97 protein-coding genes, 1 tRNA gene, 1 other RNA gene and 1 pseudogene are annotated in these 115,343 nt (G+C 39.7%); 45 read left to right on the top strand and 55 right to left on the bottom strand.

Annotation, left to right across the window (positions count from 1 at the left end; translation table 11 throughout):
• Nucleotides 1-31: 31 nt before the first annotated feature.
• From E3D81_RS17230 to E3D81_RS17235, 4 genes are all read right to left on the bottom strand, one after another.
• The gene (locus tag E3D81_RS17230; protein ID WP_167554278.1) at nt 32-202 is read right to left on the bottom strand and encodes a hypothetical protein; all 171 of its coding nucleotides are present in this window, start codon (nt 200-202) and stop codon (nt 32-34) included.
• 97 nt (nt 203-299) lie between these two features.
• On the bottom strand, nt 300-1,418 hold the full coding sequence (locus tag E3D81_RS11740; RefSeq protein WP_134777504.1) for a clostripain-related cysteine peptidase: 1,119 nt from the start codon (nt 1,416-1,418) through the stop codon (nt 300-302).
• A 205-nt stretch (nt 1,419-1,623) separates the two neighbouring features.
• Nucleotides 1,624-4,437: a hypothetical protein gene (locus E3D81_RS11745; RefSeq protein ID WP_134777505.1), complete on the bottom strand. Its 2,814-nt coding sequence runs from the start codon at nt 4,435-4,437 to the stop codon at nt 1,624-1,626.
• A gap of 110 nt (nt 4,438-4,547) precedes the next feature.
• A complete protein-coding gene (locus E3D81_RS17235) occupies nt 4,548-4,787 on the bottom strand; it encodes a hypothetical protein (RefSeq protein ID WP_167554279.1) in 240 nt (79 codons plus the stop codon).
• Between the two features lie 228 nt (nt 4,788-5,015).
• Here E3D81_RS17235 and E3D81_RS11750 point away from each other — a divergent pair, with 228 nt between their 5' ends.
• On the top strand, nt 5,016-5,636 hold the full coding sequence (locus tag E3D81_RS11750; protein WP_134777506.1) for a S24 family peptidase: 621 nt from the start codon (nt 5,016-5,018) through the stop codon (nt 5,634-5,636).
• A gap of 7 nt (nt 5,637-5,643) precedes the next feature.
• On the opposite strand, the gene E3D81_RS11755 is transcribed toward E3D81_RS11750, so the two are convergent.
• Nucleotides 5,644-6,138, bottom strand: coding sequence for an Lrp/AsnC family transcriptional regulator (locus tag E3D81_RS11755; RefSeq protein ID WP_099365251.1), 495 nt, complete (start codon nt 6,136-6,138; stop codon nt 5,644-5,646).
• A gap of 145 nt (nt 6,139-6,283) precedes the next feature.
• Between E3D81_RS11755 and E3D81_RS11760 the strand changes: the two genes are divergently transcribed.
• Both E3D81_RS11760 and E3D81_RS11765 read left to right on the top strand, forming a co-directional pair.
• Complete coding sequence (locus E3D81_RS11760) at nt 6,284-7,354, top strand: PLP-dependent cysteine synthase family protein (RefSeq protein WP_134777507.1); 1,071 nt, start codon at nt 6,284-6,286, stop codon at nt 7,352-7,354.
• 229 nt (nt 7,355-7,583) lie between these two features.
• Nucleotides 7,584-8,438 (top strand): glycerophosphodiester phosphodiesterase, encoded by an 855-nt coding sequence (locus E3D81_RS11765; RefSeq protein ID WP_134777508.1) that lies wholly within the window; start codon nt 7,584-7,586, stop codon nt 8,436-8,438.
• 16 nt (nt 8,439-8,454) lie between these two features.
• On the opposite strand, the gene E3D81_RS11770 is transcribed toward E3D81_RS11765, so the two are convergent.
• On the bottom strand, nt 8,455-8,859 hold the full coding sequence (locus E3D81_RS11770; RefSeq protein WP_099365254.1) for a hypothetical protein: 405 nt from the start codon (nt 8,857-8,859) through the stop codon (nt 8,455-8,457).
• 132 nt (nt 8,860-8,991) lie between these two features.
• On the opposite strand from E3D81_RS11770, the gene E3D81_RS11775 reads away from it, so the two are divergent.
• On the top strand, nt 8,992-9,738 hold the full coding sequence (locus tag E3D81_RS11775; RefSeq protein ID WP_134777509.1) for a copper homeostasis protein CutC: 747 nt from the start codon (nt 8,992-8,994) through the stop codon (nt 9,736-9,738).
• 37 nt (nt 9,739-9,775) lie between these two features.
• Here E3D81_RS11775 and E3D81_RS11780 read toward each other — a convergent pair whose 3' ends face one another.
• Entirely contained in the window at nt 9,776-9,955 is a 180-nt protein-coding gene (locus tag E3D81_RS11780; RefSeq protein ID WP_099367985.1) for a spore protein, read from the bottom strand.
• A gap of 28 nt (nt 9,956-9,983) precedes the next feature.
• Nucleotides 9,984-10,054: transfer RNA gene (locus E3D81_RS11785), tRNA-Cys, on the bottom strand.
• Nucleotides 10,055-10,371: 317 nt separating this feature from the next.
• Here E3D81_RS11785 and E3D81_RS11790 point away from each other — a divergent pair.
• Both E3D81_RS11790 and E3D81_RS11795 read left to right on the top strand, forming a co-directional pair.
• On the top strand, nt 10,372-11,013 hold the full coding sequence (locus E3D81_RS11790) for a porin family protein (RefSeq protein ID WP_099367984.1): 642 nt from the start codon (nt 10,372-10,374) through the stop codon (nt 11,011-11,013).
• A 184-nt stretch (nt 11,014-11,197) separates the two neighbouring features.
• Nucleotides 11,198-11,833, top strand: coding sequence for a porin family protein (locus tag E3D81_RS11795; protein ID WP_134777510.1), 636 nt, complete (start codon nt 11,198-11,200; stop codon nt 11,831-11,833).
• Between the two features lie 54 nt (nt 11,834-11,887).
• Here the strand turns inward: E3D81_RS11795 and rpsJ are convergent, their stop codons facing one another.
• The 7 genes from rpsJ to fsa form a co-directional block, all read right to left on the bottom strand.
• Nucleotides 11,888-12,193: a 30S ribosomal protein S10 gene (gene rpsJ, locus E3D81_RS11800; protein WP_013667229.1), complete on the bottom strand. Its 306-nt coding sequence runs from the start codon at nt 12,191-12,193 to the stop codon at nt 11,888-11,890.
• A 79-nt stretch (nt 12,194-12,272) separates the two neighbouring features.
• Nucleotides 12,273-14,396, bottom strand: a complete 2,124-nt coding sequence (fusA, locus tag E3D81_RS11805; protein ID WP_134777511.1) for an elongation factor G — start codon at nt 14,394-14,396, stop codon at nt 12,273-12,275.
• A 91-nt stretch (nt 14,397-14,487) separates the two neighbouring features.
• The gene (gene rpsG, locus E3D81_RS11810; protein WP_099367382.1) at nt 14,488-14,955 is read right to left on the bottom strand and encodes a 30S ribosomal protein S7; all 468 of its coding nucleotides are present in this window, start codon (nt 14,953-14,955) and stop codon (nt 14,488-14,490) included.
• A gap of 19 nt (nt 14,956-14,974) precedes the next feature.
• A complete protein-coding gene (gene rpsL, locus E3D81_RS11815) occupies nt 14,975-15,388 on the bottom strand; it encodes a 30S ribosomal protein S12 (protein WP_099367383.1) in 414 nt (137 codons plus the stop codon).
• Between the two features lie 116 nt (nt 15,389-15,504).
• On the bottom strand, nt 15,505-17,634 hold the full coding sequence (rnr, locus tag E3D81_RS11820; protein WP_134777512.1) for a ribonuclease R: 2,130 nt from the start codon (nt 17,632-17,634) through the stop codon (nt 15,505-15,507).
• A 534-nt stretch (nt 17,635-18,168) separates the two neighbouring features.
• Nucleotides 18,169-18,633 (bottom strand): Fur family transcriptional regulator, encoded by a 465-nt coding sequence (locus tag E3D81_RS11825; RefSeq protein ID WP_099367385.1) that lies wholly within the window; start codon nt 18,631-18,633, stop codon nt 18,169-18,171.
• Between the two features lie 88 nt (nt 18,634-18,721).
• Nucleotides 18,722-19,381, bottom strand: a complete 660-nt coding sequence (gene fsa / locus E3D81_RS11830) for a fructose-6-phosphate aldolase (RefSeq protein ID WP_099367386.1) — start codon at nt 19,379-19,381, stop codon at nt 18,722-18,724.
• A gap of 124 nt (nt 19,382-19,505) precedes the next feature.
• Between fsa and E3D81_RS11835 the strand changes: the two genes are divergently transcribed.
• Nucleotides 19,506-20,735, top strand: a complete 1,230-nt coding sequence (locus E3D81_RS11835; protein WP_134777513.1) for an MFS transporter — start codon at nt 19,506-19,508, stop codon at nt 20,733-20,735.
• Here the strand turns inward: E3D81_RS11835 and E3D81_RS11840 are convergent.
• From E3D81_RS11840 to E3D81_RS11880, 9 genes and pseudogenes are all read right to left on the bottom strand, one after another.
• The gene (locus E3D81_RS11840) at nt 20,702-21,154 is read right to left on the bottom strand and encodes an aspartyl protease family protein (RefSeq protein WP_099367388.1); all 453 of its coding nucleotides are present in this window, start codon (nt 21,152-21,154) and stop codon (nt 20,702-20,704) included. The genes E3D81_RS11835 and E3D81_RS11840 overlap by 34 nt on opposite strands.
• Nucleotides 21,155-21,232: 78 nt before the next feature.
• The gene (locus tag E3D81_RS11845) at nt 21,233-21,868 is read right to left on the bottom strand and encodes a hypothetical protein (protein WP_134777514.1); all 636 of its coding nucleotides are present in this window, start codon (nt 21,866-21,868) and stop codon (nt 21,233-21,235) included.
• 89 nt (nt 21,869-21,957) lie between these two features.
• Nucleotides 21,958-22,590, bottom strand: a complete 633-nt coding sequence (locus E3D81_RS11850) for a hypothetical protein (protein ID WP_134777515.1) — start codon at nt 22,588-22,590, stop codon at nt 21,958-21,960.
• Between the two features lie 94 nt (nt 22,591-22,684).
• Complete coding sequence (locus E3D81_RS11855) at nt 22,685-23,629, bottom strand: malate dehydrogenase (protein WP_134777516.1); 945 nt, start codon at nt 23,627-23,629, stop codon at nt 22,685-22,687.
• A gap of 59 nt (nt 23,630-23,688) precedes the next feature.
• The gene (locus E3D81_RS11860) at nt 23,689-26,010 is read right to left on the bottom strand and encodes a BamA/TamA family outer membrane protein (RefSeq protein ID WP_245153209.1); all 2,322 of its coding nucleotides are present in this window, start codon (nt 26,008-26,010) and stop codon (nt 23,689-23,691) included.
• Nucleotides 25,982-31,144 (bottom strand): translocation/assembly module TamB, encoded by a 5,163-nt coding sequence (locus tag E3D81_RS11865; protein WP_245153210.1) that lies wholly within the window; start codon nt 31,142-31,144, stop codon nt 25,982-25,984. The genes E3D81_RS11860 and E3D81_RS11865 overlap by 29 nt, the downstream gene beginning before the upstream one ends.
• A 657-nt stretch (nt 31,145-31,801) precedes the next feature.
• Nucleotides 31,802-33,322, bottom strand: a pseudogene (locus E3D81_RS11870) (IS1182 family transposase); the annotation flags it as partial.
• 204 nt (nt 33,323-33,526) lie between these two features.
• Nucleotides 33,527-34,567, bottom strand: coding sequence for an IS110 family transposase (locus E3D81_RS11875; protein ID WP_003010395.1), 1,041 nt, complete (start codon nt 34,565-34,567; stop codon nt 33,527-33,529).
• A gap of 305 nt (nt 34,568-34,872) precedes the next feature.
• A complete protein-coding gene (locus tag E3D81_RS11880) occupies nt 34,873-35,199 on the bottom strand; it encodes a DUF4342 domain-containing protein (RefSeq protein ID WP_099367409.1) in 327 nt (108 codons plus the stop codon).
• Nucleotides 35,200-35,413: 214 nt separating this feature from the next.
• Between E3D81_RS11880 and E3D81_RS11885 the strand changes: the two genes are divergently transcribed.
• From E3D81_RS11885 to pstB, 13 genes are all read left to right on the top strand, one after another.
• Nucleotides 35,414-35,962 (top strand): YeeE/YedE family protein, encoded by a 549-nt coding sequence (locus tag E3D81_RS11885; protein WP_099367408.1) that lies wholly within the window; start codon nt 35,414-35,416, stop codon nt 35,960-35,962.
• 3 nt (nt 35,963-35,965) lie between these two features.
• Nucleotides 35,966-36,379: a DUF6691 family protein gene (locus E3D81_RS11890; RefSeq protein ID WP_099367407.1), complete on the top strand. Its 414-nt coding sequence runs from the start codon at nt 35,966-35,968 to the stop codon at nt 36,377-36,379.
• 82 nt (nt 36,380-36,461) lie between these two features.
• The gene (locus tag E3D81_RS11895) at nt 36,462-37,844 is read left to right on the top strand and encodes an MBL fold metallo-hydrolase (protein ID WP_134777519.1); all 1,383 of its coding nucleotides are present in this window, start codon (nt 36,462-36,464) and stop codon (nt 37,842-37,844) included.
• A 6-nt stretch (nt 37,845-37,850) separates the two neighbouring features.
• Nucleotides 37,851-38,477, top strand: a complete 627-nt coding sequence (locus E3D81_RS11900; protein ID WP_134777520.1) for a Crp/Fnr family transcriptional regulator — start codon at nt 37,851-37,853, stop codon at nt 38,475-38,477.
• Between the two features lie 16 nt (nt 38,478-38,493).
• Nucleotides 38,494-38,892, top strand: coding sequence for a hypothetical protein (locus tag E3D81_RS11905; RefSeq protein ID WP_134777521.1), 399 nt, complete (start codon nt 38,494-38,496; stop codon nt 38,890-38,892).
• An 80-nt stretch (nt 38,893-38,972) separates the two neighbouring features.
• Nucleotides 38,973-40,334: a TolC family protein gene (locus E3D81_RS11910; protein WP_134777522.1), complete on the top strand. Its 1,362-nt coding sequence runs from the start codon at nt 38,973-38,975 to the stop codon at nt 40,332-40,334.
• A 3-nt stretch (nt 40,335-40,337) separates the two neighbouring features.
• Nucleotides 40,338-43,484 carry an efflux RND transporter permease subunit gene (locus tag E3D81_RS11915; RefSeq protein ID WP_134777523.1) on the top strand — a complete coding sequence of 1,049 codons (3,147 nt, stop codon included), beginning with the start codon at nt 40,338-40,340 and terminating at the stop codon, nt 43,482-43,484.
• 4 nt (nt 43,485-43,488) lie between these two features.
• Entirely contained in the window at nt 43,489-44,568 is a 1,080-nt protein-coding gene (locus tag E3D81_RS11920) for an efflux RND transporter periplasmic adaptor subunit (RefSeq protein WP_167554280.1), read from the top strand.
• Nucleotides 44,569-44,586: 18 nt separating this feature from the next.
• Nucleotides 44,587-45,231, top strand: coding sequence for a TlpA family protein disulfide reductase (locus tag E3D81_RS11925; protein WP_134777525.1), 645 nt, complete (start codon nt 44,587-44,589; stop codon nt 45,229-45,231).
• A gap of 296 nt (nt 45,232-45,527) precedes the next feature.
• Nucleotides 45,528-46,403 (top strand): substrate-binding domain-containing protein, encoded by an 876-nt coding sequence (locus tag E3D81_RS11930; RefSeq protein WP_134777526.1) that lies wholly within the window; start codon nt 45,528-45,530, stop codon nt 46,401-46,403.
• Nucleotides 46,393-47,283, top strand: coding sequence for a phosphate ABC transporter permease subunit PstC (gene pstC, locus E3D81_RS11935; protein WP_099367398.1), 891 nt, complete (start codon nt 46,393-46,395; stop codon nt 47,281-47,283). Before E3D81_RS11930 ends, pstC begins: the two co-directional genes overlap by 11 nt.
• Nucleotides 47,273-48,130: a phosphate ABC transporter permease PstA gene (gene pstA, locus E3D81_RS11940; protein ID WP_134777527.1), complete on the top strand. Its 858-nt coding sequence runs from the start codon at nt 47,273-47,275 to the stop codon at nt 48,128-48,130. Before pstC ends, pstA begins: the two co-directional genes overlap by 11 nt.
• Entirely contained in the window at nt 48,120-48,866 is a 747-nt protein-coding gene (gene pstB / locus E3D81_RS11945; protein WP_099367396.1) for a phosphate ABC transporter ATP-binding protein PstB, read from the top strand. Before pstA ends, pstB begins: the two co-directional genes overlap by 11 nt.
• Before the next feature lie 70 nt (nt 48,867-48,936).
• On the opposite strand, the gene E3D81_RS11950 is transcribed toward pstB, so the two are convergent.
• Entirely contained in the window at nt 48,937-50,466 is a 1,530-nt protein-coding gene (locus E3D81_RS11950) for a SulP family inorganic anion transporter (protein ID WP_134777528.1), read from the bottom strand.
• Between the two features lie 143 nt (nt 50,467-50,609).
• On the opposite strand from E3D81_RS11950, the gene E3D81_RS11955 reads away from it, so the two are divergent.
• On the top strand, nt 50,610-51,086 hold the full coding sequence (locus E3D81_RS11955; protein ID WP_134777529.1) for a hypothetical protein: 477 nt from the start codon (nt 50,610-50,612) through the stop codon (nt 51,084-51,086).
• 89 nt (nt 51,087-51,175) lie between these two features.
• On the opposite strand, the gene E3D81_RS11960 is transcribed toward E3D81_RS11955, so the two are convergent.
• Nucleotides 51,176-51,862: an arylesterase gene (locus tag E3D81_RS11960; protein WP_134777530.1), complete on the bottom strand. Its 687-nt coding sequence runs from the start codon at nt 51,860-51,862 to the stop codon at nt 51,176-51,178.
• Between the two features lie 40 nt (nt 51,863-51,902).
• Here E3D81_RS11960 and E3D81_RS11965 point away from each other — a divergent pair, with 40 nt between their 5' ends.
• Both E3D81_RS11965 and E3D81_RS11970 read left to right on the top strand, forming a co-directional pair.
• Nucleotides 51,903-52,571, top strand: a complete 669-nt coding sequence (locus E3D81_RS11965; RefSeq protein ID WP_134777531.1) for an ABC transporter ATP-binding protein — start codon at nt 51,903-51,905, stop codon at nt 52,569-52,571.
• Nucleotides 52,568-55,099, top strand: a complete 2,532-nt coding sequence (locus E3D81_RS11970; RefSeq protein WP_134777532.1) for an ABC transporter permease — start codon at nt 52,568-52,570, stop codon at nt 55,097-55,099. The genes E3D81_RS11965 and E3D81_RS11970 overlap by 4 nt, the downstream gene beginning before the upstream one ends.
• A 286-nt stretch (nt 55,100-55,385) precedes the next feature.
• On the opposite strand, the gene E3D81_RS11975 is transcribed toward E3D81_RS11970, so the two are convergent.
• On the bottom strand, nt 55,386-56,078 hold the full coding sequence (locus E3D81_RS11975) for an SOS response-associated peptidase (RefSeq protein WP_134777533.1): 693 nt from the start codon (nt 56,076-56,078) through the stop codon (nt 55,386-55,388).
• A gap of 118 nt (nt 56,079-56,196) precedes the next feature.
• On the opposite strand from E3D81_RS11975, the gene E3D81_RS11980 reads away from it, so the two are divergent.
• Together E3D81_RS11980 and E3D81_RS11985 are read left to right on the top strand one after the other, a co-directional pair.
• Nucleotides 56,197-57,072, top strand: coding sequence for a DUF808 domain-containing protein (locus E3D81_RS11980; protein WP_134777534.1), 876 nt, complete (start codon nt 56,197-56,199; stop codon nt 57,070-57,072).
• 63 nt (nt 57,073-57,135) lie between these two features.
• Nucleotides 57,136-57,324: a hypothetical protein gene (locus tag E3D81_RS11985; protein WP_099365992.1), complete on the top strand. Its 189-nt coding sequence runs from the start codon at nt 57,136-57,138 to the stop codon at nt 57,322-57,324.
• Nucleotides 57,325-57,354: 30 nt separating this feature from the next.
• Here E3D81_RS11985 and E3D81_RS11990 read toward each other — a convergent pair whose 3' ends face one another.
• Together E3D81_RS11990 and E3D81_RS11995 are read right to left on the bottom strand one after the other, a co-directional pair.
• Nucleotides 57,355-58,479: a hypothetical protein gene (locus tag E3D81_RS11990; protein ID WP_134777535.1), complete on the bottom strand. Its 1,125-nt coding sequence runs from the start codon at nt 58,477-58,479 to the stop codon at nt 57,355-57,357.
• Nucleotides 58,480-59,697 carry a glycosyltransferase gene (locus E3D81_RS11995; RefSeq protein WP_134777536.1) on the bottom strand — a complete coding sequence of 406 codons (1,218 nt, stop codon included), beginning with the start codon at nt 59,695-59,697 and terminating at the stop codon, nt 58,480-58,482.
• 114 nt (nt 59,698-59,811) lie between these two features.
• Here E3D81_RS11995 and E3D81_RS12000 point away from each other — a divergent pair, with 114 nt between their 5' ends.
• From E3D81_RS12000 to E3D81_RS12010, 3 genes are all read left to right on the top strand, one after another.
• On the top strand, nt 59,812-61,284 hold the full coding sequence (locus tag E3D81_RS12000) for a glycoside hydrolase family 130 protein (RefSeq protein WP_134777537.1): 1,473 nt from the start codon (nt 59,812-59,814) through the stop codon (nt 61,282-61,284).
• 119 nt (nt 61,285-61,403) lie between these two features.
• Nucleotides 61,404-61,646 (top strand): hypothetical protein, encoded by a 243-nt coding sequence (locus tag E3D81_RS12005; protein ID WP_099365996.1) that lies wholly within the window; start codon nt 61,404-61,406, stop codon nt 61,644-61,646.
• An 11-nt stretch (nt 61,647-61,657) separates the two neighbouring features.
• Nucleotides 61,658-61,864, top strand: a complete 207-nt coding sequence (locus E3D81_RS12010; protein WP_134777538.1) for a hypothetical protein — start codon at nt 61,658-61,660, stop codon at nt 61,862-61,864.
• Between the two features lie 60 nt (nt 61,865-61,924).
• Here E3D81_RS12010 and E3D81_RS12015 read toward each other — a convergent pair whose 3' ends face one another.
• A complete protein-coding gene (locus tag E3D81_RS12015) occupies nt 61,925-62,662 on the bottom strand; it encodes an SDR family NAD(P)-dependent oxidoreductase (RefSeq protein ID WP_134777539.1) in 738 nt (245 codons plus the stop codon).
• Nucleotides 62,663-62,828: 166 nt separating this feature from the next.
• On the opposite strand from E3D81_RS12015, the gene E3D81_RS12020 reads away from it, so the two are divergent.
• Entirely contained in the window at nt 62,829-63,404 is a 576-nt protein-coding gene (locus E3D81_RS12020; RefSeq protein WP_167554281.1) for a DUF4142 domain-containing protein, read from the top strand.
• 88 nt (nt 63,405-63,492) lie between these two features.
• Here the strand turns inward: E3D81_RS12020 and E3D81_RS12025 are convergent, their stop codons facing one another.
• A complete protein-coding gene (locus E3D81_RS12025) occupies nt 63,493-63,693 on the bottom strand; it encodes a CsbD family protein (RefSeq protein WP_134777541.1) in 201 nt (66 codons plus the stop codon).
• A gap of 241 nt (nt 63,694-63,934) precedes the next feature.
• On the opposite strand from E3D81_RS12025, the gene E3D81_RS12030 reads away from it, so the two are divergent.
• Nucleotides 63,935-64,153 (top strand): hypothetical protein, encoded by a 219-nt coding sequence (locus E3D81_RS12030; protein WP_099366001.1) that lies wholly within the window; start codon nt 63,935-63,937, stop codon nt 64,151-64,153.
• A 212-nt stretch (nt 64,154-64,365) separates the two neighbouring features.
• The gene (locus tag E3D81_RS12035; protein ID WP_134777542.1) at nt 64,366-66,609 is read left to right on the top strand and encodes an alpha-L-fucosidase; all 2,244 of its coding nucleotides are present in this window, start codon (nt 64,366-64,368) and stop codon (nt 66,607-66,609) included.
• A 351-nt stretch (nt 66,610-66,960) separates the two neighbouring features.
• Here E3D81_RS12035 and E3D81_RS12040 read toward each other — a convergent pair whose 3' ends face one another.
• The 12 genes from E3D81_RS12040 to E3D81_RS12095 all read right to left on the bottom strand — a co-directional run bounded on the left by E3D81_RS12040 (nt 66,961) and on the right by E3D81_RS12095 (nt 88,225).
• Nucleotides 66,961-68,649 (bottom strand): LamG-like jellyroll fold domain-containing protein, encoded by a 1,689-nt coding sequence (locus tag E3D81_RS12040; RefSeq protein ID WP_134777543.1) that lies wholly within the window; start codon nt 68,647-68,649, stop codon nt 66,961-66,963.
• A 7-nt stretch (nt 68,650-68,656) separates the two neighbouring features.
• A complete protein-coding gene (locus tag E3D81_RS12045) occupies nt 68,657-70,591 on the bottom strand; it encodes a M60 family metallopeptidase (protein WP_134777544.1) in 1,935 nt (644 codons plus the stop codon).
• A 6-nt stretch (nt 70,592-70,597) separates the two neighbouring features.
• On the bottom strand, nt 70,598-72,334 hold the full coding sequence (locus E3D81_RS12050; RefSeq protein ID WP_099366006.1) for a LamG-like jellyroll fold domain-containing protein: 1,737 nt from the start codon (nt 72,332-72,334) through the stop codon (nt 70,598-70,600).
• A gap of 20 nt (nt 72,335-72,354) precedes the next feature.
• Nucleotides 72,355-74,055 carry a DUF5008 domain-containing protein gene (locus E3D81_RS12055; protein ID WP_167554282.1) on the bottom strand — a complete coding sequence of 567 codons (1,701 nt, stop codon included), beginning with the start codon at nt 74,053-74,055 and terminating at the stop codon, nt 72,355-72,357.
• 28 nt (nt 74,056-74,083) lie between these two features.
• Entirely contained in the window at nt 74,084-74,797 is a 714-nt protein-coding gene (locus E3D81_RS12060; protein WP_134777545.1) for a fasciclin domain-containing protein, read from the bottom strand.
• A 4-nt stretch (nt 74,798-74,801) separates the two neighbouring features.
• On the bottom strand, nt 74,802-76,319 hold the full coding sequence (locus E3D81_RS12065) for a RagB/SusD family nutrient uptake outer membrane protein (RefSeq protein ID WP_167554283.1): 1,518 nt from the start codon (nt 76,317-76,319) through the stop codon (nt 74,802-74,804).
• Nucleotides 76,320-76,336: 17 nt separating this feature from the next.
• Nucleotides 76,337-79,501, bottom strand: a complete 3,165-nt coding sequence (locus E3D81_RS12070) for a SusC/RagA family TonB-linked outer membrane protein (protein ID WP_099366010.1) — start codon at nt 79,499-79,501, stop codon at nt 76,337-76,339.
• Between the two features lie 34 nt (nt 79,502-79,535).
• Entirely contained in the window at nt 79,536-80,567 is a 1,032-nt protein-coding gene (locus tag E3D81_RS12075) for a DUF5007 domain-containing protein (RefSeq protein ID WP_134777547.1), read from the bottom strand.
• Complete coding sequence (locus E3D81_RS12080) at nt 80,548-81,249, bottom strand: fasciclin domain-containing protein (protein ID WP_167554284.1); 702 nt, start codon at nt 81,247-81,249, stop codon at nt 80,548-80,550. Before E3D81_RS12080 ends, E3D81_RS12075 begins: the two co-directional genes overlap by 20 nt.
• A 16-nt stretch (nt 81,250-81,265) precedes the next feature.
• Complete coding sequence (locus E3D81_RS12085; RefSeq protein ID WP_134777549.1) at nt 81,266-82,864, bottom strand: RagB/SusD family nutrient uptake outer membrane protein; 1,599 nt, start codon at nt 82,862-82,864, stop codon at nt 81,266-81,268.
• Nucleotides 82,865-82,882: 18 nt separating this feature from the next.
• Nucleotides 82,883-85,861 carry a SusC/RagA family TonB-linked outer membrane protein gene (locus E3D81_RS12090; protein ID WP_134777550.1) on the bottom strand — a complete coding sequence of 993 codons (2,979 nt, stop codon included), beginning with the start codon at nt 85,859-85,861 and terminating at the stop codon, nt 82,883-82,885.
• 861 nt (nt 85,862-86,722) lie between these two features.
• Nucleotides 86,723-88,225, bottom strand: coding sequence for an alpha-L-fucosidase (locus E3D81_RS12095; RefSeq protein WP_134777551.1), 1,503 nt, complete (start codon nt 88,223-88,225; stop codon nt 86,723-86,725).
• Nucleotides 88,226-88,390: 165 nt separating this feature from the next.
• Here E3D81_RS12095 and E3D81_RS12100 point away from each other — a divergent pair, with 165 nt between their 5' ends.
• The 4 genes from E3D81_RS12100 to E3D81_RS12115 all read left to right on the top strand — a co-directional run bounded on the left by E3D81_RS12100 (nt 88,391) and on the right by E3D81_RS12115 (nt 91,800).
• The gene (locus E3D81_RS12100; protein WP_134777552.1) at nt 88,391-89,521 is read left to right on the top strand and encodes an NAD(P)-binding domain-containing protein; all 1,131 of its coding nucleotides are present in this window, start codon (nt 88,391-88,393) and stop codon (nt 89,519-89,521) included.
• A 35-nt stretch (nt 89,522-89,556) separates the two neighbouring features.
• Entirely contained in the window at nt 89,557-90,771 is a 1,215-nt protein-coding gene (locus E3D81_RS12105) for an MFS transporter (RefSeq protein ID WP_134777553.1), read from the top strand.
• Nucleotides 90,772-90,847: 76 nt separating this feature from the next.
• Nucleotides 90,848-91,273 (top strand): hypothetical protein, encoded by a 426-nt coding sequence (locus tag E3D81_RS12110; RefSeq protein ID WP_134777554.1) that lies wholly within the window; start codon nt 90,848-90,850, stop codon nt 91,271-91,273.
• 242 nt (nt 91,274-91,515) lie between these two features.
• Nucleotides 91,516-91,800, top strand: a complete 285-nt coding sequence (locus E3D81_RS12115; protein WP_134777555.1) for a hypothetical protein — start codon at nt 91,516-91,518, stop codon at nt 91,798-91,800.
• Between the two features lie 7 nt (nt 91,801-91,807).
• Here the strand turns inward: E3D81_RS12115 and E3D81_RS12120 are convergent, their stop codons facing one another.
• From E3D81_RS12120 to E3D81_RS12140, 6 genes are all read right to left on the bottom strand, one after another.
• Nucleotides 91,808-92,416, bottom strand: coding sequence for an RNA polymerase sigma-70 factor (locus E3D81_RS12120; protein WP_134777556.1), 609 nt, complete (start codon nt 92,414-92,416; stop codon nt 91,808-91,810).
• 444 nt (nt 92,417-92,860) lie between these two features.
• Nucleotides 92,861-93,034 carry a hypothetical protein gene (locus E3D81_RS17240; protein ID WP_167554285.1) on the bottom strand — a complete coding sequence of 58 codons (174 nt, stop codon included), beginning with the start codon at nt 93,032-93,034 and terminating at the stop codon, nt 92,861-92,863.
• A 100-nt stretch (nt 93,035-93,134) separates the two neighbouring features.
• Nucleotides 93,135-93,935, bottom strand: coding sequence for a hypothetical protein (locus tag E3D81_RS12125; protein WP_134777557.1), 801 nt, complete (start codon nt 93,933-93,935; stop codon nt 93,135-93,137).
• 199 nt (nt 93,936-94,134) lie between these two features.
• Nucleotides 94,135-94,347: a RagB/SusD family nutrient uptake outer membrane protein gene (locus tag E3D81_RS12130; RefSeq protein ID WP_134777558.1), complete on the bottom strand. Its 213-nt coding sequence runs from the start codon at nt 94,345-94,347 to the stop codon at nt 94,135-94,137.
• Entirely contained in the window at nt 94,304-94,618 is a 315-nt protein-coding gene (locus tag E3D81_RS12135; protein ID WP_134777559.1) for a carboxypeptidase-like regulatory domain-containing protein, read from the bottom strand. Before E3D81_RS12135 ends, E3D81_RS12130 begins: the two co-directional genes overlap by 44 nt.
• A 262-nt stretch (nt 94,619-94,880) precedes the next feature.
• The gene (locus E3D81_RS12140; protein WP_134777560.1) at nt 94,881-95,372 is read right to left on the bottom strand and encodes a hypothetical protein; all 492 of its coding nucleotides are present in this window, start codon (nt 95,370-95,372) and stop codon (nt 94,881-94,883) included.
• A 256-nt stretch (nt 95,373-95,628) separates the two neighbouring features.
• On the opposite strand from E3D81_RS12140, the gene E3D81_RS12145 reads away from it, so the two are divergent.
• Genes E3D81_RS12145 through E3D81_RS12155 form a run of 3 tightly spaced genes read left to right on the top strand, consistent with a single transcriptional unit; the run spans nt 95,629 to nt 97,086 of the window.
• Nucleotides 95,629-95,832, top strand: coding sequence for a helix-turn-helix transcriptional regulator (locus tag E3D81_RS12145; protein ID WP_099367307.1), 204 nt, complete (start codon nt 95,629-95,631; stop codon nt 95,830-95,832).
• Entirely contained in the window at nt 95,832-96,167 is a 336-nt protein-coding gene (locus tag E3D81_RS12150; protein WP_099367308.1) for a HipA N-terminal domain-containing protein, read from the top strand. The genes E3D81_RS12145 and E3D81_RS12150 overlap by 1 nt, the downstream gene beginning before the upstream one ends.
• Nucleotides 96,160-97,086: a HipA domain-containing protein gene (locus E3D81_RS12155; RefSeq protein ID WP_099367309.1), complete on the top strand. Its 927-nt coding sequence runs from the start codon at nt 96,160-96,162 to the stop codon at nt 97,084-97,086. The genes E3D81_RS12150 and E3D81_RS12155 overlap by 8 nt, the downstream gene beginning before the upstream one ends.
• Nucleotides 97,087-97,243: 157 nt before the next feature.
• Here E3D81_RS12155 and ssrA read toward each other — a convergent pair.
• Nucleotides 97,244-97,611, bottom strand: a transfer-messenger RNA (tmRNA) gene (ssrA, locus tag E3D81_RS12160).
• Nucleotides 97,612-97,804: 193 nt separating this feature from the next.
• On the opposite strand from ssrA, the gene E3D81_RS12165 reads away from it, so the two are divergent.
• Nucleotides 97,805-98,905 carry a hypothetical protein gene (locus tag E3D81_RS12165; protein WP_134777561.1) on the top strand — a complete coding sequence of 367 codons (1,101 nt, stop codon included), beginning with the start codon at nt 97,805-97,807 and terminating at the stop codon, nt 98,903-98,905.
• Nucleotides 98,906-99,353: 448 nt separating this feature from the next.
• Here E3D81_RS12165 and hisD read toward each other — a convergent pair whose 3' ends face one another.
• From hisD to E3D81_RS12180, 3 genes are all read right to left on the bottom strand, one after another.
• The gene (gene hisD, locus E3D81_RS12170; protein WP_134777562.1) at nt 99,354-100,640 is read right to left on the bottom strand and encodes a histidinol dehydrogenase; all 1,287 of its coding nucleotides are present in this window, start codon (nt 100,638-100,640) and stop codon (nt 99,354-99,356) included.
• A 23-nt stretch (nt 100,641-100,663) separates the two neighbouring features.
• Nucleotides 100,664-101,515, bottom strand: a complete 852-nt coding sequence (gene hisG, locus E3D81_RS12175; RefSeq protein WP_134777563.1) for an ATP phosphoribosyltransferase — start codon at nt 101,513-101,515, stop codon at nt 100,664-100,666.
• 298 nt (nt 101,516-101,813) lie between these two features.
• Nucleotides 101,814-104,381, bottom strand: a complete 2,568-nt coding sequence (locus E3D81_RS12180; protein ID WP_134777564.1) for a DUF5686 and carboxypeptidase-like regulatory domain-containing protein — start codon at nt 104,379-104,381, stop codon at nt 101,814-101,816.
• Nucleotides 104,382-104,930: 549 nt separating this feature from the next.
• Here E3D81_RS12180 and pckA point away from each other — a divergent pair.
• The 3 genes from pckA (at nt 104,931) to E3D81_RS17400 (ending at nt 108,485) form a co-directional block, all read left to right on the top strand.
• Complete coding sequence (gene pckA, locus E3D81_RS12185; RefSeq protein WP_134777565.1) at nt 104,931-106,496, top strand: phosphoenolpyruvate carboxykinase (ATP); 1,566 nt, start codon at nt 104,931-104,933, stop codon at nt 106,494-106,496.
• 18 nt (nt 106,497-106,514) lie between these two features.
• Nucleotides 106,515-107,540 (top strand): class 1 fructose-bisphosphatase, encoded by a 1,026-nt coding sequence (gene fbp, locus E3D81_RS12190; protein ID WP_134777566.1) that lies wholly within the window; start codon nt 106,515-106,517, stop codon nt 107,538-107,540.
• Between the two features lie 63 nt (nt 107,541-107,603).
• Nucleotides 107,604-108,485 (top strand): DUF6265 family protein, encoded by an 882-nt coding sequence (locus tag E3D81_RS17400; RefSeq protein ID WP_209023063.1) that lies wholly within the window; start codon nt 107,604-107,606, stop codon nt 108,483-108,485.
• A gap of 233 nt (nt 108,486-108,718) precedes the next feature.
• Here the strand turns inward: E3D81_RS17400 and E3D81_RS12200 are convergent, their stop codons facing one another.
• On the bottom strand, nt 108,719-110,884 hold the full coding sequence (locus tag E3D81_RS12200) for a S46 family peptidase (protein ID WP_134777567.1): 2,166 nt from the start codon (nt 110,882-110,884) through the stop codon (nt 108,719-108,721).
• Nucleotides 110,885-110,949: 65 nt separating this feature from the next.
• Nucleotides 110,950-113,316 carry a TonB-dependent receptor domain-containing protein gene (locus tag E3D81_RS12205; protein WP_134777568.1) on the bottom strand — a complete coding sequence of 789 codons (2,367 nt, stop codon included), beginning with the start codon at nt 113,314-113,316 and terminating at the stop codon, nt 110,950-110,952.
• A gap of 139 nt (nt 113,317-113,455) precedes the next feature.
• On the opposite strand from E3D81_RS12205, the gene E3D81_RS12210 reads away from it, so the two are divergent.
• The 3 genes from E3D81_RS12210 (at nt 113,456) to E3D81_RS12220 (ending at nt 115,086) form a co-directional block, all read left to right on the top strand.
• Nucleotides 113,456-114,403: a sensor histidine kinase gene (locus tag E3D81_RS12210; protein ID WP_134777569.1), complete on the top strand. Its 948-nt coding sequence runs from the start codon at nt 113,456-113,458 to the stop codon at nt 114,401-114,403.
• Complete coding sequence (locus E3D81_RS12215) at nt 114,400-114,603, top strand: LytR/AlgR family response regulator transcription factor (protein ID WP_134777570.1); 204 nt, start codon at nt 114,400-114,402, stop codon at nt 114,601-114,603. The genes E3D81_RS12210 and E3D81_RS12215 overlap by 4 nt, the downstream gene beginning before the upstream one ends.
• 108 nt (nt 114,604-114,711) lie before the next feature.
• Entirely contained in the window at nt 114,712-115,086 is a 375-nt protein-coding gene (locus E3D81_RS12220; protein ID WP_167554286.1) for a LytR/AlgR family response regulator transcription factor, read from the top strand.
• Nucleotides 115,087-115,343: the final 257 nt, after the last annotated feature.

The raw sequence follows: 115,343 nt of genomic DNA on the forward strand, positions 1-115,343 counted from the left end.
CGGCAATTCGAGAGAATTGCCGTTCATCATTTTAACTATACAACTTTAATATTACCTTAATGTTCTCTTTGGTTGTAAAGGACAGGGTATCTCCTTCTTCCTTCGTCCTTTTTCCGGAAGTATTCTCTTTAATGGCATCCTTGATTCGGATGATTTGCATGATCAACTTACGATTTGCCGTACCTCTTTTTAACCCTTTCATAAGAAATCAAATTAATTGGTCAGTTTGTACAACAAATATAATTTCAATAGGGCAGTTAAAAAATACTCCATTTAGGGTATTTTTTAAATTTTTATGGTTAAAAAAGGCGGTTAAAACCCGAATCTTGATACCATTTTAACGTTCGGTAGTAATTATGCACTAATTCTTCATTGTCTGAGATGGGTATATAGCAGGTCAATCCAGAATTAGTAACAATTGGAAATCCATTGAATTTCGGGGTGTTTGCTTTAAAGATTACTGCCCGCTCAATGCTGGATTGAAGGGTTGTAATATCACTGTAATTTTGATTTATAAAGTCTAGGAAATCAAAGGCAACCAAGGGGTTGCTGGTTCGATCAAAATCCATCCGTTGGATCTTTGACCGATTGAAGTCGCTAAAGGTTGGATTCTGGTTTATTAGAATAGATTTGGTCTCCTGGGCTATGGTTGATAGGAGAGAGGCATCAATAACAGAAATGGTAGCTGATTGGTAATTGCCCGTCATGCTGTTATAATGCTCATAATATTTTTGAGCTAAAGTAGCATAGCCACTTTTGTCTTTAGTGAAAAAGTGATTGATGGTTTTATCATAGGGCATGCCATTGGCAATTACTTCGCCTGGAGAGGCGATGAAATACTTTGCTTTGTTTTTGATTTCATACAATACTTCTAAGCTTGCCATGGAACAGGCATCAAAGCAGATGAAATCCAGATCATTTGGTAAAGCATAATCCAGATCTTTGATATCCATTTGGGAACCATTATCCTCTCCAAAGGATTTTAGTTTGATATTTCCGGTTCCAGGTGGAATCCATCCAGTAGCATGTGACCAAAGAATCAATCCATAGGTCTTTGCCGGAAATTTTTCCTTTACATCGGCCATAACTGTTTTCAACGTGTTAGGATCCGAGGAATTGTGGTTGGGATATTCCTTAATTTTTATCCTTCCATTTTTTGATTCCTTTATGCTCGGGATTCTATACAATGCAGGAGCTGTATTCGGAAGTTTGGTATAAATGATCAGATTGCTGTTCTCTACCTCAAAAGCTTTTTCCATCTGTGCAATGTTTTTATAAGCCTCTTGGTTGAGATTGTTGTCTGCAGCAATATAGATCACTACAGTCCTGAATTTCTCTTCTTCGATTAATGGTTTTTTCTCGGTACAACCTAGAAAAATAAAAAAGAGCAGGAATAGATAATTGGATAGGAACTTCATAGCTAATGGTTTTAATTGGATTGGACTAGTTCATAATCTTTTCTTGGCTAGGATAAAGATACAAGAAGTAATGGCAAATAATACCAAACAAACATTTAAACAGATTATCGTGTTAAAGACATCATTTTCCATATGTAGAGGGTTTAAAAAAGGGCGGCATAACCTGCCGCCCTTCGAGTTTTAAACTATTTATTCAACCTAATTACTATAAGTTCGGATTAACTTTAATTTTCACTCTAGTGATTACTTCACCTTTTGTAGGTGCTACATCACCGATGTTGAATTTGTTAGTTACTTTCACTTCGTAAACCAAGTAGATTGGTTGTTGTAAGTTAGCACCTAAGTTTTCCCAAACTAGGTCGTTTCCATTTACAACTGCTCTAGCACCTGATTGAAGTGGAACAACAGTACCTGATGCATTTTCTGCTTGGATGAATGTAATGTTAGATACATCGAACGCAGCATTTACACCTGATAGACCATAATATCCAGCTAATTGAGCGTTGAATACGTTGGTTGCAGGGTTGTTGTTGAAATCAAACAAAGTAACGTTGTTGAAGTCTGTTAACTTGATCAATCTTCTAGCATCAACTGTTGAAGTGTTGGTTCCAGAAACCTCTTTGTCCTTGAACTCTTTGTAAGGAGTTTTCGTAGCAATTGGTTTCACAGGATTAATGAATCTTACTGGGAACGTTGGTTGAGAAACTTCGTATACCACGCCGTTTACTCTTCTAGTTACACGTAAGGTTACATTGCCATTGTTCACTTTGTTACGAGCGGCTAATAGAGCTTCGTTAAGTACTACTTCGCTGCCAGATGCGATAGTGAATCCTGTTAATGGATCGATGATGGTGAAATCGTAGGTAGTTGCTGGTTTATCTGCTGCGGTTACAGTAGATTCGATCCAGTAATCCCAAAGATCTGCTTGTAATTTCCAAGTTCCTCCAACTAATTTACCATTGATGATACCGTAATTCAATCCTGAATCCCAGAATGGAGCACGTTTGCTGATGTTCGTGATTTTAGTACCTGTAACTGTAACAGTAACTGTAACCTGTACCACTGGATCGCTAGAGATCGATGAGTTGTAAGTACCTTTCATGGTGTAAGTACCTGGCATTACGGTGTTCGCAATGTTCAAGTTACGAGGAGAACCTTGTACTGGGTTGTTCATGCTTGCTGCATCGAATGTAATTCCAGCTGGGTTACCTGCGCTAGGTGTGAAGGTATATACTTGGTGGAAGTCTGAAGCAGTTTTTTGCGTTTTGTTGTATGCTGCATCTAATGTCAATGGTGTACTCCAAGAAATTGCTTTAACAACTCCTGTAGCAATAACATCATGAGAAACTACTCCATTAACCGCTACTGGAACCGCTGCATCCTGAACAAAATTAACTTTGATGAAACGTTCAGCAATTGCATTCGTTGTGCTTTGTGCAGGGAACATTCTTACGCGGATAACCACAAAATTGTTCACAGCTGCAGAGTTGTACACATTTCCATTGTTAGTAGAAATTTTAACCGAGATCTTACCTGTAACTGGGTCTAATGTAATCCAATCTCTTTCTTGTGCAGTTGGAGCATAATGATCTAGATCATAACGTAAGTTGTAATCATCCAAACCATGATCGTCCATGGATACTACTTTGTTGCCTATTTGCGTACGAGCATAGAAACCATTCAATTTCTCGTCCAAAATCATTCCACCAACATAGGCCGTATTGTTGTCTAGGTTAGTAGTTGCATCGTTTTTGAAGTGTAGACTGAAGTTAGATGTTGATCTAGCGTCTGCCAAAGCTTTTGTGAATGCCAATGATTGACTTCCTGCACCAGCGTCTGTGAATGAGCTACCATTAAATGAAGGGTTAACACCATTTAATAAGGTAACCTTATCGCCAGTTGCAGAAGTGTTTCTGTTGGATTTCTCGATGGTTGTCTCGTCTCTTTCAACGATTTCTTCTTTCGCTAATTCGTACTCAGAAGCAACATATTGCTGATTTGATGCCGCTTTATTGTTTTTGATCTGTAAAGCGATCATCAAATCTTCATTATCACCAGCATGTGGGAATACCGAGTTCGCATTTGTTGGTTTGTATTTAACTACGATATCACCAAATGATTTTACGGAAGCTCCACCAGATACGAAATTTGAACTTGGTGTTTCACCAGAAGAACGGAATTGAACCTTATCTGCAGTAGAAACCAATAGACCATTTGCGTCGTAGTTTGCAACAGCAACACCAAATGGGTTCAAATTGTATTTGATTTTTGCATAACCTTGTAATACTGTATTTCTCAACCCGTTGTTATCTACGATACGTGGGAAGAAAACTACTGCTGAATTACTGTTCGTAAATTCTGGAACCAGGCTCATAGATGAAACAGCGATCGCTTCGGTTGCCAAGAACACATTGTCAACTACAGCACCCGTTGAATCGGTAATCGCTACATTATAACCACCAGCAGTTTTAACGAAAGTAACATCACCTGTAGAAGCTGCCACATTGGTGTTCACATCATTGATGAACCAGAAATATTTGCCACCAACTGATTTGATCTCCAATTTGGCATCTTTACCATCTGTACCATTAGTTCCGTTAGTACCGTTCGTACCTTGGGCTTTAATGGTTGTGTTGGTCCAAGTTTTACCGCCATCATTAGATGATTGCCACATAAATGTGGTTGGGTCAATCTTCCACATGGTACCTGGAGCACCGTCTTTTCCTGCTGCACCATCCGCACCTTTAGCACCATTGACGATGTCGTAGGTAAAGGTTGTTCCGTCTGCTTTCTTGAAGGTGATTTTGAAACCACCTGCAATGGAAGTTACAGATTCAACAACGTTGGTTGAGCCTAATGAAGTTAATTGAGATTTTAAAGAGGCAATGTCAGATTTGTTCTGATCAATCCCCTGTTGAAGTCGTGTGATGTCGTCATCATACTTCTTACAGCCTTCTAGCATCACTGAGCTACTGATCGCAATGACTAGGGCTAATTTGGATAGAGTTGTAATTTTCATATTTACTTATTGAAATTGATACGATGAATTTAAATATTGCAATACTTAATTAATTGTTCAGTAAAATTACAATATAATATTGTATTCGCAAATTTTTTTTAATTTTTTTATTACGTGTAAGTTTTTAGCTCCAAAGTGAGGGAGTAGGTCTTGTTGTCAACGTCCTGGACGCTGATTTCATAGGTGGTCGTCGTTTTTGATTTTTGAATAGTAATATGGTCTTTAACAAAGTTTAAATCTTTTATTTTAATATTTTTAAGGGATATAAGATGAATTATATCCAGTGTTGTAATCTCACTGACTTTCTCATTGTTCGCTTGCTCCAGTACTTTGTTGTTACTATTGCTCATGTGGCTGGATAATAATAATGGTCTGTAATTTATATACAATAGCTAAAGCTGTTGGTTAATAACATTGCAAACGTACAATAAAAAATTGTATTAACCAATAAAATATTGTGTAGGAAAATAAAAATTTCTTTTTTTACGGTTTTGGTCTTACTTTTGTATATAATGTTGGGCTGTTAGAGAATCTATCCAGTGAAAACATTGTATAAAAAATTGAAATAAAACCACAACATGAATAATTGGGATCGCCTGGAACAGGTAATACAATATTTGGGTTTAAATGTGAATTCTTTTGCTAAGGAAATAGGGCTTAGTAGGGCTGAACGTTTATATCAGATAAAAAAAGGTAATTATGCCATTAGTAAAAACCTGGCAGGAATCATTACAGAAAGGTTTCCCGATATCAACGAGGCGTGGTTACTCACCGGAGAAGGTACTATGGGTAAGGAAGTGGAACCTATAACCAACACCAAGATACCTTTGTTTAATATTAGTTTGGATGCATTTGATACGGATCTATCCAATATGCCGGTGGCCTATGAGCTTGAAATCCCTTTGTTGTCCGGAAGTGATTTTGCCTTTGTAAACCAAGGAGAGGCGATGCAACCGGAGATTGAGCATGGCAGTGTGGTTTTTGTCAAGGAAGTGGATAAGGATGCGGTTGTATTTGGTGATATTTATCTGATCATCTCCGAAAAGATGAATGTTGTCCGGTTCGTGCGGGGAGGAAATGATAAACAGTGGCGCTTATTGGCCAAGAATGTGGAAGGATACGATGAATTGTTCTTGGATCCTGACCATGTAAAAGCGATATATAAAGTTAAAGGTGTCCTATCGATGGTTTCTTTATAGGACAGTTTTAAAAAGAATAAGCCGTCTCACTCTTAGTTTCTGAAAGTACAAAATAAGTCTGTACCGTATTTACCTGCGGTAGAACCGCTAGTTTATTCCTAAGGAATTGGTGGTAGGCATCCATATCTTTCGTTGCAATACGCAGCATAAAATCGTAAGATCCCGCCATCTGATAACACTCCATTACCTCTGGGAATTTAGAAACCTCTTTTTCGAATTCATTTAGCACCTCAAAAGTATGCGCCTTTAGGAAAACCTGTGAAAAGGAAATCAAACCGATGCCTATCTTTTGCCGATCTAATATGGCAACCGTTCGTTTGATATAACCCGCATTTTTGAGTTTTTTTATCCGCTCATGAACGGCTGCAATAGATTTGTGCAGTTTTAGGGAAATTTCTTTGTTGCTCAAGGTGGCATCCTCCTGAAGGATCTTTAATAATTTGATGTCTGTAGGGTCAAGCTCCATAACGTTGATTTTCTCGTTGTTGCCAAATTTAAACATTAAATTCTGAAAAATATATGGAAAATGGTGTGTCTTTCGATAAAATTTATTGAAATGATGTAATCCTATTGAATATATTTTGGTTAATTAGCAATTTTGCAGAGTAAAATATTTATAACCTATTTTAATCACAAACAAAACAGATATGATCGCAGAGGAAGCTACAGTTAGCAAATGTTTGTCTCCAGAGTTGGATAGCCGTTTCAATCACCTTTGGTGCTTGGTAGGAAATACCCCTATGTTGGAATTGCAATATACTTATAAAGGTAAACCTGGAAAAATCTATGTTAAATGTGAAAACTACAATCTAACTGGAAGTATCAAGGATCGTATGGCATTGTATATTCTTTATAAAGCTTACGCAAATTGCCAAATCCGTCCGGAAGATATGATTGTAGAAGCCACCAGCGGTAATACAGGTATTGCATTTTCTGCTATTGGTAAAGCATTGGGCCATCAGGTAAAAATCATTATGCCAAATTGGTTGTCCAAAGAGCGTATCGATATCATCAAAAGTATGGGTGCAGATATCCAATTGGTGAGCAAAGAGGAAGGTGGTTTCTTGGGTAGCATCAAAATCAGTGAAGACCTTGCTGCACAAGGTGGTGTCTTTTTACCGAGACAGTTTGAGAACCTTTTCAATGCCGAGGCACATGAATTGACTACAGGGAAAGAGATCGCGCTTCAATTAGCTTCCATCGGCCTTACAGCAGATGCATTTGTAGCTGGTGTAGGAACTGGTGGTACTGTAATGGGCGTAGGAAAGCAATTGAAAAATTACAATCCAGCTGTAAGGATCCATCCATTGGAACCGCAGGAAAGTCCAACCTTGACCACTGGTTATAAGGTAGGAGCACACCGAATCCAAGGAATCTCTGATGAATTCATTCCTGCGATCGTAAAATTGGAGAATCTGGATTCAGTAATCTGTGCGTCAGATGGTGATTCTATCATCATGGCTCAGAAATTAGCACAGCAATTAGGATTGGCCGTAGGTATTTCATCCGGAGCCAATGTAATCGGTGCTATCAAATTAAAGGAAGAAATGGGGGATAATGCAGTTGTGGTGACTGTTTTATCTGATGATAATAAAAAATACCTAACCACTGATTTGGTGAAGGAACAGCCCGTTAAAGAAGGATACATTTCCACAGATCTTGATTTTACAGGCTATCATCCAATCGCTAGGTTAGAGAAACCTCTTTTTTCACACTAAGTAATTTATACCCCTTAAGGACAATGATGTTTCATATTGTCTGATGTTTACTGTTAAATAATCTATTCAGCGTCTTTAGGAGCCCTCCTAAAGGCGCTGATTGTTTAAGTGTAATGTCGTAATCTTTATGAGATTGCTATGTTATATTTTTATTAATTTTCTTAAATTACCTTAAATAACCATAGGCAAGAATTATTTTTGCTTTTCTTTTTAACCTAAACTGTATATAATGAAAATACAACAGCACTTATTACTTAAACCATCGCTTATCAGGCAATTTTTATTGATGTGTATCTGTATGGTGTTTTCCATCGCAGCGTTTGGCCAACAAGCTGCCGTCAAATTATTTGCCCATCGGGCTGCTGCCCACGAATTGGACGAGAATACTATGTCGGCATTTAAGGAGTCCTATGAAAAGGGAATGAGGGGCTTTGAGACGGACATCAGAAGAACGAAGGATGGCAAATTGGTTATCTTTCATGATGATAATTTTGAACGTATTGTGGGGCTAAAAGGTGGGGTAGAAGATATTACCTTGGTTGAGTTCAAGAAGTTGCGAACAAAAAAGGGAAATGAGATGCCAACCTTAGCGGAGGTGGTACAGTATTTTTCAGATAAACCTGGGGTTTATATCGAATTCGAAATGAAAACCAACAAACCGGTTTACAAAGAGAAGGTCCTTCATCAATATTGTGATGAACTATATAACCGTGTATACAGCAATAGACCAAAGGGTTCTGAATACTTATTGACATCCTTTGATAAGCGGCCCTTGAAATATTTGAAAGCTACTTATCCTGATGTGGATCTTCTGCTGATTAAATCAGAAGGTTTATCACAGAAGTTAATTGATGAGGCAAAAGAATTGGGGGTAAAAAGGATTGGGGCACGCGTGGAAATGAGTACGCGCAATATGGTTACTGAAGCTAAAAAGCAAGGGATGACCATTACCTTATGGCCAGGAAGATCTGTTGATGACTTCCTCTTAGGACTATCCTTAGGTGCAGATTACCTTTGCTCTGACGTGCCATTGGCAGTAACGGATTGGGTGAAAAAAAATGCGCCTTGGATTGAGCTAAAATAAGGTCGGTTTAAACAGTTCAGGTTGTCCGAAATTTATTGGCAATATGATCCAGCCATTTTTTGATGATGGCGCATATTTCATAGGCCTCTTGGTTTTCATATTGATGGATCAATGATTCCAAAGTTAGACTGATCTCTTCCAGGTGGATGAAATTTCCTTCCTCATTCCGATATTCTGATAAAATATCCAGCAGAAAACAATGTGTCTCAAATTCCACGAATTTTTGCTGGTACTTTTCATCTGCAGATAACCAAAGTTTTTCATGTTTGAAACCAGAATCTATGTGTAAGCTACAGGCTTCCTCATATTGGTACCGATGGGATTGAAGGTCCTTCTTCATTTTTTCAACACTATTCAATAAAGAATCATACATGGTAGAAAGATGAATCTGAACCTGCTTTTGTCTTGAAATAAGTGGCATAACAAGGGGGTTTTTGATGCTCGCAAATAATTCAACAATTAAATGTACTGTTTTGTTTTTAATAAGTGGTTGATTGTTTGTCACTTAAATATTAAAATTAATTCTGCCCAACAAATTAAATATCTTTGATTTATGATGGAAAAGGAAATTAATGGTTATAAACTGGAGATTTGTGCCAACTCTTTTTATTCTGCCAAGCAAGCGCAATCCGCTGGAGCAAGTCGGATAGAATTATGTCAAAACCTTGAAAATGGTGGTACAACACCTTCTTTTGGCTTGATAAAATTGACAAGAGAAACATTAGACATTGCTGTCCATGTGTTGATACGACCAAGATCAGGAGATTTTGTATATAATGAGGAGGAATTGGAAGAGATGAAGGAAGATATTCTGATCTGTAAATCCTTAAATTGTAACGGTGTGGTCTTGGGCATCCTTTTACCTTCGGGAGATGTTGACAAAGTAAGGATGCAAGAGTTGGTAGATTTAGCTCGTCCAATGGAGGTGGTATTCCATCGAGCATTTGATCGATGTAGAGATCCAAAGGAAGCCTTAGAAGATATCATTGAGTTAGGATGCAATAGAATATTGACCTCTGGTCAAAAGAATACTGCAGAGGAAGGAATTGAGCTTATTCGTGAACTTGTAGAGCAAGCAGCTGGAAGGATTGAAATTATGCCAGGTGCTGGTGTAACATCCGCAAACGTTAAAACTATCCTGGAAAAAACAGATGCCAAGAGTGTTCATGCATCTGCAAAAATAACCCAGAAATCTACCATGACTTTCCATAACCCAGCGCTGGTGGGTATGGATGAAGACATCTTTTACAGTGATGAAAAGAAGGTGGCCGAAATAATTGAACAAATAAAAAGCCTTTAGGAATTCCTAAAGGCTTCATATTTCCTTTAAATCTAACTTATTTAGCGTCAGTAGCTAATTTGTTTAAGATTTCGTCATTTTTAGTGATTTGACTGTCTTTGGACATTTTGCTTTTTGAACCTAGTTCAATGTTGCGTCCTAATTTCAAAAACTGTACTTCAACACGTGCAACAGTTTTGTTTCTTCTATCTTTTCTTTTTAAACGTGTAACTCCCATTGTTAACAATATTTTTAATTTTCAAACGAGGTCGGAAGCGGATTCGAACCGCTGTAGGAGGTTTTGCAGACCTCAGCCTAGCCACTCGGCCATCCGACCCTTTACCTTAATAGGCATGCAAAAATAGGATTTACTTTTGAATATTAAAAGTCTTTTTTGCTTTTATCTGGTTTTATTCTTTTTCAAATCCATCTCCAAAAGAATTTTACCTGAATTTATCAGCGGAAAAACAATTTTTCCTTCTCCAATCCGATATTTAATGACCACCTAAAAACAATTTTTATTCAAATTAATTGACTGAATATTAAGTGATAAGAGTAAATGTTTTAACGTTAATTTAATTTTGGTCTAAACTTTGCAAGGATGTTGGTGTCAGTTGTTGAGCTGATTTAAAAATTGAAAAAACTATAAAGACTATGAAAAAATTATTACTATCATTCGGAGCTGTAGTATTGTTAGCAGCAGGTGCACAAGCACAAACAAGTTATGGTTTAAAAGCAGGTGTTAACTTAGGTAAATACAGCAACCAAACTGAAGAAGCAAAAGATTACCAAAAAAATAATGTTTCTTTCTATGTAACTGGTTTTGCAGATATCCCAGTAGCTCCTCAATTTTCCATCCAACCTGGAGTTTCCCTTCAAGGTAAAGGTGCTAAATATGAAGCGACTGGAGATAATGTAAGCGGAACTTCTTCAACTAACACTATGTCCGTTGAAATCCCAGTAAATGCAGTTTACTATATTCCTGCAGGTACAGGTAATGTTTTCTTAGGTGCGGGTCCTTATGTAGGTTTCAACATCTCTGGTAAAACTAAAGCTGAAGGTGCATTAGGCGGTGTTGAAGGAAGTGTTGACAGAGACCTTAAATTCTCTGGAGATAACAAGGACATGAACTTGATCGACGCTGGTGTTAACTTCTTAGGTGGTTACAAATTCGGAAACGGATTGTTGATTAATGCAGGTTACGGATTAGGATTATCTAACTTAAGTCCTAGCGATAATTCAGACAACAAATTCTCTAACCGCGTATTATCATTCGGTTTAGGTTTCCAATTCTAAGCATCAACGCATAGAAAACAAAAGATTTTAGGAAATAACATCCTATCCTCTTAAAATATGAAAAGGTCGAGCATTAGCTCGGCCTTTTTTTACATCTCTAAAGGTTGCATAAACACCTGTAAATCATTGGCTTGACTTTTGTTATTTTATCTATAACTAATAATTACACTTAACATCAATTATTATGAGAAAGTTATTTTTAATCACATTGGTCAGTTGTATTTCAACAGCAGCAATGGCACAAGTAAGTTATGGTTTAAAAGGAGGAGTTAACTTAGGTAAGTTTTCTGAGGCATTCTCAGATGAATTGAAAGATTATGAAAAAATGAATCCATCCTTCTATGTCACTGGATTTGCAGATATTCCCGTAGCACCGCAATTCTCCATTCAACCTGGTTTATCGCTACAGGGAAAAGGAGCGAAATATGAAGGTGAAGTGAATGGAACCTCTGGAAAAATTACGGTCAATATTATGTCCTTAGAGATTCCGGTTAATGCGGTTTATTATATCCCTGCAGGAACAGGAAATGTATTCCTTGGCGCAGGTCCATATGTAGGATATGCTTTAAGCGGCACCTACAAATCTGTTGTCAGTGGTAATGACGATGCATCTGTCGAAGAAGATATCGATTTCTCCGGAGATGATAAAGAAGCCAATGCTTTTGAAGCTGGATTAAACTTTATGGCAGGCTACAAACTCTCCAACGGTTTTCTGATCAACGCAGGTTATGGCTTAGGATTAACGAAAATTGCAGCCGATGACGATGCTCCGAATTACAAAAATAGAGTGCTTTCCTTTGGTATAGGATTCCAATTTTAAATATAAAACAAAAGCCCATCAAAAGATGGGCTTTGTTTTTCTAAAAGAAATCTATCACACTTTGATTTCAACTTCAACACCTGAAGGTAATTCTAATTTCATCAACGCATCAACTGTTTTTGAGTTTGATGAATAGATGTCTAACAATCTCTTGTAAGAACATAATTGGAATTGCTCACGTGCTTTTTTGTTAACGTGTGGTGAACGTAATACCGTATAGATTTTTTTCTCAGTAGGCAATGGAATTGGTCCACTAACAACTGCACCTGTAGGTTTTACCGTTTTTACGATTTTCTCAGCTGATTTGTCAACTAAATTGTAATCGTAAGATTTCAATTTGATTCTGATTCTTTGGCTCATCTTATGTATTTGATTTTAAAATGACCCCTGATTAGAGCTATTAACAATCAGGGATCGGTTTGTTTTTTATTCGAAGGAATTATTCTTCAATATTCTTGATTTTTCCTTTTGATTTCGCGATTACTTCTTCAGCTACGTTACGAGGTGCTTCAGCGTAGTGGTCAAATTCCATGGTAGAAGTTGCACGACCTGAAGTGATTGTACGTAATTGAGTAACATATCCGAACATCTCAGAAAGTGGTACCAATGCTTTGATTACCTGTGCACCATTACGTGAGTCAAGACCTTGCATCTGACCACGACGACGGTTCAAGTCACCCATAACATCACCCATGTTTTCTTCTGGAGTTAATACCTCCACTTTCATGATAGGCTCCATTAATACTGGTTGACATTTAGGTAATGCCTGACGGTAAGCCATTTTACCTGCTAACTCGAAAGATAATGAGTCTGAATCGACTGCGTGGAAAGATCCATCAATCAAACGAACTTTCATACCTGATAGTGGGTAACCAGCCAATACACCATTGTTCATCGAAGATTCGAAACCTTTTTGAACGGAAGGAATGTATTCTTTTGGAATAGCACCACCAACGATCTCATTAACGAATTGAAGAGGGCTCTTAACAACATCCCAATCCTCATCTGCAGGAGAGATAACAACTTTGATATCCGCGAATTTACCACGACCACCTGATTGTTTTTTGTATACCTCACGGTGCTCAGAAGTACCGTTGATAGACTCTTTGTATGCTACTTGAGGAGCACCTTGGTTAACCTCTACTTTGAACTCACGTCTCAAACGGTCGATCAAGATATCAAGGTGAAGCTCACCCATACCTGAGATAACTGTTTGACCAGTTTCTTGGTCAGTTTTAACTACGAATGTAGGATCCTCTTCAGCCAATTTACTTAAACCAATACCTAATTTATCAACGTCAGCTTGAGTTTTAGGCTCGATCGCTAAACCGATTACCGGCTCAGGGAATACCATGGACTCAAGAACGATAGGGTTTTTCTCGTCACAAAGTGTATCACCAGTTTTGATGTCTTTGAAACCTACAACCGCACCGATATCTCCAGCTCCGATTCTTTCGATAGGGTTCTGCTTGTTAGCATGCATTTGGAAGATACGAGAGATACGTTCTTTGTTTCCTGAACGCGTGTTCAATACATAAGAACCTGCCTCTAATACACCTGAATATGCACGTACGAAACATAAACGACCTACGAATGGGTCAGTAGCAATCTTGAAACCTAATGCTGCGAATGGTTCAGCCTCAGAAGGTTTACGAACGATTTCTTCACCAGTGTTCGGGTTAGTACCTTTAACCGCCTCTTGATCAAGAGGAGAAGGCAATAACTCCATTACGAAGTCAAGCATGGTTTGAACACCTTTGTTTTTGAAAGATGAACCACAAACCATAGGAACGATTGCGTTATCCAATACCGCTTTACGTAAAGCGTCTAAGATTTCACGTTCAGTCAATGAATCTGGATCTTCGAAGAATTTCTCCATCAAAGACTCATCGTATCCAGCAACAGCTTCCAATAATTTCTCACGGTATTCAGCAACCTCGTCGATCATATCGTCAGGGATAGGAACTTCCGTGAAAGTCATTCCTTTATCAGCGTCGTTCCAAACGATACCACGGTTGTTGATCAAGTCAACCACACCTTTGAAATCGTCTTCCGCACCGATAGGTAATTGAAGCGCAACAGCCTCAGATCCTAACATATCTTTTACTTGTTTTACAACTTTCAAGAAGTCAGCACCTGAACGGTCCATTTTATTTACGAAACCAATACGAGGAACTTTGTATCCATCAGCTAACCGCCAGTTAGTCTCTGATTGAGGCTCAACACCATCAACTGCAGAGAATAAGAATACTAGTCCGTCAAGTACACGTAAAGAACGGTTCACCTCAACTGTAAAGTCAACGTGTCCAGGAGTATCAATTACGTTTACTTGGTATTTTTTATTACGGTAGTTCCAGAATACGGTTACCGCAGCAGAGGTAATGGTGATACCACGCTCTTGCTCTTGTGCCATCCAGTCAGTAGTTGCAGATCCTTCGTGAGTCTCTCCCAACTTGTGGTTAACACCTGAGTAGAACAAAATACGCTCTGTAGTTGTAGTTTTACCAGCATCGATGTGTGCAGCGATACCAATATTTCTTACTAATTTTAAGTCTTTTGCCATAGTATTTTTGAAAAAAATACACCGACTTTGATAATGAATAATTTCAATTATCTAAAGTCGGTGTATCATATTTGAATCGTTGTGTCCAAAATTAGAATCTGAAGTGTGAGAACGCTTTGTTAGCTTCCGCCATTTTGTGCGTATCTTCTTTCTTCTTAACAGCAGCACCTTCACCTTTAGAAGCTGAAATGATTTCTCCTGCTAATTTCTCGAACATAGTTTTTTCACCACGTTTGCGAGCGTAAGAGATTAACCATTTCATACCCAAAGCGATTTTACGCTCCGGACGTACTTCCATAGGAACTTGGAAGTTGGCACCACCAACACGACGAGATTTAACCTCTACTGCAGGCATTACGTTGTTCAAAGCTTTTTTCCAAGTCTCTAAACCGTTCTCTTGTGTTTTGTTTTCTACTAATTCTACTGCATCGTAAAAGATTGAATAGGCGATAGATTTCTTACCGTCAAACATCATGTTGTTTACGAAACGTGTTACCTGAACATCATTAAACTTTGGATCAGGTAAAATGATTCTCTTTTTTGGTTTTGCTTTTCTCATTTTATTTTCCTCCGTTTAATTATTTCTTACCTTTTCCTTTTGCTGGAGCAGCTGCCTGTCCTGGTTTAGGGCGTTTTGTTCCGTATTTAGAACGACGTTGGTTACGACCTGCTACACCTGAAGTATCTAATGCACCACGGATGATGTGGTAACGAACTCCCGGTAAATCTTTAACACGACCACCACGGATTAACACGATAGAGTGCTCTTGTAAGTTGTGTCCTTCTCCTGGAATGTAAGCATTCACTTCTTTTCCATTCGTTAAACGAACACGAGCTACTTTACGCATTGCTGAGTTTGGTTTTTTAGGGGTAGTAGTATATACACGCGTACATACACCTCTTCGCTGTGGACATGAGTCCAACGCTGGTGACTTACTCTTGTCTACCAGAGCTACTCTACCTTTTCTAACTAATTGTTGAATAGTAGGCATTTACCTGTTTTCTTTTAGAGTTTTTTGTTAAAAAAATATTTTAAGTCCGCAAAGATATAAAGAATAATTGATATCGTAAAGAGTTGAGTATAAAGTTTTTTTTAAAGTTTTCAAAACTAACTTATCAACGTAAAATCGATCTGTCTCTTATCCAGGTCAACCTTCTTCACTTTAATCTGAACCTCATCGCCCAATTGATATACCTTTTTCTTGCGTTGACCTATAATGGCATAATTCTTCTCATCCAGGGTGTAAAAATCATCGGTAATATCCCTTAACCTCACCATGCCCTCGCATTTGTTCTCCTCAATTTCTACATACATTCCCCATTCTGTTACGCCGGAAATAATTCCTGTATATTCCGTGCCGATCTGGTTTTGAAGATATTCTGCTTGTTTATACTTCACGGAAGCTCTTTCCGCCTCAGCAGCTTTCTTTTCCATCTGGGAAGAATGCTCTGACATCTTCTCGTAATGTTCGGTATTCACCTTTTTGCCTCCATCTAGGTAATATTGGAGCAACCTATGCACCATTACATCCGGATATCGACGGATAGGGGAGGTAAAGTGCGTATAGTAATCAAAGGCTAGTCCGTAATGGGAAGCTTTTTTAGTCGTATAAATTGCCTTAGCCATCGAACGGATCGCCAAAGAAGTCAATAAATTCTGTTCCTTACTACCTTCGATCTGTTCCATCATCATATTCAAGGATTTCGCAGTCTCCTTGTCGGATTTAAAACTTAGCCTGTGCCCAAAACGGGACGCGAATTGCGAAAAGCTTGTCAAAGTCTCCGTGTTCGGAACATCATGGAATCGATATACAAAGGTTAATTTGTTTTTCCCTTTTCCTTGCTTGCCGATGTATTCAGCAACTTTTCTGTTCGCTAATAACATGAAGTCCTCAATCAGCTTATGCGCATCCTTACGGACTTTTGTATATACACCCAAAGGTTTTCCGTTATCATCCAATAGAAACTTCACTTCTTCCGTTTCAAAGCTGATCGCGCCGCTCTTAAATTTTCGCTCACGAAGGATATACGCTAATTCGTTCAATTTTAAAATGGGCTCTGAAAGTTCATCTTCCTTGCCTTCGATGATTTCCTGTGCCTCTTCATAGCTGAATCGACGGTCGGAGTGAATGACGGTCCTACCGAACCATTGATCCAAAACATTGGCCCGCTCATCAAGCTCAAATACGGCCGAGAAACAAAGCTTGTCCTCGTTAGGCCTAAGTGAACACAAATTGTTTGAAAGTCGCTCAGGGAGCATCGGAATAACTCTGTCGACCAAATATACCGATGTTCCTCTCTCGAATGCCTCTTTGTCTAGTTGGCTATCGGGAATAACATAATGAGACACGTCTGCAATATGCACCCCCACCTCATAATTTCCATTTTCCAATTTCTTGAAAGATATTGCATCATCAAAGTCCTTCGCGTCCGCAGGGTCAATGGTAAAGGTGGTCGTGTTCCTGAAATCCTGTCTCTTAGAAATTTCTTCCTGACTGATTACATCGGAGATAGCGTTCGCTTCTGCTTCCACTTCTTTAGGAAACTCCAGCGGGAAACCAAAGTCTGCCAAGATTGCGTTCATCTCGGTATTGTTCTCGCCTTTTTTTCCTAATACCGATTTTACTCTACCGATCGGATTTTTTGCATTCTTCGGCCATTCCAATATGGAGACCACCACTTTCTCTCCATCTTTGGCACCGTTCAGGTTGTCCAGAGGAATGAAGATGTCGTGCAGCATTTTCCGGTCATCCGGAAGGAAGAACGCATAGGTGCTGGAGATATCAATGGTACCGGTGAAATCGGTCTTCGCGCGTTGGATAATTTCAATGATTTCACCTTCCCTTTTCTTGCCTTTTTTACGATCGTAAATATGCACTTTTACGATGTCCCCATGAAGGGCTTGACGAAGCTTTCGAGGGGCTACGTAAATGTCATTTTGAAACTCATCATCAGGGACGATGAAGGCTGATCCATCGGCAGTCATATCGACCTTTCCTGTTACATAAACATTGAGCTGTCTCAATTTAAATTTGCCGCGCTCCGGCTGTTGGAAAAGGCTGGTCTTCGAGCCATCCGAAAGGATGTCTGCGATAGCAACCTTCGAATCCGAATCCGAGATGTTAAGCTTCGCAGCAACCTGTTTATAGTTCAGTGCTTGGTTGCCTGATTTTTCAAATATGTCGACGATTAATTGGGTGAGTACTTCTTTGTAGGGATTTTCTTTTCTTGATTTCATATGCTATTGTTTTGCCCATGTCTGTCTAGAAATTATAGGGTAGGGAAGGAGTTCCCGATTAAATTTCCTAGACAACATAACCCTGATTTTTCAGGACTGTATTATTGAACTAATATATAAAATATAAACGGTTTTTGAGCGGGATAGTTTGCTCTAATTCAATAAATATTTATTTACTTATTTAAAACTTTGTTTTAGCTATATAAAAATATTGAATATCTATTAGTTATGATTTGATATGCTAAAAATTATGCAGGTGTATAAAAATATATATGATTGATTTTCAATATGTTGTATTTTTTCGTACTTTTTTAAGTCTTTTGCTAAAAATTATTTTATTAAAATTAATGTTTTTATAAATATATATAAGGCGCTATAAAATAGAGTAATAAAAAATTAAAAGCTAAATTTTAGCTTCGTAAAATAATTGTACTTTAGCATTGAAATTTTGGTGGAATTTGAAAAAACGAAAGAGTAGAAATCCTGCGACCATAAGCAAGTTATAGTCGGAATTTCCTGATGCAAACAGTACTATTAGCTTTGCTTTTCTTTACAGGAATCACATAATCCCACCGCATTTATCGCGATGGAATGCAAGGAGAAATTTGGAGGTAGGGCAATTTTTGGAAGAGAGATTTCATCCAGGCAAAAGACGGAATTGCAAACTGAACAGATGAAATGCACGTGCTGATCATGGTGATGATGTTGGGAACATTTGGTCGAACATAGGGCATAGGTAGCCGTTCCATTCAGGTCGAAAACTTTATGGAGAATACCCTTTTCTTCGAAACTTGCCAGGATCCTATAGAGGGTCACACGGTCGATTTCAGTACCTAAAATTTTCTCCAGGTCTGGTTGTGAAATGGCTGTCGGCTTCTCCGAAATACTATCCAAAACGCGTAACCTAGGTTGGGTAATCTTCAGATTATTTGCCCTTAACAATTGGCTGAATTCCTCTAGTTTTTCTATGCTCGATGCTGCTTCTCTATCCGTTTTCATAAGGGTAAAATTACGAAAAATTTAGGGCATAAAAAACCTCCCTTTCAAGACGAAAGGGAGGTGCTATTTGATGCTTTTTTTTACTCGATTATTTACCTGCTGCTTTCGCGTGATCTGCTAAGAACTGTGCCAATCCACTATCTGTTAATGGGTGTTTCAAAAGGGCAGTAATCGCTGACAAAGGACCTGTCATCACGTCTGCACCGATCTTCGCACAACCAAGGATATGCGCACTGTGGCGAACAGATGCTGCAAGGATCTGTGTTTCGAATCCGTAGTTATCATAGATCTCTCTGATCTCTTCGATCAAACCTAATCCATCTACCGAGATATCATCCAAACGACCGATAAATGGCGATACGTAAGTCGCTCCTGCTTTAGCAGCCAATAAAGCCTGACCAGCAGAAAATACCAACGTACAGTTTGTTTTGATCCCTTTTTTGCTGAAATATTTGATCGCTTTTACGCCATCTTTAATCATAGGAACTTTTACTACGATCTTGCTATCTAAAGCTGCTAAGGCTTCGCCTTCTTTGATCATTCCTTCATAATCGGTAGAAATTACTTCGGCACTAACATCACCATCCACGATTTCGCAGATCGCTTTATAGTGGTTAATTACGTTTTCCTCACCAGAAATACCCTCTTTAGCCATTAAACTAGGGTTGGTTGTCACCCCATCAAGTACGCCTAAGTCCTGTGCTTCTTTGATCTGAGCTAAATTAGCAGTATCAATAAAAAATTTCATGATATAAAATGTTGATTAAAATTTTGTCTTCATTATCAAGCTGCCACTGAGTTTGATGATGCAAAGGTAGGTATATTGTTGCGCTTTTTGCAACAAATTCCATTTCAAATTGTTATCTTATGACATGCAGATTTTCAGGTCCTTTGCTTATCCAAATTATAGATTACATGTAATCGGTCAATCGATCTCCCTTTTGGGTACCTGGATGCAACGGATTGCCATTAGCTGGCTGGTCTATAAACTCACTGATTCCGTATTCTGGCTAGGTTTTGTCTCCTTTATTTCTTTGTTGCCTTCTTTGGTCTTATCACCATTTATTGGCGCATTTGTAGATAGGCATAAGAAATATAAACTGGTTTTTATTACCCAGATTGGACTGATGATTCAGGCAGGATTATTAGCGCTAGTGGTTTATCTTAAAATGGAATCTGTACTTTATTTATCTATTTTAGGGTTCATACAAGGGGTTATCAATGCATTTGATGTGCTGGCAAGGCAATCTTTACTGGTATCTTTGGTTGATGACAAAAAAGATCTGCCGAATGCCATTGCACTGAACTCTTCCATTTTCAATGCCGCCAGGATGGTCGGACCGGCAATTGGAGGATTTCTTTTGTCCATGTATGGTGAATTAGCCTGTTTTACCGTCAATTTCCTGAGCTATATTCCGGTAATTATCTGTTTGATGCTCATGAATGTGAAGGAAACATTGGTTATTGTACCTAATGAAAATGCCTTTCAGGGGCTTGTTCAAGGCTTTAAATACCTGAAAAGGTCCCCACATATTACTTCGTTGATCATTATTTTGGCCTTTTCGAGTCTTCTGGTCATTCCTTATACTTCCTTATTACCGGCTGTTGCGCGGGAATTATTTCAAGGGAATGAGCGGACGTTTTCTTGGTTTGAAAGTGCTGCAGGGTTAGGGGCCATGATTGGTGCCATTAATATGGCCCGACTGAAATCAGGCGAAAATTTAAGATATCGAATACTTTTTGCAGCCTTTTTTATGGGCGTAGCCCTTGTTTTATTGGCTTATGCGCATTATTTACCTTCGGCTTTATTTTTTACAGGAGCAGTTTCTTTCTCCATGATGATGCAGAATTCTTCCATTAACACCTATATCCAGACCCATGCGATGCCCGCCTACAGGGCACGGGCTATGTCCTACTATGTCATGGCTTTCCAAGGGATTTTCCCTATTGGAAGTTTAATTACAGGCGCGATTGCTGAATTTCTAGGGCTTAAAAACACCTTATATATCATGGGTGGATGTGGTATTCTGATTGCCCTAGGCTTTTATATTTACCTCCGGCTTCATATTCAACGGCGTTTATTCAAATTTAATTTCCGTTGATTAAGTGTTAATTGATTCTTTTTGTAGTCTATCATTCCGCCATATTCTTTCAGGATATCACCTCCCAATACCCCAATAACGGGATCTATCCCTATTTGTTCGTATGCATAATTGATGGAACTTAGATCTAATACGGCTGTCGTGAAGTTTTTGATGGACCATTCCTTCATTTTGAACTCTGGAATGGTAAGCATAAAACTTTCCATACTATTGGTCCCCAGACCAGTGGATAGGATATCTGTAGTTTCGAAATGTTCCTCTTGTATACCAGAATTCAATAGGGTGGTTTTATCCAAAACCGTTTTGGATGCGCCGGTATCTATAACTAATTTAAATTTACGATCGTAAAGTTCTACTTCTGTAATGATATGGTAGCCATCGGCTTGAAGTTTGATGACTTCAAAAGGAATTTTTTGCATAGTTGGATAATAGAATGTGAAACCTCGTAAAGAATGAATTTACTTGGTATAAATACAATTCTACTGTTTTTTCTCCAATTATATAGCTAATTTCTTCTTTTTCATCGCTTTTTTTAACCGGTCCTTTAGAATGGATTTATATTCCGGAGAAGTTTGTAATTCTATGGTATAGATCCTAATCTCATCTAATTGTTCCAAGTATCTCTCCTTGGAATAATTTATCTTGAAGGATTCAATATCTGGTTGTGGCGCTAATTTTGAAAGTTCATTCCCCATGGCAGCCGTTGCTACAGTGGCTGTCCCTATAAGTAAAGTCTCTCCAACTGAAGGCGCGGCATCCGCATCCGATAATAGATTGCCATATTGATCTGTTTTGTTGTGATTTTTTTCAGGCTCATCTGTCAAACTGGATTTCATGATATCAACACCTGTTTTACTCATTCCTTTAAATAAGGGTGCTTCTTTCTTCCGATCAAATTTAATCTTTATCTTTTTTATGGTAGAAACTGGAATCTTCTTCATCTCCTTATCCTTCATCAAATAGATTTCCTCCACCGTTGCCCTATAAAAATTTCCTTTGATTGTTTCTTTCTTGGTTTTTATATGGGCTTGGTAATAGGAAACAACAACTGGTTCTGGGTATTCTACGCTTTGTGCTTGACAAATTCCCAGAATTCCAATGCATATTGCAAGATTTAATAAGATGATCCTCATGAAACAAAAATAAGGTTTATTTCATTTAAAGAATATATTTTAACAAAAGTTTATGGTTTTTATAGTGTGGAGATTTATTATTATTCGGTTTACCTGAAGAATAGCAATACATTAGTTAATGTCTGTTGATTGATCATTTTACGTTGATTTTTAAGCATAAATTTTTGGTTATGAATGATGCGTTGGTTTTGTTCGGCCATAAAATTTAACCGATTGGTTTGCCGGTCACGACTTATTTCATTTTCATACAGATTCAATCCTTCTTTTAAGGAGTCTATCCGCTTATTTTGAATATATTCCAATAATTTTGCCGTAGCATCAACAGTTCTATATTTTGCAGGGATGGTATTATTTTGCTCCAACAATTGGTTAATTTCATTCATCTCTTGTATAATAGGCTGATAACGGATGGTTGAAGCCTGCTTCATTTCCATTTGCTTTTTATTATCTAGTCTTGGACCTATTACATATCGCATCCCGAAGATTCCTACAGCAAAAGATATAAATAGGGCAAATACGCTAACAGTAAAATTATCTATGAACCTGTTAGACATACTAAATAAAACCCACCCGATAATAATACCTAAAATGGTAAACATAGTCTGACGATTATAAAACATAATTCTATAACGTTCATTTTCTAAGACTGCGTAATGACTCGCATATCTCTTTAACAGATCATGTTCCCGCTCTAAATTTTTTTCCAGATTTTGAAGTTCCATGCTATGTAAAATTTTCGATTAGTGTGAAGATTGCTTCGTCGTGCCTCCTCGCAATGACGCGGAAAGAATAGTCTCCTCGCAATGACGCGCTAGACTATCTCTTTAAAACGCCCTCATCAAAAAGTACATCGTTCATTTTTCTGACCGCTTCCGCGCTTGCATCGAACAATTTTTGTTCCTCATCCGAAAGTTCCAAAGGAACAATCCTATCCCAGCCTTTATTATTTATAATTACCGGAACACCAATATTAATATCCTCCTGCCCGAATTCGCCTTCTAAATATACAGATGCAGTAAACAATCGATTCTGATCCCTTACGATACTTTCCACCATCGCTGCGGCAGCAGCACCAGGTGCATACCAAGCTGAAGTCCCGATCAAAGCAGTTAAAGTAGCACCACCTACCATCGTTTTCTTTACGATTTCAGCTTCCTCTTCTTCCGTTAAAAAACTAGAAACTGAAATACTGTTCCAAGTAGCATGCTTGATCAATGGGATCATCGTGGTGTCCCCATGACCACCTATAACGATGGCATTCAAATCATTTGCCGAAGCATTCAATTTATCTGAAATCTGGTATTTAAAACGAGCGGAATCCAATGCCCCACCCATACCAATGATCCTGTTTTTAGGTAGTCCACTGGATTTTAAAGCTAAATAGGTCATGGTATCCATCGGGTTGGATACAATCAGAATGATAATATCTGGAGAATGTTGGATCAGGTTCTCCACTACCGTTTTTACAATATTGGCATTGGTCCCGATCAATTCTTCACGTGTCATCCCCGGTTTACGTGGGATTCCTGAAGTAATGACAGCTACCGTAGAACCAGCTGTCGCTAGATAGTCATTGGTTACTCCCGTAATTTTCGAATCAAAACCAAGTAGGGCAGAGGTCTGCATCATATCCTGGGCTTTGCCCTCCGCGAATCCTTCCTTAATATCTAATAGTACAATTTCTTCGGCAATATTACGTCTTACCAGATTATCTGCAGTGGTTGCTCCAACTGCACCTGCACCAACAACGGTTACTTTCATAGCTTTACGGGTTTTATGTTACGCTCCTTAAATCTACTAAAAAGGATTCAAAAAACCTATTAGAAAGGATATCCGATCGCCAAGTTGAATACCAGGTTCTCCCTGCGCCAATCCCTTTCCCGAATGTCAATATACTTGAACACCCAACGGTCATCCTTTGGACGATAAGGCACGCGGAATGGAATCGCAAAGTCGGTACGAAGGATCAAGAAGTCCAGATCCAGACGCAATCCGACACCACCACCAACAGCCAATTCACTCAAGAAGGCCCCAGACAGTTTACCTCCTGGTTTTTCGTCGTCCTGGTTCTGCAACCACACATTCCCGGCATCCACAAAAGCTGCCCAATGCAGCATGCCAGCAATTTTAGCCCTATACTCCGTATTCAATTCCAATTTGAAATCCCCGGTCTGGTCCGCAAAGAAATTATCCTCGCCAATGTTTTCTGGAAGAGAAGATCCTGGACCGACAGAACGCGCACGGAAGGCACGTAATCCATTAGGACCACCCGTATAATACTGCTTCAGGTATGGTAATGATCGAGAGTTTCCATAAGAATAGGAGGTACCGATCATAATACGAGAAGCTAAGGTCGAATTGGCCGTTAATTTCATATAATGCCTCATATCAGCCTCCGCTTTAATGAATTGAGAGTAGGCTGTTCCGAATAATTTCTTAACTTTTCCACTATTGAAATCCGCACCTTGGATCAATCCCAGGATATTTCCGGACGTATTCAGACCCGCTTTGGCATAGAACGTATGCTTTTTATTGTTTTCCATGGTATTGGTAAACGTATAAACATAGTTTGGACCAAAAGAAAACTGCGGATCCACAATGTGTCGTAACGTTGGAACAGTATCCATCTGCGCTTTATATTCATCCGAAATACCTCTTGGTTGAACATAGATGATTTCCGCTAAAGTCAGGTTGTGATCCCGTTGGTTATTTTCCTTCCATGCATATCCATAGTTTAAGGTCATGGAATTTAAGGTATAGGCTGTTCTTCTGTTCAAGAATTCATATCCCGCTTTTAAGAACGTCTTTGGAATATATTGCCTAGCAGGTGCCCACTTCCAAGGAGAAAGAAGCCTTGGCCAGGTAATACCTACTTCTGCACCATATCGGATATAACTGGAATTCAGGTTTACATTTCCACCTGTCTGGGTCTCATAACCTCCAAAAACAGACGCTGTCAAGGTTTCAAATCCCTTAAAGGCATTCCGCAAAGTCCAGTTCGCTGTTACTTCCGTTCCATTGTAAACTGCAGCAGTTTTCCCGATCAGCTCCAAACGGATCGATCTTTTCTCCAAAGGTGTCAGGTAATAATAAACATCCAAGTGGTTCAGGGAATCCGGGCTATCCACAAAATCGTTCTTTACAAATTTAAACGCATTCAAATTCACCAAATGATTGATCGTTTGGTTATGGCTCCAACGGCTATATTTATCTTTTGGCTGCACAAAAATATGATTCGCCAATACTTTTTTACGGTATTTCCGTTCCGGATCTACGATGTAATATTTATCCTCAAATTTTTCAGTATTCCTAGGGATCCTGCGTCTTGCTGTTCCCGAGGTTTCCTTATAATCTGGAAAAATGTAGACATTCCCGATATATTGCGGATGTCTAGCTTTTTCTGGTGTTTCCGGTTTTACCGTGACGAACATATCCACCTTATGATTTCCAATCGTACTATCCACTTCCACCAAAATATTATCCGGACTGAAATAATAGAATCCATTAAGCTTCAGGTCGTTATCGATTCGGTCGCGCTCGTTCAGGATCACATCCAAATTATAGTTTGAACCGGGTTTCAATAAAGTACGATCGCTAGGGTAGTTGATCCGCCATCCAAGATCCGTCATAGTATCCACATCAAATTTGACCGAATTGATACGGTAGACCTTTCCCGGATAAGCATCGTATTTTACGGATGCATATTTTCCATCAATGAGGGTATCCGAAGCTACACGGGCATTGAAGAAACCTAGGTTCTCCATTTTTCCGCGTAGAAGATTTTCATTGTATTCACGGTTTACATCGCTTAGTTTAACTGGTTCTTGGCCATTCCGTTTTAACCAACGTCTGAAAAAATTGGTCGAACTATCCGGACCTCCGCCCATGTTCCATAGACCAACTTTATAATAGACCCCCAGGATTTTCGAATTGGGCTTCGGTAGGAGGGCATCTTCCAGAAATGTTTCAAAGGCTTCTTTATTTTCAACCTTCATACTATCATGATGAATTTCTACATCACCTCCAGTATACATTTTTTCACCTTCAGCCAGGTATTTGGTCGGATTACAACTACTAATTAGTATTCCGCCAAATAGGCAGGAAAATAAAAACTTATTTTTCATCTTTTCCTCCTTCCTCATCTTCGTTTTTAATGGCCGATTCATTCGATTCCTTGATTCTATCAGTAGAATCAGGCAGATTATTGCTTGTACTGTCTTGTTGTTGCTGTTTCAACTGTTCTTCTTTTTGGCGCTCTTCCACACGTTTTCTATATTCTGGATCAACCCGCATCAAACTGTCGCGGATCACCAAGCGTACGCTGTCTCGATAAGCGGTATCCGTTTCCATTCGGTCTACATCAAATCTGCGGCGGAATCCTCTACTATCTGTATTATAATATTCCTGAAGGGCTTTTGAATTCATGAAAAGCTCCTTGAATTTGTTGTAGCTCATATTGATGATAAAACCAATTCCTGTTTCCACAAACTGCCCTTGCAAAGTCGCTTGATATTGGTTTTTGCGATATACACGTGCAAAATAACGACCATCTTTCGATAATTGATAATCCAGGGAAATATCGCCCGCAATGTTGGATGCTTTCTCGCCTGGTCTTGTATTTCCTTCCACTTCGAAATTTGATCCAATCGTAATCTTTAAGCGGTCATCAAATAACATCTTCGAAATGCCCACATTCAAATCCGTACGGGTCTGTGCATTTCCGGTCAAATAATCCTCTTCTGAATTCAGGTTGAAATCCAATTCTACTCCTTTGATCAAATCCGAAGCAAGGTTGTTCAATTGCGATGTCAAGAAGGAACTCACTGTACTTCTCGCCATGGATTCTGCACCACCACCGGACAAACTTTCAAATGGATTTGCCGACATGAACCTGCCCAATGCAATCAAGGAGAAAACCTGTTTGTTCAATTCGGCCGGATCCTCCCGGATATTCGATAGGGCAATGTTCACCTTGCTCACCACATCTTGGGAAACAATAGCATTACTTTCATCCAGATCGATATCAAAATTGATTTCTGGTTTGAAAAGCTCACCGGTCAGTTTCAATAATACATTGAACGGCACCCTTTGTTTATAGAGGTTCTGGCTTTCTGCACCAATCTGGTTCTGTACCAATTCTAACGTGGCAAATTTACCTGTATACACTGCAGTAATATTCAGCCGCGCATCCAAAGGATCTCCATTCCAAGTGATCGTACTTCCTTTCTGGAAACGGAAATCTTTGGAAATTGGACCTAAAGAGAAGGTATAATCACCATCTTCCACTGTAAATGTACCAGACATGATGATCTGGTCGTTGGCATCAATGGTGGTATTCAGTTCAGCTACACCCTGGATATTTAGGGCATCCTGGGTTCCTTCATCCAAGATGATCTTGAATTTCGCTTCCCGATCCGTACTTAGGTTCAGCGCAATATCATAACCAGACAAAGTATTCGATACCTTGGTCATGGAATCCAGCTGCGCAAAAACATTTGCTCTGGTGGTATCACTTTTATCCACGAATTTAACCACCCCATCCCGTTGTGCTACGCCAGGATCATCGTTAGGTACAATGAAAGAGAAGTCTGTATTCTCATTGGCTTTCACATTACCATCGATCTTCGGCTTGTCCAAATTACCAGTAACCCGAAGGTTGGAAGTTAAATACATTTTTCCGAAGAACATATCATTATCCTCACGGGTAGAATTCATCACCTCGAAATCATCCGTTGTTAAATTCAGGTTGAAATCGAAATCCGTATAGGTCGTGGTCCGGATGGATCCGTTTAACCTCGCTGTATTATTTTTGGAATCAACAATGTTGAATTGTCTAAAAGTGATTCCTTGATCGTTAAAATATATTTTCTGATCATCAATTTTCATGTTGGAGTTCAACATGGATGCATTGATGATGGCGTCATTAAATGTTAATTCGCCATTGATCCGAGGGGCATCCATTGTTCCACGGATCTTCAGGGTTCCAGAAAGATCGCCTTGGCTGCCCTGTAGATTCCCTAAACTGAAGGCTTCGATGGTTTTGATCGTAATCGGTTTCAGATCCAAGGTCGCATCAATTTGCATATCGCCTTGTGGTGGGATGATCACATCTCCGATCAATTGTACATCATTGCCGTTTTCGGTAATGCGTACATCTGCAGAATAAGTGTTTTCCTTGATGTTATTCACCTTTACCAACACATTCCCGATAGTATCTTTTCCGAAGTAGAACTTATCGATTGTTAGGTCGGATACAAAAACTGGATTCGCCTCTAATCTCGAAACTGTCGCATTACCATTGATACCACCTCCCAAATTTAAGGATTCTGATTCCAGCATATTGGTGATGGTCTCGATCCTAAAATTGTTAAAAGTTAAATCGATAGGTGCATTCAGTGTGGAATCTTTGGATTGGATCACGAGCTCCTGGCCATCATTGGATAGGCGGAAGGCATTTGCACGGATGCCATTACTACCAAAGGTCAACTGGTTGTTTGGGTTGATGGACCAATTTTCATAATTCAGCATCAAGCCATCCTCTTTCAAGGAGAAATTATAATTGTTGTTATCCACATTCATAAAGGCCCCTAAGTGGTACTGCTCTTTATCTTCTTTATCTTTTATCCAAAGCCCTAAATCGACTTTGTTTTCCACCACATTACCCGATAGGACGGTATTGTTCAATTCAATGTTATTGACAATGATATGGCCGATCAAGGTGTTATAGTAGAGGGTACTATCTGCCGTAATGATATCCATACCTACATTTTCTACTTCCGTACCGGCATAGATAATCTTAGGTGCTAAGAGTTTAGCCATTAAGGTTCTGTCCTGGCTATTGAACGTACCATCTAGGGTAATGTCGTCCATGACCTCTAAATCAGGTAGGAAATCCCTAATGATCCGGGCATTATTCAAGCGAGCAGAAAATTCGAATTGCTGCGGTGAATAGGTCAGTACAGTTCGATCGTTCGAAGGATTATAATAGGTGCGAACTATATCGGTTATCGATGCGCCTAATTCCGTCAATTTATATTTTCCGGTCAAGTGGCCATTCAAGAATTCCGAACTTAGTATCAAGGTATTCTTGCTGGTATCGGATTTTGCGGTTAAAGCAACGGTATCCAATACATATCGTTCATCATTGTAAGCAATAGAGGAGTTGACCACCTTTAATGCGCCATTTAAATGATCAAGGTCGAAGGTTTCAAAGTCTGCCGTGATCTTTCCGTGATAGCGAAGGTTCTGGTCCATCAATTTCAGGTTTTTGAAATTGATACTATCGATCATCATTTCGGCAAAGATCTTCGGATAGGCACCGCTCATGTCTGCAGAAATAGAAGCATCCAGGTCGACATTCGGATCGCCACTGTTGATGGTTCCTGCTATATCCCCACGGTTTGCGGTCATATCAAAATTGATGTCGTGATAACCATAGCCCATCGCGTCAAAGCGGTTGATGGTACCTGTAATATCGGCTACCATGGTTTTCAGATTCAAACCTGTTCCATTTACCTGTGCTTGCGCAGCAACAACCCCGAGAACGGAATCCTGCTTCAGGAATTGACCAAGATTGAAGTTGTCTACCGTAACAAAGGCATTATAAGTCGTATCGCGACCCATATTCAATTTTCCATTGACAGTCGCATTCCCTTGCTCGGTAACCAGTTTTAAATTGGCATCAAAACCACTCATTCCGCCTTTAAAGGTTCCTGCCAAACTGATGTTTCTTGGCAATTGAATACTGTCTGGCATCAAAGAAGGAGCGATTAATCGGTTAAGATCAGCTCGACCGGTCACTAATTTCTTGATGTTCAGGTCCAGGTACATTTTATCCATATCAGGTAATCCTTTTATATGGGCGGTAGCAATTACGTGGGTATTATCTAACGTTTTAAATTCAAAACGTGGAATCCTAAGATCATTGAGTTTCCCTGTAACACGGCCGTCGATGTAGAAACGTTTGTTCATCAACGGTCTCATTACTTCCTGTTTTTCAAGGTCAGGAGCCAGGAAACGGATATCCCGCATGTCGATATGGCTTTTCTTGATGTTGGCCAAGATGGTCATGCTGGATGGATTATTGGAGACAGCGTCTAAAGAAGGATAAGAAACTTGAATTTCATCCTCAATTCGGGTGTCTGGCGTTTCGATCAATAGGTTTTTAACGGTTGCCCCTTGGTTTCCATAAATAAAATCGCCTCTCAATTGCTTAAGATAGAATCCGGAATGATCCTTAGCAGTTACATTGTCCAGCTCACCGGAAATGGAGTCTGCCGAATAATAAAGATTGTCCATGGCCGCTGCTAGATCGGTCATTTTAAGATTGAAATAATCAATTCCTTTGGTTCTTGGCTGATTATCGTCTTTGAACCAGAAATTGGATTTGTCAATGACCAATTTATCAGCTGAAACCACCCAATTAATACTGCTGGTATCTGAATCAGCTTTATCATCCTGCTTTTTAACGGTTTTTCCAAGAAGTACTTCCGAGTCAGAACCATCCAGTTTGATCTCTTTTAGTTTAACGATCTCCTTATTCAGGTCTAATTGTTCAACATTAGCCAATAACTCCTTGATGTCAAACTTGGTTTTCATGTTATTGGCCTCATCATCGTATTTCACCAAGATGTTTTTCAGATTCAAGGTATTTATACCGAGATCAGGAAGGAGGGAAGTAGCTTCGACGGTTGGGTCGTTGATTCCGAAATCGGAGGCATCCGGTGCTTCTTCCGATTCGGCCACCGCCCACTGCTTAATAACGGCCGTTAATCCATCGATGTTAACCACTGGCATATCAAAGGCCATATTTTTCGTCAGATCAAATCTTTTGACCCTAGTATCGAAATGTTTTAGGAAAAGGTCTGCCGAAGTTCCAATAACGTCATCCTTATAGACAAACTTAATATCATCAAAATTGACTTTATCGATATCAAAAACCAAAGCAGATGTGCTATCAGCAGTGGTTGTACTTTCCTTTTCCGTAGCAAAAGCATTCACGATATAAGCAAAATTGAAAGTACTATCAGGAAGGGATCGATTGATCTTGGCGGTAATTCCCTTGAGCTCAAACTCTTCGATTTCAATCGTGTTCTTCAATAATTTGAACATATTGATGTCCACTTTTAACTCTTGTCCAGCCAATAAAGTGTCCTTGGATTGATCTTCAAAATATACATTTTCCAGAACCAATTTTTTAGGAAAGGTAATGTTGATATGGCCAATATCTACGGGGGTTCCGATTTTATTTTCCAGATAATTGGTCACTTTGCCCACAATATAATTTTGTACAGCGGGTAAACGAACGAGGAATATTACAAGAAGAATGAGTGCGATTATTGATCCTATTATCCATAGGAAGGTCTTTAACGCAATACGGCCAAATCTATTCAAAGCGGTTGAATGTTCTTTTATACTAATTAATTAATCAATTTAATAACAAGGATAAACTTATTTTGTTTATCCACGGCTTAAATTAATGCTATTAAACAATCCTACAAATATAGCTTATGAAAAGGAAATTCTTCCTTTTTTGGTTAATTATAAACATGTTGCAACAGCTTATTTTTGAAATATCTACTGCTATCGGATATAGGGAAAAGACCTGTTGCCTTCGAGTTTTAAGTACGGTTTAAGTGAGGTGTAAGTGAGTTGTAAGTGACTTTTTGCACTTACAACTCACTTACATGTCACTTACACCTCACTTGCACCAAGAACCGAACAAGTTGAAAAAGTATTGAAAAACAAAAAAAAGAAGGTGTCTAAAAAGGCACCTTCTTCTGTTTTATAGCTTTCTGGAGCTCCATTATAATTTCATGAGCAATATTAGGCTGCAAGTCGATGTTTTATACTTTTCAGCATGTTGATGGCTTGATTTATCGCAAATAGGGAGTTTTTGCCACCTGGTTTACCGATAAAAGCTTTGTCTTTCCACTTTTTTGCCCATTTTCTGAGGTTATGGGCAATGGCCATCAATCCGAACTCCACAGCGACTTTCTCCAGTCCTTTCATTGTGAACCGGGTAAACCTGTTGTTGCTTTTCATCTGACCGAAAACAGCTTCCACTTCTATGGGTCGCTTGCTCCGATGGTACATTCCCTCTTCCGACAGCAGTCTTTCCCGGGCTTTATCCTTGAGCTTATTGAGCCTGTGGTTCACTTCAATGAGCCGATCGCCTTTAGCTTTATGGCACCCACTGCGCATCGGGCAGCCCTCACATCGCCGAGCCTGGTAACAGCTGACCTGGGCAGTGTATCCGTTGGCACTGACTCTGGTTGCATGACCGATAAAGCTGAGCTTCTGTCCTGCCGGACACACATAAAAGTCCTCCTGCTGGTTGTAATATAGGTTCTGTACCGAAAAAGGATCCTGTTTATCCTTGCGCTTCTGTTCCATATGGAAGTAATTGTACTTCACAAAAGCGGTTATACCCTGTCCTTCCATCAGCTCGTAGTTCTGCTCGCTACCATATCCGGCATCTGCGACGATGGATTCACTCTGTTTTCCGTAATGGGACTCAAAGCCTTCCAGGTGTTCGGGCAGGGTTGTGGTATCTGCGGCCGTTTGATGGATGCTATAATGGGTGATGAACTGCTCTTCGGTGCTGATCTGGGTATTGTAGGCCGGTTTAAGCTGGCCATTTTTCATGTGGTCCTCTTTCATCCGCATAAACACGGCATCGGTATCGGTCTTGCTATAACTATTGCGATCTCCCAGTACTTCCAGTTGCTCCTCATATTTCTCCAGTCGGGGCAGATAGTCGTCTTCAAGCTTCCTCAGCTGCCTATCGGTAGATCTATCCACTCCTTTGAGCTTGGCATTGATCGATTTGATCTTTTCCCTCAGCTGGGCACTATCGATGGCCTTGCTGACCTGCTGATCCCCTAATGAAGATTGGTCCCGGCTGATCTGTGCATCGATATCCGAAAGGACCGAAGCGATGTTCGCCTCCAGCTTTATCTTGTTCTTCTCGATCGATTTCTTCCAAACGAAGGTATAACGACCGGCGGCCGATTCGATCTTGGTACCATCTACATACTGGACTTTCAGGCTGACATACTCCATATCATGCAGCATCCGAACGATACTGGCAAACAGCTCCTGTATCTGTCCCTTAAGACGCTTTCCCCTGAAATAATTGATCGTACGGTAATCCGGTGTACTGTTGCCCGAAAGCCACATGAAATGGATGTTCTCGTGCAGGGCGCGCTCGATCTTGCGGCAAGAATAGATATTGCTCAGATACGCGTAGAACAGTACCTTAATGAGCATCCTGGGATGGAAACTGGTCGTTCCCCCTCCTTTATACTGACGGATGATATGTTCCAGATCCAACTGGTCAACAACCTGGCTCACCAACCGAACAGGATGGTTCAAGGGGATACGGTCTAAAATATTCTCAGGAAAAAGACTAGGACTATTGGATGGAAGCGCTTTGAATTGTATGTTTGCCATATTGTTTTTTGGTTGCACCTTAAGATACAAAATCTTGAGGACAAAAAACAGAAAAACCCCGCCATTTTTTAATGACGGGGTTCTCTTTTAAGAGACCTTTTTAGATTCTGTGTTAATATACAAGTCAATTTTATCTTTTTTTTGTAATTTCGGGTTTTAGGCGGTCTATTGCCAGCCTGTTTAGGGTAGCCGTTTTTGGCCGCCCTAATTTGTATCTACTTTTTCGTTCTGATACTTTTGGAGATGGTATTGTGGATCATACCGCTGTTCGTTTTTATAAATTATAAACATCAGCTCTAGAAGTTTCCTTTGCACAGCTACTGCTGCTTTCATTTTGATGCCATTTCTTGAAACAAGCCTTGTAAATGTATTAGAATAATGTTCATCATGCCTTATGGCGGCCAATGCAGGTAAATGAAGGGATTTTCTCAGGTATCTGTTGCCCCGTTTGGATATGGTAGGTTTGCTCTGGATCGATGTTCCGGACTGTTTTTCCTTTATGTCCAGGCCGGCATAGCTTACCAGTTGCTTTTTATTTCGGATCATCTCAAATCCATTCGTTTCTGCCAATACTGTTACTGCTGTCAGCAGTCCAATTCCAGGGATTGTGGTCAGGTTATCTGTTTGTTTTTTGAGTAAGGAACTCTCCTTAACAATGAGCTTTAACTCGGTCATTATTTCCTTTTCCTGTCTTTGCAGTACTGCTATGCGTTCCTTTATCCGTCCTATAGAGTTTTCATTGGGTTCTGCCTCTGCCTGTTCTGCATGTAGCTGGTTCTTGACAGCAGTACGTTCCTGTACCAATTGGTCTCTCTCCCGGGTCAGCTGCTTCAAACGCTTATAGGTGGGGTCTGGCTTGCGCCACAACTCCAGGTTGCGCTCTAGGCCAAATAAGGTGATAGCTTCCGAGCAGGTACTATCCGTTATCGTCTTGATCTCTAAGGTACGGAAATAGTTGCTGATCTTGTTTGGCAGGACAATACTGATATTGCACCCCTTGCTTTCCAGAAAATAGGCTAGCTTTTCGTGATAAACGCCTGTAGCCTCCATGACAAAATGAAGAGGACTATCCTCACAGGTATGGGTCTGTACCCATTCGTAAAGCTTTATCAAACCTTTATCCGAGTTTCGGAAATTACCATATTGGCACAGCTTTTTATCCAGATTGGAAAAGATCTTGCCAAAGCATACGACCAGTTCCTTACTACCGACGTCAATGCCAACGACCTGCTTGAGTGTTTTCATGTTAATTTTTTGATGTGAAACTGAAAAATCAATAGTGAAACTTCCCTTGGACTTGTCTCCTTATGGATATTCAAGCTGGACTGTAATTCCGCCTTACATTCTGTTCTGTCTTAGGAAGCGAAAAAGAGGAAGGCCATCTCTAAAAATCAGTATGCTAAAAAAGCTACTAAGACAGCCCTAGGCTCTCCCTCTTTTCACTAAATACAGCAAATCTATAAAACAAAAAATGTCTCCTACATTTGCTTGACACAAACATAGGAGACAGCCTCTTTTTCCTTAATAATCTAAAAATTAGTGCGTGTCGATTAATGAACTTCGATCGTCGTACCTTCCGATTTTTCTTCCGTTGGAGGAGTTACCGGTACTTCTGGGTTTTCTTCTGTTTCTGCTGCTTTATCGGTACGTTCAACAGTAATCTTACATTCTGTTAATAAGGCCGCAATAGCGCCTACAGCTGCGAAGATAGGTGCTAAAACCACACCTATGACACCCAAGGTAACTGGGAAATTCATGATCTCTTTACCGTTTTTATCGGTAATCGTGATTTTTGTAACATTGCCTTCTGCAATTAATTCTTTGATTCTTTTTAATAAGTTCTCGCCTGTTACGGTGAATGTTTCTTTAATTGACATAACTTTATCGTTTTTATTGTTTAATCTATTTGCTTTCGCTTTTAATTTATATCCAAAAGTACTTGAAGTTAAACAAAACCAAGCAGATAAATAGGTCAATCCACGTCATTTTTCGGTAATTGACTATAATTTATCGGTGAATATACTTTTCGTAACTTAGGTTACCGAACGGGGAGGAGGAAGTAGCTACCTTTGCGTAAAATATTTTAAAACTATGGAATTACTAATGGGGCCTTGGCCTTGGTATGTCGGAGGAGCGATCGTGGCTTTGGTCATGGTAGCCCTCGTTTTTTTAGGGAAGAGCTTCGGATTCTCTTCCAATTTTCGAAATATCTGTTCCATGATTGGCGCAGGAAAAAGTTGTAGCTTTTTTGATTTCAATTGGAAATCACAACAATGGAACCTGCTGTTCTTAGTCGGTGCGGTGCTTGGCGGGTTTCTATCCGCACATTATCTATCCAATGATCAGATTCCTGCCATTTCAGATACTACCGTTACGCAATTGAGGGGTATGGGCTTTGAAAGCGCAGGTACGGCCTATGCGCCAACTGAAATCTTTGGGGATTTATCGGTTAAGAACATCATTTTATTAGCAATAGGTGGTTTGTTGATTGGTTTTGGAACCCGCTATGCCGGTGGTTGTACTTCGGGACATGCCATTTCCGGATTAAGCGACCTGCAATGGCCTTCTTTGGTTGCCGTGATGGGTTTCTTCATTGGCGGTTTGATCATGGTTCATGTTTTATTCCCTTTTATTTTTTAAGCGATGAGAAAATTGATATATATATTATTAGGTGTGGTATTTGGTATGGCGATGTATAAAGCCGAAGCTGCATCTTGGTTTAGAATCTATGAAATGTTCAATTTCCAATCCTTCCACATGTATGGTTTTATAGGTACTGCGCTGATAATTGGTGTAATTGCCTTTCAGATCATCAAAAGGAATCAAAAGAAAGATGTGGATGGAAATGCCATCGTGATTCCTCCGAAAGCTAAATCCATCCCCAGATACCTGATCGGTGGTATCTTATTCGGATTGGGTTGGGCATTGGTTGGTGCATGTCCGGGACCCATATTTGTTTTGATCGGTGCAGGTGTATATCCGATGATCATTGTCGCTGTCTTTGCTGTATTGGGAACCTATATTTATGGAATGGTGAAAGATAAATTACCTCATTAATATTTTGTCTGTAACATAAGTAACTAAGAATCTTCCCAATTCAAATTAAATTTGTATAATTAAAAATAATTAAGGAGAGTTTATGTTTTTTCAACAAGTATATGACAAGACCCTTGCACAAGCAAGTTATTTTATTGGATGCCAAGCAAAGAATGAAGCCATTGTAATTGATGCCCAACGAGATGTGGATGTTTATCTGGAGATTGCCAAACAGAACAACATGAAAATCACCCATATAGCTGAAACCCATATACATGCTGATTTTTTGGCCGGATCTCGCGAATTGGCTGCAGCAACCGGCGCTCAATTATACCTTTCTGATGAAGGTGGAGAAAATTGGCAATATGAATTTCCGCATGTTGGATTGAAAGAGGGTGATAAAATCACGGTAGGAAATCTTTCCTTGACAGTGATGCATACACCCGGCCACACGCCAGAAAGCATCAGCTTTATATTACGTGATCATCCGGCTTCTGATGAGCCTGTCATGATTTTCACAGGTGACTTTGTGTTTGTCGGTGATATCGGTAGACCTGACTTGTTGGAAGAGGCTGCAGGCTTGGTTGGAACAAAAGAAATCGGGGCAGAGCAGATGTTCAACTCCTTAAAACGCTTTGCAGAATTACCGGATTATGTTCAGGTATGGCCAGGCCACGGGGCAGGATCTGCCTGTGGAAAAGCCTTGGGTTCCGTACCGAGTAGCACGGTGGGTTATGAAAAACTACGTAATTGGGCTTTTCAATATGGAGATGACTATGAAGGCTTCAAGAATTACCTGTTGAGTGATCAGCCAGAAGCACCTTATTACTTCGCCATGATGAAAAAATTAAATAAGGTGAATAGGCCACTCTTGGTGGAAGTACCGGAACATCCAACCGTATCCCTAGAGGAAGCGCAGCAACATCAACCCGTTACCCTGATTGATACCCGACATAAAAATGAATTTGCAAAGGGACATATCAAAGGGGCAATAAACATCCAAAACAATAAAGCATTAGCAAATTGGGCAGGCTGGATGATCGGCTATGATGAAAATTTGGTCATCATTGCAGATGAAGGAGCGCAGGAAGAAATTACACGGAAACTGATGCGAATTGGTTTGGATAATATCAAGGCATTTGTAACCGATCTAGCTGGCGAAGAATTAGTGCCAACTAAGCTGTTGGAGGCCGATGAAGTAGAATCCAAGAAAGATCAGGAAGATACCGTACTGCTGGATGTTCGGAGTAGATCAGAATTCAAGAATGCACATATTCCAGGAGCGGAGCATCGTTTTATCGGAAGCTTAAGAAAACAATTGCCAAACGACCTGAAGGATAAGGATATCATTATTCAATGCCAGTCAGGTGATCGAGCAACTATTGCATACTCCTATTTGGAGAAAAATGGGTTTGAAAACCTTTATAATTACGCCGGAAGTTTCCTGGATTGGAAAGCTAAAGGTAAAACAACGACCACAGCATAGCATTTGATGAACATCATTGAAAATGCCTATAGCGGAATTTTAGAGCCCGCCTTGATCGAAGAGATTGAGGCGGTTGCTTTGATTAAAGAGTTTGATGCAGGGGATATTATTGTCGATATCGGTCAATATATCCGGTCTATGCCCTTATTGTTGTCAGGCGCTATAAAAATTGTGCGCGAGGATGAAGAAAGGGGTGAAGTACTTTTGTATTACCTGGCACAAGGGGAAACCTGTACCATGTCCATTGCCTGCTGCATGGGAAATAAAAAAAGTGAAATCCGTGCACAGGCAGAAATGCCTACCACGGTAGCCATGATCCCCAACCATTTTCTCAACGAGTGGATGGTCAAATATAATTCCTGGCGAAATTTTATCCTCAACAGCTATTCTTCTCGCATGAATGAAATGTTGGGTGCCATAGATAATTTGGCATTTTCCAATATGGAAGAACGCATATTGAACTACCTCAAAGAAAAGGTGAAGCTTACGAATGATCGGATCTTGACTTTAACCCATCAGGAGATGGCTTCAGATCTGAACAGCTCTAGGGTTGTAATTTCTCGGATCCTTAAAAAACTGGAGCATGAGGATAAAATTGTTCTTTTACGAAACGAAATCAGGGTATTGATTTAATTCTTATCTTTGTCATATGCTGGAAACATTAAACAAGTCAACATTACAGATCGGAATGCTAGCCAAGGTGCTGGGCATTTTTCTGGTCTTCGTATTGACGTCTTGTCCGTTGAAGGCTTCCATCAAACAAAGTTTCAGCCAAGAGCAGAGCATCGAAAACCGAAACAATAAATCGCTTCGATTTGAAAATTTGATGGAGCAGACCACACTGGAATGTAGTTCTTCCACAGAACTCTTCAATGGATCGAAGATGCATCATGCGGAGGTTCAATTCCAACCAGCTTTAATCGCGTTAGGATTGGTATTCCTTTTCGCTTATTTCATGAACCCTCATGAAAAAGTGGAATATGCATGGGATACAACCAAACTGAACCTCAACCCTTCCTTAATTCAACTCAATAGGTTGAATATTTAGGCCTCTTTGCTTTAGGATAATTTTATCCTAATCCCCCCATTTATTATATCATTCTTTTACCATTTTATTTAAATACAACTATGTTTTTAAAGAAGAAAAACATGTTGCTGTTGTTTATTCTATGGATTGCAAATGCTGCCTCTGCGCAGGATCTGCAAGCGATCTGGGAGAACACCAAGCAATATTATAAAGGATTTGAGGAGAAAAAGCAAGGAATCTTATTGGCAAAACAGGATAGTCTAGCCCGCTTGCTACTTTATAAACCTCAGGTCCAAGTACAGTTTCAACAGGGCCTTAGTTCTGCTGAAGGTGGTACGGGTGCTTTTATACCTTTGGCGGGTATTGTCAATGTAAATGCCAGTGATGCTATTCAAGGTGATAAGCATCTTTTCAATCATTATTTATCCGGTATCATGACCTGGGATTTTCTTCGTTTTGGGAAAAGGGATCTAGATAAACAGATTGGTCATGCCCAAGTTCGTCAATCCGTATTGGAGGAATCACTATTTGAACTTCAGCTCCAAGAGCAGTTGATCGCTCGATTTATGAACCTCCAGTATTTAGAGGTTATGGTGACTTGGTATACACAACAGCTAAAACACTATCGCCTGATGTTGTCCATTAGCCGAAACCTGGCGGAAGCTGGGATAAAACCTGCTGCGGATTCGCTGATCGCTAAATCTGCTTTACATCAGATGGAAAGCAATCTCACCCTGCTTCAAGGAAGAAAGGAGGGCGCAAAATTCTTATTGAAAGAGTTTATTGGGCAAGAGGTGGATTGGACCAATGATCAGAATGGGAGAAAATTCATGATGGTTGTCAATCGGATACCTCAAGATTCGCTTATCCATCCGGAAATCAACATGGAATTAGCGGCATTGAACCGATTAGCGTTAGATCAGCAACGGAATGAAAAGGAAAAATTACCCCGGTTCTTATTGCTCGGTGGTTTATCGAACCGTAGTTCCTCGATGAATTCGGCCGGGGAAATACGTACGAATTATGGGCAATTGTACGATCGGTTTTCCAATAATTATTTTCTTGGTGTAGGAGTTACCTGGAACTTTCAGCAGTTTCTAAAAGGGGCTTCTGATAAAAAATATGCGCAAATAAAGTATCAGGAAAAAAGCTATGCCACAGCATTATTGAAAGCCAAACAGGAGGCCGTTTCAGCCGATTTGGAAGCACAGGTACTTGCTGCAGAAACCAGTATGGACCTTGCGAGAAAAAGTATGCAAGATGCGGAAAAAGCACAGGAGATGTACCGCACGCGCTATGAGGGCGGGCTTATCAATCTGACGGAATTGTTGCAGGTTCAGGACATGCTTTTGCAAACCTCGCTCAAGGAAGTGAATGCCTATCGAGATTATTGGAAACTACTGATTTCTTGGAGTTATCAACGGGCTGATTTCAGCTTATTTTTTAATCATTTCAACGGATAGGATATGAATTTAATACGATTAGGCCTTCGAAAACCAATAGCTGTGATCATGTTCGTTCTTGCAGTTGTCTACTTTTCATGGCCAGTAATAAAAAAATTAAAAGTGGATATCTTTCCGGAGATTGAATCACCGGCCATGTACATTGCCATGCCCTATGGAGGGCTATCTCCAGCCTATATGGATGGGTTTATGGCCAATGAATTTCAGAAGGTCCTACTTTTTGTGAATGGGGTCAAGGAGCTGGATTTTAAAAGTGTGCAGGGGCTTACGCTCATGAAGCTGACTTTCTATCCAGGAACCGATATGTCTCAAGCATCGGCAGAGATCAGTATGCAGGTTTCTAGGGCGATGGGCTTTCTTCCTGCGGGTGCAGTACCACCGATGGTCGTTCGCTTTGATGCCAGTTCGCTACCCGTTGGTCAATTGGTCTTTGATTCCGATCAACATTCGGTAACAGAACTGCAAACCATGGCGATCACCAAGATCCGACCCATGTTTGTTAATATCCCTGGGATTACCGCTCCGGCACCTTTTGGCGGGAACATGCGCAGTTTGGTGGTCAATATTGACCCTCAACGGATGAAAGCGGCAGGATTAAATCCGGAGGAAATCACTTTGGCGATCACCAAGAATTCCATTCCATCTCCTGCGGGCAATGTTCGGATCGGTGATAAAAACCTGATGGCGCCAATGAACAGTATTTCCTCCGGAATTTCAGAGTTCTTGGAAACTCCCATTAAAAAGGTAGCCGGAAGGACCATTTTTGTGGGCGATGTTGCTACTGTTATGGATGCTGCCGATCAGACAGTAGGCTATGCGGTTATCAATGGCAAACGATCGGTCTATCTCCCGATCATTAAAAAGCCGGATGCTTCTACCTTAGATGCGGTGGAAAACCTCAAGAATGCCTTGCCCATGCTGGAAAATCTACTTCCCGATGGCGTCAAGATAAATTATGCGTTCGATCAATCGATCTACATTGAAAGATCTTTGTCCAATTTGATTTTCGAAGGGGTGCTTGGCGCATTGTTAACCGGATTGATGGTGTTTTTGTTCCTTGGTGATCCTCGTGGCTCCTTGATCGTAATCCTGACGATTCCGATCGCTATCCTATCAAGTGTTATAACGCTCCATTTTTTCGGACAAAGCATTAATATCATGACGCTTTCGGGTTTAGCACTTTCGATCGGTATCCTGGTCGATGAGGCTACAGTGACCATAGAGAATATACACCAGCACCTGGAAATGGGGAAACAGAAGTCCCGAGCCATACTGGATGCCCTGTTGGAAATATCCACTGCAAAATTGTTGATTCTGCTCAGTATCTTGGCCGTGCTCACCCCGGCCTTAATGATGGAAGGGATTCCTAGGGATATGTTCATGCCTTTATCCATGGCGGTAGCATTTGCTATGATTGCTTCTTTTATCGCTTCGCAGACTTTTGTGCCCATCATGGCCAATTGGATCATGAAGTTTAAACCTCATAAAAGGAAAAAGAAATCCTTTTTGGATAAGCTATCAATCCGGTACCAATACCATCTGCGCCGAGGTTTTAAGAACTCAGGCTGGAGGATTGCGGGATATTTTTCTGTTGCCAGTTTATTATTGGTATTGACCATAAGCATGTTGGGAACCGAGATCATGCCTAAATCTGAAGGAGGTGATTTCCAGTTGAGGATTCGGATGCCAAATGGGACCAGATTAGAACGTACCGAAGAAACCGTAAAACAAATGACCCGAAGCATTCAAGAAGCTTTGCCGGCAAACAGCCTGAAAATCAGTTCCGCTTTCATTGGGATGCACCCTTCTGCAAATCCTATCAATCCTATCTTCCTATTTACCAATAGTACGGGCGAAGCGGTGCTGCAGCTTTCCATGGATAAAAAGAAATTGGAAATGGGTACCGATGAGTTTAAAGAATTTGTTCGGAACCATTTGAAAGAGCGCTATCCAGCAGTCAATTTTAATTTTGAACCCATTGAATTGATGGAAAAAATCATTAGCCAAGGGTCGATGAGTCCAGTTGAGGTCAAGGTAAGTGCAGGTCAATTGAAAACGGCTGCTAAGCATGCGCAAAAGATTAAAGACTTGATGGCCGAGTATCCTTTTATTAGGGATCTCCAGATTGCAGAGCCCATTAACTATCCTAGTATTGATATCAAGATCGACCGGAAACGATTGGCGGATTTTGATCTGACGGTTCAGGAGGTTTCCCGAAATATTTCTGCTACGACATCTTCCACCCGGTTTACCGATAAGAATTTATGGGTAGATCCACGGTCAGGACTGGTGTTCCAGGTACAGGTTCAGGTGCCGGAAAATCTTATCCAAACTGTAGAGGATCTGAAGGCCATTCCTGTGAAAAAGGGCAGTTCCTTTCCTTTGTTGGCCGATATCGCAACGATTACGGCAAAGGAAATGCCGGCGCAGGTTAATCGTCGGGGACCGAATCGCTATGTGAGTATCATCGCTGATGTACATGAAAAAGATCTGGGTGCTGCCAATAGGATGATAAATGAAGTATTGGAAAAGGTAGGCGAACCAGAAAAGGGTGTTCGTGTTTGGAAGGAAGGATCAACAGTCTTGTTGGAGGAGACATTAATGGGGTTATTATCGGGTTTGTCCATCGCCATCGTGTTGATTTTCTTTATGATGTCGGCCTATTACCAATCGCTTCGAATAGCTCTTATTATATTGACCGTTGTACCAGCGGTGATCGCGGGGAGCGGGCTGATGATTTGGATAGGGGGAAGTACCTTGAATCTGCAATCCTATATGGGGATCATTATGTCCATTGGGGTATCGATTTCGAATGCAGTGTTATTGGTGAATCAGGCAGAATGGAATCGGAAGAAATTGAATTTATCTGCTTCTAGCGCAGTACTATTATCAGCAAGGTCTCGTTTTCGTCCCATTCTGATGACAGCTATGGCCATGCTTGGCGGTATGTTGCCTATGGCATTGGGAATGGGCGATGGCGGTGAACAGGTGGCGCCATTGGGTCAAGCCGTGATTGGCGGTCTGTTAAGTTCTACCGTGGTCATTCTTCTGATTCTACCGATGATCTTCGGGAAGATCATGAAAAAAGCAAGCTATATGGATCCATCGCTGGATCCTGAGGATTTGAATAGTAAATTTTATGAAGGTTAAAAACATGAAAATAGTATATTTTTTTGCAGGCATTTTGCTATTAGCTGGATGCCAGGCTCCGAGCAAAGAACCCAATAAGGAGCAAGTTCACCAGGCATTGAAAGTGGAGGTTATACAACCTGAGAACCTTCATCCATCCTTTATCCTGAAATTACCAGGCGCCTTGGAACCCAATGAAAGTTTGGATGTGTATGCCAAGGTGAAGGGATTTGTAAAAAGGATTCATGTAGATGTTGGGGATAAGGTGCGTAAGGGACAGGTTTTAGCGACGCTGGAAGCGCCCGAAATGGATCTGCAATCTACCGCAGATTTAGCGAGATCGCAACAACTGGAGGCGAATCTTGCGGTAAGTAAACAACGATATGAGCGGATTCGGAAAGTTTCCCAGAATCAGCCAGGTGCGGTTTCTGCACTGGAATTGGAACAGGCTTATGGGAATTTATTGCGGGATAGTTCGGCAGTTCAGGAAAGTAGATTTTCACATCGAAAAACTGCACAACTTAAAGAATATCTGGTAGTGAGGGCACCTTTTTCCGGCATTATTACCAGCCGAAATTATTCTATTGGTGCACTGATTGGAGATACGGGTATACCTATCTTCCGTTTGGTGGAAAACGACAGGCTTAAATTAAAGGTTACCGTTCCTGAAGTTCATGCACAAGCTATTTCGGATAGTACAAGGGCAGTCTTTTCCGTGTTGGGTTTGCCAGAAAGTAGTTTTGAAGCACGGGTGAAGCGGAATGCGAAGGTGATCGATCCAGTGACAAAGGCCTTGGCCCTGGAATTTGAAATTCCTAATCAGGACGGGAGATTGAATGGTGGGGATTATGCGGATGTGCAGCTGCATTTGAGGAGAGAGAGGCCTACTTTTTTTGTACCACAGCAGTCGGTAATACATAGTCAATCGGGGATTTTTGTTTTAGGGTTGAATGATCGGCAAGAAGTGCAGCGTATTCCAGTTAAAATTGGACAGGAGCTGGATGGGAAGGTGGAGATCTTTGCCAACCTAACAGGGGAAGAAGTTTTATTGAAAAAGGCTTCCGAAGAAATAATTAATGGTCAAAAAGTTCAGATATTAAAATAATCTATAGAAATTTAAATAATGAAAAAGTTAAATCTAAGTATCGTTGCGTTGGCAATGGTTTTCATGACTTGGTCATGTGGAAATGCGGAAAACAATAAGGGAAGTGTTTCAAAGGATTCCTTGGGGAATGAGGATGTGGAACAGGTTGCGGGTGCGGAAGCAGCAGGGATGGAAGCTGGCCAGGTGGAAGGGCATGCTAAGGGGCAAGTGGAAGGGCAAGTGGAGGGCCAAGCGGTTTCAGATATGCAGGCCAGCTTTAAGAATATCAATGGCGAGACCGTTTCGTTAAAGGATTTGAAAGGGAAAGTTGTTGTGATGAATTTTTGGGCGACTTGGTGTCCGCCATGTATTAGAGAGTTGCCTTCTCTTCAAAAATTAAGTAAGGAGCTTGCTGGTAAAAAGGATATTGTTTTTATGGCTATTGAAGTGGATCAAGATATCGATAAGGCAGCAAAATTTATGGCTAAGAATAAATATACACTTCCTTTGTATACGTTGGATTCGCCTTTGCCGGCAGAGTTGGCTAGTGAATCTATTCCGGTTACTGTGGTGTTGGCAAAGAATGGTGATATTGTAGGAAAGCATGTGGGGATGATGGATTTTGGAAGTGAAAAACTGAAACAGGGTTTGATTGATCTGACGAAAGAGAATATCAGGAAGTAGGTTGTTGGGAGACGCCGCGTCATTGCGATCCTTCGCGTCATGGTTAACCTTCGCGTCATTGCGAGGAGGTACGACGAAGCAATCTTTACACTAATCGAAAGATTGCTTCGTTCCTCGCAATGACGTATTACCTCGCAATGACGTAATTCCTCCCATTGACACAGTCCCTCCCAATGCCCCTTATTAATATTCTATTAATAACTTTTTTACATTCCTCTAACATAAATCCAAACACACAAGGATACGTTAATAATCCCTTAACATTGTGTTAATATTGATTTGTCAATTTTGTGGGGATGAAAAAAAGGTCTTTAATAGAGGGGACAATAATTTGCCTCTTAGGAGTTTTAAGTTTAACTAGCTGTAGTAACAACACGAACTCCATTAAAATGAAAGGATCGGATACGGAGGTTAACCTAGCTGTTAATCTTGCGGAGAACTTTACCAAACTAGATCCAACTTTTAGCATAGCGATTTCCGGTGGTGGTTCAGGATTAGGAATTACATCCTTGATGAATGGCCAAGCTGACATTGCCAATTCTTCTCGCCCCTTATCGGAGGAAGAAAAGCAACAGTTCAAAGATTTGAACATTGCGATCAAAACAGTCGTATTCGCAGAGGATGCCACCGCTTTTGTGGTCCATAAAGACCTTCCTTTGGATGAAATCGACACAGAAACCTTATCAAAAATCCTTTCTGGTGAGATTAAAAATTGGTCTGAAATAACAGAATTCAAATATCCCATCAATATTTACGGTAGACAGAGCAGTTCTGGTACCCACTCCTTCGTCAAGAAAAAATTGAAGATTGAGTTCACCAATGCTGCCAAAGAAATGACGGGGAATGCCCAGATTTTGGAAGGTGTTAAAGCTGACAAAACGGGGATTGGATATGTTGGTGCCGGATATGTTGCCCATGATCCTTCCGCTAGTCAAGGTGTTAAGATTCTGAAAATCAAAGATAAAGAGGGGCTGGGTGCCATCTCGCCTTTAGATCAGAGCGCCATCAATGCCGGTACGTATTTTTTCCAAAGACCATTATATCAATTTATCCTCGCTGATTCCTGGGAGAAAGTCCGTCCGTTCATCAATTTCGAACGTAGTGAATCTGGACGACAGTTGATTTCAGACCATGGTTATTACATCCTAGAAAATCAAAAAAATGAAATATAAGGCTAGACTTTCGCTAGATGTTGTTTTTAAATACATTTTTAAAGCAACAGGATTTTTGGTATTGGCGCTTTTAGGCGGAATCCTTGCCATGTTGATCTATAATTCCTTTTCCTTCTTCCTGGATGTAAAACCTTTGGATTTTATCACCGGTATGGAATGGAATCCAACTGGGAAAGTTCCAAAATACGGTATGTTACCTTTGATCATCAGCACCACCATCGTTACGTTTGGCGCCATGATCATCGCCATTCCACTAGGTATTGGTACAGCCGCTTTTATTGCGGAATATGCCAGTCCAAGATTGAAGAACATTCTTAAACCGACCATTGAAATGTTGGCCGCCATACCATCCGTTGTAATCGGATTCTTGGGTATTGTGGTGGTAAGTCCAGGAATCGCCAGTTTAGCCGATCTTTCCAACGGATTGAATGCGTTGAATGGTGCTATCCTGTTGGCAGTAATGGCCCTTCCAACCATTATTACCGTAGCAGAAGATGCTATACACGCAGTGCCAAAAACATATAAAGAAGCAAGTTATGGGGTTGGAGCCACCAAATGGCAAACTTTATTGAATGTGGTTATTCCAGCAGCTGCCCCAGGTATTATTGCTGCAGTGATGTTGGGCGTCGGACGTGCCATAGGTGAAACCATGACGGTATTGATGGCCACAGGAAATGCCTCCATTTTACCGAGCAGCATGTTCGATTCCGTAAAAACAATGACGGCAACCATTGCCATTGAGATGGGAGAGGTGCCTTATCAAACTACCCATTATTTCGCACTATACGCCATTGCCACGGTATTATTCATCATGACCTTGGGCGCGAATCTATTGGGAGAATATTTTATTAACCGTTTCAGAAAGTACCATGCGCAATAAGACTTTTAGATTTTCCAGTATCATTGAATGGGGTACTTTATTGATCAGTACCTTATTGGTATGTTTCTTTTTGGTTGTTGTACTTTGGGAAATCATTTCCAAAGGGTCTAGCGTCCTATCCTGGGATTTCGTGACGCAGGTTCCATCGGAAGGTATGACCAAAGGTGGAATAATAACTCCGATCATCGGTACGGTTTTGCTGACCTTGATCACCTCTATCTTTGCCATTCCTTTTGGGGTCTGTTGTGCCATTTATCTCCATGAATATGCGGAAGATAATTGGTTGACCCGTACCATTAGAGCATCCATCCGTAACTTATCGGGAGTGCCTTCCATTATTTATGGTTTATTCGGTTTGGCTTTATTTGTTCAGGCTTTACAATTCGGTACTTCTTTGGTTGCAGCAGGTCTTACGTTGGGATTATTATCCTTACCCTATATCATCACGACAACGGAAGAAGCATTGATGCGTATCCCGAACAGTACACGTGAAGCAGCATTGGCCGTTGGTGCCACTAAATTTGAGACTATAAAAGATGTTGTTCTTCCTTCGGCCATGTCGGGGATCCTTACAGGGGTTGTATTGACCTTATCCAGAGCAGCAGGAGAGACCGCACCCATCCTTTTTACAGGTGCAGCTTTTTATATCAATGGAACCTCCGGTTTCATCAATCAGGAATTTATGGCATTGCCTTACCATTTATACATGTTGTCTACCCAGCATCAGTCTATCGAAGAGGTTCGTCCGATTGCTTATGGTACAGCCTTGGTATTAATCATTGTGGTTTTTCTTTTGAACCTAACCGCATTTTGCATTCGTTACAAGTACAGAAAAAATGAAAACTAAATTATTCGCAGAGAATCTAAATATCAGCTTTGGTGCTAAACAAGTATTGAACAACATCAATGTGAATTTTGCAGAAAATCAGATTACCGCATTGATCGGGCCTTCCGGTTGTGGAAAAAGTACCTTATTGCGTTCCTTTAATAGAATGCATGATCTTTCCCCTGATGCAAAAATTGATGGCAGGCTTCAATTGGAAGAATTGGACCTTTACTCGAAAACAGTACCTGTAACGGAGATTAGAAAGCGTATCGGTATGGTGTTTCAAAAAGCAAATCCTTTCCCTAAAAGTATCTATGAGAATATTGCCTATGGCTTGAAGATCAATAACCTTCCGCATGATAAAGCAGTGATCGAAAAGGCATTAAGGGAAGCATTCTTATGGGAAGAGGTAAAGAACGATCTGAAGATGCCTGCCACAAGATTATCAGGTGGTCAGCAGCAACGCCTTTGTATTGCGAGGGCCGTGGCTTTACGTCCAGAGGTTATTTTGATGGATGAACCTTGTTCTGCACTGGATCCGGTGAGCACCTTAAAGATCGAAGATCTGATTACCCATTTAAAAGAGAAATATACGATTGTTATTGTGACACACAATATGCAACAGGCACAACGTATTGCAGATAAAACCGTATTTATGTATTTGGGTGAGGTTAAGGAAGAAGGTCCTACCGCTCAGCTATTTAGGAATCCGGTTAATGAAATGACCGCCAATTATATCAACGGACATTTCGGATAATCGCTGGATTTAAATTCAAAAAAGATTTAGCGTTTTATTAATATCATCTTAGGCATTTAAGTGATTTCTTTTATTTCTCTGGCATGACCTTGTAGGTCGGATCTTCTTGGATATTGACCTCGATAATCCCCTTGGCATTTTCCAATAATTTAATAGAATCCTCACTTAAATGTCTTAATATCACGGTTTTTCCTTGTAAGGCATATTTGTTGGTCAGTTTGTTCAAGGCATCGATCGCTGACATATCCACTACTCTTGATTCTTTAAAATCAATAATGATCCGTTCTGGATCTTCTTCCAAATGAAATTTATCTAGGAAATGACTGGTGGATCCAAAAAATAAGGGGCCATATATTTCATAAATCTTATTACCAAATTCATCGGTTGTTTTTCTTGCCCTGATCCTAACCGCACTATCCCATGCAAACACTAAGGCAGAAATAATAACACCTACAAATACGGCTAAAGCCAGGTTATGGAGAATGACGGTGATAGCAGCTACCAAAAGCCCAACAAAAATATCCGATTTTGGCATTTTAGTGATCATCCTGAGAAATCCCCATTTGAAAGTGGTTATAGCCACCATCATCATGACACCTACCAATGCTGCCATTGGGATTCTTTCGATAAATGGAGCACCCACCAAAATCACGAATAAGATGGTCAATGCGCCAATAATTGCCGATATTTTCGTTCTTGCACCAGCAGATATATTCACTAATGTCTGGGCAACCATAGCACAACCACCCATTCCGGCAAAAAAGCCATTTACTATATTGGCCATACCTTGGGCGATCGATTCTTTATTCGAACTACCTTTACTGTTGGTCAATTCATCGACCATGCTTAATGTCAATAAAGACTCGATTAAGCCAACTGCTGCCATCACCAACGCATAAGGGAAAATTATTTCCAATGTTTCCAGGGTAAAAGGCACATTTGGAATATGAAAGCTTGGAAAGGATCCGGAAACTGAAGCAATATCCTTCACAATCTTGGTATCAATCCCTGTTAATTGCACCAAACCAAAGATCAATAATATGGCGATCAATGAGGCCGGAATAGCTTTGGTAACCTTAGGGATCAATAATACCAACAAAACGGTTAACCCTGTAAGTCCCAACATGGTCCATAGTTGAGCGCCAGCCATCCATTCCATAACACCGTTAACTGGTGTTTTGAATTGGGCAATCTGGGCCATAAAGATGACCACAGCTAATCCGTTCAGGAATCCAAACATAACGGGTTGAGGGATCAAACGCACAAATTTTCCCAGGCGAAAAGCTCCGACCAGGATTTGAAAGACTCCAGCCAATGCCACTGCGGCAAATAAGTATTCCACGCCATGAGTTGCTGCAAGAGCAATTAATACGATGACCGTAGCTCCAGCTCCGCCGGAGACCATCCCTGGTCTGCCCCCTAAAACGGCTGTGATCAAACCCATAAGGAATGCCGCATATAAACCGGTAATAGGAGACAAGCCTGCTAAAATGGCGAAAGATAAAGATTCAGGTATCATGGTCATCGCCACTGTTAACCCTGCTAGTATCTCGTTTTTTAAATTTATTTCCTTAATATTAGGGAGTTGTAATAGAGACATGCCTTGAAAATTATGCTGCAAATATAGGTAGATGTGTGAAAAGCTAGGACAGATATTAAACAAATATTATTTAATTAAATATTTTAATACATAATATAATAATTTATATATTTTTAAGTTTAAATATTAAAACAAAGTATTTTATGAAAAAACTAATGATTTTTGGAGCTTTGGCAGTAGGAGTATTAGCCAGTTGTGTGAATCAAAAGAAAAACACAGAAGATACCAGTTCAGCAGATGGTCAAGTGACAGCAGATTCTAATTTCGTTAAGGTAGAATTTGTTGGGACAAGCAAAAATGAGATTAAGAATAATCAAGGAAAGGCAACACTTTATGCTATTCCAGAACATTTGGCGGATGCGGCAGCAACGGAAATCACCTCAACTACATTTGAAGCAAGCACTTTTCCATTTACTGTAAATTTCCATTTGCCTAATAATCATAAGGCAATGATTCAGCCAGCGGTGAAAGAATCGGATGTGATTAAGTATTATGTGGATTTAGATTGGGATTCAGATGGAAATGGAACGGTGGATTCTGCGGACGTGGCTATTGATTTTGATAAGGAGTTTCCAAATGTGGATATCAAAGGGGAAGTTACTAAGGTTAATATAAAATAGAAAGGTTCGTCATTGCGAGGAACGAAGCAATCTTTAAGCATGTTATAGTCTGAAGATTGCTTCGTCGTGCCTCCTCGCAATGACGATATTTACAACAAATCCTTTAAATGCGCCCAGACATTATCCGCCAAAATAAACTGCCCTTCAGCAGTTGGATGAATGGCATCCTTCTGATTCAACTTTTGTATACCAGCTACTCCTTCCAATAAAAAAGGAACCAGCGTCATCTCCTTCTCCTTAGCCAACTTCGGAAAAATCCCCTTAAATTCCTCAAAATAAGTCTCACCCATACTCGGAGGGACCATCATCCCAGCTAATATAAACTTACAATCCGGGTTTACTTTTCGAACCTTATCCACAATCTCCCCTAAATTTTTATAGGTACTTTCCGGCGGAATACCCCTCAAACCATCATTAGCACCCAATTCCAACACAAAAACGTCTAAAGGTTCTTTCAACAACCAATCAATCCTATCTTTTCCTCCCGCACTTGTTTCACCACTCAACCCCGCATTCACTGCCCTATACCCTAATCCCAAGGAATCAATCTTCTTTTGAATCAAGTTTGGAAATGCCAGGTCGGTACTTTCCAATCCATAGCCCGCCGTTAGGCTATTCCCAAAAAATACAATGGTTTTTACACTATCTTGAACACTATCTACTTGGCTTACAGAATCAGAAGAAACTATCGCTGTATCCTTTTTTTGAGGATTTCCACAGGCTATAAATAATATGAATGTCAAACAAATGGTAAATGTGATCGGGAACTTTTTCATTCTTCTAATTTATTTAAAAAATGCTTTATTTTTATTAAATATGTCAACAAAGATTCTACAGATAAACCAGGTGTCTAAACATTTTGTGTTAGGTACATCCGAAATCCCAGTGCTAAAAGATGTCAGTTTTGAAATTGAAGAAGGTTCAACGGTATCCATCGTAGGTCCTTCAGGAAGTGGTAAGACCACCTTACTAGGACTATGTGCCGGATTGGACCAACCCAGTGAAGGCACTATAACACTCAATGGAATTCAATTGACAGGTCTGAATGAAGATCAATTGGCTGCTGTAAGGAATGAACATGTAGGATTTGTGTTTCAGAACTTCCAACTTCTGCCTACATTGACTGCATTGGAAAATGTGCTGGTGCCTTTGGAATTAAGGGGTTTAAAACCCAATGAGCACGATGCACTAGCACTTCTTCAACGGGTAGGATTAGGTCATCGTGCCGATCATTATCCTTCGCAGTTATCAGGAGGCGAACAACAGCGGGTTTCCATTGCCCGAGCATTCGCGAACAAACCCAAGATTTTATTTGCCGATGAACCAACAGGTAATTTAGATGCCGAAACCAGTCAAAGTATTGAAGAAATGCTTTTTGAACTGAATCGGGAATCAGGAACTACCTTGATCATAGTAACCCACGATCTGGATCTAGCCGCAAAGACACAACAAATCATTCCGATTAAAGGAGGGAAGATTGCATGAATTGGCGGTGGATCTTTTTAATGGCCTGGCGGGATAGTCGCAAGAACAGAGGCCGATTATTCTTATTTATTTCATCCATTATATTAGGCATCGCCTCGCTAGTGGCCATGAATTCCTTCAATGAAAATCTGAAGATGGACATTGATGACCAAGCGGCTCAATTAATTGGTGCCGATCTGGAATTGGAAAGTAGAAGAAAGCCAACGGATGAGGCGATGAAGTTCATCGATTCCGTACAAGCGTTGAGCGAGGGACACGCTAAGGAAGAACGTTTTATGACCATGATCCAGTTTCCGAAGGTTGGCGGGTCGAGGTTTGTTCAGGTACGTGCGATTGATGGGAAGTTTCCTTTTTATGGAGAAATATTGACCAACCCTTCGAAAGCCTATTCCGCTTTTGGAAGTGAAAACGGTGTTTTTATAGAAAATGCGGTGATGATCCAATTCCAGGCAGCAGTCGGGGATACGGTGCAGTTGGGAAAATCGAAATATCCTGTACTGGGTAGTTTACTGTCGCAACCTGGACAGACCGCTATTGCAGGAAGTATGGCGCCGAGTGTTTTTGTTCCGTTGGATCAATTGGCGGAGTCTGGATTACAACAGCTTGGGAGCCGGATCGAGTACCATTATTATTTTAAGCTTCCAAAATCCTTTGAAACGGATAAAAAACTGGAAGAATGGAAAGATAAATTGACCTTATTGCAATTAAGGGGATCAACGGTTCAGAGTACCAAGGAAAATACAGGCCGATCCTTTGCCGATATGGCAAACTTTATGGAACTGGTTGGCTTTGTCGCTTTGTTATTAGGTTGTATTGGAGTATCCAGTTCTGTGCAGATCTATGTTCGCGAAAAGCTGGTTTCCGTGGCCATCCTACGATGCATGGGCGCCAAAGCGAAGCAAGCATTCTTTATTTTTTTGATTCAGTTTGCAGGTATTGGATTGATCGGAGGTTTTATCGGAGCCATTTTAGGTGCGTTAGTTCAATACCTGATTCCATTGGTACTTCAGGATGTGCTTCCAGTTGCACTTTCCACACAAGTGTCTTGGTCGGCTATTCTTCAAGGCGTACTCTTAGGACTGGTTATCGCGGTATTATTTGCTTTATTGCCCTTATTATCCGTAAGACAAGTATCGCCATTGAACTCTTTGCGCATGAGCGATGCTGCTGGCCATGCAAAGAACGATCCTTGGAAATACCTGATTTACCTTTTGATCATCGGATTTATCTTGATTTTTGCACGGATGCAAATGGATGATTGGAAGCAGACTTTCATTTTTACCTTAGGTATTTCGATCGTTTTTGCTTTATTATATGGCGTTGCCAAAGGATTCACTTACCTCATTAGGAAGTTTTTTCCTAAAGGATGGCCTTATGTTTGGCGACAAGGGCTTTCCAACTTGTATAGACCCAATAATCAAACAGTAATTCTCTTAGTTTCTATTGGCTTAGGTACGGCATTGATTGCAACCTTGTTTTTTGTTCAGGATATGCTGATCAAACGGGTGGAAATGTCTGCCGAAGAAAACCAGGCGAATATGCTCCTTTTCGATATCCAACCATCCCAAAGGGATTCTTTGGTATTGATGGCAAATGAAGAAGGCTATAATATCATGGAGAATGTTCCTATTGTAACCATGCAATTGGAAAGTATGAACGGCATCACCCTGAAGGACGTGGTAGCAGATTCAACCATTGATCAATCTAGGCGGGCATTTCGAGGAGAAATTAGAGCAACTTATCGGGATAGTCTTTCGCGCTCGGAAAAAGTGGTGGAGGGTAAATGGATAGGTCGTGTAGCCCCAACGGATACCGCCTCCGTTTCCTTGGATGAGAGTTATGCTGGAAATATTAAGGCTAAAGTAGGGGATGTAATGGTATTTAATGTGCAGGGGGTAAGGATTCCGGCAAAGGTGAGTAGTATCAGACAAGTGGATTGGAATAGGTTCCAATCGAATTTTAGGGTTGTTTTTGCAAAGGGATCTATTGATCAAGCACCTCAATTTTTCCTGATGATGACCAAGGTGGAAGGTGATGCCCAATCGGTGGCCTTTCAACAGAAAGTGGTAAGCAGGTTTCCGAACGTTTCGGTTTTGGATATGAATGCGGTGCTGGATATCTTGAATGAAATCTTGGAGAAGATAGGTTTTATCATCCAATTTATTGGAGGTTTTAGTATTCTGACGGGTATTGTGGTGTTGATTGCATCAGTGAGGATCAGTAAATTTCAGCGAATTCGGGAGAATGTATTGTTGAGGACCTTAGGGGCTAGTCGGAAGCAGATTTATTGGATTACGATTTCAGAATATTTGTTTTTGGGTTTGCTGGCTGCAATAACCGGGATTGTTATTGCATTGATTGCTAGTAATCTATTGGCGGTATTTGTTTTTGAATCTGGTTTTGTTCCGCCGATAGGGTTTAGTTTGTTGCTGATCTTTTTGGTGACTTTTTTAACGGTTTTGGTGGGGTTGATCAATAGCCTTTCGGTATTGAATAGATCGCCGTTGGAGGCGTTGAGAAGGGAGTAGTTATTGGATTATGTTGGGTGCAGCATGTCATGTTGAGCATAGGTTGTCCTGTTGAGCGTAGCATGTCATGTTGAGCATAGATCGTTATGTTGAGTATAGGTTGTCATGTTGAGCGTAGCATGTCATGTTGAGCGTAGTCGAAACATCTGTACGTATGGATAAAAGGATACGAACAGATCCTTCGACTACGCTCAGGATGACAAGCAAACTACGTTCATGATGACAAGCAGGCGATGCTCAGGATGACAAGGAAACTACGCTCAGGATGACAGGCAGGGTACTTTTTCTAAACTGGAAATTGAATTTCTGGACGATCCGTTTCTTCGTTCCGAGCACCTGTAACCCGATAAACCTGATGGCTTCCCAATTGATGAGGATAAGGTTTGATCAACTCCTGAATATCTTCTTTCCGATTGGCAAACAACCACTGATCTTGTCTATCTTCAGGAACAATCAACGGCATTCTTTTTTTAACGTTATGGATTTCCTCCAATAGGGGATTCGCAGGGGTGGTAATAATAGAAAAAGTAGGATAGGTCTCTCCCGTCTGCTGATCTAAAAAATCAGCATATACAATCCCTAAAGTCATGATTTCTTTATTGGGCGCATAGATAAAGTAATTATCGGAGACTTTGCTGCCTTTAACCTGGTGCGGTTCATAAAAACCAGTCACATAAAGCAATCCTCGATTTTTAAGGATATAATTCTTGTACGAGGCCTTCTCAAAGATACTCTCCCCCTCGGCGTTCAAGGTATTTGCATATTTGGCCGCATCGGCTTCGGTCTTTACCCAAAATGGAATAAGTTTCCATCTTGCCGACTCAATATGATTCTCCCGTGCATTTAAGGTGACAGGTAAGAAAGGCCTGCTAAAACCTGAAACATGAAAAATCTCCTTATCATTCTCATAGGTGATTTTCTTCTTTGGATACTTATTCTTCAAATCAGATTTGGAAGGGGCGCCAGTATGATAACACATAGGATTTTAATTTTTATGAAATTACAAAAAAGCAAAGAATGATAAACATTTAAAATAGATATTCGTTTCCTCAATTAGAAGTTTTATTTTAGGAAAAAAATTACATTAACAGAGACATATGGCATCAGGAATATTTGCAGTTTTAGACGATATCGCAGCATTGATGGACGACGTGGCGGTAGCCAGTAAAATCGCTACACGTAAAACGGCTGGAATTTTGGGAGATGATTTGGCCGTGAATGCTGAGAAAGCAACCGGTTTTCTAGCATCTCGAGAAATCCCCGTTCTTTGGGCAATCACCAAAGGATCCTTCATCAACAAACTTATCATAGTACCAATCGCCTTATTATTGAATGCTTTTTTCCCGGTGATTATAAAATATATCCTCATCCTGGGAGGTCTATACCTCGCTTATGAAGGCGCCGAAAAAATCATACATTATCTTTTCCATCGGGAAAAGAAAGGGGTTGAAGTCGTAAAGGAACAAGAAGAAGAGGGAGAGGCTTTGGAAAATGCAAAGATTAAATCAGCGGTTACCACAGACTTTATCCTATCCGTAGAGATCGTGATATTGGCTTTAGGAACCGTATTGGATAGCCCTTTAGCTGTACAAATTCTTACTGTTTCCGTAGTAGCTATTTTGGCGACAGTAGGGGTATACGGTATTGTTGCCTTAATTGTCAGAATGGATGATTTAGGTTATAGTCTTATTAAACGTTCCAATGAGAAAGGGTTTGGAAATACAGTCGGAAATGCCCTTGTCAAGCTATTGCCCATTGTCATCAAAGCATTAGCCGTAATTGGTACAATAGCCTTATTATTGGTTTCCGGCGGTATATTTGTTCATAATATTGACTATTTCCACGATATGCTACCTAACGTTCCTGCTACATTAAAGGAGTTTGGATTTGGGTTAGTGATCGGTATCTTGGTGGTCATTGTGGTCACTATATTTAAAAAGATATTTGGTTCATTCAAAGGCAAAAAAGCATAATTCGGATTCTACGTTCGAACAAAACTTTTAATTATCTGTTATTATGTAAAAGAACAGATAATTATGAGAAATGAAGACGAAAACAACAAGAAAGTAAATGCAGCCGATTCGGTCGATCCTACGGAAGCTCCAGAAATATTGGATAAAGAAGCAGATGATAAACCGGCAGCCATGAATATTAGGACAACCATTATTATAGCTGTGGTTATATTGGCCATCATTTATGCTATTTATGAATTGTCAACAAAATAAAAAAGGAAGGTAATTGACCTTCCTTTTTTATTAAATATCTGTTTGCATCCTGCTGATAAGACCCTCTTTAAATATCATTTCCTTGATCAATAAGTAAGACATCCAAAAGGATATATTGCTTTCTGCACCTTGATTTTTGTTCACGCCATAACTTTCTAATCCATCATAACACGAATTATCCTGTGCATTGAATAAACTCATCCTTTGATCGTTCAAACCTAAATACCACAGAAACGAACGTTTGATCCTGTCAATATATAACGGATTGGGATCTATGTTATAAACCTCTTGGTATAACCATAATATTCCGGGAATTTCAATGGGCTGTTGACCATAGGTGCATACTTCCCCATTTTTTTTCAGCCAATTCTCATTTCCGATTAAGGAAAGATGATCTCCTCGAAATAGTATACTGTCTAAAAAGTGGAAACTTTTTTCAGCAATGATCAATAGTTCTTGATTATTTAGTTGTTTTCCAGCACGGAATAAGGCCAAGGGAATCATGGCATTATCATAGGAAATTATCTCTTCAAACCATGGCCATTCATCGGTCGCACACATCTGAAACTCCACTTCCAGAAATTTCGTTAAAGATTGAATAAGATTCAAAACATGCTGATCTTCAGGATATCTTTCCTGATAATGCAGTAAGCCTAATAGTGCATAAGAAATTGCCCTTGCCGATTTGAGTTCCAATAATTGATCTATGCCTCGGTCGAATATTCCACGCGCAACTGGCCAATAATGATCAAATGATTCGTTCCCCAATAGGTAGCCTAAGGACCAAATCGTACGGCCTTGACTGTCTTCAGAGCCTTTATCTTCCAAAAATCGAAGATCATAGGACATGAAATTCTTGAAGGACCCATCCTCATTCTGTGCATAGAAAATAAAGGAAAGATAGCTGGAGAACAAAGGATGTTCTATTCCGAGATTTTCCTGTTTTTGGGCCATCATTAATAATAATAAAGCCCTACAATTATCATCTATACAATATCCATGATGGTAATTCGGGATATTGAAACTGGCATGTTGAAAAATACCGGTTGAAGAACTAATTTTTTCGATATAGGAAAGATCAATCGTTGGATTACTGTAATAAAAGTTATTCAAACGCCGATCTATCTCTGCTGTATTTATTGTTAAAGTATCCATTTAATTATTTACAATGCTCCTTTGGGAAATCAATTTCATTCCCATGGGCAATATTTGATTTTTTAGATCCTTAATGATATTCTTAGATTTTGAAATTGGACGTTTTCCTATGATCGTATGGATCAATGCGATCTGTTTTTTACCAATGTTTTTCCAGGTAATGGTCTTACCATAAGCTAAAGCTTTCTCCCTGTAAGAAGCCATATGCAGAGGATCTTCCAAAAGTTGGTTGATGCTCAACGCCAATTGGTTGGCATTGTTGAAATCGAACAATTTACCTTTACCCTCTGCTAATAAATCAACAGCATACCAATATGGGGTCGAGAGAACAGCTGCTCCAGCACCTAATGCAAAGGTTAATGTTCCACTGCTGATCTGGTTCTCATTTGGATAAGGAGTTACATAGATATCACATGCCTTTAAATAGGTCTGTAATAATTTATCACTAGCATATTTATTTACGAATAATACCTTCCCATTCAATCCTAAATCTGCAGCTTGTTGCATCAAACTGTTCTTATAACTTTCGCCTTCGGCCAATAATACATTGGGGTGGGTCGCGCCTAGGATGATGTAAACAAAGTTATCATGTTTAACTTGGGATACCGCATCAATAGCTACTTCATAGCCTTTGTTCCGTCCTAATAAACCAAAAGACAACATCACTGTTTTATCTTCCAATCCGAGTTCCTCTTTTGCTTCTTGGGCGCTGATCTTAAAGTTGGGGATTCCATGGGGAATAACCTGTATCATGTGAAAAGGAACATGGTAAACCTGATTCAGCATAGTGATTGCTCGTTTGGTCATTACCGTTATTTTATCACTTTTAGCAGCAATTTTTTGAATGACGGCCAGTTCATCTACCGATGGTTTTTCCAGAACGGTATGTAGGTTACTAATTAATGGAACCTCCAGTTCATTGATCAATTCCAAAATATAGTTACCGGCATCCCCATCAAAAATTCCAAATTCATGCTGTAAGATGCAAGCATCATATTTTTGGGCATTGATCCATGCCGCAGCTTCTTTATAAGCTTGCCTCTCTTCTCTCAGCAACTTGTACTTGACCTCTTTGGGATGATTATGCTCTGATTGGTCAATCATCGCCAAAACATCCACTTCCTGACCGTTTGCGATCAAGGATTTATAGAGATCATGGGTAAAAGTTGCAATCCCACACTGCCGCGGAAGATATGTTCCAATAATTAATACTTTCATAGATATGCTTAAAATAAAATAGTTAAATGTATAAAGTGCATATGATTGCTTATCAATAGAACACTTTTAAAAAGATTTTGTTCTTTATGTATTATTTAATTAAAGAGGAGGCCAATGGGAATAACAGTAAATAGAAAAAACAGCTTTTTTAAACCAAAATTAGACCGTGTACTAGCGAGAAGATTTTTATTGCCACAGGAAAGGGCAAAAAAAATCGTAAACCGAGTTCTTGGTATGTCAGATGACCAAAAACTTGCCCTCATAACCCAGATTTTAAGGAATTATGCCCGTAGACATCGGAGTATTCTGAATGTTCTGGAAAAGAATTTCAACCTCATGGATAACACCTTCAAGGAGTTGAATCTGGATAAAAGAAAATTGACAGACATTGAAAAAATGCTGATAGGTTCCTATTTCACGATGGAATATTCCATTGAAGCAGCGGCCTACTTTAATCCGTCCATTATTTTATCACCGGACCAGACACAGACTCAGGAGGGGGAAAAGCGAGTAATTTTAAGTTTTCGTGCAGTAGGAGAAGGCCATTTATCTTCCATTGTGTTTCGGACGGCTATCATCGATAAGAATTTGGATATCCATCTGGATGAAGTAGGAATTTTATTGGATAAACCTAAGCATATCAAAAATCATCGGTATAAAAAACAGGAATTTCTGGATAAATTATTTCAGCTCCATAAAGCCGAAGGGGAGATCGTTGATGTTATAAAAAACAAATTTCCCGATACATTCACTTATGATGAATTAATCCGATATGTAAAGGAAATCCGTGGAGAAAATGAATTGAGTCCTGATAACGAAATCCTTATGCAGCAGATCCTGTGGGTCGCATCTTCTCATTATGAGATATCCTATTCCTTGGATACTTCCATTTCTGAAAGAGTGATCTTTCCCATAAGTGATACCGAAAAGAATGGGATTGAAGATGCCCGTTTTGTTCGATTTGTGAATGATCAAGGAAAAGTAACCTATTATGCGACCTATACGGCATATGATGGACATTCCATTTTACCAAAATTACTTTCCACCAAGGATTTTGTGAATTTTAAAATTCAGCCTATCAATGGGAAAATAGCCAATAAGGGTGCGGCATTGTTCCCTAGAAAAATAAAGGGTAGATATGCGATGCTGTGTCGGGTCGATGGCGAAAACAGTTACATTGCTTATTCTGATTCGATCAATAATTGGCATGAAGATGTCATCCTTATTGCAGAACCCGAATATTCATGGGAATTTATCCAAGTGGGTAATTGCGGGTCTCCATTAGAAACGGATAAAGGATGGTTGGTTATTACCCATGCCGTAGGTCCTATGCGAGAGTATGTCTTAAGTGCTTTATTGCTGGATCTCGAAAACCCAACAAAAGTTATCGGAAAGTTGAAAGAACCTTTACTTTTTGCTACAGAAGAGGAACGAAATGGCTATGTGCCAAATGTATTATATTCTTGCGGACAGATCATCCATAATAATCAATTGATTTTACCTTATGCTTACTCCGATCATGAATCGACTTATGCAACAATTTGTTTAGATGAATTGTTGAATGCACTTTTAGCTTCACCGGATTAATACTTGCAGGCGGGATAAGTACTTGTTTATGATTTAAGGACAACCATCTGGGCTGTGAGGTTTTCCATTTAAAGAAAGGGGCGAGATTCACTCGCCCTTAGAAATAAAAATCTACAGCGATGGAAAATCCAATGAACAATCCAAATTTAAACGAAGGCGAGACAACCAAAGCCATTGAAAATGTTACGGCACAATTGCCTTCCAAATTTTATTTATGCCTGGCAGTTGGAGCTATGGTCGGATCTGCTGTATTGAAATGTACAGGTCATAAACATGGGGCATTGTTTGTAGGGCAATGGGTAGCTCCATTCCTGCTATTTGGGATTTATAACAAGATCGTTAAAACAGAAGGACATGATTAATTAACACAGACATGGCAACAAAGAACGAAAACAAGAAAGTAGGGATTGTCCAAGAAGACAGACCGAAACGTAAAAAGAGCTTAACATCCGTTTTGGAAAAGCAGAAGAAAAACCAGGATGCAGACGGCGAGACAGGTGTTGATCCCCAGATGGAACAACTGAACGATATGCCAGATGCACATGAACATCCTAAAGAACCCAAAAAGATTAAGCCATAACTATCCACAGATTTTCTTGAAAAACTGATGGAGTTCTAATAAATCCCTTTTCCTGGTAATTTAAATAAACTGTCGTAATGCTTTTATTTTAATCTCCGGGAAAGTGATTCTTCGATCTTGCTCTAATATGAAATGGATCAGTTTAGCTAGGTCTTCCGCTTTGAGCATTTCTCGATTTTCTTCTTTTTCTGCTTGCTCCTCCGCACTGATTTTTTGCATATCCGTACCAACGGCTGCAGGTTCGATTAAACTGACCCTGATGTTATCAGGATTTACTTCCTTTCTTAATGATTCGGTAAAGCCTTGTATGCCCGCTTTTGTAGCTACATATCCTGTGCTACTGCCACCTCTATCATCTGCACTCATCGACCCTATATTTATGATGTCGCCTTCGATATCTTCTTCCTTCATTTTTTTGGCAAAAAATCCAGCCAATAAAAGGTAGGCATCCAAATTTGTTTTGGTCATGTAGACCAAGCTTTCGGCATCTGCATCAGAGATACCTGCAAAGCCAATACCCGCATTGTTTATCAAGATGTGAAATGGACCATGCACGTCCCACAGATTAGGCAAGATTTTTTCCCAGGCTTCATAATCCGCGAGATCCTGCAAAAGGAATTTGATTCGGTCTTCAACGCCGGCAGTTCGAGCTTCCTCCATCAGCTTCTCTAATTTTTCAGAATTTCTGCCAACAATAAAAACCTTATACCCTTTTTCTGCTAAAAACAAGGTTGTGGCTTTCCCAATACCTGCGGTGCCTCCAGTAAGAAAAATATTTTTATCCCTTAAAACTTCCATGTACTAATTATTAATTGATTAACGATGTATGACTTTGAGAAATGAACACACCCTCGCAATGTTTAGTTCATTGCGGTTTATACTTATTTTTGGATCATTTGCTAACGGAATGATAATCAAAGTGTTCAAAAAGAAAAGTGAAGATGAATTTCTAAACGATATAAAGATGAAAAAGTATTTAGTAGGTATTGTTATGGTTCTGGGAATCCTAACAATCATGGCCTTTAAACAGATTGACGCGACCTTGGATTTCGTCAATAAAGCAAGTATGGCAAACAGGTTTGAGATTGCTGCAGCCAACCAGGCGTTGACAATATCAAGTAATGAAGGCATTAAAAAATTCGCACAGCAAATGATCGATGAACATCAGACCATTCTGGATGAATTGGCTGCCTATGCAAAATCCAAGGATTTGATGGTAATGGATAACTTGGATGATAAACATCAAGGAAAATTGGATTCATTGAAAAATGAAACCGACAATTACGACCAACGATTTAAACAGGCGATGGTCAAATCACATGAAAAAGCCGTCAAATTATTTACGGATGCGAGCAATGATAAAGCGATTACAGATTCTACTTTTAGGGAATGGGCCGGAAGCAAAATTGGCCTATTGAATGATCATTTGGAAAAAGCGAAAGCGCTTTCCAATGGTGGTTCATTGAAAGATGGTCCAAAACCGGTGATTAATGATACCCTAAAACCCAAATTGAAAAAAACAAAAGAATCAAATGATTAATCCTGATGAGTGGGCAAGTATAGTTTGCTAAAAAAAGCCTCCGTTTTTAAAACGGAGGCTTTCTGTTTATATGATAGATAATGTGTGTTTATCTTTTGTCTAGGCGATTGAACCAGTCTTGGATTTCCTGCCTAGATTTTCCAAACCGTTGTTGAAACCGGCCATAAACATCTTCTTCTTTTCCTTCTTGGTAGTTGAAGTCTTCTTCAGGAATATCTGGAAATTCTTCCCTGATTCTTTCCTTAACAACATCCCATTTGCCTTTAAAATTAAAATCTTGTGATTCCATATTGATTTCCTTTCCTTGTTTTTTTATAGAACAGGAGAGTTAAAAAATCGTTCATAAAATTTTTAAATATTTTTGTGTTTTTTTTCGGTAAAGGTATTGTATGTAATACGATTTCTTTGTAAATTGTTGATAGTTAATTTCTTGTGATCAGATTCAGAATCACCGACCATAGCTTCATGGTCCCATTTTCAACAATATTGAGCTATCTATTTACTTATACACAACATAGGAGGAAAATATTATGGACAATTTAAAATTTGAAATCAGTACCATTAGCCAGAACCAATTAAGTAAGGTTAAAGAAGTATTGAACGATCTGGTAGATATCAAAGATTGGCAAATCGCTCCCTATATCGATGGCTATTTGGTATCTGTTCGGGGGATCAATCTGCGTTGCTATGCCATTCTTCAATCGCTTTTATCCATTGGGGTGAATGCCGAAAAACTCTATGAAGAATAAGGTTTATGTATAACATGTTAAAAACCTTTACTACTTAGGTAAAATCGTGTAATCTTTTTTAGATGTAATGGCTTAGTTTTACGTTAGTTTACCATCTGGGAACTAATTTAGGACAATAAAAGATTGAGCATAGCAACCTAAACCTGTTTTATTCGCTATGCTTTTTCTTTTTATGCTTTCCCTTTGGTTGATCATCAATAACCTATACATCTATGAAGAAACATTTTGCTGTAATTGCCTTATTAGGAATATGGATCCAAGCCTCTTATGCACAGAACCTATTAAAAGGAAACTCTTTACCTATTAAAAACACCTACCAAATTTTAGCTTCCGATAGCCCCGAAGAATTGATCCGTAAGGCTGCCCATGTGGTTCCCACCAAGAATCAATATGATGCTTTAAAAGATGAATTCATCTCCTTTATTCATTTTGGTCCAAATACATTCACACGAATGGAATGGGGGAATGGTAAGGAAGATCCACGGATTTTCGACCTGAAGAATTTGGATACGGATCAATGGTGTGCAAGTATGAAGGCAGCTGGAATGACCAAAGTGATATTTACTGCAAAGCATCATGATGGATTTGTATTATGGCAAAGTCGTTATACCGATCATGGCATTATGTCCACAGGTTTTATGGAAGGAAAGGGGGATATTATGAAGGAACTTGCGGCATCATGCAGAAAATATGGATTAAAATTAGGAGTATATTTATCCCCAGCTGATCTATACCAAATCGAAAACGAAAAAGGCTTGTATGGTAATTTAAGTAGCTATACAACGCGAACCATCCCCCGAAAGGTGGAAGGCAGACCATTTGCCAATAAAACCAGTTTTCAGTTTGAGGTGGATGATTATAACGAATATTTTTTGAACCAATTATTTGAGCTGTTAACGGAATATGGTCCAATCCATGAGGTTTGGTTTGATGGCGCGCATCCCAAGACAAAAGGTGGGCAGAAATATAATTATCCAGCTTGGCGGGAGTTGATCCATAAACTCGCTCCTGAAGCAATCGTATTCGGAAAAGAAGATTTGAGATGGTGCGGAAATGAAGCAGGTGCTACCCGTTCAACGGAATGGAACATTATTCCTTTTGATTCGGATCCACATCAATTGGCAAACCATAAAGATCTGACAGGAAAAGATCTGGGGAGTAGGGAGAAATTGCAAGGGGCAAAATTCTTACATTATCAACCGGCTGAAACAAATACTTCCATTCGCGAAGGTTGGTTCTATCGGGACGATACCTATCAGAAAGTGCGAAGCACCGATGATGTTTTTGATATTTATGAACGATCGGTAGGAGGGAACTCGATTTTTCTTTTGAATATTCCTCCTAACCGTGAAGGTAGATTTTCACCGGAGGACGTTCGGGTATTAAAGGAAATCGGTGAAAGAATTTCAGAGACTTATGGGAAAAACCTTTTGTCTTTGAGTAAGGGTCCAAAGGAGCTCTTCGATGATGATCCGAAAAGTAGTTTTGTATTCAGCAGTCAAACTGGCGAAGTGGAGTTCACAGCCAAAAAACCGATAACCATTAATCGATTCATGTTGCAAGAGGCCATTCAGACCAATGGCGAACGGATTGAAAAACATGCTATTGATGTTTGGTTAGATGGGAAATGGGAGGAGATTGCAGTATCAACGAATGTGGGGTACAAAAGGATTCTGCGTTTTCCAGAAGTTACAGCACAAAAGTTTAGATTACGGATTTTGGATAGCAGGGCTTTGCCGGTGATCAGTAGTTTAGGCGCTTATTATGCGGTAAATCGACCACCTCAGTTACAGATCAATCGGGGAACGGATGGGAAAATCAGTATAACTGCTAAAAAACACGAATTTGGTTGGAAACCCCATGGACAGGATGCTTCAAAAAATTTGAAGGCAGATTATCAGATTTTTTATACGGTGGATGGTACAGAACCTACCTCGAAATCATTGGTTTATGAGGGTGGTTTTTCCTCAACCGCTAAAATAGTGAAAGCTATTGCTATTGCTAAGGATGGTTTGAAAGGGGCGGTAGTGGAAAAGGAAATAGGTTTTTCAAAAGCTGATTGGAGCGTGGTGGAATTAAGTTCTTTTGAGGAGAAGCATCCAGGGAATTTGATGTTTGATGAGGATGAGAAGAGTTTTTGGCGATCTAGAGGTGGAAAAGAGGGGCATTTTGTGGTATTGGATTTAGGAAAAATGATGGATATAAAAGCATTTTCTTATACGCCACAGACACAGAATGGAAAGGGGATGATGGCGAAAGGAAATATTTTGGTTAGTGAAGATGGGAAGAATTGGGTGAAAGGAGGAAGTTTTGAATTTGGGAACTTGATCAATGATCCGAGTACAAGGATGTATAGGTTGGAAAAAGTGGTTAGGGGAAGGTTTGTGAAGCTGGAAGCCACGGAAATAGCCGGCGGGGATGATAGTTTGAGCATAGCTGAGTTGGATATTTTTTAGGATGGCATTGCGAGGGTTTGTCCCCTCATTGCGAGGTACGAAGCAATCTTTAGCCATGTCATGGTGAGCGAAGTCGAACCATCTGTTGGTGTACCAAATTACAGATCCTTCGACTTCGCTCAGGATGACAAAGAGGTCCCTCACAAATGAACAATGAGAAAACAAGGAGAAAGATTGCTTCGTCGTGCCTCCTCGCAATGACGAGTCAAACCTTCGCAATGCCGGGGCAAACCCTCTAAATGACAGTTCCCTCTCTCCCCAAAAAAACTTCCCTTTAAACAAAAAAGCCCCCTTGGATAAATCCAAGGAGGCCACAGCTAATATATGAAATTTATAATTTCATCAAAGGAATTAATCTTTCAAGAACTCAATTTCAAAGTTCTCCAGATATGGGTTTCCATCCATTCCGAAATCGGCAAGGATTTCAATATTCATCCAGTAAAGCGTCAATGCTGCAATATCCGTAGCATTCGTTGGGATGGATAGCGAAGAAGTAACCGGCATAACAGCAGAGGCCGAAGGGTAGCTATCTCCCATATTCAACCAAACATAACTTCCGGATAAGGACATATTAGGCGTGCCTGGATACCCTCCAAAATACATACCCCCAGTTCCTTCATCCATTGGCCAATAACCAATGATATCCGCATAGTTAGGGTGCTTGGTCAAATCCTTCAGGCCATAATTATTCGTAATGGTACTTGCGCTCAATGCCGTGTTATAATAAACCAAGTTCGCTGGCGAAAAAGAACCTGCAACATCATTATCCCCAGCACGGTGTCCGACCCTTAAATCCTCACCAATATTCAAGCTCTTACGCGCAGAGATATTGATGGATTTCTGAAATTTCCCATCCATGTAAAGGCTTAAGGTTCGAGTTGATGAATTCACATATTCCACGGTCATGATCAGGTTTCTCCATACACCGGTTCCAGGTGCTTCTTCCGAAGAAACTTCCTGCTTTCCACTTCCGCCGTTCAACGTTCCTCCGACAGTTACCACCCATTTTCCACCTGGATAATGGGCCCATTGCCAACCCGTAATATTCTGTCCACTCAAGTTTGTACTTTTTCCGAAGAAACTGGAATATCCACCTGGTACATTATTGAATTTCACATCCATCTGCACGGTGAAACTTTTATTTTCCCCGACATCAAACCTTCCAGTCTCATCATGAAAAGTTGCTCTACCTGTCTTATTATCAAATCTAACCGGATTAAATCCTGATTTTTGTAATTTGAATTCCTGGAAGGCAGGATTGTAAGCCATGGTAAATCCGAAATCGGTTTCATCTGCTCCACCACCATGGTTAGTGGTAATAATGATCAACCAGTCTTCTTTTTCATAATTCTCACGTCCTTTTATGGCGTTTACAATATTCCCAACATATTCATCTGTTTTTAGGACCGCATTCTTGAAATTTGCATTCCCCTCGTTAAATCCGCCATATTCACCCGCTTTTTCCACATCCTTAAAATTCACAATGATGGTTCCCAAAGCGCGGGATTGATTAAGGATATTCAACGTGCTATCCTTTACCTGTACGTCATTGCTTACCACAGGGGCAAAATCTGCAATTTTCACAAAATTTCTCAAGTCTTCCCAAGGCGTAACGATCGCCGTTTTCACGGATCGATATTGCGTTACATAATCAAGCACATTACGGTAGGAAGTGATATTTTCATGTTGATGGTTATCATCGTTTTGGTCAGCTTCAAAATCATCATTAGAAATCTTATGCTTTGCATAACCCGTACCTGTCAACATGGATGCCCAGCCCGCTGCTCCGGTTTCTGTTTTCAGGGTGTTATAGGCAAACTTTGAGTTTTTCTGTAAGGCCATAATCTGCGGTGGAGCAATTTTCTCTAAGGAGGTTCCGCCCAAACCATCAATACTGATGACCATCACTTTCCTTTGGTTGGTAGTAAGGTCTTTTAGCTCCTCAAACACAGGAGGAGGGTTGTCGTATTTTGTACAGCTTGCAACTGTCATTGCTGACAGTATGCAAAGCATGGAAAGTATTTTGTTATATAATTTCATCGTCTAATTAAGGTTTAAGTAAATTCAATTCTCCGAATACTACATAAGGCACACCAGAACCGCCATAGCCATTCTTGATGATAATTTTAAAGAACCTTGCAGTTACAGGACCATCTGGAAAGTTATATTCAAATCTACTGTTATTATTAGGCATGGTACCACGACCAATCAATTCATAGTTAAGGTTGTCTTTACTGTAATAAACTTCGAAATCCTTCCCATCTCCAGCACGGTTTCCTCCCGGTCTAGCATAGGAATAGATTCCTTTAACTGCTGAAACATCTCCTAAATTGTAGGAAAAGGTATGCGGATAAGATTCTGCGGCAGTAGGTGAAGAATATTTTGCATGATAAAATGTGTTTGGATTTCCATCATACAAATTTTCAATTGAACCTTCTTGAGCAGGAGAAGTTGCTTTAACAATTGGAAATTTAATATTATTATCCCCACCTGATTTTGTTAAAGGATTATATTCCCATAAGGCTTTTTTAAGAATTGGATATTTATTAGAAACTGTCACCATAACAGAAGGGCTATAAGTGATACCCCAAGCATCGAAGAAAGGAGAAAGATCTGTTTTTGTAAAATCAGATAATTTCTCATACACCCAGTTATGTTTGGTGATATCACTAGGATTTGTTCTGATGGCATGTCTTGCCTCCGTATACAAATGCGTCATGGCATCATAACCAAATTTCTCAAAGATCTGAACAAATGGGGTCATTCGTTTGAACGGATCATTCATGGCTGCATCGGTATCAAAATTCTTGGCAGCACCCGTTTGTTTCGCATACGCAATCGCCTGTGGAAATCCTGAGTTCACAGCAGGATGCATGACCGAATAATCTGCACCAATTCGGTTTGCTACTTTAAAATTGAACAGGTTATTGGTGGTTTCGCCCAAAGTACTCCAAGACCAAATACTAGGTTGCTGACAGTTATGGCCAAATTCGTGGTATGACCCCCACATGCCATTACTGGTAGTAATGGAATTCAAACTGGTCATTGCTCCAAACCATTCCGAGTCATTCAATCCGACGAATGGGAATCCACTATGGCCATATCCAACGGACAATTGGATATCCAAAACGCCACGCCATTGTCCTTGTGGGCTGCGGTCTTTTTCATTTTCAGCATTATCCGATAAACCCATCCAACCATTATAATCATATTCGAATACCTCGTTCCATTTGGTCAACACAGCCGTAGGATTGGTGAATGGTTCATTCGAGGAGAATGTCTTGATCACGCGGTCTCTAGGAATCAAGAATACCACCCGTTTGGTCCTTAGTTCCAACCAAGGTACTTTGGAAGCTTTCACTTCGGCTACCCAATCCGCATCATTGCTCACACCCAATACAAAATCTGGTGATTTTACGGCATTGGTTATCGTAAATTCTACTGGATTCTCATAGGCGCGATCCGCACGGATATAAATTGTTCCACCGTACAGGTTCCTTACATAGTTGACCCCAGCATAGATACGCTGGCGATTATAGATCAATGGATCACGTAATAGGGGATACTTCCCATTAAGGTTATCCGTATGGCCACCGATCTGTACGGTTAGCCCCTCGATTCCTTCAGGCACAACAATCCTAACCAATTCACCTGGAGCAGCATAGTAGCCCGTACTAAACTGAGGCTCCGGAGCAACATTGATACGCAGGTTTTGCGCGGTTTGTTTGGTAAAGTTGAGATCCAACGTGAATTTAGCATTCTGAACACGGGGTTCCGATTGGTCCACCAAACCAGGGAATACCCTAGCTTTGGCATACATGGATTTGTCAATCTGTTTAAGGTTGGTATCTAAATCCCCACCTGGACGATCCGTATAGTCCGGATAGCCATCAGGTACATTATATCCATATTTTTCACAAGAGCTGGCACCCAACAAACCTGCGAATAATAAAAGGCTGTAAAATAATTTTTGCTTCTTCATGTTCAATTAGTCTCTTGGTAAATTAATACTAGGTACATAATATTTGCCCATTAAACCCCATTGCTGAGGAACGGTGATATTCATCCAAGAATAGATCATAGTTGGAATATCTACTGTATTCGGTACTGCACGGAATGCGGCAGGAGAAATGGCAGGTGAAATATTCGGAGAGATATCTGCGAATGATGTCCAGTTGATCGATCCTTTTAAAGAGAATGGTGCAGATTTGCCCGTAATATCATACAGTTTATTATCTGTAGTCACTTCATTTGCTGGCCAATAACCAACTAAATTATCATGATAGGGATCATTTTCTGCTGTTAATGGCGTTACGCGGCTTTTTGCTATCACTTCAGCATCTGGAAGGGCTACATTATAGATCGCCAAATCATTGATCATACAATTCACATTTGCATCCCCTATAGAGCCTAATCTTAATGGACTGGTCGTATTGATGTTTCCAACATTGGTAATGTTCAATGGTCCAGCTGGGGCAGGAATGCCATCACAGAAAACTTTCACATATCTTGTATTCCCTTCTTTATAGAATACTGCGGTGATATTATGCCATTTTCCATCCGCAATAGCTCTGGTATGTAATCGTTGTGTATTTCCTTGTCCAGTCTGACTGAAATTCAATCCAAAGGTCGGTCCTTCATTAAAGAATGTCCAACCTACCACACCAGGGTTGAATGCTGCCCTTTTGGTTAAGAAACTTGGGTAATAAGTACCACCATAATCCCAACGGATATTGAATCGTATCGTAGCATTTTGGTCAGATCCAAAATTTCCAACATTTGGATCATCCATGGTGGCATTGTTGTTTGCTCCTACGTATTTTGGTGTTGTACCAACATATGGAAGAGCAGATACATCCGGTTTACTGAATTCTTGAGGATTGAATTTTGGGTTATAGAAAGCGATGTAGGCATTTCTGGATGGATCGTCAAAAATGTTTGATCCTGAAGCACCGCCGGAAACACCGCCACCTTTACTGGAAGAAACCACCACTAACCAGTTTTCTTTGGCAAAAGTTGAGCGGTTTACCAATGCATTCATGATTTCTTTGATCTGTTGATCAATGGTGTGAATAGCACTTACATACGCTTCGTTTTCTACCGTGTAATCATTATTCGCCGCTAATTCGGCAGCATGCAGGTGGGCAACTACTAAGGATGAAGTTCCCGAAGAAAGTTCCTGAATAGTCGCATTCTTTACCTCCACATCATTTGCAAAAGTTTGTTTCTTTGTTGCATCAATTGCTAAATGATCAGTAAAAGCTGCCGAAGTACTAAATGAGGCAGTTTGTACATTTTTCTTCTCTGATTTTACCCGCGTAAAAATGGAAGGTGATGTTTCGTTGTTAAATCCTGAAAAGTCACTACCAGTAACGCCACTTACCGTATAATCCAAACCGGTCATCATATTGGTCCACGCGGTAGGAAGCGAGATTTGGTTCCTATGGTCATCAGCTAATCCATCATATGTAAAGATGGATCTATCGGTCAATAGGGTTAGGGTCTCAGGTGCAATGGATTCCACCACATTTCCTTTTACACCATCCAAAATGATGTAAAGTACACGTTTGGAACCATCGTTTATATTCAAGGTATCATTCTCATAAGGCTCCGGAAGCTTATTCGCAAATTCTTTATTACAACTGGATATACCTACCGAACCGAGCAGGATGGTTAATGCACTAAACACTTTAACCCTTCTCCAGATATTTCTATTCTTTTTCATGTCTAAATAATTAAATGTGGTTAGTTTGCAATAGTAATTCTAACTAAGCCTTTTGGTATGGTTGCATTGAAGCGAAGGATATTACCCACCAAAATCACTTTTGTTCCACCGGCAAAAGGAGTTTCAATCATATCATATACTCGGCCTTGGAAACCCCCAGAGTTATTGTATTCCGGTTTAAGGGTACCATCGGCTTCCAGAATCATAAATCCTTGACGAACATATTCGCCATATTTCGTGAAATTTCCGGTAACTAGAATCTTTCCATTGTTCAGTTGACCGGAATAAGTAACCGACCCACCTGTTATTTGTTGAGGGTTGAACGAATCCACCAACGATCCATCTGCGTTTAATAAAGCTACACCCGGTAAAGCTTTTCCATTGTAGTGTGTAAATGTTCCACTAACCACATATTGTTGTGTTGTGGCGTTGTACCTGATCGCATAAATATCACCATCAGCGCCAGAACCCGTATGGAAACTGTTATCTACGGATCCATCAAGGTTTAAGCGGGCAATGCGTTTAGCAGGGGTGCCGTTAAAGGTCTGAAAACCACCAACGATTACCAGTTTGCCATCGGCCTGCATCGTCGCATCCATAATGGCTCCATCACCGCCTAAGCCACTCTGATTGGTCGCTTTGATATAATGGAAGGTGGAATCTAATGAACCATCTGCATTTACTCTAACCATTTGGCGCATACGCGTAGCATCATAGACCTTCTCGTCCCAAGTAGAATTAGGATAGTAAGCACGGCGAAAGATTTGGAAATTTCCAATAATGTACACCTTCTCTCCAAAGGCAAATGTTTTTCTAACTGCACCATCTACACTCGCATTAAAGGAAGGAACGGTGTCCTGGTCTTTCCATTTTACCTCCGGTTTTGGATTTACGATAGGAACCAACGAGTTACCTGCGGCATCGCGTTGAGATGACATCATGGTATCCAATGTACCATTCGCATTTAAGCGGGTTACATTTCCAATGGTCTGTCTATTATTACGCTTGGAATTATAGGCATTGAAACTACCACCAATAATGAATTTTCCACTCTGCGGTCCTGCACTGATACGACTGATGGAATATATAGTTCCACCACTTCCCCAAGCCCCAAATCCAAAGTTGATATCGTTGGTGATATACCCACCATCTGGGTCCAATTGCGCGATACCTCCGTTTGGAACGGCTTCTGTTCCTTTTAATTCAAAGGTATTGAAGGAACCACCAACCCAGAAACGTCCGGAAGGTAACTGTTCGATATCAAAAATAGTTCCTACACCACCAGAAAGATAACCTGCACCATTGACCACCTTAAAGGTGTTATCCACAGAAACCTTGCCGCCCACTCGGATCACTGGACCAAAAAATGTCTGTTCATTGGCTGTGATCCAAACACTACCCGTACTCGCGGTAACAGGGATTTCGAAACGAATGGATGTGTCTGTGAAGTCTATAACATTGGCTTCTATCTCATTGACGTATAATTTAAAATTATCCTTGTACTTCATCAAGCCATTTACCTGCAGCTCCATGACCGATCCTGCGGCAACTATTCCTAATTCTGATGATTTGGATACGAAATTGATATCTAGTACTTGTTTACCTCCTGCATAGGGATCTTCTGCAAGTTCCGTCTTCTTGGTGCATGCTTGGAAACTCCCCAACATGAAAACCATAGAGACTGCAAAGAGGCCAGTTTTTAAGTTTTTTCTAGTTAACATTGATTTTTTCATTTATGTTAATACTCGATTAGGGTGTTAAGGGATCAATCCCTGCCGAAATGGCTTGATCAATAAACGTGTTGGAAAAGAAACCAAATGTATGTTTTGTTCTATTCAACACATGGATCACACCGTTATTGGTTTGAATATCTGAGGTAGCTATGGGAATATTTCGCAAGGATACCATTGGGTTTGATAGATCCGGTATATAAGCCAAGAATAATTGACGATATCCGGCATATTGTACACCACCCGCATCATTAAAGATGACACCAATATTCATGATGCGACCACCATAACTGGTATAGTTTTGTCCAGGATAGGCTAAGTAGGATACCGTATCACGCTGAGGATAATCCTTCAACAAATTCTTGCCTTTAAAGATGTAGTTTGATAACATATTCTTCCACACCTGAGGTTTGATTTGGCTCAATTCCTTAACCGTATCTTTTCCATTGAACTGTAATTGTCTATTCAATCCCAATACGGCTCTGGTAATACAACCACTCGGAGGGGCAAAGAAAGTTACCTCTTCATTTTCGATGACATTTTTCATCCCAGCCAGGTCGATCACCATTAAGGTGGAATCGAAGAAATCCAACTTGGATTCTAAATACTTAATGGATGAACCATTGAATTTAGGATCATGGATTCCGGAGTCAAAGTAATATTTTTTACAGCCGGTAAAACATATGAGCATCACCACTGCTAATTTCCAAACGATATGTTTCTGATTTTTCATAAGATTAGTTCCAAAAGATATTACCGATTAAACTTGGGTTTGCCACTTTTTCTGCATCTGAGATGATCAATGGCCATGTCCAAGCACCTGCATTAAAGTTTCCAACACTCATTACCGCATTCGAATATTCTGTATTTACCACTCGTTTCGTACGAACTAGATCAAAATAGAAATGACCTTCACCGATCAGCTCCCGCTTTCTCTCCTTGTAAATATCATCTTTCAGCGCGTTTCCAGTGGTAGTAAATGCCTGAGCACCAGCTGCTGCTCTAACTTGATTAACATAGCCTTGAGCTATTGCATCATTTCCCAATTCCGCCGCGGCTTCTGCTGCTAATAATAGTGCATCAGGAAGTCTGAAAATAATGGCGCTATCGTCATTCTTAACGGTTAGGTTAGAACCACTTCCTGTGGAATATACGTTAATGAATTTCTTCAATTGGAAATTTCCATTATCACTGCTCATATTCTCAAACCAAACTGTTCTACGCTCATCCGACTCCGTAGCCGGAAAGAGTTTCTCTATGTATTCCTTTTCGTAGGTCATGTGACTGGTTGTTTTGGTTGTCGATCCTCTAAAAGGATAATGAGAGAAGAAGAAGGAAGGGTTTGCAAAATCAACAAAGCTCTCTCCGTAATTGTATTCCTGCAATATCCCAAACAGATTCTCTGCCGTCTTCCCTTTGAAAATACTTTTCGTATTATCGATGGTAATAGGCAAAAGTTGATACTGGGTATGGGAAGAAATTTCTTCTCCTAATGCTACAATTGCCTCATAATAAGGAACCTTATTGTTCTCTTCCCAAGCCGCTGCCCACATATTCAGATGCATGAGAAGTGCAATAGCCGCTCCACGGTTAGGTCTAAATCCTGCTTTGGAGTTGTCTGCATAAGTTACAGGCAAGTCATTTTTTACCGACTCCATGTCTGCAATAGCCAGTTTTAACACTTCTAATTGCGGTCTTCTAGGTAAGGATAAACTATGATAAGCTTCGGTGTAATAGATCGCATCGCCAAAAAGCTTACAAATAAATAAATAACTTAGGTTTCTCGTAAAAGTAGCTTCTGCGATATATTGCTTGCGATCGGTCTCCGACAGCTGATTGGCAGGAACTTTATCAATCTCGTAAATCAAGATATTACTTGCAGCGATCACATCATACCAACCTTTCCAGTTCATGATGTCCTTCAAACGGTTATCATAAGTGGTTGTACCAGACATAACTGGTTTTAAATTGTTGGATATGAGGTTATTTATGGGACCATTTCCATTATTATCCAAATTGTTGACAATCTTTACAAAATTACCACGAAGATCCAAGGCTGGAATCAGCATGCTATTTCCAAGCTTTGATTTTAAACGTGTGTAAATTCCTCCCATATAACCTTCTACATCTGATTTGGTTTTCCAGAAGTTATTTCCGGAAAGAGCATCGATAGGTGTCACATTTAAGAAGTTATCACAACTTTGAAAACCTGTCATCAATGCGCCCAATACGAGGATATATTTTAATTTTTTCATTTTCATCTTCATTCAAATTAGAATTCAACATTTAATCCAAGGGTAAACTGTTTTGGAAGTGGGTAACCTCCAGACATATCTCTACCCAAAGCCGATACACTTTCCGGGTTAGGACCAGAGTAACGCGTGATGTACCCTAGGTTCGCAGCCGTGAAATTGATACTTAATCTGTTCATACCGTAGCGTTGTGACAACGTCTGTGGAACGTTATAATAAACTTTTACGGAGTTCAATTTGAAGTAAGATCCATCTTCCTGGAATAAGGTCTGGTTCGTACGGAAAGGGTTCAAAATTGCCGAACGTACGAAATCAAAAGGATTTGGATAAACAGCATCATCGCCCACGTTTTGCCAGAAATTATATTGCGATATCGGAACTAAACCGCCCATTTCGGTAGGTTTTCCAAACAACCCAAATTGAGCAGCTAAACTGTTGTTTAGGATATCACGTTTTAAAGTAAAGGATGTATTTACTTCTAAGCTCCATTGCTTATACTGCAATAGGGACATCAAACCACCAGTAATCTGTGGTTGCGAGTTACCTGCAATAACCTGATCATAATTATCAATGATATAGTTACCATCCAAATCCGTATAGATCGGATCCCCAGGTTTGAAGTAATTCAAAAGACCATTTCCGCCTACGCGAACTGGCAAACCAGTTACTGGATCAACAGGGATCTGATCTAAGGAAGTATAAACTCCTTTGGTATTGAATAAATAATTGGATAGGGAGTTCGTACCTAAACGGTAATATAGAGACTGCCCCAAGGAATTATCAATTTGAATAAATTCCCTCAAACCATCAGGAAGTTTTGCCAAGATCTCTCTATTGATGGCAAAGTTTCCAGAAAGGTTCCATTTGAAAGGACTGGATGGTGATAATGGTCTTGCTGTAGCTTGGAATTCCCAACCGTAGTTGACATTACTGATTTCCGTAGAACCGATGACATTGAAGGAGTTCGACGATGATAGTTGCTTTTCCTTAAAGATATGGTCGTTTTGTTTGTAGTAACTATCAAACATCACGGATAATCTGTTCTGGAAAATGGAGAAGTCCATACCAAAGTTGTATGTTGTTGCCTTTGTTGGTTCTAAGGAAAGGTTTGGAAGTGTTCCTAAATCTGAAATAACCGTGTTTTGGTTATTGTAACGACCTCCAGCATATAACTTACCGTAAGCTTGGTAGATATTTCCATTTGGAGAAATGTTCGAACCATAAGATACACGGAAGTCACCATAGTCTAACCAGGTCCAAGCGTCAAGGAATGATTCCCGGTCAAAGTTCCATTTTAAGGAGATGGATGGGTTTTTCTTGTAACCAGCATTTGGTCCGTTAGTGGAAAGTCCATCTACACGGTAATTGAAATCCAAAACATATTTGGATTTGTAGTTATAAGAGAAGTTTCCCGCGAAAGCTACTGTTCTCAGATCGGTATAGCCAATAGTACCACCTTTCGAGCTCAGGTAACTGGTCATTAGCGTTAATGGACCTCTCAATTGGTCATTCACCACCTTGTCATTCAACATCGCGTCGGATTTGAAAAAGGATGCCCTTAATTCAGAGAAGGCAAATAAATTGAAGTTATGTGCTAATTCCTCATCACCAGGTTTTTCCCGGAATCCGAACACGTAGGATAATTGCGCACGGTTGTACAAGGTAGTTGCCCTGTCATTATAGGTATAATATTTCGCTTGGTTTGAATTCAAAGCAGCAGGAGAGAAGTTGTCCTTGGTGCTTGAAACGGTCGTATAACTATTGTAAACACCTGCTTTAAAATTCCTGAACAGGTCATAGAAAATGTTCACTGTTGCGTTGGTGTTCAATACCTTATTATCATCATCTGTGGTTAAAGCACCTAATACCGAGTTTACCGATGAATATAAAGATGGTGCTGGTAATAGGGAAGAAGATGCTCCTCCTGTGGCTACCCCATTATTCAGCAGACCATTACCACTTCCCATCCGTTGCTTCTGGATGGAATTATTGAGCAAGGCTTCGATCTTGAATTTTTGAACCGGATTATAGATCATGTTCATATTCAGGTTGTAACGAGAGTAGCCCGTGTTTTCCTGAATACCTTTTTCATCATAAGCTCCTAAAACCACTTTGTAGTTGAACTGTACATCACCACCCGATACATTCAGGTTATGATTGTGGTTGTACGTTGGTTTATAGAAGTAAGATTGCCAGTCGGTAGAGTTGTTATAATACGCATTCAAACTATCCGAAAGGAAAGGGGTGTTATTCACTAAATCTAAGGCGTGGATAGCTGAAGTATCGTTCATCAATATTTGACGGATACGCATTAAACGTTCTTCTTTACCTCCGATTACTGATCTTAATTGGGGAACAGCAGACATAAAAGCAGAACCATTATAGCGGACTACTGGGACTTTAGAATTACCACGTTTGGTCGTTATCAAGATAACACCGTAAGCACCTCTGGAACCATAAAGGGAAGTTGCAGCCGCATCTTTCAATACGGTGATATCTTCGATATCCTCGGGTGGAATTTGGGATGCAGGAGAAACACCTGGCCCAGCTTGTTGGAAACCATAGGAATAATCGGCATTATCATCTACAGGAACCCCATCGATCACATATAAAGGCGAAGTAGGTGTTAAGAAGGCATTATTACCATTACCTGTCACATTGATGTTAGAGATACCACGGATGGTCACACTACCACGGAAACCTGGGGCTCCGGTATTGTTTTGGATATTAAGACCCGCCACTTTACCTTGTAATAAGCTCATCACGTCGCCAGCTGGCTGGCCTTGGATGTCTTTTCCGGAGATGGTAACTGCAGAACCAGTATTTAAGGTTCTCGATTTGGTTTGGTAACCCGATGTTACGGTTACTTCGGCAATTTTTTCACTACTTGAGGTCAGACCAACCGTTAAGGAAGTTTTATTGTCCACCTTTACCGATTTACTGTCATAACCAATGGTTCTGAATACCAAGGTCGCATTGTTCGGTACATTGATACTGAATTTACCATTATTATCTGTTGATCCGATCGACAGGCCATTACTCAGAATGGTTACACTGGAAAGCGGATCTCTTTTTCCGGAGGATGCGTCATATACTGTTCCAGTCACCGTGATGCGCTGTTGAGCCCAGGCTACATCCTGCATGGTGAAAAGCAGTAATACGATGATGTATTTTATATATTTCATTGAAATAATCATTTAAAATGAATGTAAAGGACCACTAATCATTATCGAATTTTGGCTTGTCCCGTTTAAACCAGAAAGTCAATTCCCAATCGGCTTTTTCGAAGATTTTAAAGTTGAAGGTCAGGTAGTTCTTTTGAAGGACATTCCCAAAAGCCATTCTACTATATCTAAAAACCATATGTGCCTGATCTCCTGATACCGTTGTGTATTTGGTCGGGTAGGAGCTCAAAGGAATTGGATAAGCCACATCGTATTTCACTTGCTTATCGTCTTTTTTCATGTTGAACCCATGCACGAGGTTTTCCCAATCTGTTTCGTCGAAATTGTTCGGATCGATCGGATTGGAAAGGGAATCGATGAACTTAATGGTTAAGCTGTTTCCATTTCCGGTTTTCTTGAACAATACTTGTACATCATCACGGGTATTGAAATATTGACCTCGTTGACCGGCCATAAATACCGAAGTGGGATTTACCGAAACGCTTGTTCCTTGACCGGTGATTGGGTCTAAATTGGAAGGTTCATACGGACGTTCTCGCAGTGGCATTAAGCGCATATTCTGAAAATATTTTCGGCCACCTGAGTTCGACATTTCCACATCAAACACGTATCCAGAATCTGGTTGAGCTTTAATCATGTTTGAATTGGCGGATGCCCACATGATAAAATCGCCAGAATGTGGTCTGATATCAAATAAGGGATGGTTCTCTATGGTCCTTTTCGCTTCAATTTCTTCAATGGACTTTTCAGTACCATTGTAGATCCCTTTCCAAACCAGGACAGGATAATGTTCGGTTAGTTCGGGAGCTGGTTCACCATCGAAAGTTCGCATGTTGACAATCTTGAAATCAAGCGGTCTACTGGAATTTCCGTATTGGAAAATATTGTTGAAAAGGGTACTTCTTCCGAGCACCGGTTGAAATACAGTTACATTGTATTTGGAGTCATTTGCAATCGACAAACGCTCTTCTGGAAGGTTCTTTTTACATGATGAAAAAGTAAGCACTCCCAAGCATAGCGCGATGCCAATCTTGAATATTGATTTACTAGTTTTCATCTTCATCATCTTCTATAGGGTTCATACGGTCTGTAAATTCACCAAATCCAAAACTGTGGATAGCAGATAGGATATTGATGGTTCCATTGGTTGTTTTAATGTTCACCGTTGTAGCACGAGTAGTGATCCAATCTTTGTTGATGTTCGATCCGAAAGGATTGCTGAAATCAACGGCACTAGCGCCTCCACTCTCGAATCCTGAAGCACTTAGTTTGACGTAACGGACATGCATTGGATAATCGTAAGCAATCGAGGTCAATAAAAGCCCATCCAACTCAGGGATATAATCGTCTGTGGTTTTTACACCACGGATAATATATCGGGCAACTAAGGTGTCCAACTGTAGCGGATCAACCGTGCTTAAAGAAAGTTCAGGTTCACCTAAATGGCGACGTTCAAGGTTTAAATATTTCATCGCAGCAGAAAAGTTCAGATTCACTGGGGCGAATAAGGTTACTTGGCTATTGTTCAAAGAATCCTTCAGGCCAGGAAGACGGTCAAGTACCAATAACAGGGAATCAAATGTTCCTGCCGGTTGGGCTTGCAGGTATTCCAAGGTCGTACCATTGAAAGATTGTACGTCATTTTTATAATCGTAATATGGTGAGTCACTCTTTGAACAAGAGCTGAACCATAAGCATAATATTCCTAGGAATACCGCTATTGGAGTTTTTACTAATAATGTTTTCATACTCATCAATCTAGATTTATAACCAATAAGGGTTTTGTGTAATTGAAGAATTGGCATTGATAACAGCTTGTGAAACCGGCCAATAGATACCTCCAGCATCTTCAAATTCTTTGAATGTTAATTGCTTGCCATCTTTTTCTGCAAAAGGGGCGTTCGATCTTTTCAATCGTTGGTACCGGATGATATCATACCATCTCCAGCCTTCACCCATTAGCTCTTTTCTTCTTTCATCAAAAATCGCTTTGATGACATCTGGTGAGTTTTGGGTTGAATAAACGATTCCGCGCAGGTTACATGCTTTATTCAAAGCAGTATAGGCGCCGTCGATATCACCCAAAGCAGCTAATGCTTCTGCACGTAAAAGGGTAATCTCTTCCATGCGGCTGAACACCATGGATGAACTGAACAGGGTAACATTTCCTGAAGTCTGCGATGGGTATAATACTTTGATCTTATTGAAGATTGGAAGTTCTGAATCGAAACCATAGAAATAGTTTGTTCGGTAGTAGCCGGATACCAAATCCTTACTGAATCTTAAATCCTTAGGGTCGGTAAAAATATTGATAATGCTATCCTTGCTGACGAACATTTCCGGTTTTGATTTCGGAATGAAAGGGGATGCCAAGGTCAATTGCTCGATATGCCCATTCGCGGTAGATAAACCATTTCCTGCTTCAAATGGGAAACCAACCATTACCGTAGCACGTTTGTAGGCAAATGGGCTATAATTGTTCTGGTTTTCTGTTAAAGCATCCATATTGATGTAATCCAATGGGTTGGCACCATCAACATAATATTGCGTGGATTGGTTGTCCAAAACGAATTTTGAATAAGTAGCCGCATCGATATAGTTTCCTTGCCAAGCAGCAATATGAGCTAAGATGATGTAGGCTGATAAACGCGTCCAAACGTTTCCATTCCAAGAAGACCATCCGCCACCGTAATACAAGCCAGGATAGATCGGGTCAGTTCCGCCATAACGGAAAGGAACAACCTGCGCTGCGTCCAATAGTTCTGAAGTCGCAAAACCTAAAACACGATCTTGGGAGGTGCGCTCTGTTTTGATAAAATCACCATCGTGGGAGGAAGTGATCAATGGCACATCTCCCCATATTCTACTCATATAGAAGTAAGCATATGCTCGTAGCATTCTTGCTTGGGCGATATCCACCTTATTGTTCAATTCCGTATAACGGGGATCAAGCTCTAAAATTTCACTAGAACGTTCAATGAATAAACTTGCAGCATTGATACCTGCATAGAAACGTCTCCAGTTACTTACTCGTTCAATAACAGGGTAGGAGGCATTTAGTTGATTGTTGACGACTGCCTTTAGGTCAGATCGATTGGTGATGGTGAAATCACCCTCCCGAAGATCGCCCATTAACCAGTGACCATTATCTGCTACCGTTGCCGAACGCATTAATCCATAAATGGACATTAAGTTGGCTTTTGCATCTTCCAAGGTTTTCCAGTTGGTTTCCTCGGATGCTAAGCGGGTAGAAGGAACATCGTCGATCTTGCTGCACGATGCACCAGTTCCCAGTAGGGCGGCCGTCATGGTAAGACCAAATAATGCTCTTTTAATTTTTATATTTCTTATCGATAAATTCATGATATACACGTTTTAATCCTATAAATCCAATTTAAGGCCCAATACAAATGTTCTTGGGATGGTTAAGTTTGCTCCATCGTATAAACCGTTGTAATTGCTCAATTCAGGATCAACACCAGTGAATTTGGTGAAAGTCAATACGTTCAATGCCGTAGCATAGAGGTATACTCTTCTGAATTTGCCGGATGAGCTGTTCAAGAAAGAAGCGTTTTTGAAATCATAACCTAGTGTAACAGATCTTAATTTCAAGTAGGAAGCATCTTCCAGGAATAGATCCTGATCAACACGGTAAGCATTTACATCCGACCAAGGATTGTAGATTGGGTATGTTTTTTCTTTTTCAAAAGATTGCCATGAGGATACTTCTTTTACAGAAGTGATATCGTTACTGGCTTCACGTTTGATGAAATCATACTTGGTTGCCTGGTATTGGTTAAGGATTTTATGGCCTGTCGCGAAGAAGAAATGGAAATTCAAGTCGAAGTTCTTGTAGGCAAAGGTATTGCTCCAGCCTCCGATCAACGAAGGTAATCGATTACCTTCCATTACTTTATCGCGGGTATCGATGCGGTTATCGTTATTCAGGTCAGCCCATTGTGGATCACCTGCAAATAATGGGATTCCATTGAAGGTATGGCCTGCAGGTACATCTGCATCGGTATTGTAGATCCCTTGGTTTTTATAGATCCAATAAGAGGTAACAGGTTTTCCAACTTCTAATCTGTTGTCACCATTGATGATTTCCTTATAACCATCAGGAAGTGCCGTGACTTCGTTCTTGTTATAATTCAAATTGATGGATGAACGCCAGTTGAAGCTTTCAGGATTTTGGATGATCTGTCCGTTCAATAGGAATTCAATTCCTTTGTTGTTAACTTCCAGACCTGATTTATAATTTACGGAATAACCGGATTCCAACGGTACGGGTACACCAACCAATTGGTTTTTATCATTTCTGTTATAAACGGAAATAGCGGCATTCATGCGGTTGTTCAAGAAAGTTCCATCTAAGGAAATATTGGTCCTATCGGCATAAGGAAGTTTGATTCCATAGCCAATAAATCCACTTTCATAAGGACGGTTGATCCCTAATACACCACCATATCCTGGAATGGTAGGTTCTTCATACCATCCACTCTCCGAACGATATTGAGGTCCTGCTGCATAGCGATCATCTAAGAAGATACGTACATTTCTTCCCCAACCTGCTGATAGCTCCAATTGATTGAAGAAACTGCTTCCAGCGAACAATTGATCTTTGAGGTTATAGGTCATGCTGACAGCTGGCGTAGTCATCCAACGGCTATCTGGTTGCCCATTCGATGAACCATCACGACGTACCATAGCGTTTAACTTAAAGATGTCCTTATAGCTGTATTTTGCCGAACCATAGAAGGAAAGCAAATTGTTAAGCTCCTTGTCGATGTAGCGGAAAACGTAAAAATTCCCAGCATTCAAGGCATTCAAATAACTATCTCCTGGAGCTCCGGGATCTACAAAAACCAACTTTACGTAATCGTTAGGTCCATTATAGGCTCTAGCATAGTTATACTTATAGGTGTCACCTTGGTAAACATGGCCAACTTCTAGATCTAAGGAATGGTCATCACCTAGGTCAAAATCATAACCGATCGTATTGTTCCAGATCATCCGTTGGTTATAACCAAAATAGGTGGAAATATAACTTACCCCATCCATAAGGGTAGACGGCGTAAAGTAATCGCGGATACCTTCGTTATAATCGAAGAATAAACTCGATTGAAGCGAGAATCTGTTCAATTTGGAACTTAGGGTCAAGTTACCATTGATGGAAGTGGTTCTGTTATTATCCACATTTTTCTTGTTCTCGTCTAAATAAAGACCAAAGTTGTCTTTGTTTGGAGAAAGGGGAGTTGATAGATCGGGAATATAGCGGGTCTCTGCAAAACGGTCGCGAAGACTTTTATTACGGTTTCTATCCAAACGAACAGCATTCACGTTACTGGATACGGTTAACCATTTGAATGGTGCCATATTGATTCCGAAGAACACGTTGTAACGATTGATGTTTGTCTCATCGGCATTTCCGGCATTTTTGGTTCCAGAACCGAAGAAACGGAAATTCGCTCTTTCATTTCCTCCGGTAATACCTAGATCGGCTGAATAGGTTGGGGTGTTTTTATAATATAGGTCGTTCCAATTGGAAGGGCCAAAGTAGGCGGTGTTCGTTGAATCCCTTAAATACAAGGCGTAATCATCATAACGTTGCTGATTACCATATTTCTCGTAGAAAGGTCTTCTGAAGTTATTTTCATAAACCCCATTGACGGTATTTACTTTCGGTGCGGTTGCATAGCCAAAATAAGTGTTCAAGCTGATATCACGGATTCCGGCTTTGGCATTTTTTGTTGTGATGTATAAAGCCCCATTCGCAGCATTTGGTCCTAACTTGGCCAATTCGAAGGGATCTTTCACCAATACCACTGATTCGATGTTACTGATGTTGATCTGTGCTAATAGGTTATTCGCCGGTCCCACCCGATTGTAATCGTATTTCTGAACATCAAATGCAAAAGGGTTGTCGGCCACTAAAGGAACGCCATTTAGATAAACGGCAGGTTGAAGGGCATACACATCTTTTTTGGAGAACAAGATTCCTGAAGGACCTTGAACGATCATGCTCTGTTCTGTTCCTGGCTCACCGTTGGGCTCTTGTACATAAAGACCAGCAAGATGCCCTTTAGCAATTTGTTGAAGGGATAGGTTTGGAACAGCAGATGCTTCGCGGATGTTGATTGTATCCTTAGCATTTTTGAACTTTTGTAAGGCCTTTACCATTTGGCCTATGGTGTCTGTTTTTGCATTATACTCCGAAGTGTCAACTTGGGATTTGACAAATGGAATACGATATCCTTTTAAGGAAGATTCTCCAAATGTTTTCGCGTGCGCAGAATTCAATTGGAGGCCACCAAAGGATAAACATAAAGCAATAGAAAGACTTATGGAAGTTTTTACCATTATTTCCAGTTTAAATTTTGTTAATAAAAATGAATGTTATTGACCAGGTTATTTTAGGCCAATGCTAGGATGTGTTTCGTTTATTCGACGAAGTTTTGATGTAGATGTTTGTTCATAATTTTAATATAAAAAGTGTTTCGGTTAAATTATTTCTTATTGATTTTTTTGGTTCTTTTATTAATGGTATTTGGTTATAAATTCCTAATAATCTGGTTTAAAATAAATCAAGGAATAAACCAAAATTGGTCACCTTGACTTAAGGCTACTAACAATAATAATATTCTTTTTTATAATAACATAAAGGTTAAACAACGCAAACGTTTGTCCAAATTCACGCAAACGTTTGACTAAAATATGTATTACATAATCTGTAACAATTTCCTAAAATATTAAATTATATAAATGCATTTTATCATTAAAGTTGCTTAGTATTAAGTTTAGAGCAATATATTTGATTATTTAATTTGGGTAATTTAGTTTTTTACAAAATTAAAAACGGAGAGAATAGTTGAGATTGTTTTAATGATTAATCAATTATGAATGGCATGTATTCGATTCGGGGTATAAGGGATTTGTAAGTGACATGTAAGTGAGGTGTAAGTACCTTTTAGCACTTACACCTCACTTACATGTCACTTAAACTATACTTTTAACTTGAAACAAACTACCTGTTATTTGTAGTTACGAAGCACATCCCGTCATTGGGAGGAACGAAGTAACATCCCGTCATTGCGAGGAACGAAGCAATCTTTCGATTAGTGTAAAGATTGCTTCGTCGTACCTCCTCGCAATGACGGGAAAACTTTCGCAATGACGGGAAAACTTTCGCAATAACGTATAGGATGAGAGATTTAAGTCTACTTACATCTTCGCATCCATCAATTTATCAGATTTTATTTTAGGTTGTCCGAGTTTAATTTTTATAACAAAGGCGCGATCTGTTTGGAAATCTTTCGGTAGCACAATATCAAAGTAGGTGTTCTTATCCAAATCCAAACCGATATCAGCATGTTTGATTGTTAATTCTTTATTATTCAATAATAACTTAGCACTAATCGGCAAGGCCGTTGATTTTTTAGGGAATGCTAACCTAGCCAAATTATTTACCGGCCTATTAAATACTGTTAGATAAATGGTTGAATCCTTCTGGGTCAAATATCCCATCTTAGTTTTTGGAAGATCCGCGTGCCTTACGCCATGAACTGCCTCGCCATTCACTTCCATCCAATCGCCAAGTTCCTTTGCGATTTTATCTTCTCCAGGGTGCATCAATCCTTTTCCATCCGGACCAAAATTGAGCACAAAATTTCCATTCAACGAAACGGTATGCATTAGCATATCCAAAATATCATCCGTTGTTTTGGTATAGATTCCAGACCAATCTTTCATGTATCCCCATCCATTAGGTGGTATGGTCATTACGGCATCCCAATCATTACCATCCAACCATTCGTATTCTTGAGGTAATTTTCTTTCCCAACCTTGTTCGTAATCTCCGAGAATATCTCCATTGCTATCAAAATGGCGCTTTCCGTGTTCATCATTTCTGAACCTTGATCCAATGATCAGACCTGGATGTTTTTCACGCAATTCTTTTTCCAGGTTGTACGTGAATTCATAGGCCTGAACCCATGATTTATCCCAAGTACCATCAAACCAAAATCCTTTGATGGTCGGATAATTCTGGAGAAGTTCCAATAATTGGTTCTTGGTATATTGAAGAAACCTATTATATCTTTTTTTCTCCTCTTCTGTTTCAGGAGCTTTGGATAGGTAATCCGGATTGTTCCATTCCAAAATAGAGAAATATAGGTATACATCAATGCCTTCAGCGTTATAGGCATCCACCACTTCTTTTACGATATCTTTTTTATAAGGAGAGTTGCTGATGTTGTAGGAGGAATATTTCGTTGGCCATAGGGCATAACCATCATGATGTTTAGTTGTGAAAATCATGTATTTGGCACCCATATCCTTGGCCTGTTTAGCCCATTTCTTCGCACTGAAAGCGGTAGGATTAAACTGTTTGTAAAGATTGTCGTAGATTTCTTTCCAGTTTTTTGGCGCATTGGGTCCCGACCAGGTACGGATCCATTCCGAAGCGGCTGCACCGCCTCTCGCAGATACACCTTCCCATTCATTGCCTGGGATGGCATAAAGTCCCCAATGGATAAATTGTCCCAAACCATAATTACGGAAAGCTTCCATGGCTTCATCTGTCCGATGCTTAGGCGTGATGGGTCCATATTTAACTTCGATACGTTCTTTTGGTTTTGTCTTTGGACCGGTCCATTGCGCATTTGCGGTCGAGTTCATCAATAGTCCTGTTAATCCTAAAAGGATTAATTTTGATGTTCTTCTCATTGGTATCTTGATTTTTAGAAATATAATCGTGTTTTTCAAAATGATAAAGATACGATTCAGCAGGCTGATTTTGGAAAAAGAGGTGGCTTTTATCATGGAATTCTACGGAAACGATTGCGGATTAGGCGAAACTCTTGGGATTTGGTAAAATGTATTAACTTCGTTATGCTTAAGGAGGAACAAACAGTGGAACAAGAAAACAAATCAAAGCCTGACCTTTATTATAAGGTGGACATCGTGGTTATCGGTGCGGGCCAAGCTGGCCTTTCTGCGGCCTATCATTTGCAGCGTGAAGGATTGGAGCCAGGAAAGGGATTCGTCGTGCTCGACGATGAGTTTGGTGCTGGAGGTGCCTGGCAACATCGATGGGATTCCTTGACATTGAGCAATGTGAATGGGATCAATGACCTTCCTGGTTTAGGGTTTGACGAGGTGATCGATAAGGACGATAAGGCAATGCAGGCCAATGTTGCCCTTCCAAAGTATTATGAACAGTATGAAAAGACCTTTAAATTGCCGGTAATACGGCCTGTAAGGGTTACTGAGGTTATAGAACGCAATGGTCGATTTTTGATCAAGACGAATGCAGTGCAATTCAATGCTCGGGGTATTATCAATGCCACGGGGACCTGGAAAACACCACATTGCCCCAAATATCCGGGATGGGATAAATTCAAGGGTATACAATTGCATACCGGGCAATATAAAAGTGCGGAGGAATTTAAAGGAAAACATGTGATCGTGGTGGGGGGAGGTATTTCCGCCGTCCAACTGCTGGGAGAGATCTCCAAAGTGACGAGTACAACTTGGGTCACCCGAAGACCTCCTGATTTTCGGAATTATGAATTTACACAAGAGGAGGGTAGGGATGCGGTAGCTTTGGTAGAAGCCCGCGTGCGGGAAGGTCTTCCCGTGGAATCTGTGGTTTCTGTTACGGGATTACCTTATACACCTGCTATAGCAGACCTTTTGGAAAGTGGCGTTTTGGATCGGAAAGAGATGTTTCAGGAAATTACAGAAACTGGGGTGAAATGGGCGGATGGAACAAGCATGGAAGCCGATGTCATTTTTTGGAATACCGGGTTCCGTCATTCCATTGATCATTTAGCGGGATTAAACTTGGTAAATGAGTTAGGGGGCATAGAAATGACCGGAAAATTAACGACGCAGGTAGCCAAAGATCCTAGAATCCACCTGACGGGTTATGGACCATCAGCTTCTACCATCGGCGCAAACCGCGCAGGTCGTGCCGCAGCAAAAGAATTGATAGATTTTCTCCATCTAAAACAGCAATAACTTGTTGTAAGGATAATGCACTAATTATTTTAGACATGAATTTTTCAAAATATGAAGCGCTTTTGGTGGCTTTATTGGCCGTAGTGCAATTTACCGTAGTTTTGGATTTTGCCGTTATGGCTCCATTGGGTGCGGAACTGATCAAAGCATTAGGAATCTCTACCCATCAATTTGGTATCTTGGTCTCGGCCTATGCCTTAAGTGCGGGCGCTTCGGGGTTTCTCTTGGCAGGTTTTATTGATCGTTTTGATAGAAAACAGATTTTGCTATTCATGTATGTGGGTTTCCTTTTGGGTACTTTGTTCTGCGCCTTGGCACCCAATTATTACCTTTTGATGGGGGCTAGAATTGTTGCTGGGATATTTGGTGGAGTGATGTCGGGAATTACCTTCGCAATCGTTACGGATTATTTTAGGTATGAAATCCGAGGACGCGTCATGGGGTTTATCCAAATGGTATTTTCGGTTAGCCAGATCTTAGGAATTCCTTTGGGACTATATTTGGCCCATATTTGGAGTTGGCATATCCCTTTCTATTTTATTGTATTTATAGGTCTTATCAATTTTTTGTTATTGATCAGGTATATGAAACCTATTCCCTCGAAGCGAATCCCTGGGGTTGATAGTCGGTATTTTCAGGTAATAAAACGAGTCTTCAGTAATAAAAATTACCTGGTCGCTTTTTCCACCACATTCTTCTTGGCAACTGGAGGATTTATCCTTCAACCTTATATAACCCCACATTTGGTTTTTGACCTCCATTATGCTGAGGATCAATTGCCATTGGTGTTCTTTAGTGCGGGGATTGCCACCTTGATCGGCTCACCAATTTTTGGCCGTATCAGTGATTCTTGGGGAAAGTATAAGCTTTTTGTGTTGGGAAGTCTGTTGGCAGGTGTTGCCATTCTTTGGTTTGTAAATATTCCAGCGGGAAATATTTTCATGTTGGCATTAAGTTTCAGTTTGATGATGCTCTTTGTTTCTTCTAGGATCATTAGTGCAACGGCGATGATGACTGCCATTCCAGAGCCTGCTGAAAGAGGCGCTTTCATGAACATCAATTCTGCCATCCAGCAATCCAGTGGGGGTATTGCTTCAATCTTAGGTGGTGTTATTTTGATTGAGGATACGGATGGAAAGGGTTTTGAGAATTTTAATGTGCTGGGGATAATAACATTTGTAAGTATTATAATCTGTGTTTTGCTGATGTATAGGGTAAATAGGATCGTGGAAAAGAAACGAATTACTTAAAATCGATACTGATTTTAGAGGAATTGGTCGTGTTTTTTTTGTAGTTTTAAGGACTAACTATTTAATTATTAATGGTATGACGCATTCAAGATTGTTGTTTTTGACCTTCCTTTCTATCGCACTTTTAACGGCTTGTGAAGTTGGAAAAAAGGTTGATCGTACGAATTATGATCATTTAACTATTGAAGAATTGGCAAAGGGTGATCAATTGATCGATTTTTCTGATAGTATGTTGATGGGTCCGATCGATATTAATAAGCTTACTAATGATGATGCAAAGATAGCGAAAGCAGCAGTTTATCGGATATATTCTAATCTGGAACTGAAGGATAATCAATATCTATTTAGGGTTAAAGATGCTGAAAAATTACATTTATCCGAAAGGGTTTTTGATAAGTATGTGAAAGATATTGAAGAAATGAATGCACATGTTCGTAAAGAGGATGAAATGGAGAAGCTGGAACCAATAAGCAGTGAATATTTGAACTCTTTGTTGAAATAAAAATTTTAGTTATAATGTCATATTAGTTCTATTGATTCCTCATTAGAGCTTGTTTATTTAATTATTCTTATAAGCTAATAACCCATTTATTAGCCTAGGATATTCTTTTAACTTTCTTTTTCCTTTAGGTTTTTGATTGAAAAACCAAATCCTTTTAAAATTATTTTTTATCGGAATAGTACTCGGTTTTCGATTTGGTGTTATTACTACTATAAACCAAATTATAAACCAATTCTATAAGCATGAGTCACCGAATTGATAATGCATTTATCGGAAGATTTTTTTCAAGGAACTGTTCTAAAGCGGAGGTGATCTTGCTGAATGAATATTTTCAAACCGAAAAGGGAAGAGCACATTTAGAGAAGTTTTTAAAGAACGCTTGGAAAAGTAAAAAATCAGGATTGAGCGAGGAAGAGCTTAATCGTCATAAGGAAGAATTTTTGGAGAGATGGAATTTAGTGAACAATAAAAAAATCATGCCATTTTCCCCTTGGAAAAAGATCCTAATTACGGTATCGGCGCTATAAAAACCAATTAAAAAGAAATCAGAAATAGAAGATATAGGCTATTCACGCCTTGGAATTCCTTGCGCAAAAATTGAAGGGAGGCTGCCATTTGATTTCGTACAGTATGTACTGAAATATTCAATCGCTCTGCTATTTCGGCGTAGGTCAATTCTTCTTCTCTGCTTAGAATAAAAATCTTTTTACGTTGTTCGGGAAGTTTGTTTACAACATAAGATATTTTTGCTTCCAATTCTTTGAGGTCCATCGCAGCGTCTGTCAGTGAGTCATCACATAAGCCATGAATACTTGGATTATCATCTATGGAACTGGTAAAGATCTTTACGGAGCGTAGGTGGTTCAGCACTGCGTTTTTTGTTGCTCGGAAAAGATAAGGTTTCAGGTTCTGCCCATCTTCTAAGGAGATGCTATTGTTCTTTTCGAAAAGTTTAAGCATCACGTCCATGCATATTTCTTTTGCGATTTCTGAGTTTTTAAGGAGGTAATTTGAAAAGGAGAAGATTTTATTATAATACCGGTTAAATAGAGTTTTAGAGACGGCCTGGTCATCCATGATGTTCAATGATAATAGTTCTCGGTCAGAGAGGTGTTGCATGGTTTGAAGTGCTAATTTGTCCAAAAATATTATGTTATTTAAAAATAATAAATTTTAGGCTAATATTTTAATTTAAATTTACTTATTACTTCAAAAATAGATAATTATTATAAATTGGGGTATAATAATTATCTATTTAAATTGTTTTATTTTATATTATTTCTCAATAGGAAATTGAATTTTACCCGTCAAAATTCTTCACTTTATGCATTTTTACTAAATAAAGTATGATAATCAATCTTTATATAGTAAAAAAAATAAGCCCTGAGTTACACTCAAGGCTTATGGAAAATAAGATTTTCTTACTATGAAGACCATAGTTTTTGTTAACTAGGTAGGAATTTTAAGTAAAAGAAATGCGGAAATCAATGAAATTGCTCATTTCGCTTTGCATAGTAAAATATCTCATATAGGCAGAAGAATTTATTCCCGAACTGAAACATTCACCGCCCCTACACATCACAAATTTTAATTGCCTTTATTCACCGGATCAAATTCTGGAGTCTGCTCTGTATTGGCTGAATACATTGATTTGACTTGTAATTGTTCTAGCACTTTTTTTAAAATATATTCGGTTTTCCAAGATCTATTAGGAATGCTCCATTCCAAAACCTTTAAGAAGAAATATGTTAATATTTCCACTTTATTTCAACTTTTAGAATCTGATGATTTTCAAAGTTTTTTAATCTCTTGATTTGAATTTTAGATACCAAAGTGTTTCATGGTAAAAAATCGGATTACATTACATATTCTCTTTTTGTTTTTTCTCGGAAAAAGTAAAAGGTAAAAAAAATGAAAATTTCATGTGTTTGCCTCTTTTATATATTACGGGCATTTTTTTAAATAACCGAGCAACCCGTATCGCTTCTTGAATAAAAATCTCGTTGTTTCCGCGAATTGATAATATAGAATCCACGTGTCCCAATTCATTGGCCTCAACTGAAAGTTGCACTTTAATTGTTTCTGTGATTGGAGGGAGGGCTTGCCAGTTAATAAGGGAGTCGATAGTTGCATTAGGGTTCCGAATTTGTCCATAAAAAGGTGTATTTTTAGACAAGGAATTATCAAAGTAAGAAGCATTTTTTAATAAGCCTTTTTCAAAGCTGTATTCAAATTCATGTTCGAAAATGGAGGAAAAGCCCATATGCATATAATATAGAAGTTTCCCTTGGTATGCAGTCACTGTATCTGAAAACCATTCTGCGTACACTCGCCCATCTTTAACCTTTTCAGCAAATAAAGACTTTAGATTTACTTTAGCCGTTCGCTCTTCATTGAAGATATTTGTTAGGTACAATCGGTTATCTATTATTTCCCAATAAGCGATATAGCCTCGCCAACATCCAGAAGAAACACCGCTTAATGAATCGGGAAATAGCGGTTTATTCCACTTGTTTTGTTTTTTCCAATGCTCTAAAGGTAAAGCATGCAGCAGCATGGTATCACCCTTAATAATCAAACGATCTGGTTCTTGTTCTGTTGCATATGTCCTAAAAAATAGGCTCATAGCGAATATTAGGCAAATAATGGTAATGTGTTTCATATGGAATGATCTTTACTCTATGATAAAATATATGGCATAATTCCATAAATTAATTCTTCCAATGGCCAGACCAGACGAGTATTACCGGTTTCAAAAATTATGGATTACCTGGATAAATTTAAAAGATATTCAAGAATAGCTAAAGCAAACAGGAGCTTTCATGTTTATGAAATGCTCCTGTTGTTTTTATAAAATAAGGTTAATAACCTTCATTCTGTTCCAGATTTGGGTTCTTGATAATCTCTTCCTGTGCAATAGGATAAAACTGATGGTAATTTTCTCGATCAGGGAAAAATTGAATTCCTGTTTTGAGCCAGCTGCTACCGATATTTTCCTTTCTTGTGTCGTAAAGGAAATAAAACTCACTTTTACAGATGTTCACCAGTTGGAAGATCCAGGCTATATTTTCCATCCTTATCGGTAGAAGTAGATAAGCCCAATTTCGGGATACTTATTGTGGCTCCAGGAATTGGTTTTCCTGCGGTATTTGTCACTATTCCAGTTATGGTACTGGTCTGTTGAACACTAGTATTGGTTGTTTTTAGATTTTTTGAATGGAATTCTGAAGTGATTATGTGGAGATTAGCACCACTAGAATCCTTAATGCAGCATAACTGCAGGATAAAACAGAGACCAAATACGAAGTAAAAACTCGCATAGTCTTTATTTAAGAATGTTAGCATGTAGAATTTTTTTTAATCAATCCGATTGCTTGAATTCAAAGGATTGAATTTTAAGGTAGATTTTTATTAGCCGTTAGTTAGATGTGTTGGGCAGGTTGATTTTCCTCTTCCTCCTATCTTTTTGTTTTTCGGAGGGTAAATTTATGTAAGGTTTGTTAACAGATAAATATGGAAATGTTTAATGTTAATTAACTGTTTGAAAGAGGAAAAAATGTTTAAGGTTGAATACTGTTTTATTCTATCCTATATTCTTATAATTTAATTAATATAACACATAAACTCTCAATAATTTTAAATCAATATTCAATGAGCTACCATTTAATCCTAAATAGGATTCGGGCACAAAAATGTTGGCTCCTTCTGATTCTACTTCTATTGAACCATATAATCCTTTCTTCAATTTAATTTGATATTTTCCGGATTTATCAACTGTCATTTTTTTTACCAAGATTTTATCTTGATTGTAGATATATAGCGTACTGTACTCAGGTATCTTTCCTGTTGAACATACTTTTACTTTTCCGTAAACTGTTACACTATCTTTTTCTTCAGGAAATTTATTCGTATAATTAAATGTGTAAGCTGAGCAATTATTCTTATATAATTCTTCTTGGTTTTTATTCTTTGGAGTTGGGAAATAAGATGATTCCTTCTTCATTTTATTAAGTTCATGCTGCTGTTTTGAAGCACATGATCCAAAAATGAATAATGATGAAATTACAACTATCTTTAATTTATTAATTACAACCTTCATTTCTTAAAATCTTAAAAATTTTTTTCTCGATAAACTAAAGATAAGCTATTAATAAATTATAATTTATGTTTTTTTTATAGGCATCGTTTAAACCTTCTAAATTACTAATGCGAAATACTTTGTCGATTCCTGTTTTTTAAATCTAAGGATTGGCTATTAAATAATGGGGATAGCTATGGATTATGCTAATATTTTATACCCGAAATAGTATAATCAATTAATATTTACCTATTTTTATATCAGAAAAGGTATAATTATGAATTCACTAAGGCAATTTGTAAAACAAAAGCGAAAGGAACTCAAGTTAACGCAGGAGGATTTGGCATTAAATGCAGGGGTAGGATTACGTTTCGTACGAGATTTAGAGCAAGGTAAAAAGACGCTTCGTTTAGATAAAGTGAATGATGTGTTATCCTTGTTTGGGAAAGAAGTTGGGGTAATTGAAAAAAGTAGAGACTGATGGCACGTCGAGCTAAAATATATTATCAAGATAAATTAGCAGGATATTTGGCTGAAGCAGATGGTGGATTTACGTTCTATTATGATGAAGAATACTTGAATTCATCTGATCCGAAATCGATTAGTTTGACAATGCCATTGTCCCCACAAATTTATCAAAGTAAAGTTTTATTTCCTTTCTTTGACGGTCTCATTCCTGAAGGATGGCTATTAGAAATAGGAGAAAAATATTGGAAATTGAATCCAAGGGACCGATTCGAGTTACTCATTAATTTATGTAGAGATACTATTGGTGCAGTATCTGTATATCCGATGGAGGGGGAGCAAAATGGCTAATTGTTTGTACTGCTATAATCCCGTAGAAGAAGGTGATTATCATCCTAATTGTTCTAAAAGGTTTTTTGGAACTACTAATTTTCCTGTTCTCGATTTAGATAAAGAGAAATTGAATAAACTTGCTCAAATTGCGGTCAGTGAAAGGCTGGCTTTAACTGGAGTTCAGCCAAAAATTTCCCTTAGTTTACATGGAGAAAAAGGAAATAAAAGATTAACCGTTGTTGGTCTTTGGGGGGATTATATATTGAAACCACAGTCGACAGATTTTCCTTTTATGCCTGAGGTAGAGGATCTGACTATGCATTTAGCTAAATTATTTAAAATTGAAACCGCAGAGCATACACTAATCAAGACCACTTCTGGAGAATTTGCTTATTTAACAAAGCGTTTTGATCGTCAAAAACAGAAGAAAATTCACGTAGAAGACTTATGTCAACTTTCAGAATTACTGACAGAACAAAAATACAATGGCTCATATGAACGGGTAGGAAAAGTTATAAAGCAATTTGCTACTAACTCAGGATTGGATGCGATAAAATATTTTAGATTGGTGTTATTCAGTTTTCTGACAGGAAATAACGATATGCATTTAAAGAATTTTTCTTTGATGCATACAGAGAAAGGTATATTATTAAGTCCAGCTTATGATTTGTTAAATGTAAATCTTATCTATCCAGCAGATAAGGATGATTTAGCTTTGACATTAGGTGGAAGAAAGCGTAAAATTAAGAAAACGGATTTTGATCAATTTGCTTTAAGCTTAGGCTTATCGGAATTGGTTCGTGATAACATTTATAAAGACTTTTCAACGCAAACAGATAAGGTACATGATTTTATTGCTAAAAGCTTTTTAACTGAAGAATTCAAAGTTGGGTTTCTTGAAATTTTTAAACAGAAACTGGAACAAATTGGTTTATAGCATGAAACTTATTTCCTGAGGAAATTTTTGGACATCTATTCGAATCAATTATTCCTTGGTAAAAGAAACTCCATAAAATTTAATCGTGACCAAATTCGTGACCATGTAAAATAAAAAAGAGGTAATTAATGGATAATTACCTCTTTAGTTAATACTCTTGTGGAGCCGGAGGGATTCGAACCCTCGTCCAAACATAGTATGATTTACGCTTTCTACATGCTTAGCTTCTCTTTAATTGTCGGGAGAGGGAAGGTGAGTCGCTTACCTATACCGTTCTCCGTATCTGCTGTATCTCGTCACTGTTTAGCAGCGTCCCAATGACCAGTTCTATCGTTCGATGCCCCTGTTGTTAGACCAAAGAACAGGATCTAACGGGACAAATAGCTATGTTAAGTCTAACTTAAGCAGCTAAGGCGTAGTTTTCTTCGCCAGTTATAAAGTTGAAAGTTCAGATTTAAGTGCTAGACTAACAATGCACTGCATGCTTACATAACCATCGCTATCCTGTCAATTCCGGTCGACCCCATGTTATGTAGGACTACAAATTTACGCATAATCTTTGATTGGAAAAATTATAAATAGTTTAATTATACCCGTTTTTGAAAACAAAATCGTTATATTAATAGTTTTAAGCTAGGCCTCAGCTACATAGCTAGCATCAAAAGCCTTTTTAATTAAAAATTTTAGAAAACAATTTACTACATTAATAATCCGAAAAATGGCAGAACCAAATAATCCAACAACTGAAACAAAACCAACTTCAGCGGAAAATAACGAAAAAACGACAGCTGCAAAACCAGCTGCCAAAGCAACGGCTAAGCCTGCTGCGAAAACAACAGCAAATCAGCCAGGCACAAGAAAGCCTGCAACTGCAAAAACAACTCCTGCAAAACCTGCTAATTCAAGTAGCAACACAACAACTCCAGTTCCAGCTCCTGTAGAAGAGCATGGTGGTGACGGAGAAGCAGAAAACCAAAGAGCACGCAAGTCTGATGAGGGAGGAATAAAACCAACAAGACCTACTGCACCTGCAGGAACAGCTACCAAAACAGCTGCTTCAACAAGGACTTCAGCCAGAAAGCCTGCGGCTTCCAGTTCAACAGCTGCAAAACCAGCTGCAACAAAACCAGCTGCTGCAAAAACAACCACAACAAAACCAACTGCTGCAAAAACAACCACAACAAAAACAACCACAACAAAATCAACAACAGCTAAGCCAACAACAGCTAAACCAGCCGCTTCAAAGGCTGCATCAGCTAAGCCAGCCGCTTCAAAACCAGCTGCAAAACCAGCTTCAACATCTCCTTCAACATCTCCTTCAACATCAGCTTCAAAACCTGTAAAACCATCTCCTACAGAGTCGACCAAGATAGAAAAAGAAGCATCTTACAAAGAAGAAGTTCCAACCAACAAATCGGTACAGGAAAAACCAGGTAAGGGCGATAAATCTAAGAAAAACGCGAAGAAAGAAGATAGACTCTACAAAGAAATGGAGTTAGGTAAGAAAAAGGATAAGAAGGGCAAGGACGATAAAACCGGAAAAGCAAAGAAAGACGATTCCAAAAAGCTAGATTCCAAAAAGCAAGATGCTAAGGTCAAAGATTCCAAAAAAGTAGAATCTAACAAATCTGACCTCAAAAAACTAGACTCGAAAAAAGCATCAAATAAAAAGGCAAAAGTTAAAAAATCGGAAGTTAAAAAAGTGGCTAAAAAATCTAAGCAAGACGGCAAGACCATGAAAAAACTGAAAGAAGCTTTTGCAGACATCTACCAAAAGATTGTCGGAAAAGGCAGTAAGAAATCTGCTAAAAAGAAATAACAATTCTAAACAAAAATAATAGAATTAATAAAGCATACACCTCGATGCCAAATAGGCTTCGAGGTGTTTGCAATTTGTAAGCAACATGCAAGTATGGTGTAAGTATGTAAAGGCACTTACACCTCACTTACATGTCACTTACACCTTACTTGCACCCCGTACCCAATAGGTAATTTTAAGGCCAGGATTTCAAACAAAATCGCTTACCAAAAAATAAAAAACCGCTTGCCAAAAAATAAAATATCTCTTGTAAAAGATAAAATATACCTTGCCAAAAAAATATAAAATAGTTTAGCAAATAATAAAAAACAGTTTAGCAAATAATAAAAATTCCCTTACCAAAAAATAAAAACCCCCTTACCAAAAAATAAAAAATGGCCAGGTCTTTTAAAACACCTAGCCATTTTTATATCCGGTCTAAAACCTCTACAAATCAAAAAAATCTAACCTACTTCATCCGTATACTCACTGCATTCTTATGCGCCTGCAAACCCTCCAACTCCGCCAAGATCTCCACAGTAGATCCAATATGCTGCAATCCTTCCTCCGAAATATGCTGAAAAGTAATCTTCTTCACGAAACTATCCACCGAAACCCCCGAATAAGACCTTGCATAACCCGATGTCGGTAGAGTATGGTTCGTTCCGGAAGCATAATCACCCGCACTCTCAGGCGTCAGATTTCCCAAAAATACAGATCCCGCATTCAGCACCCTATTAACCAATGGTTTCCATTCCTCCGTCTCCAGAATCAAATGCTCCGGTGCATACAAATTCGAAAACTTCATCGCTTCCTCCAAGGACTCTGCTACAATAATATATGAATTGTTCATGGCCTCTTCCGCCAATGCTCGCCTAGGCAGCACCTGCAATTGCACTTCCACTTCCTTCTCCACCGCTTGCGCAAATTCCTCCGACAGACACACCAAAATCGATTGGCTATCACTGCCATGTTCCGCCTGCGCCAACAGATCCGCCGCCACAAAAGCCGGGTTTGCCAATTCATCCGCAATTACCAATACTTCCGATGGTCCGGCCGGCATATCAATACTCACATCCGTCATGCCCTGAATCATGCTCTTGGCCTTTGTCACAAACTGGTTCCCAGGTCCGAAAATCTTATTCACCTTCGGGATACTTTCCGTTCCATACGCCATCGCAGCTACCGCTTGCGCACCACCAACCAGATAAATCCGGTCAATACGCAACAACTTCAGGCAATAGGCCACAAAGCCATTGATCTTTCCATTGTTCTGCGGAGGCGAACAGACTACGATCTCCTTACAGCCGGCAATCCTTGCCGGAATCCCCAGCATCAATAAGGTACTCGGCAATACGGCTGAGCCTCCAGGGATATAAAGACCAACCTTCTCAATAGGCCTTACCTCACGCCAACATTTCACTCCAGGCATGGTTTCCACCACACGCTCCCGTTTCATTTGCGATTGGTGGAACTTATGGATATTCTGGAAAGCAATCTCCAGGGCCCGCATCTGATCCCGGGATATGGTCATGGCCAGTTCCTCGATATCCGAAGCATCCAAGTACAATTTCTCCAAGTCCACCTTATCGAACTGCTTCGCATAGGATTTCAAAGCCTCATCACCACTTGTTTTCACTTCCTCGATGATCTGCAGAACCGTGTCCTGGATCGCATGGTTTGGATCCGTGTTGCGGTCGATAAGCTTTTGAAGCTGCTCGGCTTCTATATCTTTATAAAAATAGGTCTTTATCATCCTAGCTGTTTTATTAAATCATATTACATGATAATTTTTTCGATTGGCATCACCACAATCCCTTGTGCGCCTAAGGCCTTCAATTTATTGATTTTATCCCAAAAATCATCCTCCGAAATAACAGTGTGTACTGCCACCCAACCTTCTTCGGCCAATGGAACCACCGTAGGGCTCTTCACACCCGGCAAAAGCGCCGTGATCTGCTCCAGATTTTTCTTCTCCACATTCAATACCACATACTTCGTCTCCTTCGCGCGTAATACCGACTGTACCCGTTGTAACAATTCACAGATGATCGGGTTTTCCTCCAATCCTTCACGACCGATCAAGATCGCTTCCGAGCTGCGAACATCCGCAAAGGGTTTCAGCCCATTGCTCTTCAAGGTCCCACCGGTCGATACTATATCACAGATCGCATCGCTCAAGCCTAATCCAGGTGCGATTTCAACCGATCCGGAGATCTCTTGGATATCGGCATTGATCTTATATTCGTTCAGGAAGTTTCTTAGGATGTTGGGGTAGGAGGTAGCAATGGATTTGCCGTTCAGGTCTTCTAATCTATCGATGCTGGAGTCTTTGGCAATCGCGAGCTTCAAACTGCATCGGCCAAAACCCAATCGTTGCAGGTACTGCACCTTTGCTTGGGTTTCATCAATCACATTTTCGCCTACAATCCCCAAGTCGGCAATGCCCTGTTCCACATATCCAGGAATATCGTCGTCTCTTAAAAAAAGGATTTCCAGGTTGAAATTAGAGACGGTAGTGATCAGAGAACTTTTATAATTTTCGAAGTCAAGTCCACAGTTTTTTAGGAGTTGAACGGATTTTTCATTTAATCTACCCGATTTTTGGATAGCAATTTTAAGATTTTTCACAATGATGGTTTTTGTTGTGTGTAAATTATTAATACCAATAAAGATCCAGGGGAATTACTCGCTCCACGTAGAAGCCATACTATTATCTATCGCCACAATGGCGATGATGGAAACAGTGATGGTATGTGCGAGTGATCTTCATATCAATAACGGCACAAATGTAAAGCATAGGAATTTCTATTCCAAGAAATTATTTCACTTTATGTGTTCAAAATCGAGAATCCTCCAAAAAAAAGGAGGATTTCTTGCGAAAACCTCCTTAAAATGGTATCAACTATGAAAAACTAATAAAATGAAATTAAAAATCAAATTTGATCCTTGCACGGATTCCCCATTCCGGAGCCTCCGGATTATCCAGGTAGTTCAGTCTTTTGACCACGTCTACCCGCAGGATCTTGAAGATGTTGGAAACACCTGCTGAGACTTCCATATATGGCTTGTCGTTAAACGTAAAGGAAGATTGCTCGCCTTTGCTGTTCGTTTGCCAAGCATAGATAGTGTTGTTCAGGCTTGGGTTATTGCTGTCCCGCAATCCACCATAGACCCCTTTGAAACTGAATACCTCACGGATCTTCAATTTTTTGATCAATGGTAGCTTGTTGAAGATAAAGCCGTTCATATAATATTGTACATTCCAGGAAGCATGATGATCGGAAATAAATTCCATAAAGTTCATCAGGTTATAGGAGTTCAATTGATAGGCATAGGTCTGGTTTGCCCGATGTATGTTCAATACCGGGAACGGCAGGTTGTCGCCAAAGGTGTATGAACCATCCACATTCACATCCGCATAACCCAATTGCGACAGGTAGAACCGTTTGAACACGCCTGCGTTGATCGTATGGTAGTTGTATTCCCCTCCAAAAAGATCCTTTATCCCTGCGGTATAGTTCAGGTTAAAAATAGGATACTTATTGAACAAAGGGGTGCGGTATAATTTTCCTTGGTAATATTCTTCTTTGGGGGCATAACGTAATCCCACATTGAATTCCGTGCTTTTCAAGGAGTTGATGCGTTGGAAAGTCCCATCAGCCTGCGGCATCCGATAAGCCAATACCCCAGCAGGATTCTGGTTCCAGGTACCCAATCCAGCTGTAACCGAAAAGTTATTGCTGAATTCTGCTTTATAATCTACGCGATAGACTTCATTGTATAAATAGCTCTGGTTCTCACCACGTTTGAAGGATAGCAATACATTATCCTCCTGGATGAATTCCAGGTTCTGACCAGGGATTTTGGTATCGTATGATGCTGATACCCGGATATAATGTTGTGGGAAGGTGTAAACCGATTTATTGTTCAGGGAATAGGTTCCGCTCAGGAAATATTTCCATTTCTTATCCTCAAATCCGTATGCACCATATCCTTCCATGAAAAAGCGTTTGCTCAGTTGTTCTGTTGTTCTACCACCTACACGGAGGCGGAAACCTTCCACCGGATTATAGGAGTAGAAGGTGTTGACAGGACCGATTTCGACAGGGCCAGCCTGTTTATAGCCGGAAAATACCAAGGCTGCCACATCCATAAAGGTGCGGAAAGAAGGCATACGTTGTAAGCTATCTATGTTCTGATAGATGATGCTTTCCGATTTCTGCAGCGGTTCAGGACGTAAGGTAGCCCAATAGCTTTCCTCTTTTTCCTGTTCCTCTACCGCTTCTTGTTTGGCAATATATACGTCCGGAACCGCATAGATGCTGTCAGGCCTTTCGATGCCATTTTCATACTTATCGATCAGCACTACCCGTTTCCCTTTAATCCCTTTCCCTTTTTCGGTCAGGGCGAAATCAATACCCAAACTGGATTTGGTCAGGTAAAATTTATTGTCTGCATTTTTCTTGAATCCCAATTCGATATTCAGGTCCCTGACAAAGTTCACATTCGCATCCTTATTGATGGTCATCTGCGCACTTTGAACGGCATAATTCCCGTCCAAGGTTACATATAGTTTTCCCTTGAACAGCAGATCGGCTTTATTTCTTGGATAGAAACTCAATTCTACCAACATCGGCGATATCGTTTTGATGGTGTCTGTTATATAAAAACGATAGAATGTAGGAGCAGAGTTGGCAATAGGGCTCAAAAACTGATTGGTTAAAATCGAGATGTTATTGTCATAGATCTCCACTTCATCATAAAGCCGATTGAAGTATTTGCTCAACCCATCATTATCCACAAATTTGGGATCGAATTCAGCCTTACGTTCTGCCAATACATATTGTTTTTTGGCATTTGGATCTTTACGGTAATATACCTTAGAGAATTTTTCCTCCATATAGGCAGGTAATACGTAATTGTTATCCAATGAATCATCTTCCTGAAATAAGAACTGGTAGTTCTTGAAGATCTTTTTATCCTTGAATTTATTGTCCAGATTGCTCAAACCAAGACTGATCTTTTCATACTGGTCAAATTCAGCTAATTTCTGTCCGGTCAATCTGTTCTGATCACGGTGTTCCACCACTTTGCGTATCAATTCTACGGCAGGATTGTTCTTGTTGGAATATTTAACCCTTTTGGGAGCAGTAACCACCACTTCCTCAATACTATTGGAAGGAAATAACATCACCCGGATCTGTTGTTCGGCCTCTTTGCTCAGGGGGTATTCTTCGGTATTGAAACCCACATAGGAAATTTTAATGGAGGTATAGTTGGCTGGCACCTTTAAGCTGTACTCGCCCTTTTCATTGGTCGTGGTGCCCAGGTTTTTGGGTCCACCTACTACTGTGATCGATGCATAAGGAATGGCGGTATAGGTATCTGCATTGGAAACCTTTCCCTTGATAAGTAACATTTCCTGTGACCATCCCAGCTGGAAGGAGAGGAGCATGCCGATGAGTAAGCCGAACTGCGTAAAGTAAGTTTTCATAATATTTACTTTTTGACTTTTGACCATATTTGTTCAAAAAGTTATGCAAATAACATACTTATTTCGGAAATAAAAAAGTACCCAAGTTACATAATGACAATTTTTTGATAATCAGACCCACGAGATAGATGTTCTGACATGTATTAGACAAATTGAGGGGGAAAAACTACGCAAAGTTTGCGCTGCATATATTGAGAAAAAATCGCATGATATAAACATATTTTGTCAATATGTTAGGTTATTTTGTCAAAAATTTTTAGCATTGGCAATCTAGCTACAAATTGAGCGAAATGAAAATCAGAAAAAGTACCATAAATCCTTTAATAAGACCCATAATCGGTAAAAAGTGCCTCTATTGCATTTAAACGCAGGTGCCTGTTTTTGATAATTATTTTCTCCAAATGTTGCTAAATTTATGTTACTTAAATTATGAAAAATAATGCGCTGTAATACAGTTAGTTAAATATGTGTATTTCTTACAATATGCTAAATTTGCTTTTTTTAAAGCTAAAAATATCCCTAGCTTTGTTCGCAAAATAATGCCTATATATGACAAACTTAATCAGTACACAACTGGAAGCAATGGGAATTCGGCCCGTTGGTCCGGTTTATTTTCAATTACCGGTTGCGGAATTGGTCGAACACGCCATTCGAAAACAGGAAGCTTCTCTTACTGATAGTGGAGCATTAAGCTTTGAGACAGGGAAATTTACGGGACGATCACCAGAGTCTCGTTTTTTGGTTAAGGACAGTTTAACTGCCGAAACCGTAAATTGGGGTAAGGTTAATAAGCCTGTTACCACCGAATTATTCGACCTGTTGTATCAAAGGGTTACTTTGTACCTATCGGATATTCCTTTATATGTCCGTTCTGTACAGGCATGTAACCATAAGGCTTATGCTCAACAAGTATTGACAGTGACCGAGAAGCCTTGTCAGGACATCTTTGTAAACAATATGTTTATCAATGTAGATGTGAATGAGCAGAGACAGATTGATTGGACCGTTCTGGTAGCCTCAAAATTGCAGGTAGAAGATTTTGAAGCCTTGGGATTACCTACTTCCCACTGCGTGATCTTAGACCTTTCCAGACAGATCATCCTGATCATCGGTACAGCCTATACAGGAGAGATCAAGAAAAGTATATTTAGTGCACTAAATTATTACCTGCCTTTAAAACACAATGTATTGACCATGCACTGTGCGGCCAACGTGGGTAAAGATAAAGACACAGCGTTGTTCTTTGGTTTATCAGGAACCGGAAAAACTACCTTATCCTCTGATGAGGGTCGTTTGTTGATCGGTGATGATGAGCATGGATGGACAAAATCGGAAGTGTTCAACTTTGAGGGTGGATGTTATGCCAAAACGATTGGCCTGACTTACCAACATGAGCCTCAGATCTATAAAGCGATCCGTTTTGGCGCTTTATTGGAGAATGTGAATTTTAAACCTGGTACGCGCGATGCCGATTATAACGATCGCAGTATCACCGAAAATATGCGTGCTTCTTATCCAATCGAATTCTTGGATAATGTAAACCCTACGGGATTCGGTGCAGCACCTAAAAATATCTTCTTCCTAAGTGCGGATGCATTTGGTGTATTGCCTCCGATCTCTAAATTGACGACGGAGCAGGCGATGTTCTACTTCATCAATGGGTATACCGCGAAAGTTGCGGGAACTGAGATGGGGGTTCAGACACCTACAGCTACATTCTCGGCTTGTTTTGGTGCAGCATTCTTACCATTGCACCCAATGCAGTATGCAGAGATGTTGAAGCAGAAATTGGAAGAAGATCCAACTATCCAAGTATGGTTGGTGAATACCGGTTGGGTTGCTGGTCCTTACGGTGTCGGCAGACGTATTCAATTGGCTTATACCCGTCAATTGATCCGTTCAGCGATAGAAAGCCATCTTTGTGATGCAGGTTATGAAGAACATCCGGTATTTGGTCTACAGATGCCAAGGGAATGTCCTGGTATTCCGGAGAATCTTTTGAATCCGAAAAAGATGTGGGCTAACCCGGAAGGTTATGATGAAATGGCCAATAAATTAAAAGGCATGTTCGATGAAAATTATGCCCAATATGTTCCAGTGGAAGCAGTGAAATAGGGGTAAAAGACAAAGAACATGGGAATACAAACCTTAGAACAATTCATCAGTAAACAACAATCCAAGTTTCCAACAGCAAAAGGTGAATTTACCCATCTTTTGCAGGCGATATCCTTAGCGGCAAAAATGGTTAACCGTGAGGTTAACAAGGCTGGTTTGGCGGATATCCTTGGAAAACAGGGTAAACAGAATGTGCAAGGTGAAGAACAGCAGAAACTGGATGTCTTTGCCGATCAACATTTCATGGATGCCCTGGAAAAAGTGGGTGATTGTTGTTATTTAGCTTCTGAAGAACACGAAGAAGGTATAGATCTGACCCATCAGACATTCTATCCGGTGGGGAAATATATGGTTTATTTTGATCCTTTGGATGGTTCATCAAATATTGATGCCAATGTTTCCATCGGTACGATCTTTTCCATTTTCAAGCGCGTGAGTCCGGAAGGTCCTTTGACCATGGCAGACTTTGAGCAAACTGGTAGACAGCAGGTGGCTGCGGGATATATCATCTATGGTTCTTCGACCATGCTGGTGTATACTACAGGTAAAGGGGTGAATGGATTTACCTTGGATCCTTCGATCGGTGAATTTTGTCTTTCACATCCGAATCTGCGTATCCCATCTACGGGTAGGACCTATTCGGTGAACGAAAGTAATTATAACCAGTTCTCTACGGCAATCAAACAATACCTGCAATACTGTAAGGATATGGATAAGGAAACCCAAAGACCTTATACCTCCAGGTATATCGGTTCTTTAGTGGCAGATTTCCATAGGAATATGATTCAGGGAGGGATTTACCTGTATCCGGATACCATGGCTTATCCGAACGGAAAGTTAAGGTTGATGTATGAATGTAATCCTTTGGCTTTTATTGCTGAACAGGCAGGTGGTCGTGCATCGACCGGATTGATGCCTATTCTGGATATTATGCCGGAAGAATTGCACCAACGGGTGCCGTTGATCATCGGAAGTGATAAGATGGTGAAAATGGTGGAATGGTTCATTCATGAATATTCTACCGCAGAACCTACTTTTGCATAATTAGGAATTTTTAGGATTAAGCTTGGCTGATTTTAATTAGGTTTGTATGTTAATCTAATTTTTATGAAACAGCTGAGCTTAATCTTTTTTTTGATCCTTTTAGGAGGATCTATACAGGCGCAAATGCCCACTTTCCTTTTAGGAACCTGGAAACAGGAAGGCAAGCCGCTCTTTGAACATTGGGATCGGAATCAGGATGGTAATCTGAAGGGTTTTAGTTATCAGGTATTGGATGGGGGAGAGATGTTGGTGAGTGAGTACCTGGATCTATCTGTTGAAGGGAAAGGTTTGATTTATAAAGCGACCGTGCTTAATCAGAATCAAGGCAAAGGGATTTCCTTTGAAGGGAGCCTGGTAGGTGATACATATACTTTTGTGAATGCGAAGCATTCTTTTCCAAAGGTGATCAGTTATCAGAAGTTGGGTTCGGATAGTATGAAGGTGACGGTATCGGGTGGTGAAAAGCAGTTTTCCTATAAGATGGGAAAGGTGAAGAATGCTAATCTTGGGAAGGAAATTGTTGAGCATGGTGCGAATAATGCTTCGGTGGGGGAGAGTTATGATGAAAACTTGGCGAAATCATTGGGTGCTGATGATTATGGGATGAAGAATTACTTTTTGGTGGTTCTGAAGACCGGAGAGAATAAGACTACTGACAAGGAATTTATTAATACGGGATTCCGAGGCCATATGGATAATATGGGAAAGTTGGTGAAGGATGGTAAATTGGTTGTTGCTGGTCCTTTTGGAAAAAATACGGACCAATTTAGGGGGATATTTATACTTCAGAATCTGAAGGATATGGAAGAGGCAAAAGCTGTGGTGGATACTGATCCTGCAGTTAAGGCTGGTTTGTTGGGGTATAGTATTTATCCTTGGTATGGCTCGGCTGCTTTGCCGATGTATTTGCCGTACTCAGAAAAGATTTCGAAGGCGAAGCCTTAAGGTGGAAGTGGAAAAAGTTAGAATCCAAATAAATTAAGTAGAATCCAAATCCAAATTATATATTTTTAACTGAAAAAGCCGATGCATGCATCGGCTTTTTTTTTACGTCATTGCGAGGAGTTTTACCGTCATTGCGAGGAGGTAGGACGAAGCAATCTTTCGATTAGTGTAAAGATTGCTTCGTTCCTCGCAATGACGCAGGGCTCGCAATGACGCCGTTTCGCAATGACGGTTTAATTCTTAACCCCTAATTCCTTAATAATAAACTGCGCGTTATCCACTTTATCCGCGATCCACAACACATACCTAATATCAACCCCAATAGATCTACTATAAGCTTCATTCCAGGCAAAGTCATTAATTGTCGCATCATAAGCTCTATCAAAGTTCACCCCGATCAATTCTCCATACGCATTCATAATAGGCGAGCCAGAGTTTCCACCAGTGGTATCCATATTATAAAGAATATTCACCGGAACATCATTGATCTCCTTTTTGAAATAATTTCCAAAATTCTTGCTCAACCAATTCTCCTTAATAGCAGCTGGATACCTAAACTCCGGATCACCAGAATTTCCTTTTTCGATCAATCCACGGACAGTCGTAAATGGTTCCATATAAGTCGCATCAACAGGACTATACCCCTTAATATTCCCAAACGTCAAACGCAATGTCGAATTTGCATCCGGAATAAAATTCTTGGATTGGAACTTCTCTTTCACCGCTACATAATCCGCCATCAACTTATTCAAATTTCCTTCGCGACGTTTTTGTTCCTCCGCAAATGGTTTCATCTCCTTGTTCAATTCCTCTTGGAACTTCATCAATTCATCAGAATATGCTAAGAAGGTTTTGGCATCTTTCAACACCTGGCTATAAAACTGCTCCTTATTTCTCAATGCCGTCTCATCAAGCGCCTTATTGATATACCCACTTGCCGCATCAGCAGATGCAAACCTATGGTTAGCCACAAAAGGCAAAGCATTTCCATCCTTTAATTGCGTAGCCTGAGCAAACATATAAGAAGCGATGGATTTATCCACATTCAGGTTATAGGCCTCGTAAAAAGGATCCATTTGCTTCTTGAAATTTTCTACATTATTTGCAAACATCTCCTGACGATTATTGGCCGTTCCTTGTTGCATCAAGGCCTCCTTAAAGGAATTAGCCATTCTCGCCGCTTGCAATAAACGGATACCTCCATAAATCTGGTTGTACCACATCTCTTTTTCCGCATCTTGGAAAACCAATTGGTAATGCTTGTCAATATCCTGCATCAACGTTCCATATTGCGCTTTCAGTTCCGCATTCTTATTGATGAATTCCGTTAGTTCGGCATCTTCCTTTTTCTTGGTATTCACCAAGTCGATATTCCTTAAGCCTTTCAGTTTACCACGGTAATTTTTCATGGTATTGGCATTTCTTTTAATGCGTGTTGCCAATTCCAATTCAGTGGCTTTATCATCCTTTCCGGCCAACATCATCTGTTGGTTCTGGAAATCATACAAGTTAGAGGTATATGGCAATAGAAATTGCTGTTGGTATTCCAAGTATTGGGAAGGACGATGACGGAAAGTACGTCCTGGATAACCCAAAATGAAAACAAAATCGTTTTCTGACACCCCTTTAGGATTGATTTTCAAGTGTTTTTTAGGTTGATAAGGCACATTGTCTTTCGAATATTTAGCTGATTTTCCATCCTTGCCTACGTAAGCACGTAAGAAAGAGAAATCTCCTGTATGTCTAGGCCAAACCCAGTTATCGGTTTCCCCACCAAACTCTCCAATATCCTGACGTGGAATATACACTAAGCGAACATCCTCAATGGTCTTATAACGGAACAGCACATAGCTTTTTCCGATGAACATTTCCGATACTTCAGCTTTGATGCTTGGATCCTTACTTTCTGCTTGTTTGGCAAGTTCCACACGTTTCTTATTGATGATATCGATTCGCTGTACCGGGTCGGTAATATTGGAAACCGCATCCAGGATTTCTTTGGATACATCCTCGTAGGAGTCGGTGATCCGGATGGTCAATCCTTTAGCCTCAATTTCCTGCTCATGGGAGTTGGCGACAAAACCATTCTCCAGGTAATTGTGTTCAGGGCTGGAAGCCAATTGCACCGCGCTGAAAGCACAGTGGTGGTTGGTGATGATCAACCCGTTTGCTGATACAAAGGAACCGGAACAACCGCTAACCTGCACCAAGGCGTCAACCAAGCCGATACTTCCAGGATTATAAATGTCTTTTTCGCTGATTTTTAAACCGGCTTTTTTAAGGCCAGCCTTGCTCAATTCGCTCAAGGGGAACATCCCTTCATCAGGAATGGCTGAGTAATTAAAAACACCAGCAGCTAAAATGGCCGATAGAACACCGACTTTTAGGATTTTAAACATAGTATAAGATTTTAATTCATCCCAAAAATACGATTTTTTTCCCTTTGCAAGCTTCTTCATTTAAGCTAGTTCATGCGGTCCTGATCATTTTCAATAGCTTTGCTTTTTGCAGTTGAACCTTTCACAGTCGTTTTCCCCAATTTATAGGTTAGGCTGAGGAAGTACATCGCTCCACGACCGCGATTTTTGTTTTCATAGAAAATCCCGTTTTGGATAGTCTTAGCATGCCATCTATAAAGACTGAACAAATCTACCCCTTGAATTTTTGCAGCTAACTGGTTATTCAGAAAGCTCTTGGAAAATGATACGTTGAAAGAATAGATTGGCGCGACCTCATAGATACCCATAGTGGAGGTATAGGAAAATTGATGACTCAATTCTGCCATGTATTTTTTCGGAAGCTTAAAAGAAGAAGAACTGTTGAACGAGAAGGCTGGACCACTTTTTTGGAAATCATCCTTCCTGATATTCAATTGAGCAACTTGGACCTGTAAAGTACTATTCCACCATTTTGTAAAGGCAACAGGGATATAAGCGGAGGCCATCCACGCAGATGTTAACCCATAATTCTCATATTTACTGACAATCACATCCTCATCTCGATCGTAGTATACATTGTGGTCACCTCTATTTTCCATATAAGCCAAGGTGAACATGTATTTGCTTTTAAAAAAATGCTGTAGCGCGATAGATTGTGTGTAGGAAGGTTTTAGATAAGGATTTCCTTCGGATGCACTGTAAATATCACTATAGTACCGAAAGGGGTTGAGGGTTCTAAAACTAGGTCGATCAATGCTCCTGGAATAACCCAAGGAGAGATTATGGTTTTTATTTAGCGCATAGTTTAGATTGACTTTTGGTAATAGATCAAAATAAGATTGTTTATGAATCAGATTGGTGCTGATGGATTTTCCTGTTGTTTGGGTATGTTCAGCCCTCAACCCCAATTGAGCAGAGAACTTTTCTGAGAATGCCGTACTTAAGTCCAGGTATGCGGCAGTTACATTTTCAGAATATTGAAACCTGTCTTCTTGGAGCGTTGGGATTTGGTTTTGGCTATCGGTTAAGGTTTCAAATCGATTGAAATTATCGGTTTGAATATCTGTTAATTTAGCGCCGACCTCCAATGCGTATTTTTTCCACAAAAGATCTTCATAATCCAAGGTCATGGAAAGGACTTTGTTATCCAGGTCAAGGTTATTTAAACGATCTCTATAGACCTGTTGGTTTAGGCTTGTCTGGTATCTATTGTCTCCCAAATTGTTGCTCCAGGCATAGTCTGAATTAAACATCAACTTGCTGCTTTCTGAAAAGGTATTGGTATAATTGAAACTTAATAAATCTCGATTATGATGAACATCTCCTGTATTATGATCATTGAAAATCTTTAGCCCGTTTTCTAGTTCATTTCGCTGGCTCTCACTAAGCTGATCCGAAAGTTTATTGCCCGTATTTTTACTATATACCAATCCTAATGTGTTTTTCTTGTTCAGGAAATAGTCTAATGAAAATTTTCCGTAGGAAGAATTGTTTTTGGAAAGGGAATGAAATTCTTGGAATAGGGAATAATTATCTGCACGTTGTTCCGTAGTTCCCTGAACAGGAGATTTATCAAAATTGGCGCCCAAGGAAGTAGAGAAGGCTATTTTTTGGTTTCTATAATTAAAAGTCCCACTGCCCTTTACATCGGGTTGTTGTCCATAGCCAGCAGTGGTGGAAAGTACGGTATTCCAACCGTGGCTCTTATCTTTTTTGGTGATAATATTGATTACGGCAGCCGCTTCATATTTTGCAGAAGGAGAATGGATAAGTTCTATTTTTTCGATGGTTCCTCCCTGAAAATTGTTGAGGTATTGATAAACTTGGTTGCCCTCGAGATAGGTTCTTTTGCCATCTACCAAGAAAAGGACTTTTTTTCCTTGAAGTTTCACACTTTCCTGTTGCATATCTACAAAAACTCCAGGAGCTTTGCCCAATAGGTCAATAGCGGAACTTGTCTGCACCAATGGCGTATTTTCCACATTAAAAATTGTCTTACCCAATTTAGCCTCAACAGTAGGTTTTCGGCCAGTAACGGTGATTGTTTGTATGCTCGTTTGGGAAGCAGCATTCAACATGAGAACTAACGGATTGTTACTCTCCAATGTAGCGATTTCCTGTATGAGCTTTTCATACCCAACCGCCGTAATCTGTAATTGTTTCGCGTTAGGTCGTTCCAGTTGAATCTGAAATTCGCCCCGCTCATCACTTATAGCATAATCTATTATTTTCTGGGCAGAATCTACCAACTGTATCGTGACGTAGGGAATGACTTCGTTTGATTTGTTTATAAGTTTTCCTTTTCTCAGGTTTTGCGCATTTGCTACTGAATATAAGCCTAGTAACAAACCCAGAACAATTATTATCAATAGTTTTGATTTCGGATAATTCATATGGTTTTAATTTTCAATTAATGTTAGAGTTTAATTATCTTGCAAGGCGTTTATAACCGAACGCAATCGTATTGATCTCAAATTTTAACAGAAAAGATTTCATATTATAAATTAATACACCAATGGAACTATTTGACTGATGAACGTAGGAAATGGGATGACGAATAAATTGGGTAAAATTGGTTTACACCTCGGTTTATGGTTCTTAATATGGGGGCTGGAAATTGGGAATGTCGCACTTGCTGGCGTAACGATTACCAGCCAACATGTGATCAATTTATGGAGCAATACCTTATTTGCCTATCTTTTTATTGGCTTCGTTTTTCCAAGTTATTTGAAGGAAAAATCTATCGGGAATATGGTTATTCGGGGAATGATGATTTTCCTGCTCTTTCTCGCCTGGAAATATGGGGTTACCACTTATTTTTCCAATAGGATGGCTAATGTGGCGGTTAGCCCAGCGATTTCCTTTAATTTCGTTATCATTCATCTTTATAGGTTTATTGTTTATGTTTTATATGCTGCAGGATTATGGTATTTTACCACTTACCGACATAACCGATATAAAAGGGATTTGAAGAAATTGGAACTTCAACAATTAAGGACCGTGATGCTTCAAGCGGAAATAAATAGTCTGCAGGCACAAATAAATCCACATTTTCTTTTCAATACCCTGAACTTTATGTTCTCCAGAACGATTGCATCGGACAATCCGAATATTAGTCAGACCATTTTATCTGTTTCTGATTCTCTACGTTATATGCTTAAAACAGGTGGTACCAAACAACTTGTTACTTTGAGCGAGGAAATTCATCAACTGGAAAAAGTAATGGCTATTTATCGTTTACAAACTGGAAATGATTTACAGTTAAACATAGAAAACAACAGTGAAATTAAAGAGGTAATCATTCCTCCCTATCTACTTATATCCATGCTGGAGAAAGTCCTTCATCCCTATCATCCAAGCATACCAAGCTTTTTGTTCTCCTTTCAAATCAATGATCTGGATAAGGAACATGGGGAAATTGTATGTCAGGTAAGTGGGGAAAAGGAGCTTACTCTTAACTATACGAATATGATCAAATGAATTGTATAATTATTGATGATGAACAACATGCTATCGATGTCATAGAGGCATATTGTAAAAAAATATCCTATATAAACGTGTTAGGGACATTTCATGATCCATTGGAAGCCGTCATGTTGTTGAAAACAGAAAAGATTGATGTTGTTTTTTTGGATATAAACATGCGTAGCATTTCAGGGATCGATTTTATGAAAGCTTAGCCGATCAAACATGTCATTCTTACAACCGCCTTTTCCACTTATGCCATTGAGTCTTATGAATTAGGGGTAATAGATTATCTGTTAAAGCCGATTGCATTTGATCGTTTTTTGAAAGCCTTAGAGAAAATCCCCCACGAAAAACAACCGGTAGAAGAGGACTTTTTCTATGTGAAAACGGACCGGGATAAATTGGTCAAATTAACTTTTTCGGAGATCAAATTTATAGAAGGTCTGAAAAATTATGTAAGCATGCAGACCAAGAAAGATAAATTGATCACCTTACTGACGATGAAGGAATTGTTGAAAAATCTTCCTGCTTCCAAATTTATTCAAGTTCATAAATCATTTATCATTAACCTCGATTTTTTCGAATCCTTATCTGGGAATCGGATAAAGCTGATCGATGATGATGTAGAAATTCCTATTGGAAATGCGTTCAAGAATGATTTCATGGTCCACTTAAAAAAGTTTACGATTGGTTAGGGAATGGAAAGAAAGTACATCCTATTTCATGTATTGTTTTGGCTCGTTTATGGCCTCTTAGAACTCTATATCGCTAAGATTTCAATGGGGTTAACCGGGTTTAGGATGGATTATGCATTGTCCTTAATAGTCGATTATTCGATGCTGTACTTAGGGGTATTCTACCTATTTCCTCAAAATCATAAAAACCCCAAAATAGGTTGGGTAATCCTCTATTTTCTAAGTTTTTTCTTCCTTTTTTGCCTGCTAAGATTGGT

It is taken from the genome of Sphingobacterium sp. CZ-2 (assembly GCF_004526235.1).
GTDB lineage: Bacteria > Bacteroidota > Bacteroidia > Sphingobacteriales > Sphingobacteriaceae > Sphingobacterium > Sphingobacterium tenebrionis.

Excerpts from the sequence above, each read along its gene's own strand:
- E3D81_RS12075 (WP_134777547.1), bottom strand. The coding sequence starts at position 80,567 with ATGATGAAGATGAAAACTAGTAAATCAATATTCAAGATTGGCATCGCG.
- E3D81_RS12060 (WP_134777545.1), bottom strand. The coding sequence starts at position 74,797 with ATGAAAAATCAGAAACATATCGTTTGGAAATTAGCAGTGGTGATGCTC.
- E3D81_RS11765 (WP_134777508.1), top strand. The coding sequence starts at position 7,584 with ATGAAAATACAACAGCACTTATTACTTAAACCATCGCTTATCAGGCAA.
- E3D81_RS11885 (WP_099367408.1), top strand. The coding sequence starts at position 35,414 with ATGGAATTACTAATGGGGCCTTGGCCTTGGTATGTCGGAGGAGCGATC.
- E3D81_RS11780 (WP_099367985.1), bottom strand. The coding sequence starts at position 9,955 with ATGGGAGTTACACGTTTAAAAAGAAAAGATAGAAGAAACAAAACTGTT.
- rpsG (WP_099367382.1), bottom strand. The coding sequence starts at position 14,955 with ATGAGAAAAGCAAAACCAAAAAAGAGAATCATTTTACCTGATCCAAAG.
- E3D81_RS11965 (WP_134777531.1), top strand. The coding sequence starts at position 51,903 with ATGTCAACAAAGATTCTACAGATAAACCAGGTGTCTAAACATTTTGTG.
- E3D81_RS11975 (WP_134777533.1), bottom strand. The coding sequence starts at position 56,078 with ATGTGTTATCATACTGGCGCCCCTTCCAAATCTGATTTGAAGAATAAG.
- E3D81_RS12045 (WP_134777544.1), bottom strand. The coding sequence starts at position 70,591 with ATGAAGAAGCAAAAATTATTTTACAGCCTTTTATTATTCGCAGGTTTG.
- E3D81_RS11910 (WP_134777522.1), top strand. The coding sequence starts at position 38,973 with ATGTTTTTAAAGAAGAAAAACATGTTGCTGTTGTTTATTCTATGGATT.
- E3D81_RS12020 (WP_167554281.1), top strand. The coding sequence starts at position 62,829 with ATGAAAAAGTATTTAGTAGGTATTGTTATGGTTCTGGGAATCCTAACA.
- E3D81_RS11930 (WP_134777526.1), top strand. The coding sequence starts at position 45,528 with ATGAAAAAAAGGTCTTTAATAGAGGGGACAATAATTTGCCTCTTAGGA.
- E3D81_RS11880 (WP_099367409.1), bottom strand. The coding sequence starts at position 35,199 with ATGTCAATTAAAGAAACATTCACCGTAACAGGCGAGAACTTATTAAAA.
- E3D81_RS11740 (WP_134777504.1), bottom strand. The coding sequence starts at position 1,418 with ATGAAGTTCCTATCCAATTATCTATTCCTGCTCTTTTTTATTTTTCTA.
- E3D81_RS11895 (WP_134777519.1), top strand. The coding sequence starts at position 36,462 with ATGTTTTTTCAACAAGTATATGACAAGACCCTTGCACAAGCAAGTTAT.
- pstC (WP_099367398.1), top strand. The coding sequence starts at position 46,393 with ATGAAATATAAGGCTAGACTTTCGCTAGATGTTGTTTTTAAATACATT.
- E3D81_RS12065 (WP_167554283.1), bottom strand. The coding sequence starts at position 76,319 with ATGAAAAAATTAAAATATATCCTCGTATTGGGCGCATTGATGACAGGT.
- E3D81_RS12155 (WP_099367309.1), top strand. The coding sequence starts at position 96,160 with ATGGCTAATTGTTTGTACTGCTATAATCCCGTAGAAGAAGGTGATTAT.
- E3D81_RS11905 (WP_134777521.1), top strand. The coding sequence starts at position 38,494 with ATGCTGGAAACATTAAACAAGTCAACATTACAGATCGGAATGCTAGCC.
- E3D81_RS12130 (WP_134777558.1), bottom strand. The coding sequence starts at position 94,347 with ATGGAAAATATAGCCTGGATCTTCCAACTGGTGAACATCTGTAAAAGT.
- E3D81_RS12140 (WP_134777560.1), bottom strand. The coding sequence starts at position 95,372 with ATGAAGGTTGTAATTAATAAATTAAAGATAGTTGTAATTTCATCATTA.
- E3D81_RS11795 (WP_134777510.1), top strand. The coding sequence starts at position 11,198 with ATGAGAAAGTTATTTTTAATCACATTGGTCAGTTGTATTTCAACAGCA.
- E3D81_RS12110 (WP_134777554.1), top strand. The coding sequence starts at position 90,848 with ATGACGCATTCAAGATTGTTGTTTTTGACCTTCCTTTCTATCGCACTT.
- rpsJ (WP_013667229.1), bottom strand. The coding sequence starts at position 12,193 with ATGAGCCAAAGAATCAGAATCAAATTGAAATCTTACGATTACAATTTA.
- E3D81_RS11990 (WP_134777535.1), bottom strand. The coding sequence starts at position 58,479 with ATGGATACTTTAACAATAAATACAGCAGAGATAGATCGGCGTTTGAAT.
- E3D81_RS11900 (WP_134777520.1), top strand. The coding sequence starts at position 37,851 with ATGAACATCATTGAAAATGCCTATAGCGGAATTTTAGAGCCCGCCTTG.
- E3D81_RS12050 (WP_099366006.1), bottom strand. The coding sequence starts at position 72,334 with ATGAAAAAGAATAGAAATATCTGGAGAAGGGTTAAAGTGTTTAGTGCA.
- E3D81_RS11890 (WP_099367407.1), top strand. The coding sequence starts at position 35,966 with ATGAGAAAATTGATATATATATTATTAGGTGTGGTATTTGGTATGGCG.
- E3D81_RS12165 (WP_134777561.1), top strand. The coding sequence starts at position 97,805 with ATGGCAGAACCAAATAATCCAACAACTGAAACAAAACCAACTTCAGCG.
- pstA (WP_134777527.1), top strand. The coding sequence starts at position 47,273 with ATGCGCAATAAGACTTTTAGATTTTCCAGTATCATTGAATGGGGTACT.
- E3D81_RS11845 (WP_134777514.1), bottom strand. The coding sequence starts at position 21,868 with ATGAGGATCATCTTATTAAATCTTGCAATATGCATTGGAATTCTGGGA.
- E3D81_RS11950 (WP_134777528.1), bottom strand. The coding sequence starts at position 50,466 with ATGTCTCTATTACAACTCCCTAATATTAAGGAAATAAATTTAAAAAAC.
- E3D81_RS11860 (WP_245153209.1), bottom strand. The coding sequence starts at position 26,010 with ATGAGGAAGGAGGAAAAGATGAAAAATAAGTTTTTATTTTCCTGCCTA.
- E3D81_RS11915 (WP_134777523.1), top strand. The coding sequence starts at position 40,338 with ATGAATTTAATACGATTAGGCCTTCGAAAACCAATAGCTGTGATCATG.
- fusA (WP_134777511.1), bottom strand. The coding sequence starts at position 14,396 with ATGGCAAAAGACTTAAAATTAGTAAGAAATATTGGTATCGCTGCACAC.
- E3D81_RS11755 (WP_099365251.1), bottom strand. The coding sequence starts at position 6,138 with ATGTTTAAATTTGGCAACAACGAGAAAATCAACGTTATGGAGCTTGAC.
- E3D81_RS17400 (WP_209023063.1), top strand. The coding sequence starts at position 107,604 with ATGAAACAGCTGAGCTTAATCTTTTTTTTGATCCTTTTAGGAGGATCT.
- E3D81_RS17230 (WP_167554278.1), bottom strand. The coding sequence starts at position 202 with ATGAAAGGGTTAAAAAGAGGTACGGCAAATCGTAAGTTGATCATGCAA.
- E3D81_RS12135 (WP_134777559.1), bottom strand. The coding sequence starts at position 94,618 with ATGCTAACATTCTTAAATAAAGACTATGCGAGTTTTTACTTCGTATTT.
- E3D81_RS12070 (WP_099366010.1), bottom strand. The coding sequence starts at position 79,501 with ATGAAATATATAAAATACATCATCGTATTACTGCTTTTCACCATGCAG.
- E3D81_RS12210 (WP_134777569.1), top strand. The coding sequence starts at position 113,456 with ATGAACGTAGGAAATGGGATGACGAATAAATTGGGTAAAATTGGTTTA.
- E3D81_RS12200 (WP_134777567.1), bottom strand. The coding sequence starts at position 110,884 with ATGTTTAAAATCCTAAAAGTCGGTGTTCTATCGGCCATTTTAGCTGCT.
- E3D81_RS11980 (WP_134777534.1), top strand. The coding sequence starts at position 56,197 with ATGGCATCAGGAATATTTGCAGTTTTAGACGATATCGCAGCATTGATG.
- E3D81_RS12055 (WP_167554282.1), bottom strand. The coding sequence starts at position 74,055 with ATGTTAACTAGAAAAAACTTAAAAACTGGCCTCTTTGCAGTCTCTATG.
- E3D81_RS11760 (WP_134777507.1), top strand. The coding sequence starts at position 6,284 with ATGATCGCAGAGGAAGCTACAGTTAGCAAATGTTTGTCTCCAGAGTTG.
- E3D81_RS11750 (WP_134777506.1), top strand. The coding sequence starts at position 5,016 with ATGAATAATTGGGATCGCCTGGAACAGGTAATACAATATTTGGGTTTA.
- E3D81_RS11790 (WP_099367984.1), top strand. The coding sequence starts at position 10,372 with ATGAAAAAATTATTACTATCATTCGGAGCTGTAGTATTGTTAGCAGCA.
- E3D81_RS11770 (WP_099365254.1), bottom strand. The coding sequence starts at position 8,859 with ATGCCACTTATTTCAAGACAAAAGCAGGTTCAGATTCATCTTTCTACC.
- E3D81_RS11925 (WP_134777525.1), top strand. The coding sequence starts at position 44,587 with ATGAAAAAGTTAAATCTAAGTATCGTTGCGTTGGCAATGGTTTTCATG.
- hisD (WP_134777562.1), bottom strand. The coding sequence starts at position 100,640 with ATGATAAAGACCTATTTTTATAAAGATATAGAAGCCGAGCAGCTTCAA.
- E3D81_RS12100 (WP_134777552.1), top strand. The coding sequence starts at position 88,391 with ATGCTTAAGGAGGAACAAACAGTGGAACAAGAAAACAAATCAAAGCCT.
- E3D81_RS11960 (WP_134777530.1), bottom strand. The coding sequence starts at position 51,862 with ATGAAAAAGTTCCCGATCACATTTACCATTTGTTTGACATTCATATTA.
- E3D81_RS11850 (WP_134777515.1), bottom strand. The coding sequence starts at position 22,590 with ATGGAACTTCAAAATCTGGAAAAAAATTTAGAGCGGGAACATGATCTG.
- E3D81_RS11825 (WP_099367385.1), bottom strand. The coding sequence starts at position 18,633 with ATGAAAACGGATAGAGAAGCAGCATCGAGCATAGAAAAACTAGAGGAA.
- E3D81_RS11855 (WP_134777516.1), bottom strand. The coding sequence starts at position 23,629 with ATGAAAGTAACCGTTGTTGGTGCAGGTGCAGTTGGAGCAACCACTGCA.
- E3D81_RS11970 (WP_134777532.1), top strand. The coding sequence starts at position 52,568 with ATGAATTGGCGGTGGATCTTTTTAATGGCCTGGCGGGATAGTCGCAAG.
- E3D81_RS12095 (WP_134777551.1), bottom strand. The coding sequence starts at position 88,225 with ATGAGAAGAACATCAAAATTAATCCTTTTAGGATTAACAGGACTATTG.
- E3D81_RS11875 (WP_003010395.1), bottom strand. The coding sequence starts at position 34,567 with ATGAAAACACTCAAGCAGGTCGTTGGCATTGACGTCGGTAGTAAGGAA.
- E3D81_RS12035 (WP_134777542.1), top strand. The coding sequence starts at position 64,366 with ATGAAGAAACATTTTGCTGTAATTGCCTTATTAGGAATATGGATCCAA.
- E3D81_RS12015 (WP_134777539.1), bottom strand. The coding sequence starts at position 62,662 with ATGGAAGTTTTAAGGGATAAAAATATTTTTCTTACTGGAGGCACCGCA.
- rnr (WP_134777512.1), bottom strand. The coding sequence starts at position 17,634 with ATGAAATCAAGAAAAGAAAATCCCTACAAAGAAGTACTCACCCAATTA.
- E3D81_RS11995 (WP_134777536.1), bottom strand. The coding sequence starts at position 59,697 with ATGAAAGTATTAATTATTGGAACATATCTTCCGCGGCAGTGTGGGATT.
- E3D81_RS12005 (WP_099365996.1), top strand. The coding sequence starts at position 61,404 with ATGGAAAATCCAATGAACAATCCAAATTTAAACGAAGGCGAGACAACC.
- E3D81_RS11985 (WP_099365992.1), top strand. The coding sequence starts at position 57,136 with ATGAGAAATGAAGACGAAAACAACAAGAAAGTAAATGCAGCCGATTCG.
- E3D81_RS12145 (WP_099367307.1), top strand. The coding sequence starts at position 95,629 with ATGAATTCACTAAGGCAATTTGTAAAACAAAAGCGAAAGGAACTCAAG.
- E3D81_RS12180 (WP_134777564.1), bottom strand. The coding sequence starts at position 104,381 with ATGAAAACTTACTTTACGCAGTTCGGCTTACTCATCGGCATGCTCCTC.
- E3D81_RS12150 (WP_099367308.1), top strand. The coding sequence starts at position 95,832 with ATGGCACGTCGAGCTAAAATATATTATCAAGATAAATTAGCAGGATAT.
- E3D81_RS11835 (WP_134777513.1), top strand. The coding sequence starts at position 19,506 with ATGCAGATTTTCAGGTCCTTTGCTTATCCAAATTATAGATTACATGTA.
- E3D81_RS11840 (WP_099367388.1), bottom strand. The coding sequence starts at position 21,154 with ATGCAAAAAATTCCTTTTGAAGTCATCAAACTTCAAGCCGATGGCTAC.
- pckA (WP_134777565.1), top strand. The coding sequence starts at position 104,931 with ATGACAAACTTAATCAGTACACAACTGGAAGCAATGGGAATTCGGCCC.
- E3D81_RS12090 (WP_134777550.1), bottom strand. The coding sequence starts at position 85,861 with ATGGTAAAAACTTCCATAAGTCTTTCTATTGCTTTATGTTTATCCTTT.
- E3D81_RS12205 (WP_134777568.1), bottom strand. The coding sequence starts at position 113,316 with ATGAATTATCCGAAATCAAAACTATTGATAATAATTGTTCTGGGTTTG.
- E3D81_RS11920 (WP_167554280.1), top strand. The coding sequence starts at position 43,489 with ATGAAAATAGTATATTTTTTTGCAGGCATTTTGCTATTAGCTGGATGC.
- E3D81_RS12105 (WP_134777553.1), top strand. The coding sequence starts at position 89,557 with ATGAATTTTTCAAAATATGAAGCGCTTTTGGTGGCTTTATTGGCCGTA.
- fsa (WP_099367386.1), bottom strand. The coding sequence starts at position 19,381 with ATGAAATTTTTTATTGATACTGCTAATTTAGCTCAGATCAAAGAAGCA.
- E3D81_RS11955 (WP_134777529.1), top strand. The coding sequence starts at position 50,610 with ATGAAAAAACTAATGATTTTTGGAGCTTTGGCAGTAGGAGTATTAGCC.
- E3D81_RS12025 (WP_134777541.1), bottom strand. The coding sequence starts at position 63,693 with ATGGAATCACAAGATTTTAATTTTAAAGGCAAATGGGATGTTGTTAAG.
- E3D81_RS12000 (WP_134777537.1), top strand. The coding sequence starts at position 59,812 with ATGGGAATAACAGTAAATAGAAAAAACAGCTTTTTTAAACCAAAATTA.
- E3D81_RS12080 (WP_167554284.1), bottom strand. The coding sequence starts at position 81,249 with ATGAAAACATTATTAGTAAAAACTCCAATAGCGGTATTCCTAGGAATA.
- E3D81_RS12030 (WP_099366001.1), top strand. The coding sequence starts at position 63,935 with ATGGACAATTTAAAATTTGAAATCAGTACCATTAGCCAGAACCAATTA.
- E3D81_RS12125 (WP_134777557.1), bottom strand. The coding sequence starts at position 93,935 with ATGAAACACATTACCATTATTTGCCTAATATTCGCTATGAGCCTATTT.
- pstB (WP_099367396.1), top strand. The coding sequence starts at position 48,120 with ATGAAAACTAAATTATTCGCAGAGAATCTAAATATCAGCTTTGGTGCT.
- E3D81_RS12040 (WP_134777543.1), bottom strand. The coding sequence starts at position 68,649 with ATGAAATTATATAACAAAATACTTTCCATGCTTTGCATACTGTCAGCA.
- E3D81_RS17235 (WP_167554279.1), bottom strand. The coding sequence starts at position 4,787 with ATGAGCAATAGTAACAACAAAGTACTGGAGCAAGCGAACAATGAGAAA.
- E3D81_RS12215 (WP_134777570.1), top strand. The coding sequence starts at position 114,400 with ATGAATTGTATAATTATTGATGATGAACAACATGCTATCGATGTCATA.
- E3D81_RS11745 (WP_134777505.1), bottom strand. The coding sequence starts at position 4,437 with ATGAAAATTACAACTCTATCCAAATTAGCCCTAGTCATTGCGATCAGT.
- rpsL (WP_099367383.1), bottom strand. The coding sequence starts at position 15,388 with ATGCCTACTATTCAACAATTAGTTAGAAAAGGTAGAGTAGCTCTGGTA.
- E3D81_RS12010 (WP_134777538.1), top strand. The coding sequence starts at position 61,658 with ATGGCAACAAAGAACGAAAACAAGAAAGTAGGGATTGTCCAAGAAGAC.
- E3D81_RS12085 (WP_134777549.1), bottom strand. The coding sequence starts at position 82,864 with ATGAATTTATCGATAAGAAATATAAAAATTAAAAGAGCATTATTTGGT.
- E3D81_RS11775 (WP_134777509.1), top strand. The coding sequence starts at position 8,992 with ATGATGGAAAAGGAAATTAATGGTTATAAACTGGAGATTTGTGCCAAC.
- fbp (WP_134777566.1), top strand. The coding sequence starts at position 106,515 with ATGGGAATACAAACCTTAGAACAATTCATCAGTAAACAACAATCCAAG.
- E3D81_RS12115 (WP_134777555.1), top strand. The coding sequence starts at position 91,516 with ATGAGTCACCGAATTGATAATGCATTTATCGGAAGATTTTTTTCAAGG.